Genomic DNA, 115,343 nt, shown 5'->3' with positions numbered 1-115,343 from the left:
CGTACCACATGTCAGAGAACTCGGAGCCGACGATCCAGCCAGTCGGTTCAGGACGCTTGAGCACCTTGGCCATATTCGGCGTGTACTGGGAAATACTCACGCCGTACGACTTACTGTTGGCGTAGCCGAAGCTGGCCATCTTGCTGTTGACGATGTAGGTCTCGGTGCCGCCCCAGGCCAGCAGGAACGGACGGAATTCCTTCGGCGAACGGAAGGTCGCCGGGCCGTTTTCCTTCTCGCGCCAGCCAGTGATTTTGGTGTCACGCACGAACAGCTGACCGTCGTTGACCAGGAACGAACCGGCCTCTTGCGACAGGCGCAATTCTTGGGTCTGGCCATCGATTTCGAGGATGCCTTTACGGCCAACCACGATCGGCAGCTTCGACAGGTACACGCCCGGCGAGGTTTCGCTGAAATACTGCTTGGGCAGTTTCTGCGCCAGATCCTTGAGGTTCATGTAGCCGTCGTCGACGAAGATCGCCTGCGGGATGCCGTGCTGACGCACCACCCATTCGGCCATCTTGTTGTCGCCGCCGATGAAGTCCTTCAGCGCGTCTTCCTGCATCATCCGGCGCACGCTGATCTTGCCCGGTTTGCTGCGGACGATCTTCGCCGCAGCGGCTTCGGCGGTGAAGCCGGAGAGGTCGGGCAGTTTTGGTGCGGCCAGATTCAGCGCGTCGGTCGGCGCGCTGCTGACGGTGTAGGTTTTGGCCTGTTGCAGTTCTTTGGCCACGGTGGCCGGCTTGGCCGGTTGCGGCGCCGTCGGCTCCACATTGGCGAAGGCGCCGGCGCTGGCCAGCAGCATCGCGCCGGCCAGCAGGCTGAGTGAGCCTATCCTGGTGCTGATCATGTCGGGCACTCCCTTGGCGGTTTGCATCAGAAGCGCCAGATCACGTCGATGAACGCGCGGTGCATGTACGAATCAACCTGCTTGCCGTAGGCATCGCCCGGTTTGAACACACCGCCACGGAAGCGCACGAGGGCCGAAGGCTCGTCGATCGACTGGCTCAACGCCGCCGGCAACAGGCCTTGCTTGAAGTACTTGGTGACGACCAGATCCATCTCCTGACCGAGATCCTTGTTGCCGTCTTCAAGCGGCAGCGAGGTGCTGGAAAGGATCGCGCCGGTGGCGTCGTCGGTGTTGTTTTCCACGGCGTTGATGCCGTTGCTGCCGACCGGCTTGTTGCCGTCGACACGCCAGAATTTGTGGTAGATCAGGCTGGCGTCGTACTCGTCGTTGACCATCCACGAACCGAACAGCGTCGCGGTTTGCATGTTGTTCATTTCGCCACGGAAGGCTTCGCCGAAACGGTGAACCCGCGAGCGCGTACCGGTGTAGTTGGAGCGGTTGCTCTCCAGACCGTTCTGCTCGTAATCGGCGCTGGCGCGGGCATACGCACCGCCGACTTGCCATTGCGGATCGAGGCGCAGGCGTACACCGATGTCGGTGGCCCAGCCGTTGACGTCATCGCTGCGCTTGGCTTGTGCCGGGCGGGTGCCATCGGCGTTCAGCGCGTTGACCGTGTCGCGGTCGCCGCTCATGCCGGTGATGCTGCCCCAGTAGTTGACGGTGTTGGTGTTGCGCCAGTTGTAGGCGTCGCTGTCGGCGGTCAGGCCGAGCCAGCTGATGTCGCCGTTCTCGGTTTTATCCAGCGAGTCGCGCGGGACACCTGGCTCGGCGTAATCGAGTTTGCCGTCGTCGTGGGTATGGTGACCACGAATGCCGACCCACTGGCCCGGCGTCCACTGGTAAGCGGCGTCGGCGTAGGCGTGCAGGCGATCTTTGTCTTTCGGCGCCAGCTCTTTCAAGTCGGTGCGGTATTCGCTGAAGCGTTCGGCGACACCGGCGTTGGCGCGCAACAGGGTGGTGTCGAAGGTCCAGTTCAGCGCTTCGATGTTGGTGTCGCGCCATTGGCCGTCGTCATTGCGCAGGCGCTGGCGACCGAACTTGAGCATCTCGCCCGGGTATGGCGTGAGGCCGCTGTAGCCGACCCAGAACTCGCGCATCGCCAGGTAGTTTTTCTTGGTTTTGCGATCGCCGTTGTCGGTGGCTTGTTCACCGTCGGATTGTTGCAGGGTGTCGGTTTCGATGATGTCGGTCGAGGTCACGGCCTGGCCCATGGCGTAGGCGCTCCACGCGCCGCTTTCGCCGTAGATCCACGGACGCAGGTCGAGGCCGACGCCGTTGACGTCGCCGCCGCTGGCGGTGCCGAGGTCACGGTCGTCTTCGGACTGGCCGGTGACTTTCACTTCGAGGCCGAAGTTTTTGGTTTCAGTCATCGCGGCCAGTGTCGGGCAAGACCAGATCAGCGCGAAAGTGAGGCCAATGCCGGCCTTCACGAATGGATTCAACTTCATAATTTTTCCTCGCCGTCTTCTTCTTGCAGGGCGTGCAGTTGCAGCGTGTTCTGGTTCAGAGCGCCACGGCTGGCTTGCTCCTGTTGCAGCAGACGTTGGGCTTCGGCCAGACGCTCGGGCGGCAATTGCGCGGCGAGGGTGGTCGCCAGCTCATCGGCTTGCGGGGTGTTTTGCGCCTTGGCCAGTTGGCTGAAGACGTAGGCGTTGAGCGGATCGGGCTTGGTGCCCTTGCCTTGGGAGAACAGTTGCGCGATGGCGAAGTCGGCGCTGTTTTGGCCGTTGCGCGCAGCGGTCAGCAAGTGGTCGAGCGCCTTCTGCGGGTAGACCTTGCCGAGGTAGCCACGGCGATAGATCTGGCCGAGGTAGTAGTCGGCGGCGACTTCACGGCCAACGGCTTTCTGGAAATGTTCTTCGGCGACTTTGGCGTCGGCCGGGACCATTTTGCCTTCGTAGTAGAGCTTGCCCAGCAACAGCTCAGCGCGCGGCTGGTCGGCGGCGCGGCCGTTGTCGAGGTACTTCATCATCTGGTCGACGTCGCCCAGTTCCGGGTAGTCGTAAAGCAATTGCGCGAGGGTCACCCACGACGCCGGGTAGCCTGGAGCGATCGGCTCGAGCAGCGACTGCGCGGTTTTTTCGTCAGGCTTGCCCAGGGTCGAATCGGCCAATACACGGGCCACCGAATCGACGCGCTGCGCGGTGACGGTGCCACGGCTGTAACCGGCCTGCATCTGCTTGATCAACTCGGCTTGCTGTTCTGGCTGGGCACGTTTCTGATAGACCGTGGCTAGTTCGACGTAGCAAATATCGGTGGTGTTGAGCGCGGCTTTGCAGATTTTTTCCACGTCATCCAGGTGCTGGTCGTAGGTGCCTTGGGTGCGATACAGCAGCACCTGCGCCAGACCTGCTTCCGGATAACCGGATTTGCGCCATTGATCGATCTGCTGCTGAGCGTTGATGTTCGGGAAGCTGTGCGGGTATTGCAGGTAGAGCATCGCCAGCGGGATCAACGTGTTGCCTTCGCCATTGGCGGCGGCTTTTTTCAGCAGGGTTTCGGCTTCGTGGTGCTCGGCTTCGGTGGAACCCGGTTTGGCCACCAGCAAGCGGCCAAGACGCGCCTGAGCACGCGGCGAAACACTGGCGGCGGCGCGGTAAGTCGCTTCGGCCTGTTTCATTTGCTCAGGGTCGCGGCTGTCGACCTGGATATCGGCGAGGCCGACTTGCGCCTCGCTGTAACCCAGATCGGCCAGTTGCTGATAATTCTGCGCAGCGGTGGCAGTGTCGCCACGCTTGAGCGCTTCGTTGGCCAGACGCTGATCGGGCAGGCCGGCGCAACCGGCGAGACTCACCGCCAGCGCCAAGGCACACACCGTGCCCATGTAGGAGTGAGCCTGCTCGCGATTCAGGCGGCGCGGTACATCAGACACACCGCGCTGATCCAATCGCCGGCAGGCCAGATCCCACAGGGATCGCGGTGTTTTCAGGATGGGTGGAGTAGTCACAGGCATGTCCTCGACTTAAAGACCGGCAGCCATGGCTTTGTCGATCAGCCAGTTCAGGTTCGGGCCACGGTCGCTGTTGACTTCCACAGGGCGGCCGGCGAGGTTGCTGTCGAGCGGCTCGTCTGGCTGGATCTGTACGCGGATGTCAGAGGACAGGTCGGCGCTTTTCAGGCTGGTGCTGCTGACGATCTTGCCGGTGCGGGTCTTGTCTTCGCCGGCGATCTGGAAGCTCACCGGAGTGCCCGGACGCACGTCGCCGAACTGGCGATAGGAGAAGCGCGCATCAACGGTGGCCTGAGTGTTGCGCGGCACCAGTTGGAAGATCACGTCGCCCTTGCTCGCGTATTGACCGTCAGCCACCAGTTGCTGGGCCACGGTGCAATCGCACGGCGAGGTCAGGGTGCCGGTCATTTGCTTGCCGAACAGTTCTTCAACCTTGGCCGGGGACAGTTGATCTTCTTCCAGATGGCCCTTGAGCACGTCGAGCATGCTGGTGCTGAAGGTCGCCAGTGGCGCGCCTTTGGCGGCAACGCCGTCGGACTTGATCAGGCTCTGCACGGTGCCGTCGCGCGGCATGGTGATGTTCATCCCCGGTACGCTGACCAGACCGGCCTGCGCGTGGCTGACGAAGTACATGCCGTACACCGATTTGAAAATGAAGCCCGCCGCGACCAGACCGACGACAAACACACCGGCGCTGAAGGTCACTGCTTTCAGTCGACCGAACGGGGTCATGCCGGAGCCGCCGTCCTTCACTTTGCGCGCCTTGGTGAAGTTGTCGCGCTGCAGCGTTGCCAACACTTCACCCATGCTGACGATGTCGCCGGCCAGGTGCGAAGTGATCAAGTGGCGCAGGGTGGAAATATCCTGCGGCTCGAGGTTCTGAAACTGGCAACCGACGCGGCCGGTCTGGCGGTCGTAAGAACGGATCTGCAGTTCCACGTCCATCGCCAGCCCGAGGTTGTCGATGACGAATTGCAGACGCGCCTTGTGCACGTCGCCAGCCTTGAGCGGCAACTGCCCGGCGTTGAACGCCAGACCACCGGCCGACAGGTCGATGACCCGCGCTTCAACCGGTGTCTGGTCGGGGCCGAAAAAGCGCAGTTTGGCCGGGATTTTCACGCGGGCGTGTTGGCGCTGGGCTTCGGATTCATGCACTACGTTGGCGTTGACGGCGGTATTCATAGGGGCGATTTCCTTGTTAATTCAATAGGGGCGGGTCAGACCATCATCAGCAGCACGGCGACAAAAATGCTGCCGGCGGAGAAGGTCATGGTCCGAGACGACCAGGTGTTGAACCAACGTTGAAAGCTGGCGAGATCACGGGTCAGGGATGTGGGTTGGCGTGTCCAGGATTGTTGGTCGAGGCGGAAGAACACATAGATCTTCACCAGCGCGCCGACGATCTGGTTGTAATAAAGAATCGCGGGATAAGCCGGGCCGATCCGGTGACCGGAGCACGACAGCAACAGGGTCAGAATCAGGCGGGTGATGCCGATCCACAGCAGGTAAACGAGGATGAACGCGGTGCCGTATTTGAAGCTGGCGATGATCGCCACGGTCAGGCCGAGCAGGGACGTCCACATCGATACGCGTTGATCGAACAGCACCACCGAGGTGAAGGCGCCGAGGCGTTTCACACCCAGGCCCAGTGCTCGCGAGTTCTGGCGCAGGTTGTTGCCGTACCAGCGGAACATCAGTTTGCGGCTGGCCTTGATGAAGCTCTTTTCCGGCGGGTGTTCAACGGTGTTGATCGCCGCGTCAGGCACGTAGAAAGTGTCGTAACCAAGGCGCATCAGGCTGAACCAGCTCGACTTGTCGTCGCCGGTCAAAAACTTGAAACGGCCCAGACGCCAGTGTTGCAGCGAGTCGCTTTCAACGTCGGCGATGAATTCCGGGTTGGTGACCACAGACGCTTTGAATACCGACATACGGCCAGTCATGGTCAGCACGCGTTTGGACAGGGCCATCGAGCACATGTTGATGTGGCGCTGGGCGAAACGCAGCTTGTGCCATTCGCTCATGATGTAGCCGCCGCGCACTTCGCAGAATTCGTTGGTGGTCAGGCCGCCGACGTTGCCGAACAGCTGGAACCACGGCACGGTCTTGCGCACGGTGCCTTCGCCGAGCACGGTGTCGCCATCGATCACGGCGACGACTGCACGGTCGTCCGGCAGGTGACGGGAGATCGCGCGGAAACCGTAGGCCAGGCCATCACGTTTACCGGTGCCGGGAATGCGCACGAAGTCGAGCTTCACACGCTCTGGCGGATTCATCCGCGCCCACAGCGCCTTGACCAGCAGCTCATCGGACATTTCCACGATCGAGCAAACCACGGTGGTCGGCAGTTCGCAGTCGATGGCTTCGCGGATCACCGAGCTGTAGACCTGCGCTGTGGTCAGCGCGTCGATACGGAAACTGGTGACCATCAGAAACACATGCGACGGATCCGCCGCTTTACCCAGCTTGCGCACTTTGCGACGCAGGTGCGGGTAAACGATGTAGAGGAAAATCATGCCGCGCACAAAGTGCGTTACACCCATCGAATAGCGCCAGATACCCACGGCGCCAATCAGGAAAATGAAGTCCTTCGACTCGGAGTCGAACGTGGACGTGGGCAGCATCAAGGCCAAGCCCATCAGCAAACTTAGGTAAAACAGCCAACCGGCGGCCTGAAGTAGGCCGTGTTTTAGCCTGTGCATAATCTGCATCCGTCTCTATCTCGGGCCGGGCCCGATGGGGTTAAGGCAGGCTTACAAAAAACTGCGATGTCACGCGCAATTCGGGTGATCCCTGTAGGAGCTGCCGAAGGCTGCGATCTTTTGATCTTTGCCGGTTCACTCGGAACTCAAGCGTTGCCGGTAAAGATCGCAGCCTTCGGCAGCTCCTACATTTGGGTTCTGTTGCCCGGCGTCGCGAGGGCGGCGCCGGGCAACGTCTGCCTTACCAGCAGATACCTTCGGTGCGGGTGCCGGCGTCGGTGGCTTTGGCCATGAAGCCGACCAAGTCGATGACCTGTTTGCCGTGCGGTGCTTGCTGGGCCAGTGCGCGGAATTTCTCGTCACGGTTGCCGAGGATGATCACGTCGGAGTTGTCGATCACCGAATCGAAGTCCGCGTTGAGCAGCGACGATACGTGCGGGATTTTCGACTCGATGTAGTCTTTGTTCGCGCCGTGAACACGGGCGTACTCGACGTTGCTGTCGTAGATGCTCAGGTCGTAACCCTTGCCGATCAGCATCTCGGCCAGCTCGACCAGCGGGCTTTCGCGCAGGTCGTCGGTGCCGGCCTTGAAGCTCAAGCCGAGCAGGGCGACTTTGCGTTTGTCGTGGCTTTCAACGATGTCGAAGGCGTTCTGCACTTGCGATTCGTTACTGCGCATCAGCGAGTTGAGCAGCGGCGCTTCGACGTCCAGCGAACCTGCGCGGTAGGTCAGGGCACGCACGTCTTTCGGCAGGCACGAACCGCCGAAGGCGAAGCCTGGGCGCATGTAGTACTGGGACAGGTTGAGGGTCTTGTCCTGGCAAACCACTTCCATCACTTCACGGCCATCGACGCCGACCGCTTTCGCGATGTTGCCGATCTCGTTGGCGAAGGTCACTTTGGTCGCGTGCCAGACGTTGCAGGTGTACTTGATCATCTCGGCAACGGCGATGTCCTTGCGGATGATCGGCGCGTCGAGTTCTTCGTACAGCGATTGCAGAACGTCGCCCGAAGCCTTGTCGAATTCGCCGATGACGGTCATCGGTGGCAGGTCGTAGTCGGCGATTGCGGTGGATTCACGCAGGAATTCCGGGTTGACCGCGACGCCGAAATCGACGCCAGCCTTCTTGCCGGAGCAGTCTTCGAGAATCGGGATTACTAAGTTGGCAACAGTGCCCGGCAATACGGTGCTGCGTACAACGATGGTGTGGCGGGTGGTTTTTTCACGCAGAACAAAACCGATCTCGCGGCACACGGCTTCGATGTAGTTCAGTTCGAGGTCGCCGTTCTTTTTGCTCGGCGTACCGACGCAGATCATCGACAGGTCAGTGTCACGAATCGCTTCGGCGAAGTTGGTCGTGCCACGCAGACGACCGGTTTGAATACCCTGTTGCAGAAGTTCGCCCAGGCCCGGTTCAACAATGGGAGATTTGCCAGCGTTGATCATGTCGATCTTGTCTTTGGCAACATCGACGCCAACCACGTCATGGCCCCGTGCAGACAGGCAACCGGCACATACTGCGCCAACGTAACCCAAACCAAATATGCTGATGCGCATCGCAATTACCTCTGTATATATCAGGCCTTAGAAGGCCGGAGTTAATGGTGTTCAGCGTTCACTAGTGCACTCGAAAGTGCGGCTTACAGGCGCCACAATGCCGTGTGCAGGCATACAAAGTTCCGAGTGTCTAAATAAGTGCACTCAAGATGTGCGCAACCAGGCCTTATAGTTATGACTTGCCCTGTTATGCAGCGGATCTTCCTTGTGGAAGACTCAGGTGCATTCGTCTTGCGCGCTTGATGGCGGGCGGGAAGGCCCGTAGATCAAGCGGTTTGGTGCTCAGGCGAGCACGTTTATAGGGGCGCGGCCTTGGCCTTGTAGGGGATATTAATGCTGCGTATCTCCTGTCCTTCAGTGTGCTTTGCGACCGGTTAGTCATCTAGGCAAGTTGCTGTGACAACTTGGTTACATGGCTAATTGTCCTACGTAAGTTATCTCGTACAAACTCGGCGAGAATCGTTACCGGTGGTATGAACTACGCATTTGGACATAGTTCCAGTCCGCTCATCGCGCCATCTGAAATTTTTTGAAATATTGACAAAGATGGCACTGGTCTCAATTTGATAGCACTTTCCGTTTCGCCCTTTATTGATAGGGGCGTCATTGCGCTAGATAGTTTTGTGCCACTACCTTGAAAAAAGTTACGTGCCACTACTGAAAAAAATGATCAGTGTCGAGTGAAACTAAAATTAGAAAAGACAGGGATTGTTTTCTGGCGCCATAAAAATGGCGAAATCAAGCGAGGAATTTTTGACGTCGTGCGAGCTGCACGACTCTTTATAAAAAGAGTCGTGCATTAGGCATGCTTTATTCGGGGGCGTGGTCGCGCAGAAACACCAGATTGTCGGGTTTCGACTGTTCGGCGCTGTAGCGATAACCCTGCACATCGAACTGCTTGAGCTGGGCGGGATCGTTAATCTTTTCCTGAATCACGAAACGGCTCATTAGGCCACGGGCCTTTTTCGCGTAGAAGCTGATGATCTTGTACTGGCCGTTCTTCTGATCCTTGAACTCGGTGTTAATGATCCGCGCGTTCAACGCCGTGCGTTTAACCGCCGAGAAGTATTCGTTGGATGCGAGGTTGAGCAGCACGTCGTCGCCCTGATCGGCCAGGGCTTCGTTGAGCCATTCGCTGATGCGCGTGCCCCAGAACGCGTACAGGTCTTTGCCACGGGCGTTGGCCAGTTTGGTGCCCATTTCCAGGCGATACGGTTGCATCAGGTCGAGCGGGCGCAGCAGACCATAGAGGCCGGAGAGCATGCGCAGATGCTTTTGCGCGTAGTCGAAGTTGGCTTCACTGAAAGATTGTGCGTCGAGGCCGGTATAGACGTCGCCCTTGAAGGCGAGCAGCGCTTGCTTGGCGTTTTCCGGGGTGAACGCGGGCGTCCAGCTGCCGAAACGCGCGGCGTTGAGGCCGCCGATCTTGTCGGACACGTGCATCAGCTCACTGATCTGCGCCGGGGTCAGGTCGCGCAATTGCTGGATCAGTTCCTGAGAATGGTCGAGGTACTGCGGCTGGGTGAAGCGCTGGGTCGCCGGCGGTGTTTCGTAATCGAGGGTCTTGGCGGGGGAAATCACCATCAGCATGAAGTCGTCTCCTTTAATCGTGGGGGCGATTCTAGGGGGTTGTCGGTGTTGACTCCAGCTATCAAGCCCATAGGTGATCGACGGCTTGGCGATGATCGCTCCCACGCTCTGCGTGGGAATGCCGGCTGTGACGCTCCGCGTCACCGTCGAGCTCGACGCGGAGCGTCCGGGGAGGCGTTACCACGCAGAGCGTGGGAACGATCATCGCAATGATTCAATGGAGGCACAGGTAGGAGCTGCCGAAGGCTGCGATCTTTTGATCTTTCTTTTGATCCACCCGCGATATAGTGCCGCGCGGGTTTTGTTATGGAGACGCCCCTTTGCGCATTGTTCTTTTATTCACCGCGTGGCTGTTGAGCTTCGGTGCCATCGCGGCGCCGGGCGATGTAGCGACGCTGGATCGCAGCACCTGGCCGGAGCAGCTCAGCAGCCCGACGCTGTTCGACGTCGCCTCGCGTGCCGAAATCCTCATGTTCGCCCGGGGCCTGCTCGGCACCGAAGCGCTGGACGAAACCGCGCTGGCCCAGCGCCTCGGTCTGCGCACGGTGAATATCGACGCGGTCAACAGCCTGCGTCAGCGCCTCTGGCAGCGCCTGTTGGCCAACTACAACTACGCCCAGCAAAGCTGCGATCAGGACGCCTCGTTCTGCTTCCTCGTCGAAGACCTGCCGACCCTGCGTGAGCAAGCTGCCAAGTTCGTGGTCAGCGACGACAGCTATTACACCAAGTGGGCCGAGCCGAGTCGGATCTTCCATGTGCAGTATCTCGATGAACTGATGCGTAAGGCCGCGCTGTTTCCGCAGACCAGCAGCGAAGTCGATCGTTTCGGCGACTACGAGCGCAACGGCGACGAGATGCACGACCGGCTGTTTCTGCTGACGTTCGACAGCGCCGCGAATCTGCAACCGGACAATACCGACTGGCTCACCGGCTATCTGCGCAAGGCCAATCTGAGCGGCACGTTCTTTGTGTTGGGCAAGGATATTCAGGCACGCCTGAGCGATCGTTCGGTGAGCAGCCTGCAAACCGAGTTCTCCAGACAGTGCGTCGGCGTGCAGGGCTGGGAGTTCCGCTCCCACAGCCACTGGCAGGACTGGCAGGATTCGGTGCGGCGCAGCGCCGATCTGGTGAAGAACAAACTGCCGGAAAACTACGTGCCGCTGTTCCGTCCGCCGGACGGCCAGCGTCGCAGCGATGCGCAAGGTTTCTTCAACACCCAGGGCCTGCAAGTGGCGCTGTGGGACATTGATGCTCAGGATGGTGCCGGCAAACTCAAGGGCGCGCCGAGCGCGCAACGGGTGCTGACCCTGATGCTGTTGTGGCGTCACGGGGTGATCAATTTCAATATGAAACAGGACGCGGTGAAGACCTCGTTGCCGTGGCTGATCACGCAAACCGCGCAGAGCGGCATCGGTTGGGAAGACTGTGAGGACGCGTTTCGCTGAGAAACGCTAAAAGCCCGGAAACATTGGGCTTGGGGTGATTTTTTCAGAGAATTTGCTGCAGGTGGACTTCCGACTCTAACGGTGTCGACGGAGTCCGCCAAGGGCTTTTCGTCACTTTGCAAAATAAACTTAAAAAAACCTTCAAAGTACTTTTTTATGTCATCGGTTTTGGAGTATTACGAAGACAGACCGCCGAAACCTGCAACACAGGTGGCGTCTTCCAAGACCCGTTTGTTTGCAGTCACTTGAATCTCCGCAGGTGAGATTTCGGCAGTCACTTCGAGGCGCAGCACCGCTCAGGTATTGCGTCTACTGGCTCTGACATAGGTGACCGAGTATGGATGATCACGGACGTAGCCCTTCCTCCAACCAGCCAATCCTGTATGTACTCGATACCAACGTATTGATTCACGATCCAAACGCCCTGCTGAATTTCGAAGAACACCACGTCGCGATCCCGATGACCGTGCTTGAAGAGCTGGACAAGCTCAAGAGCGGGCATCACAGCGTGGCCGCTGAATGCCGACAGGCCATCCGGCTGATCGACAAAACCCTGGGCGATGCGTCCCCGGAAGATGTCGAGCTGGGTGTGCCGATCCAGCGCGGCAAGGGCGGGCCGAAGGGCTTGCTGTCAATTCTGATGAGCAAGCAGGCCGAGTCGAACCTGATTCTGCCCGAGCATCTGAACGACAACAAAATCATCAACCAACTGATCGATCTGCACACCCGCGACCCGAAAAAACCGGTGGTGCTGGTCACCAAAGACATCAACATGCGCCTCAAGGCGCGCGCCTGCGGTATCGCCTCCGAGGACTACAGCACCGACCAACTGGTCGACGACGTGTCCTTGCTGCCGAACGGCTATCACAACATGACCGGCTCCTTCTGGGACCGCGTGAGCAAGGTCGAAACCCGTCAGGATCACGGCCGCACCTGGCACCAGGTACAACTGATCGACAACCTGCCGGCCGTGCACATCAACGAGTTCATCATTGATGAACAGGGCTTCGTCGGCTGGATCAAGGAGATTGAAGAAGACCGCCTGCTGATTCTCGACCTGCACCAGGAACCGCTGCTGCACCAGGAAGCGTGGGGGCTGAAGCCGCGCGACATCTATCAAAGTCTGGCGCTGTACGCGCTGCTCGACCCGGACATTCATCTGGTCAACCTGTCGGGTGCGGCAGGCTCCGGTAAAACCATTCTGGCGCTGGCCGCTGCGATCGAGCAGACCATGGTCAGCAAACGTTATCGCCGCATCATTGCCACCCGCAGCGTGCAGGGTCTCGACCAAGAGATCGGTTTCCTGCCCGGCACCGAAGCGGAAAAAATGGAGCCGTGGCTGGGCGCCATCACCGACAACCTCGAAGCCTTGCACATGGATGACGAAAACACCCATGGCAGCGTCGACTACATCCTCAGCAAAGTGCCGCTGCAGTTCAAATCGCTCAACTACATTCGTGGTCGCAGCTTCCAGCAGAGCCTGATCCTGATCGACGAATGCCAGAACCTCACACCGCACCAGATGAAAACCATCATCACCCGTGCCGGCGCCGGTTCGAAAGTGGTGTGCCTGGGCAACCTCGCACAGATCGACACCCCTTACCTGTCCGCGACCAGCTCCGGGCTGACCTACCTGACCGAACGCTTCAAGGATTTCCCGAACGGTGTGCACATCACACTGCAAGGGGTGCCTCGCTCGATCCTGGCTGAATACGCCGAAACCCATCTGTAACCGCATCGCCAACAAAACCGGGCGGCCCCAAAACCGCCCGGTTTTTTTATGCCCTACACAAATCACATGTAGGAGCTGCCGAAGGCTGCGATCTTTTGATCTTGCTCTATAAAAGCCAGATCAAAAGATCGCAGCCTTCGGCAGCTCCTACATAAGGTGAGTGATATTCGTGGGTGCGGAAATTTGACCCGCAGGTTTACAATCCCCGCTCCTGATCAGGAGTAATCCCGTGCTGACTCATCTCGATTCCCAAGGTCGCGCCAACATGGTCGACGTCACCGAAAAAGCCGTGACGTTCCGTGAAGCGACGGCCCAAGCGCTGGTGCGCATGCTCCCCGAAACGCTGCAGATGATTGTCAGCGGCGGCCATCCCAAGGGTGATGTGTTCGCCGTGGCGCGCATTGCCGGCATTCAGGCGGCGAAGAAAACCAGCGATCTGATTCCCCTGTGCCACCCGCTGATGCTTACCGGCGTCAAAGTCGAACTCAGCGCTGACGGCGCAGACACCGTGCGCATCGTCGCCCGTTGCAAACTGTCCGGGCAGACCGGCGTCGAGATGGAAGCGCTGACCGCCGCCAGCGTCGCCGCCCTGACCATCTACGACATGTGCAAAGCCGTCGATCGCGGCATGACCATCGAAAGCGTGCGTCTGCTGGAGAAGGTCGGCGGCAAGAGCGGGCACTTTCAAGCGGAGCAGCCATGAACCTGACCGTGAGGTTTTTTGCCCGTTACCGTGAAGCGCTGGGCGTGGATTCGCTGAAGGTTGAAGGTGATTTCGCCACTGTCGACGATGTGCGTGCATTGCTTGCGCAACGGGATGGCGCCGAAGTGCTGAGCGAGCAGAACCTGATGTGCGCACGCAACGAAGACCTCTGCCAGCTCGACGAGCCGGTGGTCGATGGCGACGAAGTGGCGTTTTTCCCCACCGTGACCGGAGGCTGAGCCATGGCAATTCGTGTGCAGGCCACGCCGTTCGACCCGGGCGCTGAAGTCAACGCGATGCACGCGGCCAATGTCGGCGTCGGCGCGGTGGTGAGCTTTGTCGGCTACGTGCGCGACTTCAACGATGGACTGGATGTGGCGGGGATGTTCCTCGAACACTATCCGGGCATGACCGAAAAAGCCCTCGGCAAAATATCCATCGAAGCCGAGCAGCGCTGGCCGCTGTTGAAACTGGAAGTGCTGCATCGCATCGGCGCGCTCGAGCCGGGTGAACCAATCGTGTTCGTCGGCGCCGCCAGCGCCCATCGCCAGGCCGCATTCGATGCCTGCGCTTTTGTCATGGACTACCTGAAAACCCGTGCACCGTTCTGGAAGAAAGAAAACACCAGCGACGGGCCGCGTTGGGTTGAAGGGCGGGACAGTGATCATGCAGCGGCGGATCGCTGGAAGAAGTAAATCAAAAGATCGCAGCCTTCTGCCCCGAATTGACGATTTGTACATATAAGTCCAAGATGGATTTACAAGTACAAATTGCTTCAATCTTGCCGCTCGAAGCTCCCCGCTCGCAGCTGCTCTTCTTCGTCTTGCCAAACCAACAACAACCCGCGAGAGAACGAACATGAAGAAACTCCCCCTCATCACCGGTCTGGCCCTCAGCCTGTTGTCCTGCGCCAGCGTGTTCGCCGCCGAGCAAACCCTGCGCATCGGCATCGAAGCCGCTTACCCGCCATTCGCCTCGAAAACCGACAAGGGCGAGATCGTCGGTTTCGACTACGACATCGGCAATGCCCTGTGCGCGCAGATGAAGGTCAAGTGCGTGTGGGTGGAAGGTGAGTTCGACGGTCTGATTCCTTCGCTGAAAGTGAAGAAGATCGACATGGCGCTGTCGTCGATGACCATCAACGAAGACCGCAAGAAGTCAGTGGATTTCACCCACAAGTACTACTTCACCTCGTCGCGTCTGGTGATGAAAGAAGGCGCCACGGTAGACGATCAATACGCAAGCCTCAAAGGCAAGAACGTCGGCGTACAGCGCGCGACCACCACCGATCGTTACGCCACCGAGGTGTTCGAGCCCAAGGGCATCAACGTCAAGCGCTACAGCAACAACGAAGAGATCTACATGGATCTGGCGGCGGGGCGGCTGGATGCGATTTTCGCTGACACCATTCCGCTGAATGACTTTTTGACGATGCCGCGCGGCAAGGGCTATGCGTTTGTCGGGCCTGAGTTGAAGGATCCGAAGTACGTCGGCGAGGGCGCGGGGATCGCGGTGCGCAAGGGTAATGCGGAACTGGTCAGCCAGTTGAATGGCGCGATTGATGGCATTCGCGCGAGTGGCGAATACCAGAAGATTTCCGAGAAGTATTTCAAGTCTGATATTTACGGCGACTGATTGAAAAGATCGCAGCCTGCGGCAGCTCCTACAGGGGAATGCGTGCTCCTGTAGGAGCTGCCGAAGGCTGCGATCTTTTGATCTTCAGCCCTTCATTTCCTTCAAATGCTTGTACACCGTCGCCCGCCCCATGTTCAGCACATTGGCCACGTAGTTCGAGGCGCTCTTGCCCTTGAACGCGCCCTCGGCGTGCAGCGCCAGCACCAATTCGCGTTTGTGATCGCGGGTCAGCACATTCAGGCTCAACTGCCGCTCGCGTAGCCAGGCGTGGAGGAAGGTGTTGATGCGTTCCTGCCAGTCATCGCGAAACAGTGAATCCGGCTGCGGGATCAGTTTGCTCGGCGACAGGAACAGATCCAGCGCCGCCTTGGCATTCTCGAACAGCGAAATATTCAGATTGATGCACAGCACCGCCAGCGGCAGACCCTCGCCGTCGCGCAAAACGCTGCTCAAGCTGCGAATCTTCTGACCGTCCCAGTTGAGCTTTTCGTACGGGCCAATGTTCCTGTCGCTGACATCCTCGCTGAGCATGTCTTCCAGCGATGAATCGTCGCCGATTTCGCGTTTCGACAGGTTGTTGGCGATGTAGTCGACCTTCTGCGTGCGCAGGTCGTGCAGCACCACTTCGGCGTGCGGAAAAAACAGCGTGGCGATGGCGTCGGCGATGGCGCGGAAGTTATCCAGCGCCGGATCGAATTCAGGGGCGGTCATGACAGTGGAGCTCCAGGCTGCGTCAGCGCCCCCGTGAACAGGAGGCGCTGCGAGTGTGCCGCAATCCGTTGAGCGAGTCATCCTGACGGGCATTCAAGCGAGGCGGGCAGGGGAGAGCATGGCGCTGCTCAGACCGAAGTTGCGCAAGTGTTCAGGCAAAGATTCGCCGCGAACCAGCGCCGCGCTGGCCTGGCCCATCGCCGGCGATGTCTGGATGCCGTAACCACCCTGCGCCGCGACCCAGAACAGCCCCGGCACCTGCGGATCGAAACCGCTAAGCAAATCACCGTCGGCGACGAAACTGCGCAGGCCGGCCCAAGTGCGGGTCGGACGGCGGATGGTCAGCGTGGTGGCTTCTTCGATCTGGTAAATGCCCATGGCAATGTCCAGTTCTTCGGGTTGCACGTCGTGAGGTTCTACCGGATCGGCGTTGGCCGGCGAGCCGAGGAACATGCCGGCGTCGGGCTTCATATAGAAGGACTCGTCGAGGCTGACCAGCATCGGCCAGTGATGAATGTCGACGCCTTCGGGGCCGGCAAAGATAAATGCAGCGCGGCGTTTCGGTTGCAGGCCCAGCGGCTTGGCGCCGGCCAGTGCGCCGATCTTGTCAGCCCAGGCGCCGGCGGCGTTGATGATCACTGGCGCGCTAAAGGTCTGGCCGTTGGTTTGCACCTGCCAGAGGCCGTCGGCGTCGCGGCTCAGGCCGAGCACTTCGCAATCAGTGTGGACTTCACCGTTGTTGCGACGGATGCCGCGCAGGTAGCCCTGATGCAGGGCATCGGTGTCGATGTCGCTGGCGCTCGGGTCGTAGATCGCGCCGTGGACTTTTTCCCGACGCAGGATTGGCAGACGTGCGCAGGCTTCGTCGGCAGTGAGCAGTTGCATCTCTGGGACTGTGGCTTTGGCGCTGAGGTATTGGTTGTTGAGTTCGGCGTTGTCACCGGTGAAGTCCACGGTCATTTCGCCACGTGGGGTCAGCAGTGGGTGTTCACAGAAACCGTTGGGTGGATTATCGAAGAATGCGCGGCTGGCTTGGGTCAGGGCGCGGACTTGCGGCGTGCCGTAGGCAGCGGTGAACAGCGCGGCGGAACGTCCGGTGGAATGATAGGCCGGGTGCGACTCACGTTCGAGCACGATGACTTTGGCCTGCGGCGACAGCCAGAACCCGGTGGAAGCGCCGGCAATCCCGCCGCCGATGATGATGAAATCTGCCTGGCTCATGAAAAACTCCAAAGCTATCGTGGCTCTCTGGGATCTGCCATTGGCAATTCCCCAATCAGAATGCGATCCCCGTAGGAGCTGCCGAAGGCTGCGATCTTTTGATCTTTGTTTTTAAGGTCAAGATCAAAAGATCGCAGCCTTCGGCAGCTCCTACAGGGGATTTTTGGTGTTAGTGGGTCAGGTGATACACCGCATTGGCGAGGGCAATGTCTTCCAGGCCCAAACCGATTGAACGGAAAAACACGTGACGGTCGTAACCCGGACGCTGGACTTTTTCACTGAGCAGGTCAGCGAGGTCACCAACGATCGCATCGTTGCTCCAGCCATGCTGCTCACTGGCAATCAGCATTTCACCCGCCGACCCCGGCGTGGTCAGCCGATAGTCGCAGAAGACCTGCATGTCGTTGAGGCTCTGCGGCGGCACTTCGTGCGCACGCGGGGCGTTGGTGCTGATCGAAGTGATCAGCGCCGGTTTGCTCAACTCAGCGGGATCAATCACCGGGCCCGCCGATGAGGTGCAAAGCATGATCACGTCAGCTTCGGCGAGGGCGGCCTCACGGCTGTCGGTGATCTTCAGATTGGGCGTGATGGCTTTCAGCAGGGCCTGGGATTGAGTATCAGCGCACAGGCTTGGCGAATACAGACTGATGCTCTGCCAGTCACGCAGCGACTTCACGTAATGCAGGTGCGCTTGGGCAACCTTGCCGCTGCCAATAATCGCCAAATGTTTAGCGCCCAGAGGCGCGAGCGCATCAACCGCCACCGCTGTGGTCGCCGCCGTTCGCGCAGTGGTCAGTTCACCGGCATCACAAAGCAGCAATGGCTGACCGGTTTTCATCGACATCAACAGCGTCCACGCTGTCACCAGCGCACCTTGTTCGCGAACGATGTACGGCGAGGTCTTCACGCCGTAAACGCCATCCTCAGCCAGTACACCCAGATAGTTGATGAAGTCGCCAGCACCCTGCGGGAACTCGACCAGTTGCTGCGCCGGCTGCAAGGCTTTGCCGTTGGCAAGATCACGAAACAGCTTGCGCAAGATCTGCGGCACATCGATACGCGCCAGCAACTCACGGGCCTGGGCTTGGTCGATCACGTAGGGCGTACTGGACATTTCAGACTCCGTAGACAAAAAAACTAAACTTGTTTGTCCATTATGGACTTTTAGTATTCTTGGGCAAGCTTCTGCGGCAAAAAATCCAGACGAAAAAAAAGCGCAGTCCGTTGCCGGCTGCGCTTGTCTTTTAGCGTCGCTTACTGCTGCGGACGCTTGCGCTCAACCGCACGCAACAAATGCGTCGGCGGCGTTTCACAGCTGATCTTGCGACCGAGCTTCTCTTCGATGGACGGCAACTGATAGGAGTCGTCCTCACCGGCGAAGCTGATCGACACGCCATCAGCGCCCGCACGACCGGTACGGCCGATGCGGTGTACGTAGTCGTCCGGCACTTCCGGCAGGGTGAAGTTGATCACGTGGCTGATGCCGTCGATGTGAATGCCGCGACCGGCCACATCGGTGGCGACCAGTACGCGAATCTTGCCTTCACGGAAGCCTTCCAACGTCTTGATGCGTTTGTGTTGCGGCACGTCGCCGGACAACTGCGCAGCGTTCACACCGTCGCGCACCAGGCGCTCTTCGATGCGGCGGACTTCGTCCTTGCGGTTGGCGAAGACCATCACCCGCTCCCAGCCATTATCGTTGACCAGGTTGTAGAGCAGTTTGTACTTGTCGGCACCGGCCACGGCGTAGATGTGTTGCTCGACGTTTTCGTTGGCGACGTTGGTGATTTCGATTTCGACGATCGACGGGTCGGTCGTCCACTGCTTGGCGAGGTTCATCACGTCTTCGGTGAAGGTCGCGGAGAACAGCAGGGTCTGGCGTTCGCTTTTCGGCGGGGTCTGACGAATGATCTGGCGGACTTGCGGGATGAAACCCATGTCGAGCATGCGGTCGGCTTCGTCCAGCACCATCACTTCGACCATGTCCAGATGCACATCGCCGCGCTGGTTGAAGTCGAGCAGGCGGCCCGGGGTCGCGACGAGAATGTCGCAGTGGCGCGCTTCGAGGTGCTTGAGCTGCTTGTCGAAGTCCATGCCGCCAACGAAGGTCATCACGTTGAGGCCGGTGTACTTGGTCAGGTCAGCGGCGTCTTTGGCGATCTGCACCACCAGCTCACGGGTCGGCGCGATGATCAGCGCACGGGGTTCGCCCATGTAGCGTTCTTTCGGCGGCGGCGTTTGCAGCAACTGAGTGATGATCGAGATCAGGAACGCGGCGGTTTTGCCGGTACCGGTCTGCGCGCGACCAATGGCGTCTTTGCCGGCGAGGGTGAAACCCAGCACCTGCGCCTGGATCGGCGTGCAATACGGGAAGCCCAGATCCTGAATGGCGTGCATCAGTTCTGGCGCGAGTTTGAAATCGTGAAAGCGGGTTTTGCCTTCTTGTGGCTCGACGACGAAATCTTCGAGTTTCCACGGAATGACCGATGCCTTGGGCTTCGGTTCGCGACGCGGTCTGGCCGGTTTCGGCTCTTCACTGCGCGCAGGCTCGGCGGCGATGGGCGCGGCCGGAGCGGGTTGCGGGTCTTGCTTCGGTGCTGCTACGGCAGCGGGGCGGTCGGCCTGGGGCGCATCGTGGCGATGACCGGGGGCGTGCGACGGCGCACTGGGAACTGGCGCGAGCTGCTCAGCCTCGCTTTTACCGAACATTTTCTTGAGTGCTTCGAGCACGGTCATCTCATCAATTGGTTAAGGAATGTACGCCGGCCAGTGTAATGCAAGAAACGGGCGCGGCGTAGTGTGATGATCAACGGGCAGGCAATGCTGTCGCGATTAGCGCAGACGTTCGCTCAACCAGACGCCAATGTCGCGAATTTCTTCGGGTAACACTTCGTGCTCCATTGGGTATTCCTGCCATGTCACGGTGACACCATGCTTCACCAAGTGCTCGTAAGCACTGCGGCCCATCGAGTTCTGCACCACGTTATCGAACTGACCGTGCAGGCACAGCACCGGAATCCGCTGCTGGCTGGCCGATAACTCCAGCTCATCACTGAACGTCGGTGCATACGTCGACAACGCCAGCACGCCACCCAACGGCCCCTGCCATTTCAAGAAAGCGGTGTGCAACACCACGGCACCACCCTGGGAAAAACCGGCGAGGAAAATCCGCGAGGCGTCTATTCCGCTGGCGCGCTGGTTTTCGATCAATTCGATGATGCGATCGGCAGACGCTTCCAGCTCATCGCGATCGATCGCCCGCGCCGGGCTCATGGCTTTAATGTCGTACCAGCTCGGCATGGCATATCCGCCATTTATCGTCACTGGACGTGTCGGCGCCTGCGGCAGCACAAAACGCGTGCTCAGCAAACTTTCCTGCAACGCCTCGGCCACCGGCAGGAAGTCGTAACGGTCGGCGCCGAGGCCGTGCAGCCAGATCACGCAGGCGTCTGCGGGCTTAACAGGCTGAAGAATCAAGGGCTCGGTCATGGCTGCTCCAATTGTGTGCGGGCGCTCTCATTGAGTGCGTGATTGAAGGGCGCGCCCGATTGATCTGTTAAGAAGATGTCGCAAGGGTACAAGTTTTGCTATTGACCTGTCGCTAAAGCGCTTCAGCGAACGGTGTGGTACGGGCTTTGCTATGGCTTCAGGCGTGCAACCGATCTCGCGCCTGGCGGTAACACTATCAGTGTACCCCGTGGGCCGGGATTGCAAAAAATCCGGTGATGGATGTTCGCCAAGGGCCGCTACGGGCTTCGCGAACGTGAAAGGGCTACCGCCCGTTCGGCCGATTGGTGAGAAGTGAGTGATCCATTTTGTGGATCTTCTCCTACTAGACTCATAGCGAAGGTCTTACGTCGGTTGACCCAATAAAAAGCCAACAAGGGTCAACACCGCCTCAAAAGGGTGCGACTGGACTCAAGCTCCGACACAACAAGAGCAAAACTGGAGGTTTGAATGAAGATGTTGAAATCCACCCTGGCCATCGTGACTGCAGCAACAGTACTCGGTGTCAGCGGGTTCGCTCAGGCGGGTGCAACCCTGGATGCAGTGCAGAAGAAAGGTTTCGTGCAGTGTGGCGTGAGCGACGGTCTGCCGGGCTTCTCGGTACCGGATGCAACCGGCAAGATCCTCGGGATCGATGCTGACGTCTGCCGCGCTGTGGCCGCTGCCGTATTCGGCGACGCGACCAAGGTCAAGTTCAGTCAGTTGAACGCCAAGGAGCGCTTCACCGCGCTGCAGTCCGGCGAAATCGACATTCTGTCGCGCAACACCACCATGACCAGTTCGCGTGACGCGGGCATGGGCCTGAAATTCCCGGGCTTCATTACCTACTACGACGGCATCGGCTTCCTGGTGAACAACAAGCTCGGCGTGAAAAGTGCCAAAGAGCTGGACGGTGCAACCATCTGCATCCAGGCCGGTACCACCACCGAGCTGAACGTTTCCGACTACTTCCGTGGCAACGGTCTGAAATACACCCCGATCACTTTCGACACCTCCGATGAAAGCGCCAAGTCGCTGGAATCCGGTCGTTGCGACGTGCTGACCTCCGACAAGTCCCAGCTGTTCGCCCAGCGCAGCAAGCTGGCAGCGCCGAAGGACTACGTGGTTCTGCCGGAAACCATTTCCAAAGAACCACTGGGCCCGGTCGTACGTAATGGCGACGACGAGTGGCTGGCCATCGTGCGTTGGGTTGGCTACGCGCTGCTCAACACCGAAGAAGCCGGCATCACTTCGAAAAACGTCGAAGCCGAAGCCAAGTCGACCAAAAACCCGGACGTCGCTCGTATGCTCGGTGCTGACGGCGAATACGGCAAAGACCTGAAACTGCCGAAAGACTGGGTAGTACAGATCGTCAAACAAGTCGGTAACTACGGCGAAATCTTCGAGAAAAACCTCGGCAAGAGCACTCCGCTGGAAATCGACCGCGGCTTGAACGCCCTGTGGAACAACGGCGGCATTCAGTACGCACCACCAGTGCGCTAATGGTTCTATCGCCCGGCGGGCCAACCGCCGGGTGATGTTCTTGTTCCATTTTTTGCGGGGCACTTCATGCAAAATTCAATCGGCGCACCTAAGCAGAGGCTCAGCCTCAGCGATCCACGAGTGCGTGCGTGGCTATTCCAGATCATCACGATTGTCGCGGTGGTTTCGCTGGGCTGGTTTCTGTTCGACAACACTCAAACCAACCTGCAGCACCGGGGCATCACTTCCGGTTTCAGCTTTCTGGAGCGCAGTGCCGGGTTCGGCATCGCTCAACACCTGATTGACTACACCGAAGCGGACAGTTATGCCCGCGTCTTCGTTATCGGTTTGCTCAACACCTTGTTGGTGACAGTGATCGGCGTGATTCTGGCGACGATTCTCGGTTTCATCATCGGTGTGGCACGGCTGTCGCAGAACTGGATCATCAGCAAACTGGCGACGGTGTACGTGGAAGTTTTCCGCAACATTCCGCCGCTGCTGCAAATCCTGTTCTGGTACTTCGCGGTATTCCTGACCATGCCGGGGCCGCGCAACAGCCACAACTTCGGCGACACCTTCTTCGTCAGCAGCCGTGGCCTGAACATGCCGGCCGCGCTGGCCGCTGATGGTTTCTGGGCGTTCATGATCAGTATCGTGGTGGCCATCGTCGGCATCGTGCTGATGTGCCGTTGGGCCAACAAACGCTTTGAAGCGACCGGCGTACCGTTCCACAAGTTCTGGGTAGGCCTGGCGATTCTGCTGGTGATCCCGGCGTTGTGCGCACTGATCTTCGGCGCGCCGCTGCACTGGGAAATGCCCGAGCTCAAAGGCTTCAACTTCGTTGGCGGCTGGGTGCTGATCCCGGAACTGCTCGCGTTGACCCTCGCCCTGACCGTGTACACCGCAGCGTTTATCGCTGAGATCGTGCGTTCGGGGATCAAGTCGGTCAGCCACGGCCAGACCGAAGCGGCGCGTTCGCTCGGCCTGCGCAACGGCCCGACCCTGCGCAAGGTGATCATTCCGCAAGCCCTGCGCGTGATCATTCCGCCGCTGACCAGCCAATACCTCAACCTGGCGAAAAACTCTTCGCTGGCGGCCGGTATCGGTTACCCGGAAATGGTTTCGCTGTTCGCCGGCACCGTACTTAACCAGACCGGTCAGGCGATCGAAGTGATTGCCATCACCATGAGCGTGTACCTGGCGATCAGTATCAGCATTTCCCTGCTGATGAACTGGTACAACAAGCGCATTGCGCTGATCGAGCGGTAAGGAAAAGCGCATGAGTACTCATACTTTCAAACCCGACATGCCCCCACCGAACAGCAGCATCGGCGTGGTGGCGTGGATGCGCGCGAACATGTTCTCCAGCTGGCTCAACACCTTGCTGACCCTGTTTGCGTTCTATCTGATCTACCTCGTCGTGCCACCGATTCTCAGTTGGGCAATCATTGATGCCAACTGGGTCGGTACGACGCGCGCCGACTGCACCAAGGACGGCGCCTGCTGGGTGTTCATTCAGCAGCGTTTTGGCCAGTTCATGTACGGCTATTACCCGGCTGAATGGCGCTGGCGCGTCGACCTGACCGTGTGGCTGGCGGTGATCGGCGTGGCGCCACTGTTCATCTCGCGCTTCCCGCGTAAAGCGGTGTACGGGCTGAGCTTTCTGGTGATCTACCCGATTGTTGCCTGGTGCCTGCTGCACGGCGGCGTGTTCGGCCTGCCACAGGTGGCGACCAGCCAATGGGGCGGACTGATGCTGACCCTGGTGATCGCCACCGTCGGTATCGCCGGCGCCTTGCCGCTGGGGATCGTGCTGGCATTGGGTCGACGCTCGAACATGCCGGCGATTCGGGTGGTCTGCGTGACCTTCATCGAATTCTGGCGCGGCGTGCCGTTGATCACCGTGCTGTTCATGTCCTCGGTGATGCTGCCGCTGTTCCTGCCTGAAGGGATGAACTTCGACAAGCTGCTGCGGGCGCTGATCGGCGTGATCCTGTTCCAGTCGGCCTATGTCGCTGAAGTGGTGCGCGGTGGTCTGCAAGCGATTCCCAAAGGTCAGTACGAAGCGGCCGCAGCGATGGGCCTCGGTTACTGGCGTTCGATGGGCCTGGTGATTCTGCCGCAAGCCCTGAAGCTGGTGATCCCCGGCATCGTCAACACCTTTATTGCGCTGTTCAAGGACACCAGTCTGGTGATCATCATCGGCCTGTTTGACCTGCTCAACAGCGTCAAGCAAGCCGCTGCCGATCCGAAATGGCTGGGCATGGCCACCGAAGGCTACGTGTTCGCCGCCCTGGTGTTCTGGATTTTCTGTTTTGGTATGTCGCGCTATTCCATGCATCTGGAACGCAAGCTCGACACTGGCCACAAGCGTTAGGAGTTTTGAGATGAGTGAAGTAATCAAAAAGCCTGTGAGCCCTGAAGGCATTATTCAGATGCAGGGCGTCAACAAGTGGTACGGCCAGTTCCACGTGCTGAAAGACATCAACCTCAACGTGAAACAGGGCGAACGTATCGTTTTGTGCGGCCCGTCGGGTTCCGGCAAATCGACGACGATTCGTTGTCTCAATCGTCTGGAAGAACACCAGCAGGGCCGCATCGTCGTCGACGGCGTGGAACTGACCAATGACCTCAAGCAGATCGAAGCGATCCGCCGCGAAGTCGGCATGGTGTTCCAGCACTTCAACCTGTTCCCGCACCTGACCATTTTGCAGAACTGCACCCTGGCGCCGATGTGGGTGCGCAAGATGCCCAAGCGCAAGGCCGAGGAAATCGCCATGCATTACCTGGAACGCGTACGCATTCCGGAGCAGGCGCATAAATTCCCGGGGCAACTGTCCGGCGGTCAGCAACAGCGTGTGGCGATTGCCCGCGCCCTGTGCATGAAACCGAAAATCATGCTGTTCGATGAACCGACTTCAGCGCTCGATCCGGAAATGGTGAAAGAGGTGCTCGACACCATGATCGGTCTGGCAGAAGACGGCATGACCATGCTCTGCGTGACCCACGAAATGGGCTTCGCGCGGACTGTGGCGAACCGTGTGATCTTCATGGACAAGGGTGAGATCGTTGAACAGGCTGCGCCGAATGACTTCTTCGACAACCCGCAGAATGAGCGGACGAAGTTGTTCTTGAGTCAGATTTTGCATTGATAGTTTTTGCGTAAATCAAACCCGGCCTTGTGCCGGGTTTGTTTTTTTGGGGTCAGGAGATGGTGAGGGTTTCGTGTTCTTTGTGGACGGTGTGCTTGAAACCGCGCAGGTCTGCGCCTTCAGCCAAGGTCTGGATATCGACGAGCATGTAGGGATGTCGATCCAGCAAACGCATCAGCAGCACCAATGCTTTGGGTGGAAGTAGCTCGCCACGCTCGTAACGAGAGAACGCGTTATGCCCGCCACCGGAGAGCAATTGCACCGTCTCTTTTTGCGTCAGGTGCAATTTGCGCCGAATGCGTTTCATCTCGGCGCCGATCATTTGTCTGGCAGCGAGAACCAACTCGTCACCGGCGTTGCAGTAACGCTCTGCACTATCGCTGTCGAAATCCCATTCCACTTCACCGCACTTCTGGCACTCCCAACCGGACAGATCGTCTACTCGGCGCTCCATGCCTTTGACACTCAGGGTTTCTCCGCGACCCTGGAAATGCCTCATTCCCTCACGTGCACCGCAGCTGACACATTGCTGGGTTTTCATGGGTTTTTCTCCTTGAAAGAGATTACCGGTGGGCCGCCGCCGGGGCGGTAGGTCACCTTGATGTAAATCTCCTGATCTCGTGAATTGATGTGATACACGTCTTGCCAGATTCGATGATCGTCATAAGTAGTCATCGATTTGTACAACATCCTGGTTTGTAGCTCGAAGACGATCTCTAGCATTTCGCTGAGGTTGAAGCCGAGCTTCTGAGCTGATTTGACCGAAGTTTTGGTGAAAGCTTTTTGACCTAACCGCCTGACCTCAGCCTTGATCACCGCCAGCTCATAATGGGGTGTGTTCTTTTCCATAAGAAACCAAAACCCTGTCCCTGAAATTACCCTTAAAGGGTAATTTTCACTAATCGAAAATGCCGCTCCATGTGTCGCCTTTTAACCCTAGGTGGTTGCCGTCCTACATGGGTCTGACTAACATGTCGGAAAATTCATCCTATGATTGGATGAAAGGGCGAATCCTATGCCAGACATTTCTCCACTCATCAAACGATCCTTGGTCGATCAGGCCCTGGATCAACTCCGCCAGCGCATCAACAGCGGCGCCTGGCAGGTCGGCGAGCGCTTGCCGACCGAACCCGAGCTCTGCGCTGAGTTGGGCATTAGCCGCAATACCGTGCGCGAAGCCATGCGTGTGTTGGCGTTTTCCGGATTGATCGAGATTCGTCAGGGCGACGGCAGCTATTTGCGCGCGCTGGTTGATCCGCTCGATACGCTGAAAGCGTTGTCGCGTTGCTCGCTGGAGCAGGCGCGGGAAACCCGGCACATCCTTGAAGTCGAGGCGATCGGCCTGGCGGCGTTGCGTCGCACCGATGAAGACCTCGCCGCATTGCGCGAAGCACTCGGCACCAGCGGCAGTCACTACCACGGCGACCTCGATACCTACATCGCCTGCGATCTGGTGTTCCACCGCCGACTGGTCGACGCCGCGCACAACCCGACCCTCAGCGAGCTGTATCGCTATTTCTCCAGCATCGTCGGCGCGCAATTGCGCCAGACCCTGAACATCGTCCCGCGCCGTCAGGAAGTGTTCGACCTGCACATCGAGTTGCTCGATGCCGTCGAACAACGCGACCCGGAACGGGCCAAAGCCTTGTCGAGGCAGTTGATCAATGAACCTTGAAACCGAGAAATCCATGTCCCGCAGTGAGCTATCCACAACCCCGAAACGCACGGCAGAGCTTGAAGAGCTGCTGATCGACGCCGAGGCCGATGACGAGCAGGTGCAACAAAGCCATCCGCTGGTGCGCCGGCCGTGGCTGTTGCTGCTGGGGCTGATTCTGGTGGCGTTGAACTTGCGTCCGGCGCTGTCGAGCATGGCGCCGCTGCTCAGCGACGTTTCCAAGAGCCTCGGCTTGTCGGCGGCGCAGGCCGGTTTGCTGACCACACTGCCGGTGCTGTGCCTCGGTTTATTCGCACCGCTGGCACCGATTCTGGCGCGACGTTTTGGCGCCGAACGCGTGGTGTTGGGGATCCTGCTGACACTGGCCTGCGGCATCATTTTGCGTAGCAACTTCGGTGAAATCGGCCTGTTTGCGGGCAGCGTATTGGGCGGCGCAAGCATCGGCATTGTCGGCGTATTGCTGCCGGGTATCGTCAAGCGCGACTTCGCCAAACACGCCGGCACCATGACCGGCGTCTACACCATGGCCCTGTGTCTGGGCGCGGCAATGGCGGCGGGCACCAGTGTGCCGTTGAGCGAACATTTTGGCGGAGACTGGACAATTGGCCTGGGCTTCTGGGTCATCCCGGCGCTGGTGGCGGCGTTGTTTTGGCTGCCACAGGTCGGGCAGAAACACGGTGCACACAACGTCGCCTATCGCGTGCGCGGTTTGCTGCGTGATCCGCTGGCGTGGCAAGTGACGTTGTACATGGGCCTGCAATCGTCGCTGGCGTACATCGTGTTCGGCTGGTTGCCGTCGATCCTGATTGGTCGCGGGCTGACGCCGACGCAAGCAGGGCTGGTGTTGTCCGGCTCGGTGATCATCCAGCTCGCGAGTTCGCTGGCCGCGCCTTGGCTGGCCACTCGCGGCAAGGATCAGCGACTGGCAATTGTCGTGGTGATGGCGTTGACCCTGGGTGGCCTGTTCGGTTGCCTGTATGCGCCGATCGAAGGCCTGTGGGGCTGGGCGATTCTGCTGGGCCTGGGGCAGGGCGGTACGTTCAGTCTGGCGTTGACGTTGATCGTCTTGCGTTCGCGGGATTCGCACGTCGCGGCGAACCTGTCGAGCATGTCCCAGGGCTTCGGCTACACGCTGGCGTCGATGGGGCCGTTTGCGGTCGGTGTGGTGCATGACTGGACGGGCGGCTGGAATGCGGTGGGCTGGATCTTCGGCATCATCGGCACCGGCGCGATCATCGCCGGCCTCGGCGCCGGGCGTGCGCTGTACGTGCAAGTGCAAAGCGAAAGAATCTGACGCGTAACCCTTTTTTGGGGGCCGTGATATCCAATGTGGGAGCGAGCTTGCTCGCGAAGACGGTGGTTCAGGCACAGATCATGTTGAATGTGCCGGCCTCTTCGCGAGCAAGCTCGCTCCCACAGTTTTTGGGGCGCCTTTAAGATCTTGCATGGTATTCGATGTGCGAATGCCGATAGTGTTTCTTCGTATTGCGGATTATCGTGCTGGCAATCTGTACCTATTTTGGAGATTGCCCATGAGCGAAGCCCACAGCGCGTTGATCACCCGCTTCTACGAAGCCTTCAAACGTCTGGACGCCGAGGCCATGGCCGCGTGCTACACCGATGACGTGGTGTTCAGCGATCCGGCCTTCGGCGAACTGCGCGGGCGCGATGCCGGCGACATGTGGCGCATGCTCACCACCCGCGCCAAAGACTTCTCCCTGACCTTCGACAATGTCCGCGCTGATGAGCGCAGCGGCGGTGCGCACTGGGTCGCGACCTACCTGTTCAGCCAGACCGGCAACGTTGTGATCAACGATATCCAGGCCCGTTTCGTCTTCCGTGACGGCAAGATCTGCGAGCACCACGACCATTTCGATCTGTGGCGCTGGTCGCGTCAGGCTCTGGGTTTCAAAGGTCTGCTGCTGGGCTGGACGCCTCTGGTACGCAACGCCGTGCGTGCGCAGGCGTTGAAGGGACTGAAGGCATTTCAGGCCGGTCGCTGATAAGATCGCGACCTGTTTCCTACACGCCTTGATCCCAAAGTGACCAGCCTTAGCGAAAAATCTGTCGATGTGGCCGAACCGGTGAGCAAGTCCTGGTTCGTCTACCTCGTTCGCGCGGCCAACGGTTCGCTGTACTGCGGCATCAGCGACGACCCGGTGCGCCGCTTCGCCAAGCATCAAAGCGGCAAAGGCGCGCGGTTCTTCCTCTCCAGCCCGGCGATGGCACTGGTGTACACCGAATTGTGTCGCGACAAAAGCGACGCATTGCGTCAGGAACGGCTGATCAAAAAACTGCGCAAGAGTGCCAAGGAATGCCTGGTCGCGTCTTATCAATCTGACTGATCGGTTCCCATCAGCCAGATCTGTAGGCTGCTAAGCAAATGCACGCTAAGCTGCCGACTCACTTTCTGAGCGGCGGAGCCGAGCATGTCCGAGTTGATTCTGCATCATTACCCGACTTCTCCATTTGCCGAGAAGGCCCGCCTGCTGCTGGGCTTCAAAGGCTTGTCGTGGCGCTCGGTGCACATTTCGCCAGTGATGCCCAAGCCGGATCTGACCGCACTGACTGGCGGCTATCGCAAAACCCCGGTGCTGCAAATCGGCGCCGACATCTACTGCGACACTTCACTGATCGCCCGTCGCCTGGAGCAGGAAAAAGCCCTGCCGAGCTTTTTCCCTGAAGGCCAGGAAATGACCACCGCGAGTTTCGCCACCTGGGTTGATTCGGTGGTGTTTCAACATGCGGTGAGCCTGGTGTTTCAGCCGGAATCGGTAGCCGTGCGTTTCGGCAAGCTGCCGCCGGAAGCGATCAAAGCGTTTATGGCTGACCGCGCCGGTTTGTTCAGTGGCGGCAGTGCCACACGTTTGTCCGCTGAGCAGGCCAAGCATCAATGGCCGACGATCATGCTGCGTCTGGAGCAACAACTGCAGCGCGAGCAGGGCGACTTCCTGTTCGGCGAGCCGTCGATTGCCGACTTCGCGCTGGCGCATCCGCTGTGGTTCCTCAAAGCGACTCACGTCACCGCGCCGTTGGTGGATGAGTACCCGGCTGTTTCTGCTTGGTTGGGTCGAGTGTTGGGCTTTGGTCATGGCGCGGCGAGTGCGATGACCTCTGAGGAAGCGCTGGAAGTTGCACGCAGTGCGACGCCAGCGGATCTGCCGAAAGAGCAGTTCATCGACCCAAATGGTTTCAAGGCAGGCCAGCAAGTGGCGATCTCGGCGACGGATTATGGTGTTGATCCGGTGGTCGGTGAGTTGCTGTTTGCCGGTAGCGAAGAGCTGATCATTCGTCGCGAAGACGAGCGCGGCGGCGTGGTGCACGTGCACTTCCCACGCTTCGGTTTCCGCATCGAGGCCCGCTAAATCTGTAGGAGCTAAGCTTGCTCGCGAAGAACGATGAAGCGGTGTCTCTGATAAACCGGATTATCGTTCTTCGCGGGCAAGCCTTGCTCCTACAGAGTTTTATTTCAGGGCGGCGAGGATTTCGTCCGGGTCAAACCCGCGAATCAACGTGCCGTTGACATCAATCAACGGAATCCCGCGTCCACCCAATGCCTCATACGCCTTGCGCGCATCGGCATCCTTCTCGATATCGAACTCCTTGAACGCAATCCCCTTGCTGTCGAGAAAACGCTTGGTCTGCTTGCAGTAACCGCACCAGTCGGTGGCGTAGAGCACGACGTTGGCTTGCGCCCGCGTCTGCTCGGCAACCATCTGCGACGGATTGAATACCCGCTCGATCTTGCCCCAGTTCTGATACACCACGACCACCAGCAGAACCAGCGCAACCTTTTTCAGCACATTGGCGAGCATCAGTTGCGCCGCTTCAGCTGATCGGTCAGCGACGTCGGCAAACCTTTGATGACCAGGGTGCCAGCCTCTTCGTCGTACTCGATCTTCGAGCCCAGCAGGTGCGCTTCAAAGCTGATCGACAGGCCTTCGGCGCGGCCGGTGAAGCGGCGGAATTGATTCAAAGTGCGTTTGTCCGCTGGAATCTCTGGCGACAGGCCGTAGTCCTTATTGCGGATGTGATCGAAGAAGGCTTTCGGGCGCTCTTCGTCGATCAGCTCGGAGAGTTCTTCCAGGCCCATCGGCTCGCCGAGTTTGGCCTGGCTGCTGGCGTAATCGACCAGGGTCTTGGTTTTCTCGCGGGCCGACTCTTCCGGCAGGTCTTCGCTCTCAACGAAGTCGCTGAAGGCCTTGAGCAGCGTGCGGGTTTCGCCCGGGCCGTCGACGCCTTCCTGGCAGCCGATAAAGTCGCGGAAATATTCCGAGACCTTTTTGCCATTCTTGCCCTTGATGAACGAGATGTACTGCTTGGACTGCTTGTTGTTCTGCCACTCAGAAACGTTGATCCGCGCCGCGAGGTGCAGTTGGCCGAGGTCGAGGTGGCGCGACGGGGTCACGTCCAACTCGTCGGTCACCGCCACGCCTTCACTGTGGTGCAGCAGGGCGATTGCCAGGTAATCGGTCATGCCTTGCTGATAATGCGCGAACAGCACGTGGCCGCCGACCGACAGGTTCGACTCTTCCATCAGCTTCTGCAGGTGCTCGACCGCGACTTTGCTGAATGCGGTGAAGTCCTTGCCGCCCTCCATGTATTCCTTCAGCCAGCCACTGAACGGGAACGCGCCGGATTCCGGGTGAAACAGGCCCCAGGCTTTGCCCTGTTTGGCGTTATAGCTTTCGTTGAGGTCGGCGAGCATGTTCTCGATGGCCGCGGACTCGGCCAGTTCCGTGTCACGGGCGTGCAGAACTGCGGGCGTGCCGTCGGGTTTTTTGTCGATCAGGTGGACGATGCAATGACGGATCGGCATGGGCTTCTCGGCTGTTGGAAGGGAGGAGGGCAGGCTCCCCCGAAAAAGCGCTAAGTGTACCCGATTCTCGGCACGGGCCAGTTGTAGGAGCTGCCGCAGGCTGCGATCTTTTGATCTGGCATTTTAATAAAACAGGATCAAAAGATCGCAGCCTGCGGCAGCTCCTACATAAGCGGGAAACCGCGTCAGCGGCAGCGTAAACGTGGGGTTGTAGGGCAAAACCGGGGCGTGCGACCGGGCTTATGCAGTTTTTTCGCGGTTTAGAGCAATAAAGCTGACCAAATGGGTAGCTAGAGGCGGATATTTCCTTGTCTCTGTGCTAGTTTTGCCCGGTCTTACGCGAAGTCACTGCGTTAAGCGTGCAATCAGCATTTGTCAGGTCGAACCAAACCCTGATTTCGGTATCTATAACCCGACTCGTCGTGGTTATCGCCGAGGGTGCCAGATCCAGAAGATCGGGCTCGATGGCTGACACTGCACTCTGCAATCCATATGAATTTGATAGGGAAGGAACACTACATGGCTCTTACTAAAGACCAACTGATCGCCGACATCGCTGAAGCTATCGACGCGCCGAAAACCACCGCGCGTAACGCTCTGGACCAACTGGGCCAAATCGTTGCCGATCAGCTGGAAAACGGCGGCGAAATCACCTTGCCAGGTATCGGCAAGCTGAAAGTGACCGAGCGTCCTGCCCGCACTGGCCGTAACCCTTCGACTGGCGCTGCCATCGAAATCCCTGCGAAGAAAGTGATCAAGCTGGTTGTGGCCAAAGGCCTGACCGACGCTGTGAACAAGTAAGACGCAGCAATAAAAAACCGTGCTCCGGAGTGATCCGGGCACGGTTTTTTTGTGCCTGCGATTTGACGTCTTACCCCTGTAGGAGCTGCGGCACGCTGCGATCTTTTGATCTTGTGTTTAAAAATCAATCAAGATCAAAAGATCGCAGCGTGCCGCAGCTCCTACAGGGGTCAGCCCAGGGTTAGCGGGTCCAACGCTCGCGGCGCCAGATCTGCTGCTCGGACTTGGTCTGGAACGTCCACGCCACGAAACGGCTCTGCTTCTGGCCTTGGGACATTTCTACGACCTGGCTTTCCAGCACGCCGGCCTTTTTCAGCGCGGTTTCGATGGCTGGCAGGTTCGAGGCTTTCGACACCAAGGTGCTGAACCACAGCACTTTGTGCTGGAAGTTCGCGCTCTCGGCGATCAGTTGCGTCACGAAACGCGCTTCGCCGCCTTCACACCACAGCTCGGCTGACTGGCCACCGAAGTTCAGCACCGGCAGTTTACGTTTCGGATCGGCCTTGCCCAGCGCACGCCATTTGCGCTCGCTGCCCTTGGTCGCTTCGTCCATCGAGGCGTGGAACGGCGGGTTGCACATGGTCAGGTCGAAACGCTCACCTGGCTCAAGCAGGCCGATCAGGATGTGCTTGCGGTTTTCCTGCAAACGCAACTGGATCACCTTGTTCAAGTCGTTGGACTGAACGATTGCTTTGGCGGCAGCCACCGCCGTCGGGTCGATCTCCGAGCCAAGGAAGTGCCAGCGATATTCGCTGTTACCGATCAGCGGGTACACGCAGTTGGCGCCCATGCCGATGTCGAGCACGTTGACGATTGCGCCGCGCGGCACCTTACCGTCGTTCATGCTCGCCAGCAGGTCAGCGAGGAAGTGCACGTAATCGGCACGGCCCGGCACAGGCGGACAGAGGTAATCTGCCGGGATGTCCCAGTGCTGGATGCCATAGAACGACTTGAGCAGCGCCCGGTTGAACACGCGCACCGCGTCGGGGCTGGCGAAGTCGATGCTTTCCTTGCCGTACGGGTTGGTGATCACGAACTTCGCCAGTTCCGGCGTGGTCTTGATCAGCGCCGGGAAGTCGTAACGACCCTGATGGCGATTGCGCGGGTGCAGGCTGGCCTTTTCACGCGGCTCGACGGTCTTGGCCGGGGTCGCGGAGTCGGGCTTTTTGCGCGCAGGTTTGGGTGTGCGGGGGGCGTTCATGGGCGTGGTCGATTCGGGTATGGCTGAAAGTGGCGGGTATTGTCCCACATCCGCTCCCAGATAACGCAAATCCGTGTAGGAGCAGAGCTTGCTCGCGAAGAGGCCGTGTCAGACAAAGTTGCAGTGCCTGACAGGACGCTTTCGCGAGCAAGCTCTGCTCCTACGGGGATTTGTGGTGTGGCGGGAATGAAAAAGGGAGGCCACTTGGCCTCCCTTTTTCAATGCGATTTGCCGTTACAGACTGGCAATCCGCGCGTGTTGCTCGGCCAGTTTGGCCAGGGCTTGTTCAGCCTCGGCCAGTTTGGCGCGTTCCTTCTCGATGACTTCGGCCGGGGCCTTGTCAACGAATCCGGCGTTGGACAATTTGCCGCCAACACGCTGAACTTCACCCTGCAAACGCAAGATTTCCTTGTCCAGACGTGCCAGCTCGGCGCCCTTGTCGATCAGACCGGCCATCGGCACCAGCACTTCCATCTCGCCAACCAGCGCGGTCGCGGACAGCGGCGCTTCTTCGCCAGCCGCCAGAACAGTGATCGATTCCAGACGCGCCAGTTTCTTCAGCAGCGCTTCGTTCTCGGTCAGACGGCGCTGGTCTTCAGCGCTGACGTTCTTCAGGTAGATCGGCAGTGGTTTGCCCGGGCCGATGTTCATTTCGCCACGGATGTTGCGCGTGCCGAGCATCAGTTCCTTGAGCCATTCGATGTCGTTCTCGGCGGCCGGATCGATGCGCTCTTCGTTGGCCACTGGCCACGGTTGCAGCATGATCGTCTTGCCCTGAATACCGGCCAGCGGCGCGATGCGCTGCCAGATTTCTTCTGTGATGAACGGCATGAACGGATGCGCCAGACGCAGCGCCACTTCCAATACGCGAACCAGCGTACGGCGAGTGCCGCGCTGACGTTCAACCGGCGCATTCTCGTCCCACAGCACAGGCTTGGACAGTTCCAGGTACCAGTCGCAGTACTGGTTCCAGATGAACTCGTACAGCGCTTGCGCCGCCAGGTCGAAACGGAACTGATCGAGTTGACGGGTCACTTCGGCTTCGGTGCGTTGCAGTTGCGAGATGATCCAGCGATCCGCCAGCGACAGTTCGTAGGCTTCGCCGTTCTGGCCGCAATCTTCACCCTTGTCCAGAACATAACGCGCGGCGTTCCAGATCTTGTTGCAGAAGTTGCGATAGCCTTCAACGCGGCCCATGTCGAACTTGATGTCGCGACCGGTCGAAGCCAGCGAGCAGAAGGTGAAGCGCAGGGCGTCGGTGCCGTAGCTGGCGATGCCGTCGGCGAACTCGTCGCGGGTCTGCTTCTCGATCTTCTTCGCCAGTTTCGGCTGCATCATGCCGGAGGTGCGTTTCTGCACCAGAGTTTCCAGGTCGATACCGTCGATGATGTCCAGCGGATCCAGGACGTTGCCCTTGGACTTGGACATCTTCTGGCCCTGACCATCACGCACCAGACCGTGTACATAAACGGTCTTGAACGGAACCTGCGGCGTGCCGTCCTCATTCTTCATCAAGTGCATGGTCATCATGATCATCCGGGCAACCCAGAAGAAAATGATGTCGAAACCCGTCACCAGCACGTCGGTGGAGTGGAATTTCTTCAGGAACTCGGTCTGCTCAGGCCAGCCCAGAGTGGAGAACGTCCACAGACCGGAACTGAACCAGGTGTCGAGAACGTCGTTGTCCTGTTGCAGCGCCACGTCCGGAGCGAGGTTGTGCTTGGCGCGCACTTCGGCTTCGTCGCGACCGACATAGACTTTGCCCGACTCGTCATACCAGGCCGGAATCCGGTGGCCCCACCACAGCTGACGGCTGATGCACCAATCCTGAATGTCGCGCATCCACGAGAAGTACATGTTTTCGTACTGCTTCGGTACGAACTGGATGCGACCGTCTTCAACGGCAGCAATCGCAGGCTCGGCCAAAGGCTTGGTCGACACGTACCACTGGTCGGTCAGCCACGGCTCGATGATGGTGCCGGAGCGGTCGCCTTTCGGCACTTTCAGGGCGTGGTCGTTGACGCTGACCAACAGGCCGGCGGCGTCGAACGCGGCAACGATCTGCTTGCGCGCTTCGAAACGCTCAAGACCGGCGTACTCAGCTGGAATTACGCCGTCGATGCTGTCGTTCAGCGTACCGTCGAGGTTGAACACCTGGGCTGCCGGCAGCACGTTGGCGTTCTTGTCGAAGATGTTCAGCAGCGGCAGGTTGTGGCGCTTGCCGACTTCGTAGTCGTTGAAATCGTGGGCCGGGGTGATTTTCACGCAGCCGGTGCCGAATTCAGGATCGCAGTAATCGTCGGCGATGATCGGGATGCGGCGGCCAACCAGTGGCAGCTCGACAAACTTGCCGATCAGGGCCTGGTAGCGCTCATCGTTCGGGTTAACCGCAACGGCGGAGTCGCCGAGCATGGTTTCCGGACGGGTGGTCGCGACGATCAGGAAATCGTTGCCATCAGCGGTTTTCGCACCGTCAGCCAGCGGGTACTTCAGGTTCCATAGGAAACCTTTCTCGTCGTGGTTTTCCACTTCGAGGTCGGAAATCGCCGTGTGCAGCTTGGTGTCCCAGTTGACCAGACGCTTGCCGCGATAGATCAGACCGTCTTCGTGCAGACGCACGAACGCTTCTTTAACGGCTTCCGAGAGACCGTCGTCCATGGTGAAGCGCTCGCGGCTCCAGTCCACGGACGAGCCGAGACGGCGGATCTGACGGCTGATGTTGCCGCCGGACTGATCCTTCCATTCCCAGACTTTCTCGAGGAATTTTTCGCGACCCAGATCGTGGCGATTCTGGCCCTGGGCTTCGAGTTGACGCTCCACCAGCATCTGCGTGGCGATACCGGCGTGGTCGGTGCCCGGCTGCCACAGGGTGTTGCGACCCTGCATGCGGCGGAAACGGATCAAGGCGTCCATGATCGCGTTGTTGAAACCGTGACCCATGTGCAGGCTGCCGGTGACGTTCGGCGGCGGGATCATGATGGTGTAGGAGTCGCCCGCGCCTTGCGGGGCGAAGTAGTTCTCGGACTCCCAGGTGTTGTACCAGGAAGTTTCAATGGCGTGCGGCTGGTAGGTCTTATCCATGCGCGGCGGGACCCTATTGGCATTAATTCAGGAAAAGCCGACGAGTATAGCGGGGCATGGGGCCGAGGGCGAGCGGGGCGGATCGAGTGTCTGTCCGTGCGCGCAATGAGTTGTACGCCTATACCCATTGTGACGTTCTGGCCGGCGGTGAATCGCGGGGTTTCTGCCGCGCCTCTTTGACTTCGAGTGACTGAATGAAACTGTCCGAGACTTCACTGAATACCAATACGCCGTCGGTCATGGTCTGTGATGCCCGTGGTCTGTCGGTGCGAGAAGTGCAATATCACCGCCATCCCGATTCGCCAGCGATCACCCAGGCACGCATTACCTGTCATCAGTTCGATGCGCGCGGCATCAACGTTCGAAGCGCTGACCCGCGTTTGAATGAGGCAGGGCTGGCGAACTTCATCCATATCACGAGCCTTTCCGGCACTGTGCTGTGCCAGGAAGGCGTCGACAATGGCACTGTCGTGACGCTGAATGACGCGGCTGGCCGGTCGTTCAGGGTGGTGAGCAACATTCACTCCGGTGACGATGGCGCAGACATCAATCGGCATGCCGTGACCCGAATCTTTCAATACGAAAGCAATAATCTGCGAGGACGCCCGGTTAGCCTTGTCGAACAGAGCGCAGAGGGTGTCCGCCGAATCAGCGAGCGCTGGCGATATGCGGGGAACAGTGACCTTGAAGCGTCTCAGAACCTGGCCGGGCAATGGGTGAGCCACTACGACACGGCGGGGCTGGTCAGAGTCGACAGTTTGGCGCTAAGCGGCGTAGCGCTGTCCGTTACTCGTCGTCTGCTGGCGCACGCCGAAAACCCGGACGCCGTTGCCGATTGGCAAGGCGAAGACGCTCAGGCCTGGGATGCCTTGCTGGCGGCCAAGGGCTTCACCCACCAGACCACCACCGATGCGACGGGCGCGGAACAGACCACCACGGACGCTGCGGGCAACCGACAGCGCATGGCATATGACGTGGCCGGTCTGCTTACGAGCCGTTGGCTAACCCTGAAAAATCGGCTCGAGAAAAATATTGTGAAGTCCCTGACTTACTCGGCGGCCGGCCAAACGCTGCGCGAAGAACACGCTAATGGCGTGGTGACTCGTTGGGGATACGAGGAAGAGACGCAACGCTTGCTGGGGATAAATGTACGAAGACCGGTCGGTCACGTGTCCGGGGCGAAAGTCTTGCAAGATCTGAAATATCAATATGACCCGGTCGGTAATGTACTCGGCGTACATAACGATGCAGAAGAAACCCGCTTCTGGCGTAATCAGGAAGTCGTGCCGCAGCACACTTACGTCTATGACAGTCTCTACCAATTGGTCAGCGCCACGGGGCGTGAGATGGCGAATGCCGGCCGGCAGCATAGCTTTCCTGTCGTATCCGGTTTCGACAGTGCCACATACACGGCTTATACGCGCACTTACAGCTACGACGAGGCGGGCAATCTGACGCGGATTCGCCACTGCGCGCCAGTGTCCGATCACTGCCACACCACAACCGTTACGGTCAGTCACCGCAGCAATCGCGGCGTGACAAGTCTCCTTTGCACTGATCCGCGAGAAGTGGACGGCTGGTTCACCGCAGGCGGCCAGCAAACAATCCTGCAACCCGGTCAACCGCTGGCCTGGACGTCCCGCAACGAAATTCTGAAGGTCACTCCGGTTGAGCGAGGTGGCGCAAAAGATGACGTCGAGAGCTACCGCTATGACGGCGGCAGTCAACGGCTCTTGAAGATCACTACCCAGAACAACATCAGCACCACGCGGGAGCAGCAGGTGATTTACCTGCCCGCGCTGGAGCTAAGGACTATGAAAATCAACGGCACTGAAGTGCAGCGTTTACAGGTCATCAGCGTGGGAGCTAGCGGTCAGTCGTCGGTGCGGGTATTGCACTGGGAGAGCGGAAGACCAGAAGACATCAGTAACGATCAGTTGTGTTACAGCCATGATGATCTGATCGGCAGCAGCGGGCTGGAAGTCGATGCGCAGGGGAAAGTGATCAGCCGCGAAGAATACTTTCCTTACGGCGGTACGGCAGTCTGGACGGCGAGAAATGCAGTGGAGGCGAGTTTCAAAACCGTCAGGTATTCAGGCAAGGAGCGCGATGCGACGGGGCTTTACTACTATGGCTGGCGCTACTACCAGCCGTGGATTGGACGCTGGTTGAGTGCTGATCCGGCCGGAGCGATAGACGGGATGAACCTGTATGTCATGGCCGGCAACAACCCGGTCACATTCCGTGACAGTAACGGGTTATCAATACAAGGCCAGGAGGCCAGGCGCCGCGTGGGTGAGTCGTTTGTTCATCCTCGGCATATGCCTGTCTTTGAAAGAATTTCAAAGGTGCAAAATATTGCCCTGAGCGTTCGTGAATCAGGCAGTCACACGATCAATGCGTTGGGTGAAGGCGCGGCCGCCAAAGGGCATGACATTCTTGAGAAAACCATAAAGCGAAGTTCGCTGACGGGCGTTTATGGTGAACAGGCTGGGGCCATGCTTCAGCGGGCCGAGAGCAGCGGGTTTGCCGGGCGAGTGGGCAAGTGGAACAAGGCGGGCCTGCAGGGTGTTTATGCGCGCAATAACGTAAGTTTTGAAGACACGACTTACGACATCAATTTGCAAAGCCCCGTAGAGCACGAACTGGTTGATTCCTGGATCAAGTTCAAGATCGTCACGCCTTATACGGGCGATTACGACATGCATGACATCATTCGTTTCAGCGGCGGCAAGGGGCATGTCCCTGAATCGGGAAGTGTCGATGAGACAGAAGTAAAGGATCTGATCAATCTTGGCGTCGCAGCATTTGACCCGGCGAGGTCATTCGAAGACGTCTCGATGAATGTTGTTCGTCATGGGCCGCAAGTGAACTTCGTTTCTTATATGTGGAAAAACGAGTTTGAAAAAGTCCAGGCCGACAATGGTTATCTCGCTGCAGTGGCGCGGCCAGGCCCGTTTCCGATAGCGATGGTGCACCAGGGGCGGTGGAGCATTCTGGAGAATAGCCATGAGCTGTTCGAGTTCTACGGCTCTACCAATACCGTTGTTCCGGAACACTGGGCGCAAGAATTTGTGGGGCGAGGAGGGGCAATGGTCGCCACTCCCCGGCACGCGAAAATTCTGGATAAGTTCCGCAGGGCAAATACGGGCTGAAAGCTTATTCGTATTGGCTGAGCAGCCTTTCCATCCGCGCATCGAGGCGCCGTTTGATTTCGGTTTCGATGTGCGGCGCGAAGTCGTCGATCACGTCTTGCATGATCAATTGCGCGGCGGCGCGCAGTTCGCTGTCGAGGTGGAGCAGGGCGTCCGGGCCTTTATTCACCGGTGTCGCAGGTTGCGCGGCCGGCGCCGGCGCCGGCGTTGGCGCAGGTTGCGGTTCGACGGCTTGCGGTTCATTGCCAACCGCTTCGAACAACATCGGAATTTGTTCCTGTTCACCTTCATCGACCGTATCGGTCAACAGCGGTGGTTGCAGGTTGTCGTCGCCGAGCAACTGACGGATCGATTCGAGATCGTCGAGCAGGTGTGTCGGCTTTTGCTGCGGTTTCGGAGTGTCCATTGGAATGCTCAGAGTCGCTGTAAACGGTGATCTTGCAGAGGATAGCCCTGTTCGCGGTAGAAGCGAAAACTCTCCCGCGCCGCGGCACGAATCGTCGGGTCTTCGACCACCACTTCCGCCACCCGGGCGAACTTGTTGGCGAAGGCCGGGACTTTCAGGTCGAGGTTGACCAGCAAATCCTGATGCTGACCGCAGTCATCACCCACACCCAGCACGATCAAACCGTCCGGTTCGCTGTCGGCAGGGCCATGCGGCACGAAGCTTTCGCCCTTGAACGCCCACAGGCGCGCATCGAGATCGTCACGCTGGGCGGCATCGCTGCAATGCAGATAGATGCGGTGGCCCATGCGCCAGGCTTTCTCGGTGAGCTTGCAGGCGAAGTCCAGGCGAGCCGAAGGGTCGGCGCTGGGCAGAATGTAAAAATCGACTTTGGTCATTGCGGTTCCAGAGCGGCAAGCGACGTCACCGGAGAGTGACGCCGCCGCCCATCAGCGGGTTCAGGCTTTGGCGCGATCCAGCAGGTACTGGGTCAGCAGTGGCACCGGACGGCCAGTGGCGCCCTTGTCCTTGCCGCCGCTGGCCCATGCGGTGCCCGCGATGTCCAGGTGCGCCCAGTTGAGGTTCTTGGTGAAGCGCGACAGGAAGCACGCGGCGGTGATGGTGCCGGCTTTCGGGCCGCCAATGTTGGCGATGTCGGCGAACGGGCTGTCCAGTTGCTCTTGGTACTCATCGAACAGCGGCAGCTGCCAGGCGCGGTCGTCAGCAGCCTGGCCGGCGCTGAGCAGTTGGCCGATCAGTTCGTCGTTGTTGCCCAGCAGACCCGAGGTGTGCGCCCCCAGCGCGACGACGCAAGCGCCGGTCAGGGTGGCGATGTCGATCACCGCTTGTGGCTTGAAGCGCTCGGAGTAGGTCAGCGCATCGCACAGCACCAGTCGGCCTTCGGCGTCGGTGTTGAGGATTTCCACGGTCTGGCCGCTCATGGTGGTGACGATGTCGCCTGGACGGGTCGCGTTGCCGCTCGGCATGTTTTCCGCGCAAGCGAGGATGCACACCAGGTTGATCGGCAGTTTCAGCTCAAGCACGGCGCGCAGGGTACCGAACACCGAGGCAGCGCCGCCCATGTCGTACTTCATTTCGTCCATGCCGGCGCCCGGCTTCAGGCTGATGCCGCCGGTGTCGAAAGTGATGCCTTTACCGACCAGTGCGTACGGCTTCTCGGATTTCTTGCCGCCGTTGTATTGCATGACGATCAGACGTGGCGGTTGCTCGCTGCCTTGGCCGACGGCGTAGAACGAACCCATGCCCAAAGACTTGATCTTCTTCTCGTCGAGGACTTCGACTTTCAGATCCTTGAATTCTTTGCCCAGGTTTTTGGCTTGTTCGCCAAGGAAGGTCGGGTGGCAGATGTTCGGTGGCAGGTTGCCCAGATCACGGGTGAAGGCCATGCCGTTGGCGATCGCGGTGGCGTGATTCACGGCGCGCTGCACTTCAGCCTGGGCAGCCTTGATGGTCAGCAGGGTGATTTTTTTCAGTGCGCGCGGTTCGGCTTTCTGGCTCTTGAACTGGTCGAAAGTGTATTCGCCGTCCACCAGGGTTTCCGCCAGCAGACGGGTTTTGCCGTAGCTGTCGCGGTTTTTAACAATAACTTCATCCAGCGCCAGCACGGCGTCGCTGCCGTTCAGGCCTTTCAGAGTATTGAGGATACCGGCAACGATTTTGCGGAACGGACGGTCGCCCAGTTCTTCATCCTTGCCCACGCCAACCAACAGCACGCGCTCGGCTTTGAGGTTAGGCAGGCTGTGCAGCAGCAGGCTTTGACCGACTTTGCCGGCCAGATCGCCACGCTTGAGGACGGCGCTGATCGCGCCACCGCTCAGCTCGTCGACCTGTTTGGCGGCGGCGCCGAGTTTGCGGCCTTCGCCGACGGCAACCACCAGGGTGGCGGTTTTCAACGTTTCTGGGCTAACGCTTTTTACAACCAGTTCCATGTCCGGATCCCTGAATGAATGGTCAACATGCAGGCGTTCGACGGTGTCCGCAGTCGCCTGCTTATAAATAGAAGAGGCGCAGGCCAAAGCCTGCGACAAGGGCCGCAGTTTGAACCTCGCTCCCCGCGCCTGACAACCCTCGGTTGTACGATCTGCAACGGATTACAGACATGGATGAGTGTGCGCAGTGACAGGCGCCCCCAATCACAGGATAATGCCGCATCTTTTTCCGACGGCTCTGCGTTGCGGGCCGGTCGGTGTGTTTGCTTGTTTGGCCGCCTTAGCCTGACAACCCTGGAGTGTCTGGTTTGATCGTCTTCCGTTATCTGTCCCGCGAAGTCCTGCTGACCCTCAGCGCCGTGAGTGCCGTGCTGCTGGTCATCATCATGAGCGGTCGCTTCATCAAATATCTGGCTCAGGCCGCTGCCGGCCAGCTCGATCCGGGTTCGCTGTTCCTGATCATGGGCTTTCGTCTGCCGGGGTTCTTGCAACTGATTCTGCCGCTGGGCCTGTTCCTCGGGATCTTGCTGGCTTACGGTCGCCTGTACCTCGAAAGCGAAATGACCGTGCTCTCGGCCACCGGCATGAGCCAGCAGAAGCTGTTTCGCATGACCCTGTTTCCGGCGACCCTGGTGGCGCTGGTGGTGGCATGGCTGAGCCTGGGCTTGGCCCCGCAAGGCGCCAACCAGTTTCAGTTGCTGCTGAACAAGCAGGACGCGCTGACCGAATTCGACACCCTCGAACCGGGTCGCTTCCAGGCGCTGCGCGACGGTACGCGGGTGACGTACACCGAAACCCTGACCGACGACCGGATCAATCTGGGCGGCGTGTTCATTTCGCAGAAAAACCTCGGTGCCGACAAGAAAGATCGCGGGATTTCCATTCTGGTGGCCGAGTCGGGTCTTCAGGAAAGTCGCAAGGACGGCACTCGCTACCTGATCCTCAAAAACGGTTACCGCTATGACGGCAGCCCGGGTCAGGCGGATTATCGTGCGGTGCATTACGAAACCTACGGTGTGCAGTTGCCCAAGCCGGAAGTCAGTGAAGAAGTCACCGACCGTGACGCCATGCCGACCTCAGCCTTGCTTGGAAGTGATGACATCCGCTCCAAAACCGAACTGCAATGGCGTCTTTCCCTGCCGCTGCTGGTGTTTATCGTGACCCTGATGGCGGTGCCGCTGTCGCGGGTCAATCCGCGTCAAGGGCGTTTCCTTAAGCTGCTGCCGGCGATTCTTCTTTATATGGCTTACCTGACCATCCTGATTGCCGCCCGTGGCGCCCTCGAAAAAGGCAAGATCCCGCCGACCCTCGGGTTGTGGTGGGTGCACGCGATCTTCCTGTTTATCGGCCTCGGCCTGCTTTATTGGGAGCCTTTGCGCCTGAAGATGGCCAGCCGTCGCAGCGCTGCGCTGGAGGTGGCTCGTGGTTAAACTCGACCGCTACATCGGCAGCAGCGTGTTCATGGCGATCATCGCCGTGCTGGCGATCATTCTGGGCCTGGCGACGTTGTTCGCTTTTATCGATGAAATGAGCGACGTCAGCGACACCTACACACTGATGGATGTGCTGAGCTTCGTTATGCTCACCGCGCCGCGCCGTCTCTACGAAATGCTGCCGATGGCCGCGCTGATTGGCTGTCTGATCGGTCTCGGCAGTCTGGCCAGCAGCAGCGAACTCACCGTCATGCGTGCAGCTGGTGTATCGATCGGGCGCATCGTCTGGGCAGTGATGAAACCGATGCTGGTGCTGATGCTGGCCGGTTTGCTGATCGGCGAATACGTCGCGCCGGCCACCGAAAGCATGGCTCAGGCCAATCGCTCGCTGGCTCAGGGCAGCGGCGATGCGCAAAGTGCCAAGCACGGTATGTGGCACCGTCAGGGTGAAGAGTTCATCCACATCAACGCCGTTCAACCCAACGGTTTGCTGTACGGCGTGACCCGTTATCATTTTGACAAAGAACGTCATCTGCTGAGTTCCAGCTTCGCTAAAAAGGCCGAATTCGACAAAGATCACTGGCAGCTTAGCGGTGTCACCACCACGGTTTTCCATGAGCGCAGAACCGAAGTGGTCAATGTGCCTGCCGAGCGCTGGGACGTGTCCCTGAGCCCGCAGTTGCTCAGCACGGTGGTGATGGCGCCGGAATCGCTGTCGATCAGCGGTCTGTGGGGTTACATCCACTATCTGTCTGAACAAGGCTTGAGCAACGGCCGTTATTGGCTGGCGTTTTGGGTCAAGGTGTTGCAGCCGCTGGTGACTGCTGCGTTGGTGTTGATGGCGATCTCGTTCATCTTCGGCCCGCTGCGTTCGGTGACCCTTGGTCAGCGTGTGTTCACCGGTGTGTTGGTCGGCTTCACCTTCCGCATCGTCCAGGATTTGCTCGGCCCTTCGAGCCTGGTGTTCGGTTTCTCGCCGCTGTTTGCGGTGCTGGTGCCAGCCGGCGTGTGTGCGCTGCTCGGTGTCTGGCTGCTGAGACGGGCGGGTTAATGCCGCCGGTTTTGCCAGTGTTTTAACCTCGAAAACGCCTCGGTCGACAGACCGGGGCGTTTTTGCATGCAATCCGGGTGACAGGTGAACGTGACGCTTGCGCCGTGTATCAGGTACAATTCCCGGCTATTTTTCGGCGGGCTATGCCTGCAGCCTTTTTGAGTGTTGATCCGTGAGTGATTTGAGTCATATCCGCAATTTCTCCATCATCGCCCACATTGACCATGGCAAGTCGACGCTGGCCGATCGCTTCATCCAGATGTGCGGCGGCCTGGCCGAGCGTGAAATGGAAGCCCAGGTACTGGATTCCATGGATCTGGAACGTGAACGCGGGATCACCATCAAGGCCCACAGCGTCACCCTGTATTACACCGCCAAAGACGGTATCAAGTACCAGCTGAACTTCATTGACACCCCGGGCCACGTCGACTTCACCTACGAAGTCAGCCGTTCCCTGGCCGCGTGTGAAGGTGCACTGCTGGTGGTCGACGCCGGTCAAGGCGTTGAAGCCCAGTCCGTGGCCAACTGCTACACCGCCATCGAGCAGGGCCTTGAGGTCATGCCGGTATTGAACAAGATCGACCTGCCACAGGCTGATCCTGATCGCGTCAAAGACGAAATCGAGAAGATCATCGGCATTGATGCCACCGACGCCGTCACCTGCAGCGCCAAAACCGGCCTGGGTGTCGACGAAGTGCTCGAGCGTCTGGTGCACACCATTCCTGCGCCGACCGGCAACATCGAAGATCCGCTGCAAGCGTTGATCATCGACTCCTGGTTCGATAACTACCTGGGCGTTGTCTCCCTGGTGCGCGTGCGTCATGGCCGCGTGAAGAAGGGCGACAAGATCCTCGTCAAGTCCACCGGCAAGATCCATCTGGTCGACAGCGTTGGCGTGTTCAACCCGAAGCACACCGCTACTGCTGACCTGAAGGCCGGCGAAGTGGGCTTCATCATCGCCAGCATCAAGGACATTCACGGTGCACCGGTCGGTGACACCCTGACCCTGAGTTCGACCCCGGACGTTGAAGTGCTGCCTGGCTTCAAACGCATCCAGCCGCAGGTTTACGCCGGTCTGTTCCCGGTCAGCTCCGATGACTTCGAGGATTTCCGCGAAGCGTTGCAGAAGCTGACCCTCAACGACTCGTCGCTTCAATACACCCCGGAAAGCTCCGACGCACTGGGCTTCGGCTTCCGTTGCGGCTTCCTCGGCATGCTGCACATGGAAATCATCCAGGAGCGCCTCGAGCGCGAGTACGACCTGGATCTGATCACCACCGCGCCAACGGTAATTTTCGAACTGGTTTTGAAGACCGGTGAAACAATTTACGTCGACAACCCATCCAAGCTTCCGGATGTGTCGTCGATCGAAGACATGCGCGAGCCAATCGTGCGCGCCAATATCCTGGTGCCGCAGGAGCACTTGGGTAACGTCATCACCCTGTGCATCGAGAAGCGTGGCGTTCAAGTCGACATGCTGTTCCTCGGCAATCAGGTGCAGGTCACTTACGACTTGCCGATGAACGAAGTGGTGCTCGACTTCTTCGACCGTCTCAAATCCACCAGCCGCGGCTATGCTTCGCTGGACTACCATTTCGATCGTTACCAATCGGCTAATCTGGTGAAACTGGACGTGCTGATCAACGGCGACAAGGTCGACGCTCTGGCGTTGATCGTGCACCGTGACAACTCGCACTACAAAGGTCGCCAGTTGACCGAGAAGATGAAAGAACTGATTCCTCGTCAGATGTTCGACGTGGCGATCCAGGCCGCCATTGGCGGTCAGATCGTGGCACGGACAACCGTCAAGGCGCTCAGAAAGAACGTATTGGCCAAGTGCTACGGCGGTGACGTTAGCCGTAAGAAAAAACTGCTTGAAAAGCAGAAGGCCGGTAAAAAACGCATGAAGCAGGTCGGCAACGTGGAAATTCCACAAGAAGCCTTCCTTGCAGTGCTCAGGTTGGATAGTTAGGTCCTATGTCACTAAATTTCCCGCTGTTGCTGGTCATCGCCGTGTTCGTCTGCGGCCTGTTGGCGTTGCTTGATCTGTTGATCCTTGCACCGCGTCGGCGTGCCGCCATTGCCTCTTATCAGGGCAGTGTCGGTCAGCCAGATGTCGTGGTGGTCGAGAAACTCAACAAAGAGCCGCTGCTGGTTGAATACGGCAAGTCGTTCTTCCCGGTGTTGTTCATCGTGCTGGTGCTGCGTTCGTTCCTCGTGGAACCGTTCCAGATCCCGTCCGGTTCGATGAAGCCGACCCTGGACGTCGGCGACTTCATTCTGGTGAACAAGTTTTCTTACGGGATCCGCCTGCCGGTGATCGACAAGAAAATCATCGAAGTCGGTGACCCACAGCGTGGCGATGTCATGGTGTTCCGCTACCCGAGCGACCCGAACGTCAACTACATCAAGCGTGTAGTTGGTCTGCCGGGCGACACGATTCGCTACACTGCTGACAAGCATCTGTTCGTCAACGGCGAGTCTATTGCCGAGCAGATGATCGGCTCCGAGCCGGGCACCCTGGGCAGTGCAGAACTCTATAAGGAAAAACTCGGCGCTGCCGAGCACCTGATCCGCAAGGAAATGAGCCGCTACCGCGCCACCCCGGATCGTTCGTGGACAGTGCCTGCCGGGCACTACTTCATGATGGGCGACAACCGCGACAACTCGAACGACAGTCGCTACTGGGATGATCCAAAGATTCCCAAGGATCTGCTGGGCATGGTTCCCGACCAGAATATCGTCGGCAAGGCCTTCGCGGTCTGGATGAGCTGGCCGGAACCGAAACTCAGTCACCTGCCGAATTTCTCGCGGGTTGGCCTGATCAAGTAATCACACACGGCGCTGTTGAACACAGCGCCGAATGCATTTCTGGCGTCGACACAATCGGCTCCGGGGCATGAAGCCAACGATATTCAGGATGTAATTTTTGAACACAGCGTTAATTGTCCCAGGCCCGCGCCGTACCCCGGCGATGGCGGTGGAATCCAGCTTTGAACACAGCGTGGGTAAACCGTGAGCGCCTCATTAAGCCGTCTCGAGCGACAGCTCGGTTACACCTTCAAGGATCAGGAGCTGATGCTGCTGGCCCTCACGCACCGCAGTTTTGCCGGGCGCAACAACGAACGCCTGGAATTCCTCGGCGATGCCATCCTCAACTTCGTCGCTGGCGAGGCGCTGTTCGATCGCTTCCCGCTGGCCCGCGAAGGCCAATTGTCGCGTTTGCGCGCACGTCTGGTAAAAGGTGAGACGCTGGCCGTACTGGCGCGCGGTTTCGACCTTGGCGACTACTTGCGACTGGGTTCCGGTGAACTGAAGAGCGGCGGTTTCCGTCGCGAATCGATTCTGGCCGATGCCCTCGAAGCCTTGATCGGCGCGATCTACCTCGATGCCGGTATGGACATGGCGCGCGAACGCGTCCTGGCCTGGCTCGCTGGCGAGTTCGAAGGTCTGACCCTGGTCGACACCAACAAGGATCCGAAAACCCGCCTGCAGGAACACCTGCAATCGCGTGGTTGCGACCTGCCACGCTATGAAGTGGTGGATATCCAGGGCGAGCCGCACTGCCGAACCTTCTTCGTCGAGTGCGAAGTTGTCTTACTGAATGAAAAAAGCCGAGGTCAGGGTGTCAGCCGTCGTATTGCCGAACAGGTAGCGGCCGCTGCAGCACTGATTGCCCTGGGCGTGGAGAATGGCAATGACTGATACAAACGCAACTCGCTGTGGCTATGTTGCCATCGTCGGCCGTCCCAACGTCGGTAAGTCGACGCTGCTCAATCACATCCTCGGCCAGAAGCTCGCGATCACTTCGCGCAAGCCGCAGACCACTCGCCACAATATGCTCGGGATCAAAACCGAGGGTGACGTGCAAGCGATCTACGTCGACACCCCGGGCATGCACAAGGGTGGCGAAAAGGCCCTGAACCGTTACATGAACAAAACCGCTTCGGCCGCGTTGAAAGACGTCGACGTGGTGATCTTCGTCGTTGACCGCACCAAGTGGACCGACGAAGACCAGATGGTGCTGGAACGCGTGCAGTACGTGACCGGCCCGCTGATCGTCGCGCTGAACAAGACCGATCGCATCGAAGACAAAGCCGAGCTGATGCCGCACCTGAGCTGGTTGCAGGAACAACTGCCGAACGCGCAGATCATTCCTATTTCCGCACAACACGGGCACAACCTCGACGCGCTGGAAAAAGTCATCGCCGATCACCTGCCGGAGAACGATCACTTCTTCCCGGAAGACCAGATCACCGACCGCAGCAGCCGTTTCCTCGCCGCCGAACTGGTGCGCGAGAAAATCATGCGCCAGATGGGCGCCGAGCTGCCGTACCAGATCACCGTCGAGATCGAAGAGTTCAAGCAGCAGGGCAAAACCCTGCACATCCACGCCTTGATCCTCGTTGAGCGTGACGGTCAGAAGAAGATCATCATTGGCGACAAGGGCGAGCGCATCAAACGCATCGGCACCGAAGCGCGCAAGGACATGGAGCTGCTGTTCGACTCGAAGATCATGCTCAATCTGTGGGTGAAGGTGAAGGGCGGCTGGTCCGACGACGAGCGCGCGCTGCGTTCGCTGGGTTACGGCGACCTGTAACAGTCCCGGTTTTCTGATACACCAGAGAACCCCTGTGGGAGCGGGCTTGCTCGCGAAGGCGGAGTGTCAGTCGATACATTTTTCGACTGATTCACCGCTTTCGCGAGCAAGCCCGCTCCCACATTTGGTTTATGTTGATTTCAAGACTGCGTTTCTTATCGAGAACTCAATGTCGCAAACCCCACCTCCCGCCCAACCCGCCTACGTCCTGCACTCTCGCGCCTATCGCGAAACCAGTGCCTTGGTGGATTTCCTCACGCCGCAAGGTCGGCTGCGGGCGGTGTTGCGCAGTGCGCGGGGCAAGGCCGGGACGTTGGCGCGGCCGTTCGTCTCGCTGGAAGTCGAGTTCCGTGGCAAGGGCGAGCTGAAGAATGTCGGGCGCATGGAAAGTGCCGGCACCTCGGCGTGGCTCAATGGTGAGGCGCTGTTCAGCGGTCTCTATCTCAATGAACTGCTGATCCGCTTGCTCCCTGCTGAGGATCCACACCCCGGTGTATTCGATCACTACGCCGCGACCTTGCTGGCATTGGCCGAAGGCCGTCCGCTGGAGCCGCTGCTGCGTTCCTTCGAATGGCGTTTGCTGGACGATCTCGGTTATGGCTTCTCGCTGAACACCGATATCCACGGCGAGCCGATTGCCGAGGACGGTCTCTATCGCCTGCAAGTCGATGCCGGCCTGGAGCGGGTCTTCCTGCTGCAACCGGGATTGTTCAACGGCGTCGAATTGCTGGCCATGGCCGAAGCCGACTGGACTGCACCGGGCGCACTCTCCGCAGCCAAGCGCCTGATGCGCCAAGCCCTCGCCGTTCACTTGGGCGGCCGTCCTCTCGTTAGTCGCGAGCTGTTTCGCAAACCCTGAGGGTCTGTTTACGTCTGGACGCGGCGCAACGGGCGCTGGCTGCGCCCAGACGTAAACAGACCCTTCACCGTGTATGCTGTGCGCCGAATCTTTTTCTTCAGGAGCGCGCACCCGTGACCACCAGCAATCGCATTCTTCTTGGCGTGAACATCGACCACGTCGCCACCCTGCGTCAGGCCCGTGGTACGCGCTACCCGGATCCGGTCAAGGCTGCGCTGGACGCGGAAGAGGCGGGCGCTGATGGCATCACTGTTCACCTGCGTGAAGACCGCCGGCACATTCAGGAGCGCGACGTACTGCTGCTCAAGGATGTGCTGCAAACCCGCATGAACTTCGAAATGGGCATCACCGAAGAAATGATGGCGTTCGCTGAGCGCATTCGTCCGGCGCACATCTGCCTGGTGCCGGAAACCCGTCAGGAGTTGACCACTGAAGGTGGTCTGGATGTGGCGGGGCAGGAAGAACGGATCAAGGCTGCGCTTGAGCGTCTGTCGAAGATCGGCAGCGAAGTGTCGCTGTTCATCGATGCTGATGAGCGGCAGATTGCAGCGTCGAAGCGTGTTGGCGCACCGGGGATCGAACTGCACACCGGGCGTTATGCCGATGCTGAAACGCCGACGGAAGTGGCTGAAGAACTGCAGCGCGTTGCGGATGGCGTGGCGTTTGGTTTGGCGCAGGGTTTAATCGTCAATGCCGGCCATGGCCTGCATTACCACAACGTTGAGGCGGTGGCGGCGATCAAAGGGATCAACGAGCTGAACATCGGCCATGCGCTGGTGGCGCATGCGTTGTTCGTGGGCTTCAAGTCCGCTGTGTCCGAGATGAAAGCGCTGATACTGGCTGCTGCGCTCAAGGGCTAAGATCAAAAGATCGCAGCCTTCGGCAGCTCCTACAGGTTATGTGTACACCTGTAGGAGCTGCCGAAGGCTGCGATCTTTTGCTTTTAAAGCGGGGCAGGTTCTTGAGCGGGTTTTGACTTGTCGATGCCAGGCACATGCAAATTGCCTTCAGCCACCTGGTCGCCCTCAAGCTGCGGCTGTGTCACCCAAGTCAAAATGTCGTAGTAACGACGAATGTTCGCCACGAAATGCACCGGTTCGCCGCCCCGGGCATAGCCGTAACGGGTTTTGCTGTACCACTGTTTCTGCGCCAGACGCGGCAGGATCTTCTTCACGTCCAGCCACTTGTCCGGGTTCAAACCTTCTTTGGCCGTCAGTTTGCGCGCGTCATCGAGGTGGCCGCTGCCGACGTTGTACGCGGCGAGGGCGAACCACGTGCGATCCGGTTCCTTGATCGAATCGTCGAGCTGATCCTTCATATAAGCCAGGTACTTGGCGCCGCCCATGATGCTCTGCTTCGGATCAAGTCGGTTCGACACGCCCATCGCCTGCGCGGTGTTCTGCGTCAGCATCATCAGCCCGCGCACACCGGTTTTCGAGGTGACCGTCGGTTGCCACAGCGATTCCTGATAACCGATCGCCGCCAGCAGGCGCCAGTCGACTTTCTCTTTCTTCGCGTAATTCTTGAAGTGCTGTTCGTACTTCGGCAGGCGTTGCTGCAAGTGCTGGGCGAAGGTGGTCGCGCCCATGTAACCGAGTACGTCAACGTGGCCGTAGTAGCGATCTTTCAAGCGTTGCAGGGTGCCATTCTTTTGCACCTTGTCCAGATACGCATTGATCTCGTTGAGCAGGCTGTTGTCTTCGCCCGGGGCCACGGCCCAGCTCTGGTTGCTGGCATCGCCAAGGTCGAAGGCGACGCGGATGTTGGTGAAGTACACCTGGTTCATCGCCACTTCGTTGGAATCGACGAGGGTCAGGTCGATCTGGCCTTCATCGACCATGCGCAGCAGATCGACCACTTCAACCGCGTCGGACTCTTCGTATTCGATGCCGGGAAATTTCTTTTTCAGCTCCGCCAGTTGTTCGGCGTGGGTGCTGCCCTTGAGCACCATGATCTTCTTGCCGACCAGATCACTCGGGTCGGTTGGCCGCGACTGACCATTGCGATAAATGATCTGCGGGGTGACTTCTAAATAAGAGTGGGAGAAACGCACCTGTTGCTTGCGATGCTCACTGCTGACCAGGCCGGCGGCGGCGAGTACCGGGCCGTTGGGTTTGCCGATCTGATTGAAAAGGTCGTCGAGGTTGTCAGCGGTCTCGATCTTCAGCTCGACACCCAAATCGTCGGCGAAACGCTTCACCAGCTCGTATTCGAAGCCGGTTTCACCGCTGCGATCCTGAAAGTAGGTGGCGGGGCTGTTGCGTGTAATCACGCGCAGCACACCATCCTCCTTTATGCGCTCCAGCGTGTTGGGTTTATCAACACAGCCACTGAGCATCAGGAAGAGTCCGGTTGCGATCAGCCATTTGGCGTACCGCGGACGCAAAGCCGTTGGGAAAAACATGTGCGCAGTATACGCAAACGGCCACTGGCGCCATATCTCGACAGTGCAGGATGACTCTGCTGGTCATCACAAAACCGCACGAAACCCAGCAGGAACGGGGCTTCGCGGGTTTTTGTTACAGTAAAAATAAGCAGCTCTCAAACTGCCGATTTACCTGACTCCGGAGTCGGAAACACAGATTGATACCCGAGTGCAACCGTGCGTAGCGTTTCGGGTGATGTTGAGGGCGGTTTAGGCTAGAATGCACGGCCTCAAAGCACACCCCTTCCCGAGGCTGTCCCGAAGATGTTGATCCTGCGCGGCGCTCCTGCCCTTTCTGCCTTTCGCCACAGCAAACTCCTTGAGCAACTGAGCCAGAAGGTTCCAGCTGTCAGTGGCCTGTATGCTGAATTCGCTCACTTCGCCGAAGTCACCGGCGTCCTGACCGGCGACGAACAGCAGGTGCTAGCGCGCCTTCTGAAGTACGGCCCAAGCGTTCCGGTACAAGAGCCGACCGGTCGTCTGTTTCTGGTGTTGCCGCGTTTCGGCACCATCTCGCCATGGTCGAGCAAGGCCAGCGACATTGCCCGCAATTGCGGCCTGAGCAAGATCCAGCGTCTGGAGCGCGGTATCGCCTTCTACGTTGCCGGTCAGTTCAGCGACGCCGAAGCCCAGCAGATTGCCGACGTGTTGCACGACCGCATGACGCAGATCGTGCTGGCCAACCTTGAACAGGCCGCCGGTCTGTTCAGCCACGCCGAACCGAAGCCGCTGACCGCGATCGACATCCTCGGTGGCGGTCGTGCCGCGCTGGAAAAGGCCAACACCGAGCTGGGCCTGGCCCTGGCTGAAGACGAAATCGACTATCTGGTCGACGCATTCAACGGCTTGAAGCGCAACCCGCATGACATCGAACTGATGATGTTCGCCCAGGCGAACTCCGAGCACTGCCGTCACAAGATCTTCAACGCCAGTTGGGATATTGATGGTGAGAACCAGGAAAAAAGCCTGTTCGGCATGATCAAGAACACCTACGTGATGCACAGCGAAGGCGTTCTGTCGGCTTATAAGGACAACGCCTCGGTGATCGTCGGCAACGTCGCCGGCCGTTTCTTCCCGAACCCTGAGACCCGCCAGTACGGCGCGGTGCAGGAGCCGGTGCACATCCTGATGAAGGTCGAAACCCACAACCACCCGACCGCGATTGCTCCGTTCCCGGGTGCATCGACCGGTTCCGGCGGCGAAATCCGTGACGAAGGTGCAACCGGCCGTGGCGCCAAGCCAAAGGCTGGCCTGACCGGTTTCACCGTTTCCAACCTGCAGATCCCGGGCTTCGAACAGCCGTGGGAAGTACCGTACGGCAAGCCTGAGCGCATCGTTACCGCTCTGGACATCATGATCGAAGGCCCGCTCGGCGGCGCCGCGTTCAACAACGAATTCGGTCGTCCGGCCCTGACTGGCTACTTCCGTACCTTCGAACAGTCGATAACCACCCCGCACGGTGACGAAGTTCGTGGTTACCACAAGCCGATCATGTTGGCCGGCGGCATGGGCAACATCCGCGAAGAGCACGTCAAGAAAGGCGAGATCGTCGTTGGCTCCAAGCTGATCGTGCTCGGCGGCCCGGCGATGTTGATCGGTCTGGGTGGCGGCGCGGCTTCTTCGATGGCCACCGGCACCAGCTCGGCGGATCTCGACTTCGCTTCCGTGCAGCGTGAAAACCCTGAAATGGAGCGTCGCTGCCAGGAAGTCATCGACCGTTGCTGGCAGCTGGGTGACAAGAACCCGATCAGCTTCATCCACGACGTCGGCGCGGGCGGTCTGTCCAACGCCTTCCCGGAACTGGTCAACGACGGTGAGCGCGGTGGCCGTTTCGAACTGCGCAACATTCCCAACGACGAGCCGGGCATGGCCCCGCACGAAATCTGGTCCAACGAATCCCAGGAACGTTACGTTCTGGCCGTCGGCCCTGAAGACTTCGCGCGCTTTCAGGCGATCTGCGAACGCGAGCGCTGCCCGTTTGCCGTTGTCGGCGAGGCGACTGCCGAGCCGCAACTGACCGTGACCGACAGCCACTTCGGCAATAACCCGGTGGACATGCCACTGGAAGTGTTGCTGGGCAAGGCCCCGCGCATGCACCGCTCGGTGGTTCGCGAAGCTGAAATGGGCGATGACTTCGATCCGTCGAACCTCGACATCAGCGAGTCCATCGAACGCGTTCTGCATCATCCGGCCGTGGCGAGCAAAAGCTTCCTGATTACCATCGGCGACCGCACCATCACCGGCCTCGTGGCCCGTGACCAAATGGTCGGCCCGTGGCAGGTTCCGGTGGCCGACGTTGCCGTCACCGCCACCAGCTTCGACGTTTACACCGGTGAAGCGATGGCAATGGGCGAGCGCACTCCGCTGGCTCTGCTGGACGCCCCGGCGTCGGGCCGCATGGCCATCGGCGAAACCCTGACCAACATTGCCGCGTCGCGCATCAACAAGATCTCCGACATCAAACTGTCGGCGAACTGGATGTCCGCTGCCGGCCACCCGGGCGAAGACGCGCGTCTGTACGACACCGTGAAAGCGGTCGGTATGGAACTGTGCCCTGAGCTGGGCATCACCATTCCGGTGGGCAAGGACTCGATGTCCATGGCCACCCGTTGGAGCGATAACGGCGAAGAAAAAACCGTGACCTCGCCGATGTCGCTGATCGTGACCGGTTTCGCGCCAGTGGCTGACATCCGTCAGACTCTGACCCCGGAACTGCGCATGGACAAGGGCACCACCGACCTGATCCTGATCGACCTCGGTCGCGGTCAGAACCGTATGGGTGCTTCGATCCTTGCTCAGACACACGGCAAGCTCGGCAAACACGCGCCGGACGTCGATGACGCCGAAGACCTGAAAGCCTTCTTCGCGGTGATCCAGGGCCTCAACGCCGACGGTCACTTGCTGGCGTACCACGACCGTTCCGACGGTGGTCTGCTGACCTCCGTGGTGGAAATGGCCTTCGCCGGCCACTGCGGTCTGAGCCTGAACCTCGACGGTCTGGCAGAAACCACCGCCGACATCGCCGCCATCCTGTTCAACGAAGAACTGGGTGCAGTGATTCAGGTTCGTCAGGACGCCACGCCAGACATCCTCGCGCAATTCAGCGCGGCCGGTCTGGGCGACTGCGTGTCGGTGATCGGTCAGCCGATCAACAATGGCCAGATCAACATCACCTTCAACGGTGACACCGTGTTCGAAGGCCAGCGTCGTCTGCTGCAACGTACCTGGGCTGAAACCAGCTACCAGATCCAGCGTCTGCGCGACAACGCCGACTGCGCCGAACAAGAGTTCGACGTGCTGCTGGAAGAAGACAACCCGGGCCTGAGCGTCAAGCTCAGCTACGACGTCAACCAGGACATCGCCGCGCCTTACATCAAGAAAGGCATTCGCCCACAGGTTGCCGTGCTGCGTGAGCAGGGCGTCAACGGTCAGGTGGAAATGGCCGCAGCGTTCGACCGCGCCGGTTTCAACGCGATCGACGTGCACATGAGCGACATTCTCGCCGGCCGTGTCGACCTGAACGAGTTCAAAGGTCTGGTGGCGTGCGGTGGTTTCTCCTACGGCGACGTGCTCGGCGCCGGTGAAGGCTGGGCCAAGTCGGCACTGTTCAACAGCCGTGCCCGCGATGCGTTCCAGGGTTTCTTCGAGCGTAACGACAGCTTCACCCTTGGCGTGTGCAACGGTTGCCAGATGATGTCCAACCTGCACGAGCTGATCCCGGGCAGCGAGTTCTGGCCGCACTTCGTGCGTAACCGCTCCGAGCAGTTCGAAGCGCGTGTGGCGATGGTGCAGATTCAGGAATCGAACTCGATCTTCCTGCAGGGCATGGCCGGTTCGCGTATGCCGATCGCCATCGCTCACGGTGAAGGTCACGCTGAATTCTCCAGCGAAGAAGCACTGCTGGAAGCCGATCTGTCGGGTTGCGTGGCGATGCGTTTCGTCGACAACCATGGCAAGGTCACCGAGAAGTATCCGGCTAACCCGAACGGTTCGCCGCGCGGGATTACCGGTCTCACCAGCCGTGATGGCCGTGTGACGATCATGATGCCGCACCCGGAGCGTGTGTTCCGTGCCGTGCAGAACTCGTGGCGTTCGGAAGACTGGAACGAGGACGCACCTTGGATGCGTATGTTCCGTAATGCACGCGTTTGGGTTAACTGATCGTCGTGTATAAGCTGGCGTTTTTTGTTCCTGACAGTCATGTCGAGGTGGTCAAAGGGGCTGTGTTCGCTGCGGGTGGTGGGCGGATCGGTGACTATGACCACTGTGCCTGGCAGGTGCTTGGTCTGGGCCAGTTTCGACCGTTGGACGGGAGTCAGCCGTTTATTGGCGAGGCGGGGCAGGTTGAGCGGGTTGAGGAATGGAAGGTTGAGCTTGTGGTGGTGGATGAGTTGATTGTTGCTGTTGTGGCTGCTTTGAAGCTTAGTCATCCCTACGAGACACCGGCTTATGAGGTGTGGCGGCTGGAAGATTTCTGATCTTCCTTGCTGCTGAAACAGGAAACCCGCAGATGAGTGACTGTCTGCGGGTTTTTTGTTGCCCCCGATTTTTTACGCGATGGGGTTCCAATGTGGGAGCGGGCTTGCTCGCGAAGGCGTCGGCTCAGGCAATGATGTTCTGACTGACTGAGTACATATCCATTGCTGTGGTCACGGCTTCTTAGGGTTCCGCCCTTACGGCGGGTCACCTTTTCCAAACGCCGAAAAGGTAACCCAAAAGGCTTGCCCCAACGTTCGGCCCACTCGCTAAGGCTCGGGGTTCCTTCGCTCCGGGATCCATCCGGGCGCATCGCCTCCGGTTTGCTTCGCTGCACCTCCTCTCGATGCATTTGGCTGCGCCAAACGGTCGCTGCGCTCCCACCCCCGGATAAATCCCTCCACTCAGCCTGCCGACGGGGCCTGTGTATCAAGATCAAGAGCAGGCGAGCTGACACTCGGCCTATTGAGTGGTGAGGAGCACTGCGCGATCGGCTTTGGTTTTGAAGTGGATTCGCCCCTCACCCCAGCCCTCTCCCGGGGGAGAGGGAGCCGATTTGTGGGCTTTTCAGGATCTGAATTCGACTCGGTATTTCACGTCAGCGTAGATCCACCAAACACCTCGGTCAGTCCCCTCTCCCTCTGGGGGAGGCGGGAGTGAGGGGCTTTTGATCTGTTTCAGGATCTGAATTCGACTCGGTATTTCACGTCGGCGTACATTTACCAAACACCCCGGTCAGTCCCCTCTCCCTCTGGGAGAGGGCTAGGGTGAGGGTTTGCTTTGGTCTGTTTAGATATGTGTAGAAATAGCAGAACCTTCCCACAAGGTTTTCAGGTTGTCCGTCGGACGCGCGCTCTCTAGTCTTTGCCTGTCGCTGCCAATTCAGCGACCGGGAGGTGAGATACCCGATTTGGATCCCCAGACAAGTGCCCCCATAATTGCGGCCAGCTAACGCTGTCAGCAATTCCTTATGGCGGCTATGTGCGGGCGGACTTCGGTCCGGCCGGTTTTGGGGTTCTATCGGTGATCTCACTCCGTACATGGCTGCCACCTCTTCTTCGAGTGAGATCGGGAGCAAGTGGCTGCAAACTTAAAGGACTTGTTCGATGGACAAACTGATCCCCGATCCACCCCCCGAAACCACCACCCCACTCGAAGCCGCCATCCGCGCCGAAGACTTGGCAAAAAACCGCGAAGCCATCAAACGCGCCCTCGATTTCTACCTCAGCCCCGAACCCGCCAAACCCCGACAACCGAGCACCATGTTCCTCGTCCACCCCAGCGTCGACACCGAAAGCCTGCTCGCCCACGCCTGTGAATCGTTGGCCTCAGCAAACGCCATGGCCAGCAACTTCGCAACCGAACTCGGCGGCTTGCAACGCAGCACGGCACTGGCCATCCAGCAAATCATCATGCTCGCCGAGCTCGCAGTAAACCGCGCACTGGATCGAGTCGATCCACAAACCTGACGACCGCGTCATCGTTCATCGCCAGCAGGCTGGCTCCCACAAGGTCGTGCACAATTTTGAGAACAGTGAAGAACCTGTGGGAGCCTGGCTTGCCAGCGATGACGGCCTGATTCTTCGGATAGATAGCTTCCCTGTAGGAGCTGTCGAGTGAAACGAGGCTGCGATCTTTTGCTCTTGCTTATGATTGTAAAAAAGCAAAATCAAAAGATCGCAGCCTGCGGCAGCTCCTACAGGGGTGATGTGTAGGGTCAGACCTTGGCGCTGACCTCACTTCGGTTGACCAGGCTTTCAAGCGCCCCGCTCAAACTCGCCGCCTTATCCCCCACCAGCAAATGCCAGACCCCGCCATCCAACTGGCTGACACCGTGACAACCCAGATCCTTCAACTGCGCCTCGGACAACGCCTTGCCATCCGCCAATTGCAGGCGAATCCGTGTCATCGCAATGCAATCCAGTTGCAGCACATTGTCGCCACCGCCCAACGCGTTCAGCCATTGCTGCGCCTCGGAACCGGCAACGGCTACAACTTTCGGCTCATCAACAACAGCGGTTTCAACCAAAACAGCACGCCCCAACGCCGGCATCGCCAGACGAATCTCATCCGCAATGCTGTCCGCCATCGGCCCGACCACCACCTGCAAACTCCCACCTTTACCCGGTCGCACAACCGCCATCGCACCCAGCGCTTTCAGATCAGCATCCGAAGCCTTGTTGCGATCAACCATCTCCAGCCGCAACCGCGTGGTGCAGGCGCCAACCGTCAGCAGATTTTCAGCGCCGCCCAACGCCTTGATGTATGCACTGGCGCGCTCGTTTTCAGTCAGTACGGCTTTTTCGCTAACAGTCACATCCTCACGCCCCGGCGTTTTCAGATTGAAACGACGAATGCAGAAATCAAAAACGAAGTAGTAGATCACCGCGTAAGCCAACCCGACCGGGAACACTAGCCACCCGTTAGTGGACTTGCCCCAGCCGAGAATCATGTCGATAAAGCCTCCGGAGAAGGTGAAGCCCAAGTGGATGTTCAAGGCATTGGTAATCGCCATCGACAACCCGGTCAGCAGCGCATGCAGCAGATACAGCAACGGCGCCAAAAACATAAAGGCGAATTCAATCGGCTCAGTCACCCCGGTCAAAAACGAGGTCAGCGCCATCGACAGGAAAATCCCGCCCATGACTTTGCGGCGTTCCGGCAGCGCATTGCGGTACATCGCCAGACACGCCGCCGGCAGGCCGAAGATCATCATCGGGAACATGCCGGTCATGAACTGGCCGCCCTTCGGATCGCCAGCGAAGTAGCGCGACAGGTCGCCGGTTACCAGCGCACCGGTAGTCGGGTCGGTGAAGTTGCCGAACACGAACCACGCCATGTTGTTGAGGATGTGGTGCAGGCCGGTGACGATCAGCAGGCGGTTGAACACACCGAACACGAACGCGCCGATGCTGCCGCTTTCCATCATCAAGGCGCCGAAGGCGTTGATGCCGTGCTGGATCGGCGGCCAGATGTAGCCGAACACCACGCCCAGACCGACCGCTGCGAACCCGGTGACAATCGGCACAAACCGTCGCCCACCGAAGAACGCCAGATACTCCGGCAGCTTGATGTCCTTGAAGCGGTTGTACAGCGCGCCGGCCATCAGGCCGCTGACGATGCCGGCGAGCATGCCCATGTTGATGCTCGCATCGAGCACCTTCAGCGTGGAGATCATCACCAGGTAACCGATCACCCCGGCGAGGCCGGCGGTGCCGTTGTTGTCCTTGGCGAAACCGACGGCGATGCCGATGGCGAAGATCATTGCCAGGTTGGCGAAGATCACTTGGCCGGCATCGTGGATGATCGCGATGTTCAGCAGGTCAGTGTCACCCAGACGCAGGAGCAGGCCGGCAATCGGCAGGATCGCGATCGGCAGCATCAGCGCGCGGCCGAGGCGTTGCAGGCCTTCAATAAAGAGTTGGTACATGGCGTTTGTCCTTGTTGTTTTTGTTAGCGCAGTGGCCAATGTTGATGACAGGCGTGGCGCACGGCGGCGGCGCTGCTCAACTTGAGCAGGTCGCGACTGAGGCGCTGGCACTCGGCTTCGTGCACCTGGCGCACGCGATCCTTGATTTCACCGATCTGCACCGGGCTGACCGACAATTCGGTAACGCCCAGACCGATCAACACTGGCGTGGCCAGCGGATCGGAGGCGAGGGCGCCGCAGACGCCGACCCAACGCTTGTGCACCGCCGCACCCTCGCAGGTCATGGCGATCAGGCGCAGCAGCGCCGGGTGCAGGGCGTCGACGCGGGCGGCCAGACCGGCGTGATCGCGATCCATGGCCAGGGTGTATTGCGACAAATCGTTGGTGCCGATCGAGAGGAAGTCGGCGTGTTCAGCGAGTTGTTCGGCTTGTAGCGCGGCGGCGGGGACTTCGATCATCACGCCGATTTCTGGACGCTGAGCGATGTTCATCTCCAGGCACAACGCATCGACGCGTTGGCGGATGTGTAGCAGTTCGTCGACTTCGGTAACCATCGGCAACAGGATTCGGCAGCGACGCAGCGGGCTGACTTGCAGCAGCGCGCGCAGTTGCTGATCGAGGATTTCCGGGCGGGCCTGAGCCAGACGAATGCCGCGCAGACCGAGCACCGGGTTGGCTTCGATCGGCAGCGGCAGGTAGTCGAGTTGCTTGTCGCCGCCGACGTCGATGGTGCGGATGATCACCGACTTGTCGCCCATCGCATCGATCACGGCTTGGTAGGCGCTGCGTTGCTCTTCCACGTCCGGAGCAGTCTGCCGGTCGACGAACAAAAACTCGGTGCGCAGCAGTCCGACACCATCGGCGCCGTTGGCAAAGGCATCTGCCGCTTCAGCGCTGGAGGCGACGTTGGCGACGACTTCGATGTGCACGCCATTTCGCGTTTCTGCTGGCAAGTGAGCTTTGGCCTGCTGCGCGTCGCGACGTTGCTGGCGATCAATTTGCGCCTGTTGAACTTCAGCCAAGCGCTCAGCGTTTGGCGTCAGTTCCAGACGACCGCCATCGGCATCGAGCACCACCGATTGACCTTGCGGCTGATCAAGCAATGCCGAACCCAGCGCCACCATGCATGGCAAACCTTTGCCGCGAGCGAGAATCGCCACGTGCGATGTCGCGCCACCCTCGGCCATGCACAACCCGGCGACACCTTGGGCGCTGAGTTGCAGCAGATCCGAAGGCGTCAGTTCATGCGCAGCGACGATGGCACCGGCTGGCACATCGTAATTCCACGCCTCACCGAGCAACGCACGCAGTACGCGTTGTTTCAGGTCGCGAAGATCGTTGGCGCGCTCAGCCAGCAGCGCGCTGCCGGTGTGCTGCAGGACTTCGCACTGCACATCGATCGACTGGCTCCAGGCGTGAGTCGCCGCAGTGCCTTGTTCGATGGATTGCTGTGCCGCGTCGAGCAGCGCCGGGTCTTCCAGCAGTGCCAAATGCGCGGCGAAGATTGCTTCTTCATCGGCATTCTTGTGCTTCTTCGCTTGGGTAAGGGTGCCGTCGATTTCGCTGCGCACCTGAATCAGTGCAGCTTCAAGCACTTGCTGTTGTTGCAGCGGATCGTGATTGCCCGCGTCCACCGGCAAGCTGATCGCGTTCAAGCGAAACAGCGGCCCACCGACGAAACCTGGCGCGGCGCAAACTCCGTGCAGCACACCGGCTTCGGCCGGGCGCTTAAGAGGGGCAACACTGACCGGTGCCGCCGCGTGATGATCATCCGGCAATGCCGTGGCCAACGCCGTGAGCAGCGCTTGCAACGCCGCCTCAGCATCCGGCCCCTGACAGCTGACCTGCACTTCATCCTGTTCGCCAACCGCCAATCCCATCAAACCGATCAGGCTGTTGCACGGCGCCGATTTACCGGCGAAGTGCAGTTGCGACTGGCTTTTGAAACCTTGCGCGGTCTGCCGAATCAGCGCTGCCGGGCGCGCATGCAAACCGCCGCGATGCGCCACCAACACATGACCCTGAACTTCAGGCCCACCGACGACTTCGGCGCTCGCTGCCGAACCGTTACGCGCAACGATGTGGAGTAACGGTTCGCCGACTTTCACTGCTTTGAGGGTGATCGGGCGTACTTGGAAATCCTGACTGTTGGTAAGGATCAACAGGCTGACGAGGCTTTTGCATTGCTGGCCGACCTTGTCGAGGTCGTAGCGCAACAACGGCTGACCCTTGGTTACGCGAACACCTTCCTTGACCAGCATCGAGAAACCCTCGCCGTTCAACTCCACGGTGTCGAGGCCCAGATGCAGGAGGATTTCCGCGCCGTTGTCGGCACGTACGGTGAGTGCGTGGCCGGTGCGCGCGACGTGGATGATTACCCCGGCGCACGGCGAGTACAGCGTGTCGTTGATCGGGTCGATGGCGATGCCGTCACCCATCGCGCCGCTGGCGAACACCGCGTCCGGGACTTTGGCGAGCGTGAGCACCGGGCCGCTGAGCGGGGCGCTGAGGGTCAGCTCTTTATTGTTGTTGTGCATGGCTCGGTCTCATCAGTAATTTCGCTGGCCCTTGTAGGAGCTGCCGAAGGCTGCGATCTTTTGATCTTGTTTTCTGTGAATCAAAATCAAAAGATCGCAGCCTTCGGCAGCTCCTACAGGGGTTGTGCATCAGTCGGCGGTTTTGCGTCCGCCGATTGGGTTGTGCACCCATCAGCGGTTTTCGCGTCCGCCGACAGGGGTGTGCATCAATCAGCGGTTTTCGCGTCCGCCGATAGGGTTATGCATCGATCAACGGGTGTCAGTGCGTGCGGGTTACTTTGCTTAGGTGGCGCGGCTGATCCGGATCCATGCCACGGGCCACGGCCAAACCTGCGGCCATCACGTAGAAGCTCTGGATTGCCAGAATCGGATCGAGCGCTGGGTGCTCGGCGCGGGTCAGCGTCAGGTCGCGTTCGCTCACGTCATCCGGCGCGGCCAGCAACACACGAGCGCCGCGTTGACGCATTTCTGCCGCCAGACTCAGCAAGCCAGCCTGTTCAGCGCCGCGTGGTGCGAAAACCAGCAGCGGATAATGTTCGTCGATCAACGCCATCGGGCCGTGACGGACTTCGGCGCTGCTGAACGCTTCGGCCTGAATCGCCGAGGTTTCCTTGAATTTCAGCGCCGCTTCCTGAGCGATGGCGAAACCGGCACCACGGCCAATCACCATCAAACGCTCGCAATCGCGCAACGCTTCGATGGCCACGCTCCAGTCCTGTTTTGCCGCTTCGCGCAGTCCTTCAGGCAGGGCGTTACCGGCTTCGAGCAATTCGCTGTCCTCTTTCCAGTGCGCGATCAACCGGGCGCTGGCGCTGAGGGTGGCGATAAAACTCTTGGTCGCGGCGACGCTGCTTTCAGTCCCGGCGAGCAGCGGCACGCTGAACTCACACGCAGCTTCCAGTGGCGAATCGACGGCGTTGACCATCGACACGCTCAGCGCGCCACGCTTGCGCAACAGACGCAGGCTGTTGACCAGATCCGGGCTCTGCCCCGATTGTGAAAAGGCGAACGCGACCTGACCGCTGACCTTCAACGGCGCCTGCTGCATGGTCACCACTGACATCGGCAACGACGCTACAGGCACGCCCAATTGCTGCATGGTCAGGTAGGCGAAGTAGCTCGCCGCGTGGTCGGAGCTGCCGCGCGCAACGGTCATCGCCACTTGCGGTGGCTGACGGCGCAGGCGCCCGGCGATCTCGATCATTTGCGGGTCGAGTTGTTGCAGTTGGGCTTGCACGGCCTCGAACGAGGACAGCGCCTCCTCAAGCATTTTTGAAGTCAATGTCTTCTCCTTCGACCATGACGGCGGTCAGTGTGAGTGATCGATCGAGCCGCACGCAGTCGGCCCAGGCACCTGGTGCAAGGCGCCCGCGTTCGGTGATGCCGAGGTAGTCGGCGGGGAATTGCGAAAGACGTTGCGAGGCTTCGGCGATCGGTAAACCGATCTTCACTAGGTTGCGCAGGGCCTGATCCATGGTCAGCGTGCTGCCGGCCAAGGTGCCATCGGGCAGGCGCACGCCGCCCAGGCATTTGGTCACGGTGTGGCTGCCGAGCTTGTATTCACCGTCGGGCATGCCGGCGGCGGCGGTCGAATCGGTGACGCAATACAGGCACGGGATTGAGCGCAGGGCCACGCGAATCGCGCCGGGATGCACGTGCAGCAAATCCGGAATCAGCTCGGCGAATTTGGCGTGGGCGAGTGCCGCGCCTACGATGCCCGGCTCGCGGTGATGCAACGGGCTCATGGCGTTGTAGAGGTGGGTGAAACTGGTTGCGCCAGCCTCCATTGCAGCAACGCCTTCCTCGTAACTGCCGAGGGTGTGGCCGATCTGCATGCGCACGCCACGGCTGCTCAGTTCGCGGATCAACGCGTCGTGGCCGGCGATTTCCGGGGCGATGGTGATCACGCGGATCGGCGCCAGTGCCAGATATTCTTCGACTTCGGCCATCAACGCGGTGTGGGCGAAGTTCGGTTGCGCACCGAGTTTGCCGGGGTTGATATATGGGCCTTCGAGGTGAACGCCGAGCACTCGTGCGGCACCTTTCGGACGCTGTTCGCAGAACTCTCCGACTTCCTTCAACACGCTGGAGATCTCGGCACTCGGCGCAGTCATGGTGGTGGCCAGCAGCGAGGTGGTGCCGAAACGCACGTGGGTTTTGGTGATAGTCTCGAAGGCGCTGGCGCCTTCCATGATGTCTTTGCCGCCGCCGCCATGCACGTGCAGGTCGATGAAGCCCGGCAGCAGATACGGCAGGTCATTGCTCGCCGGATCGCAAGGCACGCCTTCGATCGACACGACTTTGCCGTGTTCGTGGATCAGCCGGCCGCGAATCCAGCCGCTGGCGGTGAGGATGTTGTCTTCGGACATTTTGGTTCTCGCTTGTGGCTGCGCTTATCGACGCAGCTCTGCAACAAAGTCGTAGTAGTCGTTGCGGCAATAGGTGTCGGTGACTTCGATCGGTGTGTTGTCTTCGAGGTAGCCGACCCGGGTCATCAGCAGCATCGCGGTGCCGGGGGCGATGCCGACCAGCGCGGCGAATTCGTCCGAGGCGTTGATCGCCTGAATGTGCTGCAAGGCGCGGACGATCGGTTTGCCAATGCCGTCGAGGTATTCGTAGAGGGAATCGCCGACCTGCTGCGGCTTGGGCATGATCGAGGCGGGCAGGGTGCTCATCTCGATGGCCATCACCGTGTCATCGGCTTTGCGCAGACGTTTCATGCGCGCGACCTTGTCGTTCGGCGACAGGCTGAGGCGGATCAATTCTTCGTGGGTCGGCAGGGTGATTTCGCGCTCCAGCCATTTCGAACTGGGTACGAAACCTTTCAAGCGCAGCATCTCGCTGAAACCGGACAGGCGCGACAGCGGTTGTTCCAGACGCGGGGTGATAAAGGTGCCGGAACCTTGCAGGCGACGGATCAGGCCTTGATCGAGGAGGACTTCCAGGGCCTTGCGTGCGGTAACCCGAGAGATACCGAGCATTTCACTGAGATTGCGCTCGGACGGCATCGCTTGCTCGGACTTCCACTGCCCGGCATGGATCGCCGCTTCCAGATTGCGCGCCAGTTGCAGGTACAGCGGCGTCGCTTGTTGGTCGTCAGGGCGCAAGGCCTGGAGGTCGTTCATGTCGGTGTCCGGTGCGGGTATTGGAGTGGTTGTCGCCCGTGAATGCAGCGAAAATTAATACCACTTGAATACCATGTCAACGTGGTGACAGGGCCGGAAACCCTTATGGATCGAGGCTTTGGAGTAGGGTGGTTCTAAGTGGTATTAGAGGTGGGGGTGTTAACGCAAAAGATCGCAGCCTGCGGCAGCTCCTACAGTGGGAAGTGGTATCACCTCTGTAGGCGCTGCCGCAGGCTGCGATCTTTTGATTTATTTTTTTGCGAGTGACCAGCGGTCAGTCGTTAAGGGCGGATTTCAACCATCGTGCCATCCGGCACCAGGCTCCACACTTCGCGCATATCCACATTGCGCATGGCGACGCAGCCGTCCGTCCAGTCCAGTGTGTGGAACAGGTCTTCCGGGGTTTCTTCGGAATCCGGCGTGCCGTGGATCATGATCATGCCGCCAGGCTCGACGCCTTCACGACGGGCGCGGGCCGAGTCGCTGATGTTCGGGTAGGAAATGTGCATCGACAGGTTGAATTTGTCGCTGGTCTTGCGCCAGTCGATCCAATAAAAGCCTTCCGGCGTGCGCTTGTCGCCTTCAATCAGTTTCGGACCTTTTTTCGCGCCCTTGCCCAATGAGATGCGATAGGTCTTCAGCGGTTTGCCGTCGGCGATCAACTGCAGTTGATGCGCCGATTTAAGCACCAGGACTTTTTCGATAAGCGGGGTATTCGCCGGCGTCACGGTGGTCACGAAGGACGCTTGGGAGACGCTAACGAACGACAGGCAGAACAGGGCAAGCAACCAGCGCATTGAAACGATTCCCCAAGGAGTGACGCAGATAAGTGTTGTGTAGGAGCTGCCGCAGGCTGCGATCTTTTGATCTTCTAACCGACAATCACCGGCTGCACCAACGGCGGAATCGATTCCGAACGAACCGGATACACCTCAACCCGCCGATCAGCGAAGAAGCATTCTAAGGTACGCCCCACCGTCCTGAAAGCCAGCTCGTCCCATGGAATGTCGGCTTCGTCGAATAGTTGCACTTCGAGGCTCTCGGGGCCGGCGGCAAAGTCCAGATCAACCAGCTCTGCGCGGAAGAACACATGCACCTGACTGATGTGTGGCACGTCGATCAGCGTATAGATGCTCAGGTTACGCACACGGGCGCAGGCTTCTTCGGCGGTTTCGCGGATAGCGGCCTGTTCGATGGTCTCACCGTTTTCCATAAAGCCGGCCGGTAGCGTCCAATAACCGAGGCGCGGCTCGATGGCACGGCGGCACAAGAGCACTTTCGTGCCCCAGGTCGGCACGCAACCGGCAACGATATTGGGGTTTTGGTAGTGAATGGTCTGACAGCTGTCACAGACAAATCGCAGCCGCGAATCGCCTTCGGGAATGCGCTGGGTGACCGGGTTACCGCAGTGGCTGCAAAATTTCATGCTGGGCTTCCTGAATGCTGCGCCTATCTTGGCGTGCAGCGGTGTCGGTCGGCAAGTTGTCGTTTCGCGACATGGCGAGATTCGGGGGCTTGGGCGGCTGCAATGATTGGTGCATGATGCAGGGTAAGGCACCGATCGAGAACACTCATGCTGGACGAGCTACTGCATAGGGTAAGCAACCACACACCGCGCACGCTGGAGACTGACAAACGTTTCCCCGAGGCCGCCGTTCTGGTGCCGATCACCCGCAGTGACCAACCGGAACTGGTCCTGACCCTGCGCGCCAGCGGGCTCTCGACCCATGGCGGCGAAGTGGCTTTCCCCGGTGGACGCCGCGATCCCGAAGACCCGGATCTGATCTTCACCGCCCTGCGCGAAGCAGAGGAAGAGATCGGCCTGCCGCCGGGACTGGTCGAAGTCATCGGCCCGCTCAGCCCGCTGATTTCCCTGCACGGCATCAAGGTCACGCCTTATGTCGGCGTAATTCCCGATTTCGTCGAGTATCAGCCCAATGATGCCGAGATCGCTGCGGTGTTCAGCGTGCCGCTGGAATTCTTCCGCAAAGACCCCCGCGAACACACCCATCGCATCGACTATCAAGGTCGCAGTTGGTACGTGCCGAGCTATCGCTACGGCGATTTCAAGATCTGGGGCCTGACCGCGATCATGATCGTCGAGTTGATCAATCTGCTCTATGACGCCAAGATCAGTCTGCATACTCCGCCTAAAAGCTTTATTAACACCTAAGCCATCGTTCGAATGGCCATCACCGTGAGCCCTGAGGAAAACAAGATGAAATACCGCCTGGGCGACGCCCGTGTCGAGACCCACCCGCAGAGCTGGGTCGCCCCCAATGCCGTGCTGGTAGGCAAGGTCAAACTGGAAGAGGGCGCCAACGTCTGGTTCAACGCTGTGCTGCGTGGCGACAACGAACTGATCCTGATCGGCAAGAACAGTAACGTGCAGGACGGCACCGTGATGCACACCGACATGGGCTATCCGCTGACCATCGGCACCGGCGTGACCATTGGCCACAACGCCATGCTGCATGGCTGCACCGTTGGCGATTACAGCCTGATCGGTATCAACGCGGTGATTCTCAACGGCGCGAAGATCGGCAAGAACTGCATCATTGGCGCCAACTCGCTGATTGGTGAAGGCAAGGAAATTCCGGATGGTTCGCTGGTGATGGGCTCGCCGGGCAAGGTTGTGCGTGAGCTGACCGAGCCGCAGAAGAAGATGCTTGAGGCCAGCGCCGCGCACTATGTGCATAACTCCCAGCGTTATGCGCGTGATCTGGTTGAGCAGGAAGAATGAACACGCCAGAAAGACCGGTTGCCTCGCCATGCGTGAATATTTGTGCGCTGGATGAGGATGATATCTGCACTGGCTGCCAGCGCACGGTTGAGGAAATCACCCGCTGGGGCCGCATGAGCAATGACGAGCGCCGGGTGGTGCTGGGGTTGTGTCATGAGCGGGCGAAGGCGAGTGGGTTGGTGTGGATGATCCCGTCGTCGAAGTCGTGATCGGCATGAGTATGCCCTCACCCTAGCCCTCTCCCAGAGGGAGAGGGGACTGACCGGGTTGTTTGGACGAGTCACGCCGACCTGAAAATACCGCGTCGAACTCAGGTCTTGAACATCATGAAGATCGGCTCCCTTTCCCCCTCGCCCCCCTTGGGGGAGAGGGTTGGGGTGAGGGGGTGGCTCTTGATCTACCGCTCCAGTAATCTGTGCGCCAATCTGCCAGGTCGCCCCCATGATTTTCCTCATCGCCTACATCAGCAGCGTCGTGCTGATCAACTTCGCCTTCTCCACCGCGCCGCACCTGGACATCATCTGGTCGGCCTGGGGCGGTCTGGTGTTCGTGCTGCGCGACATGGTGCAAATCCGTTTCGGTCACGGTGCGATCGCGGCGATGCTGGCGGCGCTGGTGCTGTCTTACGTCACCTCCGACCCTTCCATCGCGCTGGCCAGCGCCACGGCGTTCGCGGTCTCCGAAATCATCGACTGGCTGGTGTTCAGCATCACCAAACGTCCGTTGCGCGACCGCTTGTGGATCAGCTCGGCGCTGAGCATTCCCCTCGATACCTTCATCTTTTTCGGCATGATCGACGCCATGACGCCACCGGTGATCATCACCGCACTGCTGTCGAAATTCGCCGGTGTGACCGTCGTCTGGCTGATCATGGCCTGGCGCGATCGCAAACAGGCCGTCGCCAGCTGAAGCCAAACCCTCGGGTTCATGTAAAATGCTGCGCTTTCTCCCCATGGAAAGCGCGTCTGGCGTCGCTTTCCTCGATGATCCGCTGCTTTGAGGACCTGAGATGACCCGTATCGGAACTCCGTTGTCGCCAACCGCGACCCGCGTATTGCTGTGTGGCTGTGGTGAGTTGGGCAAGGAAGTGGTGATCGAGCTGCAACGCCTGGGCGTTGAAGTGATCGCCGTTGACCGCTACGCCAACGCGCCGGCCATGCAAGTCGCCCATCGCAGCCACGTGATCAACATGCTCGACGGCGCCGCCCTGCGCGCGGTGATCGAAGCCGAGAAGCCGCACTTCATCGTGCCGGAAATCGAAGCCATCGCCACCGCCACCCTGGTCGAACTGGAAGCTGAAGGCTTCACCGTGATCCCGACCGCGCGCGCTGCGCAACTGACCATGAACCGCGAAGGTATCCGTCGTCTGGCCGCTGAAGAGCTGGATCTGCCGACCTCGCCGTACCATTTTGCCGACACCTTCGAGGACTACAGCAAAGCCGTTGAAGACCTCGGTTTCCCTTGCGTGGTCAAACCAGTGATGAGCTCGTCGGGCAAAGGCCAGAGCCTGCTGCGCAGCACCGATGACGTGCAGAAAGCCTGGGATTACGCGCAGGAGGGCGGTCGCGCCGGCAAAGGTCGGGTGATCATTGAAGGCTTTATCGATTTCGACTACGAAATCACCCTGCTGACCGTGCGCCACATCGGCGGCACCACGTTCTGTGCGCCAGTTGGCCACCGTCAGGAGAAGGGCGACTACCAGGAATCGTGGCAGCCACAAGCCATGAGCCCGATTGCCCTGGCTGAGTCCGAGCGTGTTGCCAAAGCTGTGACTGAGGCGCTGGGTGGCCGTGGTCTGTTCGGCGTTGAGCTGTTCATCAAAGGTGATCAGGTATGGTTCAGTGAAGTCTCGCCACGCCCGCACGACACCGGTCTGGTCACGTTGATTTCCCAGGATCTGTCGCAGTTCGCGTTGCACGCTCGCGCGATTCTGGGCCTGCCGGTGCCGTTGATCCGTCAGTTCGGGCCTTCGGCTTCGGCGGTGATTCTGGTGGAAGGGCAGTCGACCCAGACAGCGTTCGCCAATCTGGGTGCGGCGTTGAGCGAGCCGGACACGGCGTTGCGTCTGTTCGGCAAGCCAGAAGTGAATGGCCAGCGCCGTATGGGCGTGGCGCTGGCGCGGGATGAGTCGATCGAGGCTGCGCGTGCCAAGGCGACCCGTGCTGCTCAGGCTGTTGTCGTAGAACTCTAAACCGGGTCGCGGCATTCGCGAGCAAGCCCGCTCCCACATTGGTTTTGTGTATGCCACAGACCTAAAGTGGGAGCGGGCTTGCTCGCGAAGCTTTTGATCTTCTGTCAGGCGACCCGATTCAGATCGTTATCCCGCGTTTCTTTCAGACACAGCACCGCAATCAAACTCAGCACCGCCGCCCCCGACACATACCCGCCGACATAACTCAAACCACCCATCGCCACCAGTTTCTGCGCAAAGAACGGCGCCGCCGAGGCCCCGACAATCCCGCCCAGGTTATACGCCGCCGAAGCACCGGTATAACGCACGTGGGTCGGGAACAACTCCGGCAACAGTGCGCCCATCGGTGCAAACGTCACGCCCATCAAAAACAGCTCGATGCACAGAAACAGCGCCACGCCCCAGGTCGAGCCTTGCGTCAGCAATGGTTCCATCAAGAACCCGGACAGAATCGCCAGCACGCCACCGATGATCAGCACCGGTTTGCGCCCATAACGATCGCTGGCCCAAGCCGACAATGGCGTCGCAGCCGCCATGAACAGTACGGCAAAGCACAGCAATCCCAAGAATGTCTCGCGGCTATAACCCAACGTGGAAACCCCGTAGCTCAGGGAAAACACCGTCGAGATATAGAACAGCGCATAGCAAACCACCATCGCCGCCGCGCCCAACAAGGTCGGTGCCCAATACTGGCTGAACAGTTCAACCAGCGGCACTTTCACTCGTTCCTGACGCGCGATGGCATTGGCGAAGACCGGCGTTTCGTGGAGTTTCAGGCGCACATACAGGCCCACCATCACCAACACTGCGCTGAGCAGGAACGGAATGCGCCAGCCCCAACTGCGGAACTGCTCGTCATCGAGAGTCATGGCCAGGGTCAAGAACAAGCCATTGGCCGCAAGAAAACCAATCGAAGGGCCGAGTTGCGGAAACATACCGAACCACGCGCGTTTACCTTTCGGCGCGTTTTCCGTGGCGAGCAACGCAGCACCGCCCCATTCACCGCCCAATCCCAGGCCCTGACCAAAGCGCAGCACACACAACAGAATCGGCGCCCACGCGCCAATCGTGGCGTAACCCGGCAGCACGCCGATCAGCGTCGTACACACGCCCATCAATAGCAGAGATGCGACCAGCGTCGATTTACGCCCGATACGGTCACCGAAATGGCCGAACAGCGCCGAGCCCAGCGGTCGGGCCAGAAAAGCGATGCCAAAAGTAAGAAACGCCGAAAGCATCTGCGCCGTGCCGGACGTCTGCGGAAAGAACACCGGCCCAATCACCAGCGCAGCCGCCGTGGCGTAAACATAGAAGTCGTAGAACTCGATCGCGGTGCCGATAAAACTCGCCGTCGCCACGCGGGTGGCGGAGTTGGTCGGTTGGGCAGGCGCGGTGTCGCTGAAAGCGGTACTGGTCGTCATGCGGTGATCCCTGACAGTCATGAGCTCCGTTGGAGCGAATTATTATGGTCGAACACCCAGGGATGTGGGATGAGGCGCGGTCGCTGTTTCAGGTAGGAACAGTCGCCGGAGTACAGAGGAAATGGCCGAAACCGGTCTGGTGCGGGGTAAGCACGCGGTTTGGCAACGCTTGGGTAAGCGGATTTGATTATAGGAAGGGGGCTAACAATTGAACAAGAGCAAAAGATCGCAGCCTTCGGCAGCTACTACAGTTGGAACAGTTGGAACAGTTGGAACATTTGGAACAGTTGGAACATTTGGGACAGTTGGAACATTTGGGACAGTTGGAACATTTGGAAATTTGGAACGCATTCCAATGTAGGAGATGCCGAAGGCTGCGATCTTTTGATCTTCTATCGGGCCGGCACCAAAGCAGGCACAGACGAGGTATGCCAGATCAACACCTTGCTCACCCGGTTCTCCTCAGTCTCAAGAATCTCCAGACGATAACGCCCGATCTTCAAACAAACCGAACTCTCGGGAATCGTCTCCAACGCCTCAGTCACCAACCCGTTCAGCGTTTTCGGCCCATCACTCGGCAAATGCCAGCCCAGGCACTTGTTCAATTCGCGAATCGAAGCGGTGCCATCAATCACCATCCGCCCGTCAGCCTGCGGATGAATGTGCGGGTTCTCCAGGCTGTGTTCGCTCTCGAACTCGCCGACGATCTCTTCAAGAATATCTTCCAGCGTCACAATGCCGAGCACTTCGCCGTACTCATCGACGACCATGCCCAGCCGCCGCTGCTGTTTATGGAAATTCAGCAACTGCAATTGCAGAGGCGTACTTTCCGGGACGAAATACGGCTCGTAACTCGCCGCCAACAACGCCTCTAGCGTCAGATCGCCGTTGTTCAGCAGATGCCTGATCTGACGGGTATTGAGCACCGCTTCAACCTGATTGATGTCGCTGTGGAACATCGGCAGGCGCGTGCGCTTGTTCTGGCGCAGTTGCTCGATGATCGCTTCGATCGAATCGTCGAGGTTGATGCCGTCGACGTCACTGCGCGGCACCAGAATGTCGTTGACGGTGATGTTGTCCAGCGCATGAATTCCCGAAACCGGGTGTGCGTGAACAGGATGCTCGGGGTCATCACGACGATCGCCGGGCGCGTCGTCGTCGCTCTGCTGCACCACTTGCGGCTTGCGCGCGAACGGGCGGATCAGCAAAACGCTGACACGGCTGAACAGCCAGGCCAGTGGGTAAACAATCTTCAGCGGAACCGCCAACAACGAATTGCCGAAGGCCAGCACGGCATCCGGATAACGCTGGGCGAGGGTGCGTGGGAAATAATCAGCGAACACCAGCAACACCGCACCGGCACCCAGGCACGCTGCCCACGGGCCGTTTTCCTCGCAGAGGAAAATCGCCAGCAACGTCGCGATGATCACCGCGAGTGCTCGGCACAAAGTGTTGCAGAGGATCAGGCTGTCGAGCGGGAAGCTCAGCTTCGCCAGCGGTTTATCGCTGGCGCGCGAGGCGGTGCGTTGCGCGAGCAGATGCTGCTGCGCGATTTCGACGGCGGTAAACAGCCCTGACCATAAAATCAGCAGGACAAATACCGCGAGCATCGGCCCTATGGGCAAACCGTCCATTTATGCCGCCCGTCAGATGTGCAGGATGTATTCACGAACCAGTTTGCTGCCGAAATACGCCAACATCAGCAGGCAGAAACCGGCGAGAGTCCAGCGAATCGCCTTATGACCGCGCCAGCCGAGACGGTTGCGGCCCCACAGCAGCACGCTGAACACGATCCAGGCCAGACACGCCAGCAAGGTTTTGTGTACCAGATGCTGGGCAAACAGGTTCTCGACGAACAGCCAGCCGGAGATCAGCGACAGCGACAACAGCGTCCAGCCGGCCCAGAGGAAACCGAACAACAGGCTTTCCATGGTTTGCAGCGGCGGGAAGTTCTTGATCAGTCCGGACGGGTGTTTGTGCTTGAGCTGGTGATCTTGCACCAGCACCAGCAAGGCCTGGAACACCGCGATGGTGAACATGCCGTAGGCCAGCAGCGACAATAGAATGTGCGCGAGGATGCCCGGTTCTTCGTCGATGATCTGCACAGTGCCGGTCGGCGCGAACTGCGCCAGCAACACAGTGACCGCGCCGAGCGGGAACAGCAGCACCAGCAGGTTCTCCACCGGAATCCGTGAGCAGGCGATCAAGGTCAGGGCGATCACCGCCGCCGAGATCAGGCTGGAGGCGCTGAAAAAGTCCAGGCCCAGGCCAATCGGCGTCAGCAAATGCGTGAACAGGCTGGCGAACTGGGCCACCACGGCGAACACGCCGAGCGTAACCAGCAGGCGCTTGTTCGCCTTGGCACCGGCGGCCAGACGCGTGCCTTGATAGAGAGTCGCAGCGGCGTATAGAAGGGCGGCGGCGAGGGTGGTCAGCAAACTGGGTGACAAGGGGAGCATAAATCCTGTTAGGCAAGCCCGAAAGGGGCTGAGTTTGGCATAGAACCGCCATGGCACGAAAGACTCAGGAAGCTGACGGCGAGGTGTCCGCCAGCCGCAGTCTTCGCTATAATCCGCGACCTGCCCACGCCGCAGGCTCGCCGAGCACATGTTGATTCCGGTCTGGGCCGCCATTATCCCGGTCTACACAGGGCCTGAAAGGATCGCGCAATGTTTGAAAACTTAACCGACCGTCTCTCGCAGACGCTGCGCCATGTCACCGGCAAGGCCAAGCTGACCGAAGACAATATCAAAGACACCCTGCGTGAAGTGCGCATGGCGTTGCTCGAAGCCGACGTCGCCCTGCCGGTGGTCAAGGACTTCGTCAATTCGGTCAAGGAGCGCGCTGTCGGCACCGAGGTGTCGCGCAGCCTGACGCCGGGCCAGGCGTTCGTGAAGATCGTCCAGGCCGAACTCGAAAGCCTGATGGGCGCGGCCAACGAAGACTTGAACCTGAGCGCCGTGCCGCCCGCCGTCATTCTGATGGCCGGTTTGCAGGGTGCCGGTAAAACCACCACCGCCGGCAAACTGGCGCGCTTCCTGAAAGAGCGCAAGAAGAAGTCGGTCATGGTCGTGTCGGCGGACGTTTATCGTCCTGCGGCGATCAAACAGCTGGAAATGCTCGCCGGTGAAGTGGGTGTGACCTTCTTCCCGTCCGACCTGAGCCAGAAGCCGGTCGACATCGCGCAAGCTGCTATTAAAGAAGCAAAACTGAAATTCATCGACGTGGTGATCGTCGATACCGCCGGTCGTCTGCACATCGACGAAGAGATGATGGGCGAGATCAAGGCGCTGCACGCCGCGATCAACCCGGTCGAAACCCTGTTCGTGGTTGACGCCATGACCGGTCAGGATGCGGCCAACACGGCCAAGGCCTTCGGTGATGCGCTGCCACTGACCGGTGTGATCCTGACCAAGGTCGACGGTGACGCCCGTGGCGGTGCTGCGCTGTCGGTTCGCGCCATCACCGGCAAGCCGATCAAGTTCATCGGTATGGGCGAGAAGAGCGAAGCGCTCGATCCATTCCACCCTGAGCGTATCGCCTCGCGCATTCTCGGCATGGGCGACGTGCTCAGCCTGATCGAACAGGCCGAAGCGACCCTCGATAAAGACAAGGCCGACAAACTGGCCAAGAAGCTGAAGAAGGGCAAGGGCTTCGACCTCGAAGACTTCCGCGATCAGCTGCAACAGATGAAAAACATGGGCGGCCTCGGCGGCCTCATGGACAAACTGCCGAGCATCGGCGGCGTCAACCTGTCGCAAATGGGCAATGCCCAGAATGCTGCAGAGAAACAATTCAAACAGATGGAAGCCATCATCAACTCCATGACCCCGGCCGAGCGCCGCGACCCTGAGCTGATCAGCGGTTCGCGCAAACGCCGTATCGCCATGGGTTCCGGTACTCAGGTGCAGGACATCGGTCGCTTGATCAAGCAGCACAAGCAGATGCAAAAGATGATGAAGAAATTCACCGCGAAAGGCGGAATGGCGAAAATGATGCGCGGCATGGGCGGAATGTTGCCCGGCGGCGGCATGCCGAAAATGTAAAGAATCCGCGCCGGTCGTCGCACCGGCGCAGACCCTGCAAGGACGCAGGATCAACAGCAAACCCGCACACGGCGGGAGCTGACCGGCCGTTTTTATCGACGGCTCTATATGCAGATCTGCACGGCATGCCATAGGCGCCGGAAAAAGTCATTTGCAAAAGTCCGGATATTCCTTAGAATATGCGGCCTTTCGGGCACCCATGCCCGCTGTGCATTTAGATTTGCAGCACCGACTACAGGAACGATGTTCACATGCTAACAATCCGTCTTGCCCTTGGCGGCTCCAAAAAGCGCCCGTTTTACCACCTGACCGTAACCGACTCGCGTAACCCGCGTGACGGCTCCCACAAAGAACAGGTTGGTTTCTTCAACCCTGTTGCCCGTGGTCAGGAAGTTCGTCTGTCCGTGAACCAAGAGCGCGTTGCCTACTGGCTGAGCGTTGGTGCACAGCCTTCTGAGCGTGTTGCTCAGTTGCTGAAGGACTCTGCAAAGGCTGCGGCCTGAGCAATATGAACGCGACGCCAGCTGTTGCTGATGATTTGATCGTTATCGGCAAAATTTATTCTGTTCATGGCGTTCGCGGCGAAGTGAAGGTTTATTCCTTTACTGATCCGACTGAAAACCTGTTGCAGTACAAAACCTGGACGCTCAAGCGCGAAGGCAATGTCAAACAGGTCGAGCTGGTCAGTGGACGCGGGAGCGATAAGTTCCTGGTCGCAAAGCTCAAGGGTCTTGATGATCGTGAAGAAGCTCGTCTTCTGGCCGGTTATGAGATCTGCGTGCCGCGCAACCTGTTCCCTGAATTGACCGACGGCGAGTACTACTGGTACCAGCTGGAAGGTCTGAAGGTCATCGATCAACTGGGGCAAATGCTCGGGAAAGTCGATCATCTTCTGGAAACCGGCGCCAATGATGTAATGGTAGTCAAGCCTTGCGCTGGCAGCCTGGATGATCGCGAACGCTTGCTGCCCTATACGGCGCAGTGTGTGTTGGCAGTTGATCTGGCAGCGGGCGAGATGAAGGTGGATTGGGATGCGGACTTCTAAGCGTGGCTAAATTGCGCGTAGAAGTGATCAGTTTGTTTCCCGAGATGTTTTCCGCCATCGGCGACTACGGCATCACCAGTCGAGCGGTCAAACAGGGGCTCTTGCAGCTGACCTGTTGGAACCCGCGGGATTACACGACAGATCGGCATCACACTGTGGACGATCGCCCGTTTGGCGGTGGTCCGGGCATGGTGATGAAGATCAAGCCCCTGGAAGATGCTCTGGTTCAGGCCAAGGCAGCAGCCGGGGAGGCGGCGAAGGTTATTTACCTGTCCCCCCAAGGCCGTCAACTGACTCAGTCGGCGGTACGCGAGTTGGCACAATCGGATGCATTGATCCTGATTGCCGGCCGCTATGAAGGCATTGACGAGCGTTTTATTGATGCTCATGTCGATGAAGAGTGGTCGATTGGTGACTATGTATTGTCTGGCGGCGAGCTGCCGGCAATGGTCATGATCGATGCGGTTACACGACTGCTGCCTGGAGCTTTAGGGCATGCGGACTCCGCCGAGGAAGATTCCTTTACGGATGGTCTGCTGGATTGCCCGCACTACACCCGACCTGAGGTGTATGCGGATCAGCGTGTTCCCGACGTGTTGCTAAGTGGCAATCACGCGCATATCCGGCGTTGGCGTTTACAGCAGTCCCTTGGTAGGACCTATGAACGACGCGTCGATCTTCTGGAAAGCCGCTCGCTTTCTGGAGAAGAGAAGAAGCTGCTCGAGGAATACATCCGCGAGCGGGACGATAGTTAACAACGTATCGATGGTAGATCGAACGATTTACCTTAGGAGCACAGCATGACCAACAAAATCATCCTTGCACTCGAAGCAGAGCAGATGACCAAAGAAATCCCTACCTTCGCCCCAGGCGACACTATTGTCGTTCAGGTGAAAGTGAAGGAAGGCGATCGTTCCCGTCTGCAAGCGTTCGAAGGCGTTGTAATCGCCAAGCGTAACCGCGGCGTGAACAGTGCGTTCACCGTTCGTAAAATCTCCAACGGTGTTGGCGTAGAACGTACTTTCCAGACCTACTCCCCGCAGATCGACAGCATGGCTGTTAAACGTCGCGGTGACGTACGTAAAGCCAAGCTGTACTACCTGCGCGACCTGTCGGGTAAAGCAGCTCGCATCAAGGAAAAACTGGCTTAAGTCCAGCTTCCGATGCAGAAAAAAGCAGCCTACGGGCTGCTTTTTTGTTGCCCGAATTTCACCGATCCCCTGTAGGAGCTGCCGAAGGCTGCGATCTTTTGATCTTGCTTTCGATCCGCAATCCACTGTTTACGAGCTGCCCGACATGACCACCCGCGACCAGGAAATCGAACGCCGCACCGAACTCTCGGTGACCCGCGTCACCAAAGCCGTCTTCCCGCCGACCACCAACCACCACAACACCCTGTTCGGCGGCACGGCGCTGGCGTGGATGGACGAAGTCTCGTTCATCACCGCCACACGCTTCTGCCGCTTGCCGCTGGTGACCGTGTCCACCGACCGCATCGACTTCAACCACGCGATCCCGGCGGGCTCGATCGTTGAGTTAGTGGGCAAGGTGATCAAGGTCGGCAACACCAGCCTCAAGGTTGAGGTGGAAGTGTTTGTTGAAAGCATGAGCTGTGATGGTCGTGAGAAGGCGATTCATGGGCAGTTCAGCTTTGTCGCGATTGATGACGATAAGCGCCCGGTGCCGGTGCTGCCGGGTTTTGCAGCTTGAATTTTTAAAAGATCGCAGCCTTCGGCAGCTCCTACATGTGATGCGTTTTCCCTGTAGGAGCTGCCGAAGGCTGCGATCTTTTGCTTTTAAGCCTGTTGTGCCTCAGGCTGAATCAACGCCAACAACGTCCACCCCGACCCCGGCTTCACGACAGTCTCCGGCGTCACCACATGCACCCAGCCGCTGTCATCGCGCATAAACAGCAACGTCGCGCGATTACCATGCAGCGCCCGGTAATCATCCCAACTGAAGCCATCCGTCAACGTCGTGCTGTACAACTCCGCCCCCTGGCCAATCTGACTGGCCAGCTTCGCGTAGGTAAACGCTTCGCTGCCCAACTGATTGCCACGATGCTCAAGACTCGCCCGGTGCTTGTCACTGCGACGGCTTTCCTGACCACTCGCCAAGCCAAACAAGCGCTGATGCCCGAAGTCATGACGGAAGCGCATCGCCGCCAAGGTATTCAGCTCACCCGACGGCGACAGCGCCAGCAAATGCCCCAGCCCGACCAGATCCAGATGCGCATCGGCATGCTGCGAGGCCGGATTGCCGAAGTACGTCGGCAAACCTTCCATGCGCGCCGCACGAATGTTTTCCCAGCTTGAATCGGTCAGCAATACCCGGCTGCCCAATTGCTGCAGCGACTTGGCCAGCTCGCGTGCCGGGCCATTGGCACCGACGATCAGGAAGCCGCTCGGCGCCGGTTCGGCCACCTTAAGCAAACGTGCCAACGGGCGCGCCGTCGCGCTTTGCAGCACCACCGTGCCGATGATCACCGCGAACGTCAGCGGCACCAGCAGCAGCGCCCCTTCATGCCCGGCCTCGTGCAGACGAATCGCAAAAATCGCCGACACTGCCGCCGCGACAATTCCGCGCGGCGCGATCCAGCACAGCAGCGCACGCTCGCGCCAGCTCAGGCTCGAACCGGCCGTACTGAGCAGCACGTTCAGCGGTCGAGCGATGAACTGAATCACCACCAACAGAATCAGCACCAACGGCCCGAGGCCCATCAACGCGTACAAATCCAGGCGCGCCGCGAGCAAAATGAACAACCCGGAAATCAGCAGCACGCTGAGGTTTTCCTTGAAGTGCAAAATGTGCCGCACATCCACGCCTTTCATATTCGCCAGCCACATGCCCATCAGCGTCACCGCCAGCAGACCGGACTCGTGCATCACCTCGTTGGAGGCAATGAAAATCCCCAGCACCGCCGCCAGCGACGCGAGGTTATGCAGATACTCCGGCAGCCATTGCCGGCGGATCACCGTCCCCAGCAGCCAGCCACCGACAACGCCGAACACCGCGCCACACAGAATTACCCCGCCAAACGTAAACAGACTCTGCTTGAGCCCATGACCTTCAGCACTGGCAATAATGAAGCTATAAACCACAACGGCGAGGAGGGCGCCGATCGGGTCGATGACGATGCCTTCCCAGCGCAGAATGTTGGCGATGGAGGATTTCGGCCGCACCACGCGCAGCATCGGCACAATCACCGTCGGGCCGGTGACCAGCGTCAGGCTGCCGAAGAGGATGGCCAGCATCCAGTCGAAACCAAGCAGATAGTGCGTGGCGACGGCGATGACGACCCAGGTCGACAGCGCACCGATGGTCACCAGACGATGCACGACGCTGCCGATTTCCTTCCATTCCGACAGGTGCAGTGTCAGGCTGCCCTCGAACAGAATCAGCGCCACCGCCAGCGATACCAGCGGCATCAGCAGAGGGCCGAACATTTCCTGTGGATCGAGCAGGCCCAACACCGGCCCGACCAAAATCCCCGTCACCAGCAGAAACAGAATCGCCGGCAGCTTCAGGCGCCATGCCAGCCATTGGCAACCCAATGCGGCGACACCGATGCCACCGAATGCCAATAGGATTTGCTGCTCGTTCATTGAAGCTCCCTGTTCCTTGAAATGGCGCGCTGTGAAAGACTAGCGCGCATTATTACTGTTCATTTTCTATTTGCGTACAGCGCTTTTGCGTGTGCGTGCAGAGTGCCCATGGCTGCCATTGACCACCCGCTGATTGATCAATTCCTCGACGCTTTATGGCTGGAGAAAGGCCTGTCCGACAACACCCGTGACGCCTATCGCAGTGACCTGGCGTTGTTCAACGGCTGGGTGCAGGAGAAAAACCTGGAGCTGATCAATGCCGGTCGCGAATTGATCCTCGATCATCTGGCCTGGCGCCTTGAGCAAAACTACAAACCGCGCTCGACGGCGAGATTTCTCTCCGGGGTGCGTGGCTTCTATCGCTACTTGCTGCGCGAGAAGATGATTTCCGTCGACCCGACGTTACGTGTCGAAATGCCGCAGCTGGGTCGGCCGTTGCCCAAGTCGTTGTCGGAAGCTGACGTGGAAGCGCTGCTGAAGGCGCCGGATCTCAGCGAAGCCATCGGTCAGCGTGATCGCGCCATGCTTGAGGTGTTGTATGCCTGCGGCCTGCGGGTGACCGAATTGATCAGCCTCACCCTGGAACAGGTCAACTTGCGTCAGGGTGTGTTGCGGGTGATGGGCAAGGGCAGTAAGGAGCGGCTGGTGCCGATGGGCGAAGAGGCGATTGTCTGGGTCGAGCGCTACATGCGCGATGGGCGCGGTGAACTGCTCGGCGGGCGGCCCAGCGATGTGCTGTTCCCCAGTCAGCGCGGCGAGCAGATGACCCGGCAGACGTTCTGGCACCGCATCAAGCATCAGGCCAAGGTCGCGGGGATTGGCAAGTCGTTGTCGCCGCATACGTTGCGCCATGCGTTCGCCACGCACCTGCTCAACCATGGCGCGGATTTGCGCGTGGTGCAGATGCTGCTCGGCCACAGCGACCTTTCAACCACGCAAATCTACACCCACGTCGCCCGCGCCCGCCTGCAAGAGCTGCACGCCAAACACCACCCGCGCGGCTGACACATCCCCTTTGTTTGAAATACTTATCTGTGGTGAGGGGATTTATCCCCGACGGGCTGCGCAGCGGCCCCAAACCTGGCTTGCTCGGTTTGTCTGATAGATCGGGTTGGATGGTTTTGGGGCTGCTTCGCAACCCAGCGGGGATAAATCCCCTCACCACAATAATGTGTGTCAGTCACATATGGGTGTAGCAGTTGCAGAGGCAATGCGTTGCGCGTAGTGCAGATGTTGCTCGGCCACAGCGACCTCTCCACCACACAAATCTACACCCACGTCGCCCGCGCCCGCCTGCAAGAGCTGCACGCCAAACACCACCCGCGCGGTTAACTCCATACCTCCCCGTGTAGGAGCTGCCGAAGGCTGCGATCTTTTGATCTTAAAAACAAAATCAAAAGATCGCAGCCTGCGGCAGCTCCTACATGAAGCAGGTGTGAGGAGTGGCGACAGGCGCATTCGGCCACCGTGGCCTTATGTGTTAGGCTTTGCCGGTTTGCACGATGGACGGTTATGACCCGGTGTTCCGGCACGGGCGTTCTGATCGTTCCATTTGTCCGCCTTCAGGAGTTCTCATGCGTCTGACCCAGATTTTCGCCGCCGCAGCCATTGCGTTGGTCAGCACCTTTGCCGTCGCCGATGACGCGGCCGACAAAGCGATTCGTCAAAGCCTGGAAAAACTCGAACTCGAGGTTCCGGTAGAAAGCATCAGTGCCAGCCCGTTGCCAGGCATGTACGAAGTCAAACTCAAAGGCAGTCGCGTGCTCTACGCCAGCGCCGATGGTCAGTACATCGTTCAGGGTTACCTGTTCCAGCTCAAGGACGGCAAACCGGTCAACCTGACCGAGAAAACCGAACGCCTGGGCGTCTCCAAACTGGTCAACGCCATTCCGGTTGCCGAAACCGTGGTCTACCCGGCCATCGGCGAAACCAAATCGCACATCACCGTGTTCACCGACACCACCTGCCCGTACTGCCACAAGCTGCACGCCGAAGTGCCTGAGCTGAACAAGCGCGGCATCGAAGTGCGCTATGTTGCGTTCCCGCGTCAGGGCCTCGGTTCGCCGGGTGACGAGCAACTGCAAGCCGTGTGGTGCTCGAAAGACAAGAAAGCCGCCATGGACAAAATGGTTGATGGCAAAGAAATCAAGGCCGCCAAGTGCGAGAACCCGGTTTCCAAACAGTTCGCTCTGGGTCAGTCGATTGGCGTGAACGGTACACCGGCCATCGTTTTGGCCGACGGACAAGTCATTCCGGGCTACCAGCCTGCGCCACAAGTCGCCAAACTGGCGCTGGGCGCGAAGTAATTCGCATCGTCACGGTCAGCCGCTGACGATCATGGTCCGGCAGCAACATTGCCGGGCCATCAATAGAGAGCCGCGAGCACGCGGTTGTTTTCCGGCCGACCCAGCGTCGGCCGTTTTATGGGGAGTTCACAGTGAATCCGGTCAAAGTAGGCATCTGTGGGTTAGGCACCGTCGGTGGCGGTACCTTCAACGTACTTCAGCGCAACGCCGAGGAAATTGCTCGTCGTGCCGGGCGTGGAATCGAAGTGGCACAAATTGCCATGCGCACGCCAAAGCCTCAGTTCCAGACGACCGGTATTGCGATTACCAACGATGTCTTCGAAGTGGCCACAAACCCTGAGATCGACATCGTTATAGAGCTGATGGGCGGCTATACCGTTGCCCGCGAGCTGGTACTCAAGGCCATCGAGAATGGCAAGCATGTGGTCACCGCGAACAAGGCTCTGATTGCCGTTCACGGTAATGAAATTTTCGCCAAGGCTCGCGAGAAAGGCGTGATCGTGGCGTTCGAAGCGGCCGTGGCCGGTGGCATTCCGGTGATCAAGGCGATCCGTGAAGGCCTGTCCGCCAACCGCATCAACTGGGTCGCCGGGATCATCAACGGCACCGGTAACTTCATCCTCACCGAAATGCGCGAGAAGGGTCGTACCTTCGAAGACGTGTTGGCCGAAGCGCAGGCACTGGGTTACGCCGAAGCCGATCCGACCTTCGACGTTGAAGGCATCGACGCCGCGCACAAGCTGACGATTCTGGCTTCCATCGCGTTCGGCATTCCGCTGCAATTCGACAAGGCTTACACCGAAGGCATCACCAAGCTGACCACCGCTGACGTCAACTACGCTGAAGCGCTGGGCTATCGCATCAAGCACCTCGGCGTGGCGCGCAGCACCGCTGCCGGCATCGAGTTGCGCGTGCACCCGACGCTGATTCCGGCCGATCGCCTGATCGCCAATGTCAACGGCGTGATGAACGCGGTGATGGTCAACGGTGACGCCGCCGGTTCGACGCTGTTCTACGGCGCGGGCGCTGGCATGGAGCCAACCGCTTCGTCGGTGATCGCCGATCTGGTCGACGTGGTTCGCGCCATGACCTCCGATCCGGAAAACCGCGTACCGCACCTGGCCTTCCAGCCGGATTCGCTGTCGGCTCACCCGATCCTGCCGATCGAGGCCTGCGAAAGCGCCTACTACCTGCGCATTCAGGCCAAGGATCATCCGGGCGTGTTGGCTCAGGTGGCGAGCATCCTCTCGGAGCGCGGCATCAACATCGAGTCGATCATGCAGAAGGAAGTCGAGGAACACGACGGTCTGGTGCCGATGATCCTGCTGACCCACCGTGTGGTCGAGCAGCGCATCAACGATGCCATCGCCGCCCTCGAAGCGCTGGCCGGCGTGAATGGTCCGGTCGTACGGATCCGCGTCGAGCACTTGAACTAAGTCGTTGTCCTGCACCGGCCCCGTAAACGGGGCCGTTGTTGTGAACACTCTCCATTGGAGTCAGTCATGCGTTACATCAGTACCCGCGGCCAGGCACCGGCCCTGAATTTCGAAGACGTCCTGCTGGCTGGTCTGGCGACCGACGGCGGTCTGTACGTTCCGGAAAACCTGCCACGTTTCACCCAGGAAGAAATCGCCTCCTGGGCCGGCCTGCCGTATCACGAGCTGGCCTTCCGGGTGATGCGCCCGTTCGTCACCGGCAGCATTCCGGATGCCGATTTCAAAAAGATTCTTGAAGAAACCTACGGCGTGTTCGCCCACAGCGCCGTGGCGCCGCTGCGTCAGCTGAACGGCAACGAATGGGTGCTGGAGCTGTTCCACGGCCCGACCCTGGCGTTCAAGGACTTCGCCCTGCAACTGCTCGGTCGTTTGCTCGACTATGTGCTGGAAAACCGCGGCGAGCGCGTAGTGATCGTCGGCGCCACCTCCGGTGATACCGGTTCGGCCGCCATCGAAGGCTGCAAGCACTGCGAAAACGTCGACATCTTCATCCTGCACCCGCACAAGCGCGTGTCGGAAGTGCAGCGTCGCCAGATGACCACGATCTTCGGCGAGAACATCCACAACATCGCCATCGAAGGCAACTTCGATGACTGCCAGGAAATGGTCAAGGCGAGCTTCGCCGATCAGAGCTTCCTCAAAGGCACGCGTCTGGTCGCGGTGAACTCGATCAACTGGGCGCGGATCATGGCCCAGATCGTTTACTACTTCCACGCCGCACTGCAGTTGGGCGGCCCGGCGCGTTCGGTGTCGTTTTCGGTGCCAACCGGCAACTTCGGCGACATCTTTGCCGGTTACCTGGCGCGCAACATGGGCCTGCCGATCAACCAGTTGATCGTCGCCACCAACCGCAACGACATCCTGCACCGCTTCATGAGCGGCAATCAGTACGTCAAGGACACCTTGCACGCCACGCTGTCGCCGTCGATGGACATCATGGTCTCGTCGAACTTCGAACGCCTGCTGTTTGACCTGCACGGTCGCAACGGCGCAGCAATCGCCGGTCTGATGGATTCGTTCAAGCAGGGCGGCGGTTTCAGCGTCGAGCAAGAACGTTGGACCGAAGCGCGCAAGCTGTTCGATTCGCTGGCCGTGGATGACGCACAGACTTGCGAAACCATCGCTGAAGTCTACGAGCAGACTGGCGAAGTGCTGGATCCGCACACCGCCATCGGTGTTAAAGCAGCGCGTGAATGCCGTCGCAGCCTGGATATCCCGATGGTGATCCTGGGCACCGCTCACCCGGTGAAATTCCCTGAAGCCGTAGAGAAAGCCGGTGTAGGAAAAGCGCTCGAACTACCTGCACATCTTTCTGATTTGTTTGAGCGAAATGAGCGCTGCACCGTTCTGCCAAACGAGCTGAAAGCCGTGCAAGCCTTTGTCAGCCAGCATGGCAACCGCGGCAAGCCGCTGTAAGCCGTAAAAGCTGTCACATTTTGAAGCCCGTCTCCTGACGGGCTTTTTTGTTTCTGCTGCCACACTGCTCGGGTTTTCACCCACGAAGGACGGGTGAGTTGATCACGAAGGAAGTGGCAATGTGGTTTTCCAGAGATTTGAAGCCGGCCCTGTGCTGGCTGTTTTTATTGGTAATGCTGGGGTTTATGCGCTGGAGTGTGGCAGCGCAACTGCTGCAGCATGACGGCGAAGTCAGCAAGGTTCAGCCCATCAAACTGAACACAGAAGAGCAGCAATGGATCCGCGACAATCCGCGTGTCATCGTCGCGTCCGTGCAGTATCCGCTGTACCTGTTCCAGGATGAACATGCGCACTGGAACGGCCTGAACAGTGATGTGCTCAAGCGTATCAGCGCGATGACCGGTTTGCAGTTTGTGCATCAAGAGTCTTTCTCCACCGACCACCTGCTCGAACGGCTGGAGCGCGGTGAAGCGGACATCAGCACCACGCTGGCGATGAGCGATGAGCGCAAAGTGTTCCTCAATTTCAGCCATGCCTTTGGCGGTGCGGGCTGGGTGTTTGTCGGGCGTGTTGGCGAACCACAGGTGCAGTCGCTGGAGCAGTTGGCCAAACGTGTGCTGGTGCTGCCGGCCCGGCACGCGCTGGAAGGCATCATCCGCCGCGACTATCCGGCCATTGAGATCCGCTCGGTGAAAACCTATGCCGAAGCACGGGCGTTGGTCGAAAGCGGTGAGGCTTATGCCACGATTGAAAACGAGATTGGCGCGCAGTTGTTCCCTTCCGGATTGCTCAGGGTCGGCGATTTGCTTGAGGGAAAATGGGAGGCAGATCACTTGGCGGTGCGTAAGGGCCAGCCGGAGTTGTTGAGCATCCTCAACAAGGCGCTTGAGGCTTTTCCGCCGGAGGAGTTGCGCGCGATTCGGCTCAAATGGCTCGACGGTGTTTCACCGCTGCCGGTGCCCTCGGTGTGGCAGCGGATCGCCAGTTGGGGCTGTTGGGCGATGGCCGTGATTGGCACGTTCGGTCTGTTGTCGCTGGTCTGGAATCGCCGATTACGCGCGGCGATCAGGCAACGCACTGAAGCTGAAAAAGATCTCGGCGACCAGTTGGCGTTTCAGCATGCGTTGATCAATTCAATGCCCGATCCGGTGTTCGTCCGCGACCTGCTGGGCCGCTTGATCATGTGCAATCGCAGTTATGAGGAGGCGCTCGACATTCGTTTCGATCAGGTTCAGGGACGCTCGCTGATGGAGGTTGATGCCCTGCCAAAGATCACGTCACGCATGCTTCACGACGAATTCATGGCGCAGCTGCAGACGCGCAAAACGCGATTCTGCCGGCGCCAACTGCAATTCAAAAACGGCTCGCGGGAGATCTACCAATGGACGGTGCCGTTTTACAGCGCCGACGGAAAACTGCGCGGACTGCTCGGTGGCTGGACAGACATGAGCCGACGTCTGCACTGAGTTTGGGAAAAGTCCTATAACCCCTGAGGCCTTTTCCGATGGGAGGCTGAGGACGGCTGCCCTAGAGTGAACGGTGTCTGCGGTGAGAGTCCGCACCCGCCGTTTCAGAGGTCGCCTATGCGCTCGCTCAAAGTCCTGATCCTTGAACACAATCCGTTCCAGTTGATGGCGTTGCACCAGATGCTCAACGCCATCGGCATCTACAACGTACTGACCGCGCCGTCGCTGGGTTCGGCCTTGGGTTCGCTGGAGCAAAGCGGCGTCATCGATATCGCTATTTGCGACCCGCAACTCAAGGGCGGCGATGGCTTGGCGTTGATCCATCATCTGACCCGGCAGGAGCAATCACGCGCATTGATTCTGCTGGGCAACGTGGCGCCGAGCCTGCTGACCGACCTTGAAACGCTGCTGCACGCGCATGAGCTGCAACTGCTCGGACGCCTGCAAACGCCGGTTTCGGCGGTGTTGATGCGCGGTTTGCTTGATCAATACCTCAGCGCTTTGCATCAGCCTGTCGGGGCTTGAAACGCGGGGTATTTTTACTGTCATCTTCGCCGTGCATGCTCCATAGACCGGTAAGGCTCCAGGGATGGAGCAATCGCAGGCAGAACTTTCTTCTCGGGCCGGTGGTCATTTATTGTGAACACGCCCCAGGCACTGTGTTTTCGGACTATTGAGTGGAGATCGAGATGGAAAGTATCAGTCTATTGCTCGGTGAGGCTCTGAGCCCGTATCAAGTGACGTTGACCCCTCGCGGCAGCCATGGCGAATGCCTGGTGACCCTGAAGAACAGCAACGGCGCCATTGTGGTGGAACGCGAATTCAATCAGGCGCAGTTGAGCGACAAACGCTTGCTGACCGATGTCGTCGACGGCCTGCACCGTGACGTGCTGATTGCCGAAGGACGGCTGGAACCCTGTGTGATCGCGGCATTGCGCAACGCAGCGCTGGATAAACGTCCGACGCTGTAAAGATGAAATATTTTTTGTGGGAACCTTCCTGCATCCCTGTCAGTCAGACCCAGTAACAGCAGGATCAAGCATTGTGCTCCGGTGCTTGTCGCTTGCTGCTACTGGTCTTTATGTAGGCCACGTTTAACCCCGAGTCGTCTCCCCACTTCTCGGGGTTTCTTTTGTCTGGCGTTTGCCTATTGCGCGGCTTGCTGCTCGAAAAATGTCCGCGCTTGCTGCAGATAATCCGCTTGTCGTTCGGGATCCAGCCACGCCGCGTAGAGCTGATTCAAATGCTCGTGGGGCAGGGTGCGCAGCAGTTGATTGATTTCGCTGATGGCCTGGCGGCCCTGCGTGGTGTCGGAACAAGCGACATAGCCTGAGAGATATTTCTCGGTGCCGCGAATCGAATAGAACTCCAGCTCATCTTCCGGAATTTGTGCCTGTTTCGCCTGATAGCGGATCTCTGGCCAATAGCCGAGCACCACCTGTAATCGGTTCAGCCGCTGCATCGACAGCAAATTGCTCAATGCATCATTGCCGTAGTGCGGGGTCAATGCGCCGCTGGGGGCGTGGCGCAACAGTCCGTCGATGTATTCGCCGTAACTGCGTTCGGCAACTACGCCGACTTTTCGCTCACCACTGGCCAGCAGCGCAGAAAAATCCACCGCACCGTCCACCAGATACGGTTCGAGTACCGCGCGATCTTTCTGACGCACCACCAGGCCATTGGCTACAGCGCGAATCGCCGGAATCGAATACGCCACCCACTGCGCGCGCTCTTTGTTCCACAGCAGCGCAGGGTCGCAAGCGAAAGGGTTTTCGTGAAGCATCTGCAAACCACGCGCACGGTTGACGCGCATGATCTTGTGTTCGTATTGCGGCATGCCGGCAATCAGTTGCGGCATCAAATGATCAATCACCCCCTGACCCTTTTTCGGGCCTTCGAAGATCGTCATCGGCGGTAAATCGCGCAGCAACCAGATCAACGTCGGCTTCGCCTGCGCCCACGTTGGCGAGGCCAGCAAAAACAACAGGCCGAACAGACGCCACGTCCACCATTGGTGAGCGCGGTTGGCGTCTGAGGGATGCAGGTTTTTCAGCTTAAATGGCTCCGTCTTCGCGCAATCGGGCGATCTGCTGTGCGTCGTAACCGAGGTCGGCGAGCACCTGCGCATTGTGTTCACCCAGCGTCGGCCCGACCCATTCGGAACTGCCTGGCGTCTCGGAAAGTTTCGGCACGATGCCCGGCATCTTGAAGTCCTTGCCGTCCGGCAACTTGGCGGACAGGAACATCTCCCGGGCGAGGTATTGCGGGTCGCTGAACATGTCTTCGGCGCTGAAAATACGGCTGACCGGTACTTCGGCCTGATTGAGCAGATCGAGCACCGTTTGCAGCGGCTGCGAATTGACCCAGCGATCGATCACGCCATACAACTCGTCGCGGCGACTGTCGCGCCCGTCGTTGCTGGCCAGCATCGGGTCATTAGCCAGATCTTCGCGGCCGATAATCAACATGAAGCGCTTGAAGATCGCATCACCATTGGCGCCGATCTGCACGTGCTTGCCGTCGGCGCTGGTGTGGATCGAGGAAGGTGTGATGCCGGGCATGATGTTGCCGGTGCGCTCGCGGATAAAACCGAACACGTCGAACTCCGGCACCATGCTTTCCATCATCGCGAAAATAGCTTCGTACAACGCCACATCGACCACTTGGCCGAGCCCGCCATTGACTTCGCGATGACGCAGCGCCATCAGCGCACCGATCACGCCCCACAGCGCGGCAATCGAATCGCCGATAGAAATCCCGGTGCGCACCGGTGGGCGGTCTTCAAAACCGGTGATATAGCGCAAACCGCCCATGGATTCGCCAACCGCGCCGAAGCCTGGCTGATCTTTCATCGGCCCGGTCTGGCCGAAACCGGACAGGCGCACCATCACCAGTTTCGGGTTCAGCGCGTGCAGGGTTTCCCAACTCAGGCCGAGTTTTTCCAGCACACCGGGGCGAAAGTTCTCGATGAGGATGTCGGCTTCACTGAGCAGTTTTTTCAGAATCGCCAAACCGTCGGGGTGTTTCAGATTCAGCGTCAGCGACTTCTTGTTGCGCGCCTGCACGAACCACCACAAGGACGTGCCTTCATACATCTTTCGCCATTTGCGCAATGGATCACCGCCATCCGGCGATTCGATCTTGATCACTTCAGCGCCGAACTCGCCGCAAATACGCGAGGCAAACGGCCCGGCAATCAACGTACCCAATTCAATGACTTTCACGCCGCTGAGCGGCTTGTTGGAAAACGGCATGCTGAATCCTGTAGGACAAGGCTGTGCGGATACAGCGTTTTAACATAGCCGGCTGTCAGACGCCGCAGGTTGATCGCCATCAATTCGATGATTGCCTACCGCATCGGTTAGACTTGCCGCCTTTCCTCGTATCAAGAAGCCCGTTCATGGCCCAGCCGTCCACTACCTACAAATTTGAACTGAACCTCACCGACCTCGACCGCAGTGTCTACGAGAGCGTCAAGCAGACCATCGCCCGTCACCCTTCGGAAACCGAAGAACGCATGACCGTGCGGCTGCTGGCCTACGCCCTCTGGTACAACGAGCAGTTGTCGTTTGGTCGCGGTCTGTCAGACGTGGATGAACCTGCGCTGTGGGAAAAGAGCCTGGACGATCGCGTTCTGCACTGGATCGAAGTCGGCCAGCCAGACGCCGATCGCCTGACCTGGTGCTCGCGTCGCACCGAGCGCACCAGCCTGCTGGCCTACGGCAGCCTGCGCGTCTGGGAAACCAAGGTGATCCCGGCGATCAAGAACCTGAAAAACGTCAACATCGCCGCCGTCCCGCAGGAAGTGCTGGAAACCCTGGCCAAGGACATGCCCCGCGTTATCAAGTGGGACGTGATGATCAGTGAAGGGACGATCTTTGTCACCGACGACCGTGGTCAGCACGAAGTCCAGTTGCAATGGCTACAAGGTGAGCGCGGCTGATCCCGCGCCTGTAGCTGATTAATCCCACGTATTAAAGAGAAGTCTCCGTCACCCCATGCGCATCGAACCTCGCCTACTGCCCGAAACTTTGCCTTTTCTCGGTGATATTCCGCCGCTGCTGACCCGCCTGTACGCGGCGCGAGGCGTGCAGTCCGAGGCAGAGCTGGACAAGAGCCTGGCACGGTTGATCCCGTTTCAGCAGCTCAAGGGCATTGATGCGGCGGTGGACTTGCTGGTGACGGCGCTGGAGCAACGCCAGCGCATCCTCATCGTCGGCGACTTCGACGCGGACGGCGCGACGGCCAGCACGGTCGGCATGCTTGGCTTGCGCTTGCTCGGTGCGGCGCACGTTGATTATCTGGTGCCGAACCGCTTTGAATATGGCTACGGCCTGACCCCGGAAATCGTCGAAGTCGCGCTCACCCGTGAACCGCATTTGCTGGTCACCGTCGACAACGGTATTTCCAGCGTCGAAGGTGTTGCGGCGGCAAAAAAGGCTGGCCTCAAGGTCTTGATCACCGACCACCACTTGCCCGGCGAAGAGCTGCCGCAGGCCGATGCGCTGGTCAATCCGAACCAGCCGGGCTGCGAGTTTCCGAGCAAGGCCCTGGCCGGCGTCGGGGTGATTTTCTATGTGTTGATGGCGTTGCGCGCGCGTTTGCGCAGCCTCGGCTGGTACGAGAACACGCCGCAGCCGAACATCGGTGAACTGCTTGATCTGGTGGCACTGGGCAGCGTTGCCGACGTGGTGCCGCTGGACGCCAACAACCGGATTCTGGTGCATCAAGGCCTTGAACGCATTCGCGCCGGTCGCGCACGGCCGGGGATCAAAGCGATCCTTGAAGTGGCCAAGCGTGACGCCACCCGCATCACGTCCACCGATCTCGGTTTTATCGTCGGCCCGCGCCTGAACGCTGCCGGGCGTCTGGATGACATGAGTCTGGGCATCGAATGCCTGCTCACTGCCGACGCCAGCAAGGCCCAGGAAATGGCCGCGCAACTGGACGGCATGAACCAGGATCGCAAATCCATCGAGCAGGGCATGCAGCGTGAAGCGTTGGCGCAGCTCAAGGATTTGCCGGTGGAGTCGATGCCGTTTGGTCTGTGCCTGTTCGATCCGGAGTGGCACCAAGGCGTGATCGGTATCCTCGCATCACGCATGAAAGAACGTTATTTCCGTCCGACCATTGCCTTTGCTGATGCGGGTGATGGCCTGCTCAAAGGCTCGGGGCGTTCGGTGCAGGGCTTCCATATTCGTGACGCGCTGAGCGTTGTTGCAGCGCAGCATCCGACCCTGATCGCCAAGTACGGTGGCCACGCGATGGCCGCCGGTCTGACCTTGCCGCAAGAGAATTTTCCGCTGTTCGCCGAGGCATTTGACGCTGAAGTGCGTAGGCAACTTCGCGAGGAAGACCTGACCGGGCGCATGCTCTCGGACGGCACGCTGGCGGTGGAAGAATTCCACCTCGAACTGGCTCGCGCCCTGCGCCATGCCGGGCCTTGGGGGCAGCATTTTCCTGAGCCGCTGTTTCATGGGGTGTTTCAGTTGGTTGAGCAGCGGGTGGTCGGTGAGCGGCATTTGAAAGTGGTGCTGAAGAGCGAGTGTGGCTCGGTGAAGCTGGATGGCATCGCGTTTGGGATTGACCGGGATATCTGGCCGAATCCGACGATCAGGTGGGTTGAGCTCGCCTATAAGCTCGATGTTAACGAGTTTCGGGGTAATGAGACCGTTCAGTTGATGATTGCCCATATCGAACCGCGTTAAGCCCTTCGCGGGCAAGCCTTGCTCCTACAGATGGTGTTGATCCTGTAGGAGCAGAGCTCGCTCGCGAAAGCATCCTTTCACACACTGAATCACTCTGAACCCTCCTTTCCCTCCCGTTGTCGACTAGGCTCTAAGCACTGCTTGATTGGCCTTGTGACGTCTTGTCGAATTTTTTGCCCGCGGGGGCGGGTGCTGCACCTTTTTCCTGTCACTCGTCGACTATTCAAACAGAACCCTGGAGCCTGCCCACTGATTTGAGAGGTGCCCCATGAGTCTGCTGCTTGAACCCTTTACCCTTCGCCAACTGACCCTTCCGAACCGCATCGCCGTCTCGCCGATGTGCCAGTACTCCAGCGTCGACGGCCTGGCCAACGACTGGCACCTGGTGCACCTCGGCAGCCGCGCGGTGGGCGGCGCCGGTCTGGTATTTACCGAAGCCACGGCGGTCACTGCCGACGGGCGGATCACCGCCGAAGACCTTGGCCTATGGAACGACGAACAGATCGAACCACTGCAACGCATCACCCGCTTCATTACCTCCCAAGGCGCGGTCGCCGGCATTCAACTGGCCCACGCCGGGCGCAAGGCCAGCACCCATCGGCCGTGGCTCGGCAAGCATGGCAGCGTTAAACCCGATGACGGCGGCTGGACTCCGATCGGGCCCTCGCCGATTGCTTTTGACCCGCAACACACGCAACCGAAACAGCTGGATGAAGGGCAGATTGCCGACGTCATTCAGGCGTTTGTCGATGCCGCCAAACGCGCGCTCAAGGCCGGTTTCAGTGTGGTTGAGGTGCATGCGGCGCATGGGTATCTGCTGCATCAGTTTCTCTCGCCGCTGAGCAATCAGCGCCGCGATCAATACGGTGGTTCGTTTGAAAATCGTATTCGTCTGGTGTTGCAAGTGACGGAGGCGGTGAGGGCGGTTTGGCCGGAAGAGTTGCCGTTGTTTGTCCGCGTATCGGCCACCGACTGGGTGGAGGACGGCTGGAATCCGGATGAAACCGTGGAACTGGCGCGACGCCTGCACACCCTTGGCGCCGATCTGATCGACGTCTCTTCGGGCGGAACCGCAGCCAACGCTGAGATTCCGGTGGGGCCGGGTTATCAGACGCGTTTCGCCGAGCGCGTACGCAAAGAGTCAGGCATCGCCACCGGCACTGTGGGAATGATTACCGAGCCGGCGCAGGCTGAGCACATTCTGCGCACCTGTCAGGCCGACATCATCTTCCTCGCCCGCGAGCTGCTGCGTGATCCGTACTGGCCGCTGCATGCCGACGATGATCTGGGTGGACGCAAAGCGGTGTGGCCGGCGCAGTATCAGCGTGCGACGCACCGTGATCAGCCGATTCATGAGTCTGATTTGCGCGATTGATTAATTAGCGACGAAGCAAAAAGCCCCGGGCAGTGATGGCCGGGGCTTTGTTTTTGGTGGGTGTTTTTGTACTGCCTGGGCGGATGCTATCGCGAGCAGGCTCACTCCTACAGGGATTCTGCCGTACACAGAATGTGTGTTCGTTGCAGATTAAATGTAGGAGTGAGCCTGCTCGCGATGAGGCCCAATCAGACGCTAAAGAAACATCAAGGGTATTTGCGCTTATCCGGCGCCGGCGGGAAGTACTGGTACAACCACGTCTCGCTCAACGTGCGATCGTTGGTGCGGATAAACAACCGCAGCTCCACCGGCTCAACGCTGTCACTGGTCGGGTACCAGTCAAACAGAATCCGGTAACCCTTGATGTCATCCAGCACCAGCACGCTGAAATCCTGCACCTTGCCATTCGAACACGTCACCACCGGCTCAATCCCGGTGCCCTGCGGCAATCGATCCAGACCGCCGCCAGTAAAGTCCACAGCAAAACGACGTGCCCACACCGGCGGGTAATGCTCGCCCGGTGCCCAACCCTCAACAAAACCGCCCATTCCGGAACGAGTCGCCTGCACCCGCGCCAACGGCGTGCTCACCGGCGGCAGAGCGCTCCAGTAGAGCTTGTAGCCATAGTTCAGCGAATCACCGGCAGCCACCGGTTTCTTCGGTGTCCAGAACGCCACGATGTTATCGAGCGTCTCGCCAGTCGTAGGAATTTCCAGCAGATCGATAGAGCCCTCGCCCCACGCGGTGGTGGGTTCGACCCACAGGCTCGGACGCTTGCTGTACCAGTCGACGGTGTCCTGATAGTTGGCGAACTCATGGTCGGTCTGCACCAGGCCGAAACCTTTCGGATCGGTATCGGCAAACGCGTTGAATTGCAGAGTCGCCGGGTTGTTCAGCGGACGGCAGATCCACTCGCCGTTGCCGCGCCACATCGCCAGGCGATCCGAGTCGTGGATTTGCGGGTGAATGGTGTCGCACATGCGCCGTTCGTGGTTGCCGCAGCTGAACATGCTGGTCATCGGCGAGATGCCCAGTTGCTCGATGGCGGTGCGCGCATTGATGTGTGCGTCGATCTCCATCACCACGCGCTCGGCCTGGCAATCGATGTCGAAGCGGTAAGCACCGGTCGCACTCGGCGAGTCGAGCAGGGCATAGACCACAAAACGCGTGGCGTTCTGATCCGGGGTCTCGAACCAGAATTTGGTGAAATCAGGGAATTCTTCGCGTTTTTTGGCGTAAGTGTCGATCGCCAGACCACGCGCGGAGAGGCCATATTGGCCAGTCGCGTCCACCGCACGGAAATAACTGGCGCCGAGGAACGACACCACGTCATGGCGATCCAGTTCTGGTGCCTTGAAAAGCTTGAAGCCGGCAAAACCCAGATCGCCCTTGAGCTGCTGGGTGTCGACCGAGGTGTTCTCGTAGTTGAACAGCGCCGGGCGGAAATGCACCTCGCGCGCGGTACGGGTCTTCGGATCGACGCTGTACATGCGCACCGGCTGGCGGAAACCCATGCCGACGTGGAAGAACTGCACGTCGAGCTGGCCCTTGTTTTCCTTCCACAACGAATGATTACCGTCGTAGCGGATCGCGTTGAAATTCTGCGGCGTCATGGTCGCCAGCGTCGGCGGCAGCACCTGTTTAGTGTCCTGATAGGCACTGCCAGCCAGTTGCTTGGCCTGGCGCTTCAGCGCTTCGAAGTCAAACGCCTGCGCCTCGCCATCAGCGGCGCCACCACTGGCCGCCCATGCGCGGGTCGCCAGCAGGCCGGTGGCCGAAAGACCGGTGTAAGCCGCAATGGCCATGGACGCTTTGAGCAAATTCCTGCGGTGCATAAATACAACCTGTCGTGTGCAATCCCGCGCCGTTCCTGGCACGTGCTGGATCAGAAATAACGGTTCGGACAAGCCTTCGGCCAAACGCAACGGACTATAAACAGATGCCGGCTAGCTTAAACGGTTCGCTCGCAATGCAAAATTCGTTGATTCACTGCGCCAGTGTGTCAATGAAACAAGACATGTCGGTTAAAAATCTGACAGGACGTTCTGATTTACACGGCATATCTGCTTTTCTTGACTAATTACTCTAAAAACCGCTTTTCAGCGGCGAATTTATTTCTATTCTATGGGCATGGCCGGCGCGATCCATTTGGCCGGCAGGGCACACGGCGCTGCTGTAAGGGGCAGGGCGATGTGGTGTTTAAGCAATTCTTTGCAGTACTAGAGAAGGACATCGTCCATGGCAAAAATACAAGGCATCACCGACATGCTGGGCATCTTCCCCTGCCTGGGCAGCGGGCGCAGAAGGCGCCGGTTGAGCTCTGAGGAACTGAAACTGGTGGAGCGCTATCGCGAGCTTTCGGAAAGTGACCGGATCGCGATGCGGTATCTGGTGGATGCGATGCGGAGTGTTTCGCGGTTTTAACGCTGGGGTGGGCACCGTGAAAGCCATTTGGCTTTTACGGTGGCCAGATCAATCAACCTGCGAGTAGCCCTGTGGCGAGGGAGCTTGCTCCCGCTGAACCGCGCAGCAGTACCCTGCTTTTTCAAGAGGGGCCGCTATGCGACCAAGCGGGAGCAAGCTCCCTCGCCACAGGTTTTTTCATTCGGGCCGTTGACTGGTGAGAAGAAGCCTAACTGTTGATCATGTATGACACCAAGTCGGCTCTGTCGATACCTTCTGTAGGAAAAGGGATCCATCTCTAAGGGTCGTCTCTGTAGGAAATGCCTGTTTTTGCGTTGGCGCCAGCGAGTTCACCCCTAACAGCTGTTTTTTCCGTTATTTGTTTGAATCTTGCGCATCGCTGCAGATGCTCGGCCCTTGGTTTCAGGGCTCAAAGGATTGTTACGAATAAAGGAGATTTCAATGAAGGTGTCTCTCAAGCAGATCAACGGCCCTTGGGATCAGGGCTGGGTGCTGGACAAACACATGGTAAGTAGTACCTTTCTTGGCAACGATGACCGCGGACACCCATGCTTCGATAATCAGCGCACTGAGATTGGCGAGGCGACCTACCAGCTCAAATACCAGAAGGACTGGACTCAGGTCAGCCCACTTGCTCAGGCAGTAGCGACAAATGTGTTCCCAAAACTGGATCAGGTCGGGTTTGTAGTGCCTATGCCTGCTTCAAATATTCGTCAGCGACAACCGGTAACTGAGGTTGCCTTGGCGTTGGGACGAATTATCGGTCGGCCGGTTTTCTCGGATTTGCTTCGAAAAGCTGCCACGGGAAAGTCGCTCAAGGATTTACATTCCAAAGCCGAAAAGGTTGCCGCGATTGGAGACAGTTTCAGCGTCAATGATGAAATCACCACCGATGGGCGCTGGAATGTTTTGGTTGTAGATGATTTGTTTGATAGCGGAGCGTCGATGGACGCGGCCTGCGCTGTTCTGCGTAAATATCCGAAAGTAGGGAAAATTTACGTCGCAGCGCTAACTTGGAAGTGAACTCAATGACCACTGTATTTATTGCTGGCTCTATCAACATCAAGAACCTTGATCCGAAGGTTAAAGAGCGCATCAAAAATATCGTCGCGTCAGATTTTGAGGTGGTGGTTGGGGATGCAGGTGGCGCCGATACCTCCATTCAGGAGTACCTGCTGAGTCTCAAACGATCCAAAACCACAGTGTTCTGCAGCGGTTCTGCTCCGAGGAATAACCTTGGACAGTGGCCCGCCAGAACAGTCGACTCCAAGCATTCCAAGGGGTCGAGAGCCTTCTTCACCGAGAAAGACGTTGTCATGGCCGAGGCAGCTGACTACGGTTTGATGATCTGGGACGCAAAGAGCACCGGTACGCTCAATAACGTCATTGAACTGTTGTCGAGAAAGAAGAAGTCGCTTGTTTTCGTCAACAAGGAAAAGGAGTTCAAAGTGGTCGGAGACGTCAGTCAGCTCGAAGAATTGATTGCATTCATGTCCGATCACGCCAAGCAAAAAGCCAATGAAAAAATCAAACTGTTCGACCGTATTTCCCTGTTGAAGCACGATCAGGCGGAGCTCTCTTTTTGATGACGTTTCACGGCTTGCCTGAACCCCGGCACCTTGTCGGTGCCGGGATCAAACGCTCTTAGCGACTCACCTTCCACGCATCCCCAGCCGGCGCCTTGCCATGGTCATACGGTTTGCCAATCCACATATAAACCAGCCCCAAGCCAATCACGATCGCTGTGCTCAACACCATCGCATAGTTCACATACCACGCCGCATCCGGCGTACGTGGCCAGGCCATGTTGATGATTGCGCCAACGCCGTACACCAGCGCGCCGATGTTCACCGGCCAGCCCCATGCGCCGAGGGTAAATTTGCCGCTCGGTTTCCAGCCTTTGCTGCGGGCGTACAGCGCGGCCAGCACGATCATCTGGAACGCGAGGTAGATGCCGATGGCGGCGAAGCTGACGATGGTGGCCACGGCGTCTTGCAGGAAGAAACCGAGGGCGATGATCAGGGCCGGCAGGACGCCGGATACGAACAGTGCGGCAACCGGTACTTGGGTTGTAGGAGAAATCTTTTTCAGCAGTCGGCTGCCGATGACCATTTCATCGCGAGCGTAGGAGTACAGCAGACGGCTCGCCGCTGCTTGTAGGCTGATGACGCAGGAGATGAAGGAAATCATCACCACGCCCATCACTACTTTCGAACCGACCGGGCCGAAGGCATTGTTGAGGATGGTGGTGACCGGGTCTTTGTCGGTGCCGTTGATCACCGCTTGCATGTCCGGCACGGCGAGGATCAGCGCCAGGCAGGCGAACATCGCCGCGATGCCGCCGATGTAGATGGTCATGCGCATGGCCACCGGGATTTTCGCGCTCGGGTTCGGGGTTTCTTCGGCGACGTCGCCGCAGGCCTCGAAACCGTAGTAGAGGAACATCCCCGCCAGCGATGCGGTGAGGAACGCCGGCAAGTACGAGCCGTCGACGCTGATGTCGAAGGTGTTGAACAGCACGCTGAGCGGTTGATGGCGTTCGAACACCAACAAGTAAACACCGACGATCACCGCGCCGACCAGTTCGCAGAGGAAACCGAACATGGCGATGCGCGCCAGCACTTTGGTGCCGCTGAGGTTGACCAGTGTGGCGAACAGGGTCAGCACCAGGGCGATGACGATGTTGGTGTTGTTGCTTGGCTCGAAACCGAGCATGGCGGCCAGGTACGGGCCAGCGCCGACCGCAACGGCAGCGATGGTCACGCATAGGGCGATGGAGTAAATCCAGCCGACCATCCATGCCCATTTTTTACCGACCAATCGGCGTGCCCAAGGGTAAACGCCGCCGGAGATCGGGAACTGCGAAACCACTTCGCCGAAGATCAGGCACACCAGCAATTGGCCGCAACCAACCAGCAAGTAGGCCCAGAACATCGGTGGGCCGCCAGCGGCAAGGCACAGGCCGAAGAGGGTATAAACCCCTACGACCGGTGACAGATAAGTGAAGCCCAAGGCGAAGTTTTCCCACAGGCTCATGCTGCGGTTGAAGTTCGAGGTGTAGCCCAGTTTGCGCAGTTGCTCGGCATCGCTGTCGGCAACGGCTGTGGCGAGATCGGGTGAGGAACTCATGTGTGTTTTGCTCCGTGAAATCGGCAGATTTCGGATGGCCGAGGCCGTGGCGGGGCTTTGTGGGCGCCGCCCGGGTCGGTAGTTGTTGTTTTGGTTTCCTGGTGGTGCGTAATTGCCGGTTTCCTTCCTGAAACCGGGGTGACGCCTTCGCGAGCAAGCCCGCTCCCACATTTGGAATGCATTCCCCTGTGGGAGCGGGCTTGCTCGCGAAGCTTTTGATCTTTAGTGCTTGAACATCACATGCCGAACCGTGGTGTAGTCCTCCAGCCCATACATGGACATGTCCTTCCCGTAACCGGACAATTTCTGACCGCCATGGGGCATTTCGCTGACGAGCATGAAGTGCGTGTTCACCCACGTGCAGCCGTACTGCAAGCGCGCCGAGATGCGATGCGCGCGTCCTACATCCGCTGTCCACACCGAGGAGGCGAGGCCGTAGTCCGAATCGTTGGCCCATTCCAGCGCCTGCGCTTCATCGGTGAATTTGGTCACCGAGACCACCGGGCCAAAGACTTCGCGGCGAACGATCTCGTCGTCCTGCTGCGCATCGGCCAACACGGTCGGCTCGAAGAAGAAACCATTGCCTTCGACAGCCTTGCCACCAGTGATCAAACGAATGTGCGACTGCGCCACAGCACGCTCGACAAACCCGGCAACACGGTCGCGATGCTGTGCAGTGATCAACGGCCCCAGTTCAGTCGACGGATCATCCTGCAAGCCGTACTTGATGCTGCTGACCGCCGCGCCGAGCTTCTCGACAAACTTGTCGTAGATGCCTTGCTGCGCATAGATCCGGCAGGCGGCCGTGCAATCCTGCCCGGCGTTGTAGAAACCAAACGTGCGAATGCCTTCCACCGCCGCATCGATATCGGCGTCGTCGAAGATGATCACTGGCGCCTTGCCGCCGAGTTCCATGTGCATGCGTTTAACGCTGTCGGCGGTGCTGGAAATGATATTGGCGCCCGTAGCGATGGAGCCGGTCAGCGAAACCATGCGCACTTTCGGATGGGTAACCAACGGACTACCAACGGTAGGCCCACGACCAAACACCAGATTGAGTACACCGGCCGGGAAGATTTCCGACGCCAGTTCGGCCAGGCGCAACGCGGTCAGCGGGGTTTGTTCCGACGGCTTGAGCACCACGGTATTACCGGCGGCCAGCGCCGGGGCGATTTTCCAGGCGACCATCATCAGCGGGTAGTTCCACGGCGCAATGGAGGCAATGACGCCGACCGGGTCGCGACGGATCATCGAGGTGTGGCCGGGCAGGTATTCGCCACCGGCCGAACCGCTCATGCAACGGCTGGCGCCGGCGAAGAAACGGAACACATCGGCAATCGCCGGAATCTCGTCGTTGAGCGCGGCGTTGTAGGGTTTGCCGCAGTTATCGGATTCGAGTTTGGCCAGCTCTTCGCCGTGGGCTTCGATAGCGTCGGCGAGTTTGAGCAGCAGCAGCGAGCGGTCTTTCGGCGCGGTTTGCGACCAGTCGGCGAAGGCGTTGTCGGCGGCGCGTACGGCGGCATCGACCTGGGCTTCAGTGGCTTCGTTGATTTCTACCAGGACTTCGCCACGCGAAGGATTGAGCACCGGTTGCGCCGGGCCTTCGCCGTTGACCAGTTGGCCGTTGATCAAGAGTTTGGTTTGCATGTCTGTTGTCCTCTTTATTGTTCTGCCGAAACCGAACCCCTGTAGGAGCTGCCGAAGGCTGCGATCTTTTGATGTTGCTTTGAAGATCAAGATCAAAAGATCGCAACCATCGGCAGCTCCTACACGCGGTTGGGTTTGTGGTTATTCGGTTATTTACCGCCGCTGCCGGCGACGCTTTCGCCACCCCGTGTCAGGTAGTACGCGCCGAGGATCGGCAGCATCGTCACCATCATCACCAGCATCGCGACGACGTTGGTCACCGGCACATCCCGAGGGCGACTCAACTGATTGAGCAGCCACAATGGCAACGTGCGCTCATGTCCGGCGGTAAATGTGGTGACGATGATTTCGTCAAACGACAGCGCAAATGCCAACATGCCGCCCGCCAGTAAAGCCGAGCCAAGGTTCGGCAGGATGATGTAGCGAAAGGTCTGCCAGCCATCGGCGCCGAGGTCCATCGAGGCCTCGATCAAACTGTGCGAAGTGCGGCGCAGGCGGGCGATGACGTTGTTGTAGACGATCACCACGCAGAAGGTCGCGTGGCCGACGATGATGGTGAACATCCCCGGCTCGATCCCCAGCGTCTTGAAAGTCGCCAGCAGCGCGATCCCGGTGATGATCCCCGGCAACGCAATCGGCAAGATCAGCATCAGCGAAATGCCCTGTTTGCCGAAGAAATCCCGCCGATACAACGCTGCCGATGCGAGCGTGCCGAGCACCATCGCAATCAACGTGGCGATGGCTGCGATCTGCAGTGAGAGCTTGATCGACTCCAGAACATCCGGCCGCGAAAACGCCACGCTGAACCAGTGCAGCGTGAAGCCCTTCGGCGGAAAGCTGAACGCGGCTTCCTCGGTGTTGAAGGCGTACAGGAAGATGATCAGGATCGGAAAGTGCAAAAACACCAACCCGCCCCACGCTGCGATTTTCAGGCCTAGAGAGGCATGCCCTTGTGATGAAGAATCAGAGCGCATCGAAAGCCCCCAGTCGTTTGACGATGGACAGGTAAACCGCGATCAACACAATCGGCACCAGCGTGAACGCCGCCGCCATTGGCATATTGCCGATCGCACCTTGCTGCGCGTACACCATGCTGCCGACGAAATACCCCGGCGGCCCGACCAGTTGCGGCACGATGAAGTCGCCCAAGGTCAGCGAAAACGTGAAGATCGAACCGGCGGCAATGCCCGGAATCGACAGCGGCAAAATCACCTGCATAAAGGTCTGACGCGGCTTCGCACCAAGGTCAGCGGAGGCCTGCAGCAGCGACGGCGGCAGACGTTCCAGCGACGCCTGAATCGGCAGGATCATGAACGGCAGCCAGATATAAACAAACACCATGAATCGCCCCAGATGCGAGGTCGACAAGGTGCTGCCGCCCACCCCGGGAATCCCCAAGATGAACTGCAAAACCGGCTCTAATCCCAAGTGCTGCACAAACCACTGCGCCACGCCGCCCTTGGCCAGCAGCAACGTCCACGCATAGGCCTTGACGATGTAACTGGCCCACATCGGCATCATCACCGCGATGTAGAAAAACGCCTTGGTCTTGCCGGTGGTGTAGCGCGCCATGTAGTAGGCAATCGGGAACGCGACGATGGCGCTGGCGATCGACACGACGATGGCCATGCTCAGCGTGCGCAGGATGATGTCGAAGTTCGATGGCTGAAACAGCGCGGCGAAATTCGCCAGGGTCAGGTCAGGCGTGACCGCCATGGTGAAGTCGTCGAAGGTGTAGAAACCCTGCCACAACAGCACCAGCAGCGAGCCGAGATAAATCGCGCCAAACCACAGCAGCGGCGGCACCAGCAGCATCGACAGATACAGGTTCGGCTTGCGGTAGAGCAGGTTGGAAAACCGGCGCAACGGCGGCGATGCAGTCATCGCGAGCGTGCTCATATCAAACCCCGCTCGCCACGGTGTCATGCAGCGGAATCATCGCTTCCCGCGCCCAACGCGCGCTCAGGCGCTGGCCGGTCTGGTGTTGTGCGCTGCTGTCGATCCACTGATTGTTGGCGTGGCTGATGCTCAGGGTCTGGCCGTTTTCCAGCTTCAATTCATAGCGCGTGGCGCTGCCCTGGTACTGGATGTCGTGGAGCAGGCCGCTGACTTCGATTTCGTGACTGGCCAGCGGGCCTTCGGCGAAACGCACGTGTTCGGGGCGGATCGAAAATGGCTGCGGATGACCGCTTATTTCACGGGCCAGATCGCCACGAATCACGTTCGAAGTGCCGACGAATTCAGCGACAAATGTGGTGGTCGGTTTCATGTACAGATTGCGCGGCGTGTCGACCTGTTCGATGCGGCCCTTGTTGAACACGGCGACGCGGTCGGACATCGACAGCGCTTCGGTTTGATCGTGGGTGACGAAGATGAAAGTGATGCCGAGCTGGCGTTGCAGCTTCTTCAATTCGCTTTGCATTTGTTCGCGCAGTTTCAGATCGAGCGCGCCCAACGGCTCATCCAGCAACAGCACGCGCGGGCGATTGACCAAGGCGCGGGCGAGGGCTACGCGCTGGCGCTGACCGCCGGATAACTGCACCGGTTTACGTGCGCCGTAACCGCCGAGGGCGACCATGTCCAAGGCTTCTTCGGCGCGTTTGTGCCGCTCGTTTTTGCCGACGCCTTTGACCTTCAAACCGTAGGCGACGTTGTCGAGGACGTTCATGTGCGGGAACAGCGCGTAATCCTGAAACACCGTGTTGACGTCGCGTTGATACGGCGGCAGACCGGCTGCTTCAGCGCCGTGAATGCGGATCGAACCGGCACTCGGTTGTTCGAACCCGGCGATCAGGCGCAGGCAGGTGGTTTTGCCCGAGCCGGAAGGGCCGAGCATGGAAAAGAACTCGCCGTCCTCGATATCGATGGAAACCCGGTCAACGGCTTTTACGTCGCCGAACTGCCGGGAAACGTTGGTGAACTGGACTGCAAGCGTCATGGTGCGGTGCTCCGGTAAAGCGGGCTTTCAAAAAAGTCGTGTGTGCGTCGAAAAGATCGCAGCCTGCGGCAGCTCCTACAGTAGGTGTGCAGGGCGCTGAGATTGCTTTTAGCTCCCTCTCCCTCCGGGAGAGGGCGGGGGGTGAGGGTGGCGGTTTCGGCCATTGCTCTGAGATCAAGAGCAAAGTCAAAAGCTACCCCCTCACCCCAGCCCTCTCCCCCAAGGGGGCGAGGGGGGAAAGGGAGCAGACCGCGTCGTTGTCGAGAGCTAACGGCCGCCCATTATCGCGATGTAGTCCTGCGTCCAGCGGCTATACGGCACAAACTTGCCACCTTCAGCCTGCGGGGTTTTCCAGAAGGCGATCTTGTCGAACTGGTCGAAACCGTTGGTCTTGCAACCTTCAGCGCCAAGCAACTCACTCTCCTTGCACGCCGCCGGAACGGCTGGCAACGAACCAAACCATGCCGCCACATCACCCTGGACTTTCGGTTTCAGCGACCAGTCCATCCACTTGTACGCGCAGTTCGGGTGCTTGGCCTCTGCGTGCAACATGGTGGTATCAGCCCAACCCGTGGCGCCTTCTTTCGGAATGGTCGACGCGATCGGCTGCTTCTCGTTCATCAAACCGTTGACCTGATACGGCCAGGCACTCGATGCCACCACGCCTTCGTTTTTGAAGTCGCTCATCTGCACCGTGGTGTCATGCCAGTAGCGGTGGATCAGCGGCTGCTGCGCGCGCAACAGATCGAGCACGGCTTTGTATTGATCTTCGGTGAGTTGATACGGGTCTTTGATGCCCAGTTCTGGCTTCGTCGACTTCAAATAAAGCGCCGCATCGGCGATATAGATCGGGCCGTCATAGGCCTGCACGCGGCCCTTGTTCGGCTTGCCGTCGGGAAGATCCTGCGCGGCGAACACCACGTTCCAACTGGTCGGCGCGGTCTTGAACACGTTGGTGTTGTACATCAACACGTTCGGGCCCCACTGGTACGGGGTGCCGTAAGTCTGGTTGTTGACCACGTACCACGGCGCGTCTTTGAGGCGCGGATCGAGGGTGTTCCAGTTCGGGATCAACGCAGTGTTGATTGGTTGCACACGCTTGCCGACGATCAATCGCAGCGACGCATCGCCCGACGCGGTGACCAGGTCGTAACCGCCCTTGGCCATCAGGCTGACCATTTCGTCCGAGGTGGCCGCTGTCTTCACGTTGACCTTGCAGCCGGTTTCCTGCTCGAAACCGGTCACCCAGTCGTAGGCCTTGTCGCTCTCGCCACGTTCGATGTAACCCGGCCACGCAACGATATCCAGCTGACCTTCGCCGGCGCCGACGGCCTTCAACGGCTCGGCGGCTTGCAGGCTGGCGCTGGCCAGCAGGGCCGTGGTGATTGCACTGAGCAGTGCGGTCTTGTGCACGAACATGGTTGAACCCTCTTCTTTAAATTATGGTCGGGGCAGTTGTGAACGCGGTGAAGCATGCCGTTGGCGGCTTGTTATTAGCGTAGTCAGAGATGCTGGCCGTGGCGGGCCATAATGTGCCGCACTACGCTGTAGTCCTGCAGCGAATCACTGGATAAGTCTTTGCCGTAACCGGAGCGTTTCAGCCCGCCGTGGGGCATCTCACTGACGAGCATGAAATGGCTATTGATCCACGTGCAGCCGTACTGCAAGCGCGCGGCGACCTGCATCGCTTTGTCCAGATTCTGTGTCCACACCGACGAGGCGAGGCCGTATTCGGAGTCGTTGGCCCAGTCGACGGCCTGCGCGAGCTCGTCGAAGCGAGTCACGGTGACCACCGGGCCGAATACTTCGCGCTGGACGATTTCGTCAGTCTGTTTGCAACCGGCGAGTAGGGTCGGTTGATAGTAGAAACCGGCGCCGGAATGCACCGCTGCACCGGTCACGCGTTCGATGTGCGGCTGACCGAGGGCGCGTTCGACGAAACTGGCGACGCGGTCGCGCTGGCGGGTGCTGATCAGCGGGCCAATCTCGTTGTCTGCATCACGTTTGCCGGCGAAGCGCAGGCTGCTGACGGCGGCGCCAAGTTCGGCGACCAATTTGTCGTGAATCCCGGCCTGCGCGTAGATCCGGCAGGCGGCGGTGCAGTCTTGGCCGGCGTTGTAGTAACCATAAGTGCGCACGCCTTCGACCACAGCCTGAATGTCGGCGTCGTTGCAGACGATCACCGGGGCTTTGCCGCCGAGTTCGAGGTGCGTGCGTTTCAGGGTTTTCGCGGCGGCCTGGAGGATTTTCTGCCCGGTGACGATATCGCCGGTCAGCGAGACCATGCGCACTTTCGCGTGGCCGACCAAATGGCTGCCGACGCCTTCGCCGCCACCGCAGATGATGTTGATCACCCCGCGCGGGAGGATTTCGGCCAGCGCTGGCGCCAGGGCGAGGATCGACAGCGGTGTGTGTTCGGAGGGTTTGAACACCAGCGTGTTGCCGGCGGCGAGGGCCGGGGCGATTTTCCACGCGGCCATCATGATCGGGTAATTCCACGGCGCAATCGAGGCGACCACGCCAATCGGATCGCGGCGCACCATGCTGGTGTAGCCCGGCAGGTATTCGCCGCTGAGCTGACCGGTCTGGCAACGCACGGCGCCGGCGAAGAAACGGAACACATCGACGGTCGCGGTCAAATCATCCTGACGTGCCAGGTGCAACGGCTTGCCGCAGTTCAGCGATTCGAGGCGGGCGAGGTGGTCGGCGTGTTTTTCGACGGCGTTGGCGATGTCGAGCAACAGATTCGAACGTTGCTGCGGCGTGGTGCGCGACCATTCGGCGAAGGCGCGGTGGGCGGCGAGGATGGCGGCTTCGACTTGCTCGGTGCTGGCCTCGGCGATGTGGGTGAGGATTTCACCGGTGGCCGGATTGAGAATCGGCTCGACAAAACCTTCCCCGGCGACCAATTCGCCATCGATCAACAACGCGGTACACATTGGGGTTTGCGCGCCAGCCATTTTCCGCGTTCTCTTTTCTTGTGTGGCCATTGTTGCTCCCTGATATCGGGAGCCGACCGTCTTATAGATGCAGCAAGACTAGTGCGCGGCTCCGAGGTCGACAAATTCTAAATACTGAAGGCAGCATTCGATTAAATAGATGGCTTGCGCCCACCGTGGGGCTGTTCGCGGGCCACAGTGAGAAATGGATCGACGAGAGCGGGGCGCGCGGTGCCACGGCGCCAGGCCAAGCCGACGTCAAGGGTTTGATTCAAGTCGGCAATCGGTCTTGCTTCGATGATGTCGCCTTCGAGTGACCAAGGGCGATAGGTCATGTCTGGCTGGATCGATACGCCCAAACCGGCGGCGACCAGACTTCGCACAGCCTCCGTCGATGCGGTTCTCAGGGTGATTTTTGGTTGCAGGCCGGCGCCGCGCCATAGGCGTTGGGCATTACGATCCATTTCATCGACGTTGAGTTGAATCAACGGCTCGCGGGCGACATCGGCGAGGTTGATGCTGTCGTGTTCGAGCAGTGGATGCTGGGCCGGGAGCCACAAACGGTGCGGCGAGTGAGTCAACACTTCGGTCTGCAAGGCGTGGCGATCTTCGAGGTTGGAGAGGATCAACACGCCGACATCGATCTCGCCGCTGACCAGCAAATGTTCGATATACGGGCGCTCGTCTTCCATCACGCGGATCTCGACGTTGGGATAGGCGCGCTGAAAACGGGTGAGCAGATCCGCGAGGTAATAACCGGCGACCAGACTGGTCACGCCGACGATCAACTGCCCGGCAACTTGGTCGGTGCTCTGTTGCAGGCTGCGTTTGGCGTTGTCCACAGTCGCAAGAATCAGGTGCGCCTGACGTAGGAATTGATGACCTTGGTGCGTAAGCGTCATGCCTTTGGCGTGACGGCTGAACAGGCTGACACCGATTTCTTCTTCCAGTTGCTGGATCGCTAACGTCAGGGTCGACTGGGAAATGAACGCGGTTTGCGCGGCGGCGGAGATCGAGCCGGTCTCGGCCACAGCGATAAAGTGACGAATCTGACGCAGGGTCATCATGACGGGAATACCCGGTGGGCGGTTTTTATAGATGGATCTGAGTGTATATCTATTTTCACGAAGGCCTGCGGGCAGCGAGCAACATCTGGAAGCACACTCGCAGGCCGGTCACGGGCACTTTCGAACTAGGCTGGAGGCCTTATAGATCCGGATAACCCCTGTTTTGGAGGCGGAACATGAACACCCGTGGATTGCTCGATCAACTACTCAAGTCCGGCCAGGATCTGTTGCAGAACAAGGCCGGTGGTTCGCAGAACAAATCCTCCGGTGGAGGCTTGGGCGGCTTGCTCGGTGGCGCATCTGGCTCCGGTGGCCTCGGCGGCCTGTTGTCAGGCGCGGGCGGCGGAGCGCTGGCGGCTGGCGCAATGGGCCTGCTGCTCGGTAACAAAAAAGTGCGCAAGGTCGGCGGCAAAGTCGCGATTTATGGCGGCCTCGCGGCGCTGGGTGTGCTGGCTTACAAGGCCTACGGCAACTACAACGCGCAGAAAGGCATCGCGCCACAAACTGAACCGCAGACGATCGACCGTCTGCCAGCGGCGCAAGTCGAGCAACACAGTCAGGCGATTCTCAAAGCACTGGTCGCCGCCGCCAAGGCTGACGGCCACATCGATGATCGCGAGCGTCAGTTGATCGAAGGTGAATTCACCAAACTCGACAACGATCAGGAGCTGCAACACTGGCTGCATGCTGAACTCAACAAACCTCTGGATCCCACCGACGTCGCCCGCGCCGCGAGTACGCCGGAAATGGCCGCCGAGATGTACATCGCCAGTGTGATGCTGGTGGACGAAGAGAACTTCATGGAGAAGAGCTATCTGGATGAACTGGCGCGGCAGTTGAAGCTGGAGCCCGGTCTGAAAATCGAACTGGAGAAGCAGGTGCGCCAGGCGTTGACTTAAATCTTGTAGGTTGTCGGGGCCGTCGGTAGTTTGTAGCGCCTCGCACATTTACGGGAACAACGCATGACCACGTCCAATCGTCTGACGCATCTGGATGCCCTGCGAGGCATCGCGGCATTGTTGGTCGTGGCTGCGCACTTCATCGAAAGAACGCCGCTCAAGGACACGTTTTTCTTTACCTACGTGAACCTCGGACAGGTGGGCGTGGTGATCTTCTTTCTGCTCAGCGGAATGGTCATTCCCTACAGCCTGAAAGAAGGTCGGCATGCGCTGGCGGCGTTCGCCGTTTCGCGGTTATTCCGGTTGTACCCGGCGTACTGGTTTTCCATTGCGCTGGCGGTGTTGAGTTCGTATTGGTTTTTGTCGACGCCGGTGCCGGTCTCGACCGTGCTGATTAACATGACGATGTTTCAGGCGCTTCTGAAAACCCCGGATCTGTTTGGGGTTTACTGGACGCTGATCATTGAGATGTTCTTTTACATGGCCTGCGCGGCGCTGTTCAGCGTGGGGCTTTTGCGCAAGGCCGGCGTGCGATTTGGCGCGGCCATTGGTTTGCTGATCGTGGCACTGATCTTTGCAGCAGCCCGGTTCTATCTGGCGAAAAAGATCCCGGTGGCGCTGCCGCTGTGCCTGTCGATCATGTTTTTTGGCAGCCTCTGGCGAGATGTCAGCCTCGGTGCGGGCACCGCTTCCCTTCGCCAATTCGTCGCAGTCTGGCTGGCGTTGTTCGTGGTATTGCTGCCGGTGATTTGCCTGTTGGCCTACAACGCCGACTATGGGCACAACGAAAATCCCTACGCCTACCTGGTCAGCTATCTGGCGGGGATGGCGTTTGCGCTGGCTATGACCTTGTTTTTCCGCCGTCACTTCAAGAGCCTGACGTATCTGGGCACGATCAGTTATTCGGTGTATCTGATGCACCCGTTTTTTCTGGAGTGGGCAGCGCACGCGACGGTTCTTCAGGCGCAATTCAACCCGGGCGTCTTCCTCTGCTACGTGCTGGCAACGCTGCTGCTAGCCAGCGTCAGCTACCGATTGCTGGAAAAACCCAGTGTCGGCGTGGGAAGGGCGATCATCACAAGATTGCGCAACGGCTTCCCCCTGCAAGCACAGTCTTAAGCCCAGCCACCATCCCCTGTGGGAGCGGGCTTGCTCGCGAATGCGGTCTATCAGTTATTCAAAGTGTTGACTGACACAGCGCCTTCGCGAGCAAGCCCGCTCCCACTTTTGGTTGTGGTGGTCATGAGATGGCATCCGAGATTGCAAAACCGCTGTCCCCAGCAAGCGCAGTCTGAAAGCCGGCCACCATCCCCTGTGGGAGCGGGCTTGCTCGCGAATGCGGTCTATCAGTTACCCAAAGTGTTGACTGATGCATCGCCTTCGCGAGCAAGCCCGCTCCCACATTTGATTGAGGTGATCATGAGATGGCATCCGAGATTGCAACACCGCTGTCCCCAGCAAGCGCAGTCTGAAAGTCGGCCACTATCCCTGTGGGAGCGGGCTTGCTCGCGAATGCGGTCTATCAGTTATTCAAAGTGTTGACTGACACAGCGCCTTCGCGAGCAAGCCCGCTCCCACTTTTGGTTGTGGTGGTCATGAGATTTTGGTTAGGCACCTGATGCAGTAGGGCCGTAATGGCCATTGCGTCGCCTCTTTTTGCCGTTTCATCGCTGGCACGCCCACCCCTGATTGTCGGACAGTCCCACCTTAGAGCCTCCCGCCAACCGCGTCGGGCAGGCCCGGGGGTTAAAAAGCGTCTTATAAATGAAACACCGCCCTCGGCTATACTCCCCGCATTTCGACCTAGGCACGAGGAATCACTGTGAAGAACTGGACGTTGCGCCAACGCATTTTGGCGAGCTTTGCGGTGATTATCGCCATCATGTTGCTGATGGTGGTGCTCTCCTATTCGCGACTGTTGAAGATCGAAGCCAGTGAAAACAGTGTCCGCGACGACGCGATTCCTGGGGTTTATTACAGCTCGATGATTCGCGGCGCGTGGGTCGACAGCTATTTGCAGACTCAGGAACTGTTGGGGCTCAAGGAAGGGCAGGGCATCAGCAGCGAAGACGAGGCCGATTACAAGTCGTTCGAGGCGCGCCTGCTGGAGCAGATGGAAAATTACCGCAAGACCATGGCGACCGACGAGGATCGCCGCGAGTTCGCCGCGTTCGAGAAGTATCACGACGCCTATCTGCAACTTCAGGACGTGGTGCTCGACTTGCACAAACGCAACATGGAAGCCGATGCGATCAAGGTATTCCACGAGAAGCTCACGCCAGCCTGGTACGCCGGCCGCATGAAGCTCAACGACATCATTGGCGAAAACAAAAAAGTCGCCGATCAGGCCATGGCCAATATCGATGAGGCTGTGGCAGCCGCCAAAGTCAGCATGATCATTTCCCTGCTGGTCGCCGTTCTGGCCGCCGGCTTGTGTGGTCTGCTGTTGATGCGCGCGATCATGGCGCCAATGAACCGCATCGTGAAAATCCTCGAAATCATGCGCACCGGCGACCTCAGCTCGCGCCTGAACCTCGACCGCAAAGACGAATTCGGCGCGGTGGAAACCGGCTTCAACGACATGATGACCGAGCTGACCTCGCTGGTGTCCCAGGCGCAGCGCTCATCGGTGCAGGTAACCACCTCGGTGACTGAAATCGCCGCCACTTCCAAACAGCAGCAAGCCACCGCCACCGAAACCGCCGCGACCACCACCGAAATCGGCGCGACCTCCCGCGAAATTGCCGCCACGTCGCGCGATCTGGTGCGCACCATGACCGAAGTCTCCACCGCTGCCGATCAGGCCTCGGTGGCCGCCGGCTCCGGCCAGCAAGGCCTCGCACGCATGGAAGACACCATGCACTCGGTGATGGGCGCCGCCGATCTGGTCAACGCCAAACTGGCGATCCTCAACGAGAAGGCCGGCAACATTAATCAGGTGGTGGTGACCATCGTCAAAGTCGCCGACCAGACCAACCTGCTCTCGCTCAACGCCGCCATCGAAGCCGAGAAGGCCGGTGAATACGGCCGTGGTTTTGCCGTGGTCGCCACCGAAGTGCGCCGTCTGGCGGATCAGACTGCGGTCGCCACGTATGACATCGAACAAATGGTGCGCGAGATTCAGTCGGCGGTGTCGGCGGGTGTGATGGGCATGGACAAGTTCTCCGAAGAAGTGCGTCGCGGCATGTCCGAAGTGCAGCAGGTCGGCGAGCAGTTGTCGCAGATCATTCATCAAGTGCAGGCGCTGGCGCCGCGCGTGTTGATGGTCAACGAAGGCATGCAGGCGCAAGCCACCGGCGCCGAGCAGATCAACCACGCGCTGGTGCAGTTGGGCGATGCCAGCAGCCAGACCGTTGAATCGCTGCGTCAGGCCAGTTTCGCCATCGACGAACTGAGCCAGGTGGCCGTTGGGCTGCGCAGCGGCGTCTCGCGATTCAAAGTCTGATGAGCGAAATCATCGCCAAACGCAACGTCGCCCCGGTGGCGAAGCAGGCGTTGTTCCTGCTGTTTCGCATTGGCAGCGAACGTTACGCGTTGCGCGCGACCGAGGTGGCGGAAGTGCTGCCGCGCCTGCCATTGAAACCGATCGCGCGGGCGCCGCAATGGGTCGCCGGGGTCTTCGCTTATCGTGGTGCGGTGGTGCCGGTGATTGACCTCAGCGCGCTGACATTCGGTCAACCGGCCGAGGCGCGCACCAGCACGCGACTGGTGCTGGTGCATTACCGCCCGGACGAGTCGCAGCCGGGGCAATGGCTCGGGCTGATTCTTGAACAGGCCACCGACACGTTGCGCTGCAACCCGCAGGATTTTCAGCCGTACGGCCTCGACAATCGCGAGGCGCCGTACCTCGGCCCGGTGCGCGAAGATGCGCAGGGGCTGGTGCAATGGGTGCGGGTCAACGATTTGCTCGATGACGGCGTGCGCGCCTTGCTGTTCCCCGATCCGCCGCTGAGTCCGGCGCAGTTCGAGGGGCAGCCATGAGCAGCGATCAGCGCTTTTTCGACTTCCTCAAAGAGCGCATCGGCCTCGATGTGACCTCGGTGGGCCCGGCGATCATCGAGCGTGCGGTGCGTCAGCGCACCACGCTGTCGCAAGCGGCCAACGCCGAAGAATACTGGCAGTTGCTGCAAGGTTCGCGCGATGAACAGCAAGCGCTGATCGAAGCGGTGATTGTCCCGGAAACGTGGTTTTTCCGTTACCCGGAATCTTTCGCGACGCTGGGCAAACTGGCTCTGAAACGCCTTGGCGAGCTAAACAACATGCGCGCGCTGCGCATCCTCAGCCTGCCGTGTTCGACCGGCGAAGAACCTTATTCGATTGCCATGGCGTTGCTCGATGCCGGGCTCAAACCGCATCAATTCAAAGTCGACGGCATGGACGTCAGCCCGCTGTCGGTGGAAAAAGCCCGGCGCGCGCTGTACGGCAAAAACTCCTTTCGTGGCGATGAACTGACTTATCGTGAGCGGCATTTCAGTGCGCAACAGGACGGTCATTTGCTCAACGAGAACGTCCGCGAGCAGGTGCGTTTGCAGGTCGGCAACGTGCTTGATCCAACGTTGTGGGCCAGCGATCCGCCGTTCGATTTTGTGTTCTGTCGCAACCTGCTGATCTATTTCGACCAAGCGACGCAGAAGCAAGTGTTCGAAGTGCTCAAACGCCTCACCCATGACGACGGCGTGCTGTTCATCGGCCCGGCCGAGGGCAGTCTGCTCGGGCGTCTGGGCATGCGTTCGATCGGCATCCCGCAGTCGTTCGCGTTCAGTCGTCACAGCGATCCGCATCCCGAGCCACTGCCGACGCCGAAACCGGTCACGTTGCCGATCAGCCCACCGCCACGCAGCACGCCGCCAACGCCGGTACGCAATCGGCCGTTCAGCGCAGTGACGCCAATGCCGACCACCCGCGCCAGCGCCAACCCGGACGCGGCAACGCTGCTGGCGAACATCGCCGCGCTGGCCAACGAAGGCAAAAGTGCCGAGGCCCGCGCCGCGTGTGAACAGTATTTGCGCAGTCACGAACCGGTGGCGCAGGTGTTCTACTGGCTCGGTCTGCTCAGCGATGTCGCCGGCCTGACCCTCGAAGCCCAAGGTTTCTACCGCAAAGCTCTGTACCTCGAACCGCAACACCCCGAAGCGCTGATGCACCT

At 59.2% G+C, this 115,343-nt stretch carries 101 protein-coding genes and 1 pseudogene (2 of these 102 running past the window's edge); 58 read left to right on the top strand and 44 right to left on the bottom strand.

The genetic code is table 11. From position 1 onward, the window contains the following. From algG to yaaA, 7 genes are all read right to left on the bottom strand, one after another. On the bottom strand, positions 1-850 hold the 5' portion of the coding sequence (gene algG / locus KFS80_RS03880; RefSeq protein WP_053117956.1) for a mannuronan 5-epimerase AlgG. The gene continues 737 nt to the left of window position 1, outside the view; the window shows 850 of its 1,587 coding nt (coding positions 1-850); it begins with the start codon at positions 848-850; its stop codon lies beyond the left edge, outside the window. Between the two features lie 26 nt (positions 851-876). Further along, positions 877-2,358, bottom strand: coding sequence for an alginate export family protein (locus KFS80_RS03875; protein WP_212544022.1), 1,482 nt, complete (start codon positions 2,356-2,358; stop codon positions 877-879). Beyond that, positions 2,355-3,863, bottom strand: coding sequence for an alginate biosynthesis TPR repeat lipoprotein AlgK (gene algK / locus KFS80_RS03870; RefSeq protein ID WP_218959178.1), 1,509 nt, complete (start codon positions 3,861-3,863; stop codon positions 2,355-2,357). The genes KFS80_RS03875 and algK overlap by 4 nt, the downstream gene beginning before the upstream one ends. A gap of 9 nt (positions 3,864-3,872) precedes the next feature. Continuing rightward, positions 3,873-5,042, bottom strand: coding sequence for an alginate biosynthesis protein Alg44 (locus tag KFS80_RS03865; RefSeq protein WP_212544020.1), 1,170 nt, complete (start codon positions 5,040-5,042; stop codon positions 3,873-3,875). A 35-nt stretch (positions 5,043-5,077) separates the two neighbouring features. Then, positions 5,078-6,559, bottom strand: a complete 1,482-nt coding sequence (alg8, locus tag KFS80_RS03860; protein ID WP_218959177.1) for a mannuronan synthase — start codon at positions 6,557-6,559, stop codon at positions 5,078-5,080. A gap of 241 nt (positions 6,560-6,800) precedes the next feature. Beyond that, positions 6,801-8,117 carry a nucleotide sugar dehydrogenase gene (locus tag KFS80_RS03855; RefSeq protein WP_212544019.1) on the bottom strand — a complete coding sequence of 439 codons (1,317 nt, stop codon included), beginning with the start codon at positions 8,115-8,117 and terminating at the stop codon, positions 6,801-6,803. Positions 8,118-8,927: 810 nt separating this feature from the next. Beyond that, the gene (gene yaaA / locus KFS80_RS03850) at positions 8,928-9,707 is read right to left on the bottom strand and encodes a peroxide stress protein YaaA (protein WP_053117306.1); all 780 of its coding nucleotides are present in this window, start codon (positions 9,705-9,707) and stop codon (positions 8,928-8,930) included. 320 nt (positions 9,708-10,027) lie between these two features. On the opposite strand from yaaA, the gene KFS80_RS03845 reads away from it, so the two are divergent. The 6 genes from KFS80_RS03845 to KFS80_RS03820 all read left to right on the top strand — a co-directional run bounded on the left by KFS80_RS03845 (position 10,028) and on the right by KFS80_RS03820 (position 15,222). After that, complete coding sequence (locus tag KFS80_RS03845) at positions 10,028-11,152, top strand: polysaccharide deacetylase family protein (RefSeq protein ID WP_212544018.1); 1,125 nt, start codon at positions 10,028-10,030, stop codon at positions 11,150-11,152. A 337-nt stretch (positions 11,153-11,489) separates the two neighbouring features. After that, a complete protein-coding gene (locus KFS80_RS03840) occupies positions 11,490-12,884 on the top strand; it encodes a PhoH family protein (protein ID WP_053117311.1) in 1,395 nt (464 codons plus the stop codon). Between the two features lie 229 nt (positions 12,885-13,113). Next, complete coding sequence (moaC, locus tag KFS80_RS03835) at positions 13,114-13,587, top strand: cyclic pyranopterin monophosphate synthase MoaC (RefSeq protein ID WP_212544017.1); 474 nt, start codon at positions 13,114-13,116, stop codon at positions 13,585-13,587. Further along, positions 13,584-13,826 (top strand): molybdopterin converting factor subunit 1, encoded by a 243-nt coding sequence (moaD, locus tag KFS80_RS03830; RefSeq protein ID WP_053117314.1) that lies wholly within the window; start codon positions 13,584-13,586, stop codon positions 13,824-13,826. Before moaC ends, moaD begins: the two co-directional genes overlap by 4 nt. 3 nt (positions 13,827-13,829) lie before the next feature. Further along, entirely contained in the window at positions 13,830-14,282 is a 453-nt protein-coding gene (gene moaE / locus KFS80_RS03825) for a molybdopterin synthase catalytic subunit MoaE (protein ID WP_212544016.1), read from the top strand. A gap of 163 nt (positions 14,283-14,445) precedes the next feature. Beyond that, positions 14,446-15,222, top strand: a complete 777-nt coding sequence (locus KFS80_RS03820; protein WP_212544015.1) for an ABC transporter substrate-binding protein — start codon at positions 14,446-14,448, stop codon at positions 15,220-15,222. Between the two features lie 84 nt (positions 15,223-15,306). Here the strand turns inward: KFS80_RS03820 and KFS80_RS03815 are convergent, their stop codons facing one another. The 5 genes from KFS80_RS03815 to KFS80_RS03795 form a co-directional block, all read right to left on the bottom strand. Further along, the gene (locus tag KFS80_RS03815) at positions 15,307-15,933 is read right to left on the bottom strand and encodes a helix-turn-helix transcriptional regulator (protein ID WP_064118408.1); all 627 of its coding nucleotides are present in this window, start codon (positions 15,931-15,933) and stop codon (positions 15,307-15,309) included. A gap of 93 nt (positions 15,934-16,026) precedes the next feature. Further along, positions 16,027-17,154, bottom strand: coding sequence for an NAD(P)/FAD-dependent oxidoreductase (locus KFS80_RS03810; protein ID WP_212544014.1), 1,128 nt, complete (start codon positions 17,152-17,154; stop codon positions 16,027-16,029). Positions 17,155-17,323: 169 nt separating this feature from the next. Continuing rightward, positions 17,324-18,268, bottom strand: coding sequence for an ornithine cyclodeaminase family protein (locus KFS80_RS03805; protein ID WP_212544013.1), 945 nt, complete (start codon positions 18,266-18,268; stop codon positions 17,324-17,326). A gap of 140 nt (positions 18,269-18,408) precedes the next feature. Further along, on the bottom strand, positions 18,409-19,890 hold the full coding sequence (gene rhlB / locus KFS80_RS03800) for an ATP-dependent RNA helicase RhlB (RefSeq protein WP_159815597.1): 1,482 nt from the start codon (positions 19,888-19,890) through the stop codon (positions 18,409-18,411). Positions 19,891-19,986: 96 nt separating this feature from the next. Beyond that, a complete protein-coding gene (locus KFS80_RS03795; protein WP_212544012.1) occupies positions 19,987-20,643 on the bottom strand; it encodes an alpha/beta hydrolase in 657 nt (218 codons plus the stop codon). 468 nt (positions 20,644-21,111) lie between these two features. Here KFS80_RS03795 and KFS80_RS03790 point away from each other — a divergent pair, with 468 nt between their 5' ends. The 4 genes from KFS80_RS03790 to KFS80_RS03775 all read left to right on the top strand — a co-directional run bounded on the left by KFS80_RS03790 (position 21,112) and on the right by KFS80_RS03775 (position 25,274). After that, positions 21,112-22,143, top strand: coding sequence for an amino acid ABC transporter substrate-binding protein (locus tag KFS80_RS03790; RefSeq protein ID WP_053117336.1), 1,032 nt, complete (start codon positions 21,112-21,114; stop codon positions 22,141-22,143). 66 nt (positions 22,144-22,209) lie between these two features. Then, on the top strand, positions 22,210-23,391 hold the full coding sequence (locus KFS80_RS03785; RefSeq protein WP_212544011.1) for an amino acid ABC transporter permease: 1,182 nt from the start codon (positions 22,210-22,212) through the stop codon (positions 23,389-23,391). A 10-nt stretch (positions 23,392-23,401) separates the two neighbouring features. After that, positions 23,402-24,499 (top strand): amino acid ABC transporter permease, encoded by a 1,098-nt coding sequence (locus tag KFS80_RS03780; protein WP_008080192.1) that lies wholly within the window; start codon positions 23,402-23,404, stop codon positions 24,497-24,499. Positions 24,500-24,509: 10 nt separating this feature from the next. Then, on the top strand, positions 24,510-25,274 hold the full coding sequence (locus tag KFS80_RS03775) for an amino acid ABC transporter ATP-binding protein (RefSeq protein ID WP_053117341.1): 765 nt from the start codon (positions 24,510-24,512) through the stop codon (positions 25,272-25,274). A 52-nt stretch (positions 25,275-25,326) separates the two neighbouring features. On the opposite strand, the gene KFS80_RS03770 is transcribed toward KFS80_RS03775, so the two are convergent. Beyond that, the gene (locus KFS80_RS03770; RefSeq protein WP_212544010.1) at positions 25,327-25,815 is read right to left on the bottom strand and encodes a type II toxin-antitoxin system MqsA family antitoxin; all 489 of its coding nucleotides are present in this window, start codon (positions 25,813-25,815) and stop codon (positions 25,327-25,329) included. Then, complete coding sequence (locus KFS80_RS03765; protein WP_212544009.1) at positions 25,812-26,123, bottom strand: type II toxin-antitoxin system MqsR family toxin; 312 nt, start codon at positions 26,121-26,123, stop codon at positions 25,812-25,814. The genes KFS80_RS03770 and KFS80_RS03765 overlap by 4 nt, the downstream gene beginning before the upstream one ends. A gap of 166 nt (positions 26,124-26,289) precedes the next feature. Here KFS80_RS03765 and KFS80_RS03760 point away from each other — a divergent pair, with 166 nt between their 5' ends. From KFS80_RS03760 to KFS80_RS03740, 5 genes are all read left to right on the top strand, one after another. After that, complete coding sequence (locus tag KFS80_RS03760) at positions 26,290-26,949, top strand: FadR/GntR family transcriptional regulator (RefSeq protein ID WP_212544008.1); 660 nt, start codon at positions 26,290-26,292, stop codon at positions 26,947-26,949. Then, on the top strand, positions 26,939-28,243 hold the full coding sequence (locus KFS80_RS03755; RefSeq protein ID WP_212544007.1) for a CynX/NimT family MFS transporter: 1,305 nt from the start codon (positions 26,939-26,941) through the stop codon (positions 28,241-28,243). Before KFS80_RS03760 ends, KFS80_RS03755 begins: the two co-directional genes overlap by 11 nt. A gap of 238 nt (positions 28,244-28,481) precedes the next feature. Next, on the top strand, positions 28,482-28,952 hold the full coding sequence (locus tag KFS80_RS03750) for a nuclear transport factor 2 family protein (protein ID WP_053117357.1): 471 nt from the start codon (positions 28,482-28,484) through the stop codon (positions 28,950-28,952). Between the two features lie 39 nt (positions 28,953-28,991). Continuing rightward, complete coding sequence (locus KFS80_RS03745) at positions 28,992-29,294, top strand: GIY-YIG nuclease family protein (RefSeq protein WP_008083651.1); 303 nt, start codon at positions 28,992-28,994, stop codon at positions 29,292-29,294. An 84-nt stretch (positions 29,295-29,378) separates the two neighbouring features. Continuing rightward, positions 29,379-30,314: a glutathione S-transferase family protein gene (locus tag KFS80_RS03740; protein WP_053117363.1), complete on the top strand. Its 936-nt coding sequence runs from the start codon at positions 29,379-29,381 to the stop codon at positions 30,312-30,314. Between the two features lie 99 nt (positions 30,315-30,413). Here the strand turns inward: KFS80_RS03740 and KFS80_RS03735 are convergent, their stop codons facing one another. Both KFS80_RS03735 and yejK read right to left on the bottom strand, forming a co-directional pair. Then, positions 30,414-30,764, bottom strand: coding sequence for a glutaredoxin family protein (locus KFS80_RS03735; RefSeq protein ID WP_053117366.1), 351 nt, complete (start codon positions 30,762-30,764; stop codon positions 30,414-30,416). After that, positions 30,764-31,768 (bottom strand): nucleoid-associated protein YejK, encoded by a 1,005-nt coding sequence (gene yejK, locus KFS80_RS03730; protein WP_053117368.1) that lies wholly within the window; start codon positions 31,766-31,768, stop codon positions 30,764-30,766. Before yejK ends, KFS80_RS03735 begins: the two co-directional genes overlap by 1 nt. A 519-nt stretch (positions 31,769-32,287) precedes the next feature. Between yejK and KFS80_RS03725 the strand changes: the two genes are divergently transcribed. Beyond that, positions 32,288-32,569: an HU family DNA-binding protein gene (locus tag KFS80_RS03725; protein WP_003221909.1), complete on the top strand. Its 282-nt coding sequence runs from the start codon at positions 32,288-32,290 to the stop codon at positions 32,567-32,569. Between the two features lie 181 nt (positions 32,570-32,750). Here KFS80_RS03725 and rlmF read toward each other — a convergent pair whose 3' ends face one another. Both rlmF and KFS80_RS03715 read right to left on the bottom strand, forming a co-directional pair. Continuing rightward, entirely contained in the window at positions 32,751-33,770 is a 1,020-nt protein-coding gene (gene rlmF, locus KFS80_RS03720) for a 23S rRNA (adenine(1618)-N(6))-methyltransferase RlmF (protein ID WP_158831723.1), read from the bottom strand. A gap of 234 nt (positions 33,771-34,004) precedes the next feature. Continuing rightward, a complete protein-coding gene (locus tag KFS80_RS03715; protein ID WP_212544006.1) occupies positions 34,005-36,851 on the bottom strand; it encodes a valine--tRNA ligase in 2,847 nt (948 codons plus the stop codon). Between the two features lie 194 nt (positions 36,852-37,045). On the opposite strand from KFS80_RS03715, the gene KFS80_RS03710 reads away from it, so the two are divergent. Next, complete coding sequence (locus KFS80_RS03710; RefSeq protein ID WP_212544005.1) at positions 37,046-40,006, top strand: RHS repeat-associated core domain-containing protein; 2,961 nt, start codon at positions 37,046-37,048, stop codon at positions 40,004-40,006. Positions 40,007-40,010: 4 nt separating this feature from the next. Here the strand turns inward: KFS80_RS03710 and KFS80_RS03705 are convergent, their stop codons facing one another. The 3 genes from KFS80_RS03705 to KFS80_RS03695 are packed head-to-tail and all read right to left on the bottom strand — an operon-like array spanning position 40,011 to position 42,400. Next, the gene (locus tag KFS80_RS03705) at positions 40,011-40,412 is read right to left on the bottom strand and encodes a DNA polymerase III subunit chi (RefSeq protein ID WP_212544004.1); all 402 of its coding nucleotides are present in this window, start codon (positions 40,410-40,412) and stop codon (positions 40,011-40,013) included. 8 nt (positions 40,413-40,420) lie between these two features. After that, entirely contained in the window at positions 40,421-40,849 is a 429-nt protein-coding gene (locus KFS80_RS03700) for a DNA polymerase III subunit chi (RefSeq protein WP_053117380.1), read from the bottom strand. A gap of 60 nt (positions 40,850-40,909) precedes the next feature. Then, complete coding sequence (locus KFS80_RS03695) at positions 40,910-42,400, bottom strand: leucyl aminopeptidase (RefSeq protein WP_212544003.1); 1,491 nt, start codon at positions 42,398-42,400, stop codon at positions 40,910-40,912. A 308-nt stretch (positions 42,401-42,708) separates the two neighbouring features. On the opposite strand from KFS80_RS03695, the gene lptF reads away from it, so the two are divergent. The 8 genes from lptF to pdxJ all read left to right on the top strand — a co-directional run bounded on the left by lptF (position 42,709) and on the right by pdxJ (position 51,203). Continuing rightward, a complete protein-coding gene (gene lptF / locus KFS80_RS03690) occupies positions 42,709-43,830 on the top strand; it encodes an LPS export ABC transporter permease LptF (protein ID WP_053117386.1) in 1,122 nt (373 codons plus the stop codon). Further along, positions 43,823-44,884, top strand: coding sequence for an LPS export ABC transporter permease LptG (gene lptG, locus KFS80_RS03685; RefSeq protein ID WP_053117389.1), 1,062 nt, complete (start codon positions 43,823-43,825; stop codon positions 44,882-44,884). The genes lptF and lptG overlap by 8 nt, the downstream gene beginning before the upstream one ends. A gap of 172 nt (positions 44,885-45,056) precedes the next feature. Then, positions 45,057-46,856 carry a translation elongation factor 4 gene (gene lepA, locus KFS80_RS03680; protein ID WP_016986097.1) on the top strand — a complete coding sequence of 600 codons (1,800 nt, stop codon included), beginning with the start codon at positions 45,057-45,059 and terminating at the stop codon, positions 46,854-46,856. Between the two features lie 5 nt (positions 46,857-46,861). Next, on the top strand, positions 46,862-47,716 hold the full coding sequence (gene lepB, locus KFS80_RS03675; protein WP_053117392.1) for a signal peptidase I: 855 nt from the start codon (positions 46,862-46,864) through the stop codon (positions 47,714-47,716). A 183-nt stretch (positions 47,717-47,899) separates the two neighbouring features. Continuing rightward, on the top strand, positions 47,900-48,589 hold the full coding sequence (gene rnc / locus KFS80_RS03670) for a ribonuclease III (RefSeq protein WP_053117395.1): 690 nt from the start codon (positions 47,900-47,902) through the stop codon (positions 48,587-48,589). Beyond that, positions 48,582-49,484, top strand: a complete 903-nt coding sequence (gene era / locus KFS80_RS03665) for a GTPase Era (RefSeq protein ID WP_007909024.1) — start codon at positions 48,582-48,584, stop codon at positions 49,482-49,484. Before rnc ends, era begins: the two co-directional genes overlap by 8 nt. 124 nt (positions 49,485-49,608) lie before the next feature. Beyond that, complete coding sequence (gene recO, locus KFS80_RS03660) at positions 49,609-50,343, top strand: DNA repair protein RecO (RefSeq protein WP_420851015.1); 735 nt, start codon at positions 49,609-49,611, stop codon at positions 50,341-50,343. A 113-nt stretch (positions 50,344-50,456) separates the two neighbouring features. After that, on the top strand, positions 50,457-51,203 hold the full coding sequence (pdxJ, locus tag KFS80_RS03655; protein WP_212544002.1) for a pyridoxine 5'-phosphate synthase: 747 nt from the start codon (positions 50,457-50,459) through the stop codon (positions 51,201-51,203). Between the two features lie 83 nt (positions 51,204-51,286). Here pdxJ and mltF read toward each other — a convergent pair whose 3' ends face one another. Next, positions 51,287-52,747 carry a membrane-bound lytic murein transglycosylase MltF gene (gene mltF, locus KFS80_RS03650; RefSeq protein ID WP_212544001.1) on the bottom strand — a complete coding sequence of 487 codons (1,461 nt, stop codon included), beginning with the start codon at positions 52,745-52,747 and terminating at the stop codon, positions 51,287-51,289. A gap of 285 nt (positions 52,748-53,032) precedes the next feature. On the opposite strand from mltF, the gene purL reads away from it, so the two are divergent. The 3 genes from purL to KFS80_RS03635 all read left to right on the top strand — a co-directional run bounded on the left by purL (position 53,033) and on the right by KFS80_RS03635 (position 58,713). Next, a complete protein-coding gene (gene purL, locus KFS80_RS03645; protein WP_212544000.1) occupies positions 53,033-56,929 on the top strand; it encodes a phosphoribosylformylglycinamidine synthase in 3,897 nt (1,298 codons plus the stop codon). A gap of 5 nt (positions 56,930-56,934) precedes the next feature. Beyond that, positions 56,935-57,246, top strand: coding sequence for a YqfO family protein (locus KFS80_RS03640; RefSeq protein WP_159813860.1), 312 nt, complete (start codon positions 56,935-56,937; stop codon positions 57,244-57,246). 1,104 nt (positions 57,247-58,350) lie between these two features. Next, a complete protein-coding gene (locus tag KFS80_RS03635; protein ID WP_053117409.1) occupies positions 58,351-58,713 on the top strand; it encodes a DUF6124 family protein in 363 nt (120 codons plus the stop codon). 248 nt (positions 58,714-58,961) lie between these two features. Here KFS80_RS03635 and nagE read toward each other — a convergent pair whose 3' ends face one another. From nagE to KFS80_RS03600, 7 genes are all read right to left on the bottom strand, one after another. Then, positions 58,962-60,674 carry an N-acetylglucosamine-specific PTS transporter subunit IIBC gene (nagE, locus tag KFS80_RS03630; protein ID WP_212543999.1) on the bottom strand — a complete coding sequence of 571 codons (1,713 nt, stop codon included), beginning with the start codon at positions 60,672-60,674 and terminating at the stop codon, positions 58,962-58,964. A 23-nt stretch (positions 60,675-60,697) separates the two neighbouring features. Beyond that, positions 60,698-63,211: a phosphoenolpyruvate--protein phosphotransferase gene (ptsP, locus tag KFS80_RS03625; RefSeq protein ID WP_212543998.1), complete on the bottom strand. Its 2,514-nt coding sequence runs from the start codon at positions 63,209-63,211 to the stop codon at positions 60,698-60,700. A gap of 259 nt (positions 63,212-63,470) precedes the next feature. Next, a complete protein-coding gene (locus KFS80_RS03620) occupies positions 63,471-64,493 on the bottom strand; it encodes an SIS domain-containing protein (RefSeq protein ID WP_212543997.1) in 1,023 nt (340 codons plus the stop codon). Continuing rightward, on the bottom strand, positions 64,474-65,580 hold the full coding sequence (gene nagA / locus KFS80_RS03615) for an N-acetylglucosamine-6-phosphate deacetylase (protein WP_212543996.1): 1,107 nt from the start codon (positions 65,578-65,580) through the stop codon (positions 64,474-64,476). Before nagA ends, KFS80_RS03620 begins: the two co-directional genes overlap by 20 nt. Positions 65,581-65,604: 24 nt before the next feature. Further along, complete coding sequence (locus KFS80_RS03610; protein WP_212543995.1) at positions 65,605-66,336, bottom strand: GntR family transcriptional regulator; 732 nt, start codon at positions 66,334-66,336, stop codon at positions 65,605-65,607. 281 nt (positions 66,337-66,617) lie between these two features. Further along, positions 66,618-67,133 (bottom strand): L,D-transpeptidase family protein, encoded by a 516-nt coding sequence (locus KFS80_RS03605; RefSeq protein ID WP_008081650.1) that lies wholly within the window; start codon positions 67,131-67,133, stop codon positions 66,618-66,620. A 74-nt stretch (positions 67,134-67,207) separates the two neighbouring features. Next, positions 67,208-67,762: an NUDIX hydrolase gene (locus tag KFS80_RS03600; protein ID WP_008081648.1), complete on the bottom strand. Its 555-nt coding sequence runs from the start codon at positions 67,760-67,762 to the stop codon at positions 67,208-67,210. Positions 67,763-67,909: 147 nt separating this feature from the next. On the opposite strand from KFS80_RS03600, the gene KFS80_RS03595 reads away from it, so the two are divergent. The 5 genes from KFS80_RS03595 to purT all read left to right on the top strand — a co-directional run bounded on the left by KFS80_RS03595 (position 67,910) and on the right by purT (position 71,270). Then, complete coding sequence (locus tag KFS80_RS03595; protein WP_053117428.1) at positions 67,910-68,509, top strand: CoA pyrophosphatase; 600 nt, start codon at positions 67,910-67,912, stop codon at positions 68,507-68,509. Positions 68,510-68,554: 45 nt separating this feature from the next. Then, positions 68,555-69,079, top strand: a complete 525-nt coding sequence (locus KFS80_RS03590) for a gamma carbonic anhydrase family protein (protein ID WP_007954617.1) — start codon at positions 68,555-68,557, stop codon at positions 69,077-69,079. Continuing rightward, a complete protein-coding gene (locus tag KFS80_RS03585; protein ID WP_212543994.1) occupies positions 69,076-69,288 on the top strand; it encodes a DUF1289 domain-containing protein in 213 nt (70 codons plus the stop codon). Before KFS80_RS03590 ends, KFS80_RS03585 begins: the two co-directional genes overlap by 4 nt. A 232-nt stretch (positions 69,289-69,520) precedes the next feature. Beyond that, positions 69,521-69,988: a VUT family protein gene (locus KFS80_RS03580; RefSeq protein WP_053117431.1), complete on the top strand. Its 468-nt coding sequence runs from the start codon at positions 69,521-69,523 to the stop codon at positions 69,986-69,988. A gap of 100 nt (positions 69,989-70,088) precedes the next feature. Beyond that, positions 70,089-71,270 carry a formate-dependent phosphoribosylglycinamide formyltransferase gene (purT, locus tag KFS80_RS03575; RefSeq protein WP_007908992.1) on the top strand — a complete coding sequence of 394 codons (1,182 nt, stop codon included), beginning with the start codon at positions 70,089-70,091 and terminating at the stop codon, positions 71,268-71,270. Positions 71,271-71,374: 104 nt separating this feature from the next. Here purT and KFS80_RS03570 read toward each other — a convergent pair whose 3' ends face one another. From KFS80_RS03570 to KFS80_RS03560, 3 genes are all read right to left on the bottom strand, one after another. Further along, positions 71,375-72,691 (bottom strand): MFS transporter, encoded by a 1,317-nt coding sequence (locus KFS80_RS03570; protein WP_053117433.1) that lies wholly within the window; start codon positions 72,689-72,691, stop codon positions 71,375-71,377. A gap of 392 nt (positions 72,692-73,083) precedes the next feature. Then, a complete protein-coding gene (locus KFS80_RS03565; protein WP_212543993.1) occupies positions 73,084-74,325 on the bottom strand; it encodes a transporter associated domain-containing protein in 1,242 nt (413 codons plus the stop codon). 12 nt (positions 74,326-74,337) lie between these two features. Next, entirely contained in the window at positions 74,338-75,150 is an 813-nt protein-coding gene (locus KFS80_RS03560; RefSeq protein ID WP_212543992.1) for a cytochrome C assembly family protein, read from the bottom strand. A gap of 210 nt (positions 75,151-75,360) precedes the next feature. Here KFS80_RS03560 and ffh point away from each other — a divergent pair, with 210 nt between their 5' ends. The 6 genes from ffh (at position 75,361) to KFS80_RS03530 (ending at position 79,492) form a co-directional block, all read left to right on the top strand. Further along, the gene (gene ffh / locus KFS80_RS03555) at positions 75,361-76,737 is read left to right on the top strand and encodes a signal recognition particle protein (RefSeq protein WP_053117442.1); all 1,377 of its coding nucleotides are present in this window, start codon (positions 75,361-75,363) and stop codon (positions 76,735-76,737) included. 251 nt (positions 76,738-76,988) lie between these two features. After that, positions 76,989-77,240: a 30S ribosomal protein S16 gene (rpsP, locus tag KFS80_RS03550; RefSeq protein ID WP_045059142.1), complete on the top strand. Its 252-nt coding sequence runs from the start codon at positions 76,989-76,991 to the stop codon at positions 77,238-77,240. 5 nt (positions 77,241-77,245) lie between these two features. Next, entirely contained in the window at positions 77,246-77,782 is a 537-nt protein-coding gene (gene rimM / locus KFS80_RS03545; RefSeq protein ID WP_007908985.1) for a ribosome maturation factor RimM, read from the top strand. Between the two features lie 2 nt (positions 77,783-77,784). Then, positions 77,785-78,537, top strand: coding sequence for a tRNA (guanosine(37)-N1)-methyltransferase TrmD (gene trmD / locus KFS80_RS03540; RefSeq protein WP_159813841.1), 753 nt, complete (start codon positions 77,785-77,787; stop codon positions 78,535-78,537). Between the two features lie 45 nt (positions 78,538-78,582). Further along, positions 78,583-78,933, top strand: a complete 351-nt coding sequence (gene rplS, locus KFS80_RS03535; protein WP_003175895.1) for a 50S ribosomal protein L19 — start codon at positions 78,583-78,585, stop codon at positions 78,931-78,933. Positions 78,934-79,078: 145 nt separating this feature from the next. After that, a complete protein-coding gene (locus tag KFS80_RS03530) occupies positions 79,079-79,492 on the top strand; it encodes an acyl-CoA thioesterase (RefSeq protein ID WP_038357747.1) in 414 nt (137 codons plus the stop codon). Between the two features lie 86 nt (positions 79,493-79,578). Here KFS80_RS03530 and KFS80_RS03525 read toward each other — a convergent pair whose 3' ends face one another. After that, the gene (locus KFS80_RS03525; RefSeq protein WP_053117447.1) at positions 79,579-81,387 is read right to left on the bottom strand and encodes a cation:proton antiporter; all 1,809 of its coding nucleotides are present in this window, start codon (positions 81,385-81,387) and stop codon (positions 79,579-79,581) included. A 108-nt stretch (positions 81,388-81,495) separates the two neighbouring features. On the opposite strand from KFS80_RS03525, the gene xerD reads away from it, so the two are divergent. From xerD to KFS80_RS03485, 8 genes and pseudogenes are all read left to right on the top strand, one after another. Further along, complete coding sequence (gene xerD, locus KFS80_RS03520; RefSeq protein ID WP_053117450.1) at positions 81,496-82,392, top strand: site-specific tyrosine recombinase XerD; 897 nt, start codon at positions 81,496-81,498, stop codon at positions 82,390-82,392. A gap of 201 nt (positions 82,393-82,593) precedes the next feature. After that, positions 82,594-82,719, top strand: a pseudogene (locus tag KFS80_RS03515) (tyrosine-type recombinase/integrase); the annotation flags it as partial. A gap of 242 nt (positions 82,720-82,961) precedes the next feature. Next, positions 82,962-83,693 carry a bifunctional protein-disulfide isomerase/oxidoreductase DsbC gene (dsbC, locus tag KFS80_RS03510; RefSeq protein ID WP_212543991.1) on the top strand — a complete coding sequence of 244 codons (732 nt, stop codon included), beginning with the start codon at positions 82,962-82,964 and terminating at the stop codon, positions 83,691-83,693. Between the two features lie 131 nt (positions 83,694-83,824). After that, on the top strand, positions 83,825-85,129 hold the full coding sequence (locus KFS80_RS03505; RefSeq protein WP_007908972.1) for a homoserine dehydrogenase: 1,305 nt from the start codon (positions 83,825-83,827) through the stop codon (positions 85,127-85,129). Between the two features lie 66 nt (positions 85,130-85,195). After that, complete coding sequence (thrC, locus tag KFS80_RS03500) at positions 85,196-86,605, top strand: threonine synthase (RefSeq protein ID WP_212543990.1); 1,410 nt, start codon at positions 85,196-85,198, stop codon at positions 86,603-86,605. 119 nt (positions 86,606-86,724) lie between these two features. Beyond that, entirely contained in the window at positions 86,725-88,071 is a 1,347-nt protein-coding gene (locus KFS80_RS03495) for a transporter substrate-binding domain-containing protein (protein WP_212543989.1), read from the top strand. A 117-nt stretch (positions 88,072-88,188) separates the two neighbouring features. Beyond that, positions 88,189-88,596 (top strand): response regulator, encoded by a 408-nt coding sequence (locus KFS80_RS03490; protein ID WP_159813832.1) that lies wholly within the window; start codon positions 88,189-88,191, stop codon positions 88,594-88,596. Between the two features lie 164 nt (positions 88,597-88,760). After that, positions 88,761-89,042 (top strand): DUF3509 domain-containing protein, encoded by a 282-nt coding sequence (locus KFS80_RS03485; protein ID WP_053117463.1) that lies wholly within the window; start codon positions 88,761-88,763, stop codon positions 89,040-89,042. Between the two features lie 176 nt (positions 89,043-89,218). Here the strand turns inward: KFS80_RS03485 and KFS80_RS03480 are convergent, their stop codons facing one another. Both KFS80_RS03480 and KFS80_RS03475 read right to left on the bottom strand, forming a co-directional pair. Continuing rightward, complete coding sequence (locus KFS80_RS03480; RefSeq protein WP_212543988.1) at positions 89,219-90,199, bottom strand: TIGR02285 family protein; 981 nt, start codon at positions 90,197-90,199, stop codon at positions 89,219-89,221. After that, positions 90,126-91,325: a CaiB/BaiF CoA transferase family protein gene (locus tag KFS80_RS03475; RefSeq protein WP_212543987.1), complete on the bottom strand. Its 1,200-nt coding sequence runs from the start codon at positions 91,323-91,325 to the stop codon at positions 90,126-90,128. The genes KFS80_RS03480 and KFS80_RS03475 overlap by 74 nt, the downstream gene beginning before the upstream one ends. Positions 91,326-91,471: 146 nt before the next feature. Between KFS80_RS03475 and KFS80_RS03470 the strand changes: the two genes are divergently transcribed. From KFS80_RS03470 to KFS80_RS03460, 3 genes are all read left to right on the top strand, one after another. Further along, a complete protein-coding gene (locus KFS80_RS03470; protein WP_007908961.1) occupies positions 91,472-92,014 on the top strand; it encodes a YaeQ family protein in 543 nt (180 codons plus the stop codon). Positions 92,015-92,069: 55 nt separating this feature from the next. Further along, on the top strand, positions 92,070-93,779 hold the full coding sequence (recJ, locus tag KFS80_RS03465) for a single-stranded-DNA-specific exonuclease RecJ (protein WP_212543986.1): 1,710 nt from the start codon (positions 92,070-92,072) through the stop codon (positions 93,777-93,779). A gap of 268 nt (positions 93,780-94,047) precedes the next feature. Further along, positions 94,048-95,154 (top strand): NADH:flavin oxidoreductase/NADH oxidase, encoded by a 1,107-nt coding sequence (locus tag KFS80_RS03460; protein ID WP_212543985.1) that lies wholly within the window; start codon positions 94,048-94,050, stop codon positions 95,152-95,154. A 206-nt stretch (positions 95,155-95,360) separates the two neighbouring features. Here KFS80_RS03460 and KFS80_RS03455 read toward each other — a convergent pair whose 3' ends face one another. Further along, entirely contained in the window at positions 95,361-96,989 is a 1,629-nt protein-coding gene (locus KFS80_RS03455; protein ID WP_008081609.1) for a glucan biosynthesis protein D, read from the bottom strand. 403 nt (positions 96,990-97,392) lie between these two features. Here KFS80_RS03455 and KFS80_RS03450 point away from each other — a divergent pair, with 403 nt between their 5' ends. The 3 genes from KFS80_RS03450 to KFS80_RS03440 all read left to right on the top strand — a co-directional run bounded on the left by KFS80_RS03450 (position 97,393) and on the right by KFS80_RS03440 (position 99,164). After that, a complete protein-coding gene (locus tag KFS80_RS03450) occupies positions 97,393-97,578 on the top strand; it encodes a hypothetical protein (protein WP_008081608.1) in 186 nt (61 codons plus the stop codon). A gap of 441 nt (positions 97,579-98,019) precedes the next feature. After that, entirely contained in the window at positions 98,020-98,601 is a 582-nt protein-coding gene (locus KFS80_RS03445) for a ComF family protein (protein ID WP_212543984.1), read from the top strand. 5 nt (positions 98,602-98,606) lie between these two features. Then, positions 98,607-99,164, top strand: coding sequence for a hypothetical protein (locus KFS80_RS03440; protein WP_212543983.1), 558 nt, complete (start codon positions 98,607-98,609; stop codon positions 99,162-99,164). Between the two features lie 58 nt (positions 99,165-99,222). On the opposite strand, the gene KFS80_RS03435 is transcribed toward KFS80_RS03440, so the two are convergent. The 8 genes from KFS80_RS03435 to KFS80_RS03400 all read right to left on the bottom strand — a co-directional run bounded on the left by KFS80_RS03435 (position 99,223) and on the right by KFS80_RS03400 (position 109,298). Then, positions 99,223-100,707, bottom strand: a complete 1,485-nt coding sequence (locus KFS80_RS03435) for an APC family permease (RefSeq protein ID WP_007908950.1) — start codon at positions 100,705-100,707, stop codon at positions 99,223-99,225. A 222-nt stretch (positions 100,708-100,929) separates the two neighbouring features. Next, the gene (locus KFS80_RS03430) at positions 100,930-102,354 is read right to left on the bottom strand and encodes a gamma-aminobutyraldehyde dehydrogenase (RefSeq protein ID WP_212543982.1); all 1,425 of its coding nucleotides are present in this window, start codon (positions 102,352-102,354) and stop codon (positions 100,930-100,932) included. Positions 102,355-102,503: 149 nt separating this feature from the next. Next, positions 102,504-103,328, bottom strand: a complete 825-nt coding sequence (locus KFS80_RS03425; RefSeq protein WP_016986393.1) for an ABC transporter permease — start codon at positions 103,326-103,328, stop codon at positions 102,504-102,506. Beyond that, entirely contained in the window at positions 103,318-104,238 is a 921-nt protein-coding gene (locus KFS80_RS03420; protein ID WP_007908947.1) for an ABC transporter permease, read from the bottom strand. Before KFS80_RS03420 ends, KFS80_RS03425 begins: the two co-directional genes overlap by 11 nt. 16 nt (positions 104,239-104,254) lie before the next feature. Then, entirely contained in the window at positions 104,255-105,292 is a 1,038-nt protein-coding gene (locus tag KFS80_RS03415) for an ABC transporter ATP-binding protein (protein ID WP_212543981.1), read from the bottom strand. Between the two features lie 267 nt (positions 105,293-105,559). After that, a complete protein-coding gene (gene ydcS, locus KFS80_RS03410) occupies positions 105,560-106,711 on the bottom strand; it encodes a putative ABC transporter substrate-binding protein YdcS (protein WP_158829609.1) in 1,152 nt (383 codons plus the stop codon). An 83-nt stretch (positions 106,712-106,794) separates the two neighbouring features. Then, positions 106,795-108,252, bottom strand: coding sequence for a gamma-aminobutyraldehyde dehydrogenase (locus KFS80_RS03405; protein ID WP_212544199.1), 1,458 nt, complete (start codon positions 108,250-108,252; stop codon positions 106,795-106,797). Between the two features lie 131 nt (positions 108,253-108,383). Then, positions 108,384-109,298, bottom strand: a complete 915-nt coding sequence (locus KFS80_RS03400; protein ID WP_007967749.1) for a LysR family transcriptional regulator — start codon at positions 109,296-109,298, stop codon at positions 108,384-108,386. Between the two features lie 176 nt (positions 109,299-109,474). Between KFS80_RS03400 and KFS80_RS03395 the strand changes: the two genes are divergently transcribed. From KFS80_RS03395 to KFS80_RS03375, 5 genes are all read left to right on the top strand, one after another. Next, a complete protein-coding gene (locus KFS80_RS03395) occupies positions 109,475-110,197 on the top strand; it encodes a tellurite resistance TerB family protein (protein WP_212543980.1) in 723 nt (240 codons plus the stop codon). 63 nt (positions 110,198-110,260) lie between these two features. Next, complete coding sequence (locus KFS80_RS03390; protein WP_159813806.1) at positions 110,261-111,316, top strand: acyltransferase family protein; 1,056 nt, start codon at positions 110,261-110,263, stop codon at positions 111,314-111,316. 703 nt (positions 111,317-112,019) lie between these two features. Beyond that, entirely contained in the window at positions 112,020-113,642 is a 1,623-nt protein-coding gene (locus tag KFS80_RS03385; protein WP_212543979.1) for a methyl-accepting chemotaxis protein, read from the top strand. Next, the gene (locus KFS80_RS03380; protein WP_212543978.1) at positions 113,642-114,178 is read left to right on the top strand and encodes a chemotaxis protein CheW; all 537 of its coding nucleotides are present in this window, start codon (positions 113,642-113,644) and stop codon (positions 114,176-114,178) included. Before KFS80_RS03385 ends, KFS80_RS03380 begins: the two co-directional genes overlap by 1 nt. Continuing rightward, positions 114,175-115,343 carry the 5' portion of a CheR family methyltransferase gene (locus tag KFS80_RS03375; RefSeq protein WP_159813800.1) on the top strand. Its footprint extends 103 nt past the window's final position, so only the first 1,169 of its 1,272 coding nucleotides appear in the window; its start codon is at positions 114,175-114,177; the stop codon falls past the right edge of the window. Before KFS80_RS03380 ends, KFS80_RS03375 begins: the two co-directional genes overlap by 4 nt.

Origin of the sequence: Pseudomonas rustica, from assembly GCF_018336155.1 — a bacterium.
In the GTDB taxonomy this organism is placed as follows: domain Bacteria; phylum Pseudomonadota; class Gammaproteobacteria; order Pseudomonadales; family Pseudomonadaceae; genus Aquipseudomonas; species Aquipseudomonas rustica.
This window is presented reverse-complemented; position numbering and strand designations above follow the sequence as displayed.

What these genes read in the sequence shown, in the direction of transcription:
- KFS80_RS03460 (WP_212543985.1), top strand. Translation starts at nt 94,048, where the DNA reads ATGAGTCTGCTGCTTGAACCCTTTACCCTTCGCCAACTGACCCTTCCG.
- era (WP_007909024.1), top strand. Translation starts at nt 48,582, where the DNA reads ATGACTGATACAAACGCAACTCGCTGTGGCTATGTTGCCATCGTCGGC.
- KFS80_RS03485 (WP_053117463.1), top strand. Translation starts at nt 88,761, where the DNA reads ATGGAAAGTATCAGTCTATTGCTCGGTGAGGCTCTGAGCCCGTATCAA.
- moaE (WP_212544016.1), top strand. Translation starts at nt 13,830, where the DNA reads ATGGCAATTCGTGTGCAGGCCACGCCGTTCGACCCGGGCGCTGAAGTC.
- KFS80_RS03600 (WP_008081648.1), bottom strand. Translation starts at nt 67,762, where the DNA reads ATGAAATTTTGCAGCCACTGCGGTAACCCGGTCACCCAGCGCATTCCC.
- KFS80_RS03770 (WP_212544010.1), bottom strand. Translation starts at nt 25,815, where the DNA reads ATGAAAACCCAGCAATGTGTCAGCTGCGGTGCACGTGAGGGAATGAGG.
- xerD (WP_053117450.1), top strand. Translation starts at nt 81,496, where the DNA reads ATGGCTGCCATTGACCACCCGCTGATTGATCAATTCCTCGACGCTTTA.
- rlmF (WP_158831723.1), bottom strand. Translation starts at nt 33,770, where the DNA reads ATGAACGCCCCCCGCACACCCAAACCTGCGCGCAAAAAGCCCGACTCC.
- KFS80_RS03790 (WP_053117336.1), top strand. Translation starts at nt 21,112, where the DNA reads ATGAAGATGTTGAAATCCACCCTGGCCATCGTGACTGCAGCAACAGTA.
- ffh (WP_053117442.1), top strand. Translation starts at nt 75,361, where the DNA reads ATGTTTGAAAACTTAACCGACCGTCTCTCGCAGACGCTGCGCCATGTC.
- KFS80_RS03390 (WP_159813806.1), top strand. Translation starts at nt 110,261, where the DNA reads ATGACCACGTCCAATCGTCTGACGCATCTGGATGCCCTGCGAGGCATC.
- KFS80_RS03710 (WP_212544005.1), top strand. Translation starts at nt 37,046, where the DNA reads ATGAAACTGTCCGAGACTTCACTGAATACCAATACGCCGTCGGTCATG.
- KFS80_RS03595 (WP_053117428.1), top strand. Translation starts at nt 67,910, where the DNA reads ATGCTGGACGAGCTACTGCATAGGGTAAGCAACCACACACCGCGCACG.
- nagA (WP_212543996.1), bottom strand. Translation starts at nt 65,580, where the DNA reads ATGTCCGAAGACAACATCCTCACCGCCAGCGGCTGGATTCGCGGCCGG.
- KFS80_RS03445 (WP_212543984.1), top strand. Translation starts at nt 98,020, where the DNA reads ATGAAGGTGTCTCTCAAGCAGATCAACGGCCCTTGGGATCAGGGCTGG.
- KFS80_RS03795 (WP_212544012.1), bottom strand. Translation starts at nt 20,643, where the DNA reads ATGACCGAGCCCTTGATTCTTCAGCCTGTTAAGCCCGCAGACGCCTGC.
- rhlB (WP_159815597.1), bottom strand. Translation starts at nt 19,890, where the DNA reads ATGACCGTGCTCGAAGCACTCAAGAAAATGTTCGGTAAAAGCGAGGCT.
- yejK (WP_053117368.1), bottom strand. Translation starts at nt 31,768, where the DNA reads ATGCCGATCCGTCATTGCATCGTCCACCTGATCGACAAAAAACCCGAC.
- KFS80_RS03760 (WP_212544008.1), top strand. Translation starts at nt 26,290, where the DNA reads ATGCCAGACATTTCTCCACTCATCAAACGATCCTTGGTCGATCAGGCC.
- KFS80_RS03775 (WP_053117341.1), top strand. Translation starts at nt 24,510, where the DNA reads ATGAGTGAAGTAATCAAAAAGCCTGTGAGCCCTGAAGGCATTATTCAG.
- KFS80_RS03765 (WP_212544009.1), bottom strand. Translation starts at nt 26,123, where the DNA reads ATGGAAAAGAACACACCCCATTATGAGCTGGCGGTGATCAAGGCTGAG.
- KFS80_RS03420 (WP_007908947.1), bottom strand. Translation starts at nt 104,238, where the DNA reads ATGACTGCATCGCCGCCGTTGCGCCGGTTTTCCAACCTGCTCTACCGC.
- KFS80_RS03865 (WP_212544020.1), bottom strand. Translation starts at nt 5,042, where the DNA reads ATGAATACCGCCGTCAACGCCAACGTAGTGCATGAATCCGAAGCCCAG.
- KFS80_RS03780 (WP_008080192.1), top strand. Translation starts at nt 23,402, where the DNA reads ATGAGTACTCATACTTTCAAACCCGACATGCCCCCACCGAACAGCAGC.
- KFS80_RS03875 (WP_212544022.1), bottom strand. Translation starts at nt 2,358, where the DNA reads ATGAAGTTGAATCCATTCGTGAAGGCCGGCATTGGCCTCACTTTCGCG.
- KFS80_RS03590 (WP_007954617.1), top strand. Translation starts at nt 68,555, where the DNA reads ATGAAATACCGCCTGGGCGACGCCCGTGTCGAGACCCACCCGCAGAGC.
- KFS80_RS03785 (WP_212544011.1), top strand. Translation starts at nt 22,210, where the DNA reads ATGCAAAATTCAATCGGCGCACCTAAGCAGAGGCTCAGCCTCAGCGAT.
- KFS80_RS03470 (WP_007908961.1), top strand. Translation starts at nt 91,472, where the DNA reads ATGGCCCAGCCGTCCACTACCTACAAATTTGAACTGAACCTCACCGAC.
- purT (WP_007908992.1), top strand. Translation starts at nt 70,089, where the DNA reads ATGACCCGTATCGGAACTCCGTTGTCGCCAACCGCGACCCGCGTATTG.
- lepB (WP_053117392.1), top strand. Translation starts at nt 46,862, where the DNA reads ATGTCACTAAATTTCCCGCTGTTGCTGGTCATCGCCGTGTTCGTCTGC.
- KFS80_RS03405 (WP_212544199.1), bottom strand. Translation starts at nt 108,252, where the DNA reads ATGGCTGGCGCGCAAACCCCAATGTGTACCGCGTTGTTGATCGATGGC.
- KFS80_RS03715 (WP_212544006.1), bottom strand. Translation starts at nt 36,851, where the DNA reads ATGGATAAGACCTACCAGCCGCACGCCATTGAAACTTCCTGGTACAAC.
- nagE (WP_212543999.1), bottom strand. Translation starts at nt 60,674, where the DNA reads ATGTACCAACTCTTTATTGAAGGCCTGCAACGCCTCGGCCGCGCGCTG.
- KFS80_RS03565 (WP_212543993.1), bottom strand. Translation starts at nt 74,325, where the DNA reads ATGGACGGTTTGCCCATAGGGCCGATGCTCGCGGTATTTGTCCTGCTG.
- KFS80_RS03415 (WP_212543981.1), bottom strand. Translation starts at nt 105,292, where the DNA reads ATGACGCTTGCAGTCCAGTTCACCAACGTTTCCCGGCAGTTCGGCGAC.
- KFS80_RS03815 (WP_064118408.1), bottom strand. Translation starts at nt 15,933, where the DNA reads ATGACCGCCCCTGAATTCGATCCGGCGCTGGATAACTTCCGCGCCATC.
- purL (WP_212544000.1), top strand. Translation starts at nt 53,033, where the DNA reads ATGTTGATCCTGCGCGGCGCTCCTGCCCTTTCTGCCTTTCGCCACAGC.
- KFS80_RS03440 (WP_212543983.1), top strand. Translation starts at nt 98,607, where the DNA reads ATGACCACTGTATTTATTGCTGGCTCTATCAACATCAAGAACCTTGAT.
- KFS80_RS03725 (WP_003221909.1), top strand. Translation starts at nt 32,288, where the DNA reads ATGGCTCTTACTAAAGACCAACTGATCGCCGACATCGCTGAAGCTATC.
- KFS80_RS03585 (WP_212543994.1), top strand. Translation starts at nt 69,076, where the DNA reads ATGAACACGCCAGAAAGACCGGTTGCCTCGCCATGCGTGAATATTTGT.
- KFS80_RS03605 (WP_008081650.1), bottom strand. Translation starts at nt 67,133, where the DNA reads ATGCGCTGGTTGCTTGCCCTGTTCTGCCTGTCGTTCGTTAGCGTCTCC.
- KFS80_RS03525 (WP_053117447.1), bottom strand. Translation starts at nt 81,387, where the DNA reads ATGAACGAGCAGCAAATCCTATTGGCATTCGGTGGCATCGGTGTCGCC.
- KFS80_RS03435 (WP_007908950.1), bottom strand. Translation starts at nt 100,707, where the DNA reads ATGAGTTCCTCACCCGATCTCGCCACAGCCGTTGCCGACAGCGATGCC.
- KFS80_RS03580 (WP_053117431.1), top strand. Translation starts at nt 69,521, where the DNA reads ATGATTTTCCTCATCGCCTACATCAGCAGCGTCGTGCTGATCAACTTC.
- rpsP (WP_045059142.1), top strand. Translation starts at nt 76,989, where the DNA reads ATGCTAACAATCCGTCTTGCCCTTGGCGGCTCCAAAAAGCGCCCGTTT.
- algK (WP_218959178.1), bottom strand. Translation starts at nt 3,863, where the DNA reads ATGCCTGTGACTACTCCACCCATCCTGAAAACACCGCGATCCCTGTGG.
- KFS80_RS03810 (WP_212544014.1), bottom strand. Translation starts at nt 17,154, where the DNA reads ATGAGCCAGGCAGATTTCATCATCATCGGCGGCGGGATTGCCGGCGCT.
- KFS80_RS03490 (WP_159813832.1), top strand. Translation starts at nt 88,189, where the DNA reads ATGCGCTCGCTCAAAGTCCTGATCCTTGAACACAATCCGTTCCAGTTG.
- KFS80_RS03735 (WP_053117366.1), bottom strand. Translation starts at nt 30,764, where the DNA reads ATGCTCGCCAATGTGCTGAAAAAGGTTGCGCTGGTTCTGCTGGTGGTC.
- dsbC (WP_212543991.1), top strand. Translation starts at nt 82,962, where the DNA reads ATGCGTCTGACCCAGATTTTCGCCGCCGCAGCCATTGCGTTGGTCAGC.
- KFS80_RS03380 (WP_212543978.1), top strand. Translation starts at nt 113,642, where the DNA reads ATGAGCGAAATCATCGCCAAACGCAACGTCGCCCCGGTGGCGAAGCAG.
- recJ (WP_212543986.1), top strand. Translation starts at nt 92,070, where the DNA reads ATGCGCATCGAACCTCGCCTACTGCCCGAAACTTTGCCTTTTCTCGGT.
- KFS80_RS03820 (WP_212544015.1), top strand. Translation starts at nt 14,446, where the DNA reads ATGAAGAAACTCCCCCTCATCACCGGTCTGGCCCTCAGCCTGTTGTCC.
- KFS80_RS03395 (WP_212543980.1), top strand. Translation starts at nt 109,475, where the DNA reads ATGAACACCCGTGGATTGCTCGATCAACTACTCAAGTCCGGCCAGGAT.
- KFS80_RS03695 (WP_212544003.1), bottom strand. Translation starts at nt 42,400, where the DNA reads ATGGAACTGGTTGTAAAAAGCGTTAGCCCAGAAACGTTGAAAACCGCC.
- KFS80_RS03610 (WP_212543995.1), bottom strand. Translation starts at nt 66,336, where the DNA reads ATGAACGACCTCCAGGCCTTGCGCCCTGACGACCAACAAGCGACGCCG.
- KFS80_RS03560 (WP_212543992.1), bottom strand. Translation starts at nt 75,150, where the DNA reads ATGCTCCCCTTGTCACCCAGTTTGCTGACCACCCTCGCCGCCGCCCTT.
- KFS80_RS03450 (WP_008081608.1), top strand. Translation starts at nt 97,393, where the DNA reads ATGGCAAAAATACAAGGCATCACCGACATGCTGGGCATCTTCCCCTGC.
- KFS80_RS03740 (WP_053117363.1), top strand. Translation starts at nt 29,379, where the DNA reads ATGTCCGAGTTGATTCTGCATCATTACCCGACTTCTCCATTTGCCGAG.
- KFS80_RS03455 (WP_008081609.1), bottom strand. Translation starts at nt 96,989, where the DNA reads ATGCACCGCAGGAATTTGCTCAAAGCGTCCATGGCCATTGCGGCTTAC.
- KFS80_RS03855 (WP_212544019.1), bottom strand. Translation starts at nt 8,117, where the DNA reads ATGCGCATCAGCATATTTGGTTTGGGTTACGTTGGCGCAGTATGTGCC.
- KFS80_RS03480 (WP_212543988.1), bottom strand. Translation starts at nt 90,199, where the DNA reads ATGCGCAGGTGCTCGCCGACCTCGGTTACGACGCACAGCAGATCGCCC.
- ptsP (WP_212543998.1), bottom strand. Translation starts at nt 63,211, where the DNA reads ATGCACAACAACAATAAAGAGCTGACCCTCAGCGCCCCGCTCAGCGGC.
- KFS80_RS03425 (WP_016986393.1), bottom strand. Translation starts at nt 103,328, where the DNA reads ATGCGCTCTGATTCTTCATCACAAGGGCATGCCTCTCTAGGCCTGAAA.
- yaaA (WP_053117306.1), bottom strand. Translation starts at nt 9,707, where the DNA reads ATGCTGATGGTGATTTCCCCCGCCAAGACCCTCGATTACGAAACACCG.
- rimM (WP_007908985.1), top strand. Translation starts at nt 77,246, where the DNA reads ATGAACGCGACGCCAGCTGTTGCTGATGATTTGATCGTTATCGGCAAA.
- KFS80_RS03570 (WP_053117433.1), bottom strand. Translation starts at nt 72,691, where the DNA reads ATGACGACCAGTACCGCTTTCAGCGACACCGCGCCTGCCCAACCGACC.
- KFS80_RS03635 (WP_053117409.1), top strand. Translation starts at nt 58,351, where the DNA reads ATGGACAAACTGATCCCCGATCCACCCCCCGAAACCACCACCCCACTC.
- ydcS (WP_158829609.1), bottom strand. Translation starts at nt 106,711, where the DNA reads ATGTTCGTGCACAAGACCGCACTGCTCAGTGCAATCACCACGGCCCTG.
- rplS (WP_003175895.1), top strand. Translation starts at nt 78,583, where the DNA reads ATGACCAACAAAATCATCCTTGCACTCGAAGCAGAGCAGATGACCAAA.
- KFS80_RS03750 (WP_053117357.1), top strand. Translation starts at nt 28,482, where the DNA reads ATGAGCGAAGCCCACAGCGCGTTGATCACCCGCTTCTACGAAGCCTTC.
- KFS80_RS03400 (WP_007967749.1), bottom strand. Translation starts at nt 109,298, where the DNA reads ATGATGACCCTGCGTCAGATTCGTCACTTTATCGCTGTGGCCGAGACC.
- KFS80_RS03705 (WP_212544004.1), bottom strand. Translation starts at nt 40,412, where the DNA reads ATGGACACTCCGAAACCGCAGCAAAAGCCGACACACCTGCTCGACGAT.
- mltF (WP_212544001.1), bottom strand. Translation starts at nt 52,747, where the DNA reads ATGTTTTTCCCAACGGCTTTGCGTCCGCGGTACGCCAAATGGCTGATC.
- KFS80_RS03430 (WP_212543982.1), bottom strand. Translation starts at nt 102,354, where the DNA reads ATGCAAACCAAACTCTTGATCAACGGCCAACTGGTCAACGGCGAAGGC.
- KFS80_RS03495 (WP_212543989.1), top strand. Translation starts at nt 86,725, where the DNA reads ATGTGGTTTTCCAGAGATTTGAAGCCGGCCCTGTGCTGGCTGTTTTTA.
- KFS80_RS03805 (WP_212544013.1), bottom strand. Translation starts at nt 18,268, where the DNA reads ATGTCCAGTACGCCCTACGTGATCGACCAAGCCCAGGCCCGTGAGTTG.
- KFS80_RS03530 (WP_038357747.1), top strand. Translation starts at nt 79,079, where the DNA reads ATGACCACCCGCGACCAGGAAATCGAACGCCGCACCGAACTCTCGGTG.
- thrC (WP_212543990.1), top strand. Translation starts at nt 85,196, where the DNA reads ATGCGTTACATCAGTACCCGCGGCCAGGCACCGGCCCTGAATTTCGAA.
- KFS80_RS03700 (WP_053117380.1), bottom strand. Translation starts at nt 40,849, where the DNA reads ATGACCAAAGTCGATTTTTACATTCTGCCCAGCGCCGACCCTTCGGCT.
- KFS80_RS03840 (WP_053117311.1), top strand. Translation starts at nt 11,490, where the DNA reads ATGGATGATCACGGACGTAGCCCTTCCTCCAACCAGCCAATCCTGTAT.
- moaD (WP_053117314.1), top strand. Translation starts at nt 13,584, where the DNA reads ATGAACCTGACCGTGAGGTTTTTTGCCCGTTACCGTGAAGCGCTGGGC.
- KFS80_RS03755 (WP_212544007.1), top strand. Translation starts at nt 26,939, where the DNA reads ATGAACCTTGAAACCGAGAAATCCATGTCCCGCAGTGAGCTATCCACA.
- alg8 (WP_218959177.1), bottom strand. Translation starts at nt 6,559, where the DNA reads ATGCACAGGCTAAAACACGGCCTACTTCAGGCCGCCGGTTGGCTGTTT.
- KFS80_RS03475 (WP_212543987.1), bottom strand. Translation starts at nt 91,325, where the DNA reads ATGCCGTTTTCCAACAAGCCGCTCAGCGGCGTGAAAGTCATTGAATTG.